Annotated in this window: 107 protein-coding genes, 1 other RNA gene and 3 pseudogenes (2 of these 111 cut by a window edge); 41 read left to right on the top strand and 70 right to left on the bottom strand. The window is 62.1% G+C overall.

Translation table 11 applies throughout. The features are described from left to right. From mraY to rsmI, 9 genes are all read right to left on the bottom strand, one after another. Positions 1 to 120 carry the 5' end (the start) of a phospho-N-acetylmuramoyl-pentapeptide-transferase gene (gene mraY / locus BN1079_RS15560; protein WP_037026018.1) on the bottom strand. The gene continues 963 nt to the left of window position 1, outside the view, so 120 of the gene's 1,083 nt are visible here — the first part of the coding sequence; it begins with the start codon at positions 118 to 120; its stop codon lies beyond the left edge, outside the window. After that, on the bottom strand, positions 120 to 1,493 hold the full coding sequence (locus tag BN1079_RS15555; protein WP_037026016.1) for a UDP-N-acetylmuramoyl-tripeptide--D-alanyl-D-alanine ligase: 1,374 nt from the start codon (positions 1,491 to 1,493) through the stop codon (positions 120 to 122). Before BN1079_RS15555 ends, mraY begins: the two co-directional genes overlap by 1 nt. Next, complete coding sequence (locus tag BN1079_RS15550; protein ID WP_037026014.1) at positions 1,486 to 2,949, bottom strand: UDP-N-acetylmuramoyl-L-alanyl-D-glutamate--2,6-diaminopimelate ligase; 1,464 nt, start codon at positions 2,947 to 2,949, stop codon at positions 1,486 to 1,488. The genes BN1079_RS15555 and BN1079_RS15550 overlap by 8 nt, the downstream gene beginning before the upstream one ends. Continuing rightward, on the bottom strand, positions 2,949 to 4,676 hold the full coding sequence (locus BN1079_RS15545; protein ID WP_037026012.1) for a peptidoglycan D,D-transpeptidase FtsI family protein: 1,728 nt from the start codon (positions 4,674 to 4,676) through the stop codon (positions 2,949 to 2,951). Before BN1079_RS15545 ends, BN1079_RS15550 begins: the two co-directional genes overlap by 1 nt. Further along, positions 4,673 to 4,963: a cell division protein FtsL gene (ftsL, locus tag BN1079_RS15540; protein ID WP_037026009.1), complete on the bottom strand. Its 291-nt coding sequence runs from the start codon at positions 4,961 to 4,963 to the stop codon at positions 4,673 to 4,675. Before ftsL ends, BN1079_RS15545 begins: the two co-directional genes overlap by 4 nt. Further along, on the bottom strand, positions 4,960 to 5,904 hold the full coding sequence (gene rsmH, locus BN1079_RS15535) for a 16S rRNA (cytosine(1402)-N(4))-methyltransferase RsmH (RefSeq protein ID WP_037026007.1): 945 nt from the start codon (positions 5,902 to 5,904) through the stop codon (positions 4,960 to 4,962). Before rsmH ends, ftsL begins: the two co-directional genes overlap by 4 nt. Beyond that, on the bottom strand, positions 5,901 to 6,356 hold the full coding sequence (gene mraZ, locus BN1079_RS15530) for a division/cell wall cluster transcriptional repressor MraZ (RefSeq protein ID WP_037026005.1): 456 nt from the start codon (positions 6,354 to 6,356) through the stop codon (positions 5,901 to 5,903). The genes rsmH and mraZ overlap by 4 nt, the downstream gene beginning before the upstream one ends. A 291-nt stretch (positions 6,357 to 6,647) precedes the next feature. Beyond that, positions 6,648 to 7,006: RNase P RNA component class A (gene rnpB / locus BN1079_RS17185), an RNA gene on the bottom strand. Between the two features lie 84 nt (positions 7,007 to 7,090). Further along, positions 7,091 to 7,957 (bottom strand): 16S rRNA (cytidine(1402)-2'-O)-methyltransferase, encoded by an 867-nt coding sequence (gene rsmI / locus BN1079_RS15525; RefSeq protein ID WP_037026003.1) that lies wholly within the window; start codon positions 7,955 to 7,957, stop codon positions 7,091 to 7,093. 121 nt (positions 7,958 to 8,078) lie between these two features. Here rsmI and BN1079_RS15520 point away from each other — a divergent pair, with 121 nt between their 5' ends. The 4 genes from BN1079_RS15520 (at position 8,079) to BN1079_RS15505 (ending at position 11,495) form a co-directional block, all read left to right on the top strand. Then, the gene (locus BN1079_RS15520; RefSeq protein ID WP_081950839.1) at positions 8,079 to 9,863 is read left to right on the top strand and encodes a penicillin-binding protein activator; all 1,785 of its coding nucleotides are present in this window, start codon (positions 8,079 to 8,081) and stop codon (positions 9,861 to 9,863) included. Then, positions 9,850 to 10,218: a YraN family protein gene (locus BN1079_RS15515; protein WP_037026001.1), complete on the top strand. Its 369-nt coding sequence runs from the start codon at positions 9,850 to 9,852 to the stop codon at positions 10,216 to 10,218. The genes BN1079_RS15520 and BN1079_RS15515 overlap by 14 nt, the downstream gene beginning before the upstream one ends. A 108-nt stretch (positions 10,219 to 10,326) precedes the next feature. Further along, a complete protein-coding gene (locus BN1079_RS15510) occupies positions 10,327 to 10,920 on the top strand; it encodes a phosphoheptose isomerase (RefSeq protein ID WP_037026000.1) in 594 nt (197 codons plus the stop codon). Continuing rightward, a complete protein-coding gene (locus tag BN1079_RS15505) occupies positions 10,917 to 11,495 on the top strand; it encodes a BON domain-containing protein (RefSeq protein WP_037025998.1) in 579 nt (192 codons plus the stop codon). The genes BN1079_RS15510 and BN1079_RS15505 overlap by 4 nt, the downstream gene beginning before the upstream one ends. A gap of 81 nt (positions 11,496 to 11,576) precedes the next feature. Here the strand turns inward: BN1079_RS15505 and BN1079_RS15500 are convergent, their stop codons facing one another. From BN1079_RS15500 to rplM, 7 genes are all read right to left on the bottom strand, one after another. Then, the gene (locus BN1079_RS15500; protein WP_037025996.1) at positions 11,577 to 11,987 is read right to left on the bottom strand and encodes a ClpXP protease specificity-enhancing factor; all 411 of its coding nucleotides are present in this window, start codon (positions 11,985 to 11,987) and stop codon (positions 11,577 to 11,579) included. A 138-nt stretch (positions 11,988 to 12,125) separates the two neighbouring features. Next, positions 12,126 to 12,743 carry a glutathione S-transferase N-terminal domain-containing protein gene (locus tag BN1079_RS15495; protein WP_037025995.1) on the bottom strand — a complete coding sequence of 206 codons (618 nt, stop codon included), beginning with the start codon at positions 12,741 to 12,743 and terminating at the stop codon, positions 12,126 to 12,128. Between the two features lie 87 nt (positions 12,744 to 12,830). After that, a complete protein-coding gene (locus BN1079_RS15490) occupies positions 12,831 to 13,640 on the bottom strand; it encodes a cytochrome c1 (RefSeq protein WP_037025994.1) in 810 nt (269 codons plus the stop codon). After that, the gene (locus BN1079_RS15485; RefSeq protein ID WP_037025993.1) at positions 13,640 to 14,851 is read right to left on the bottom strand and encodes a cytochrome b; all 1,212 of its coding nucleotides are present in this window, start codon (positions 14,849 to 14,851) and stop codon (positions 13,640 to 13,642) included. Before BN1079_RS15485 ends, BN1079_RS15490 begins: the two co-directional genes overlap by 1 nt. Beyond that, positions 14,851 to 15,444 (bottom strand): ubiquinol-cytochrome c reductase iron-sulfur subunit, encoded by a 594-nt coding sequence (gene petA, locus BN1079_RS15480; protein ID WP_037025991.1) that lies wholly within the window; start codon positions 15,442 to 15,444, stop codon positions 14,851 to 14,853. The genes BN1079_RS15485 and petA overlap by 1 nt, the downstream gene beginning before the upstream one ends. Before the next feature lie 251 nt (positions 15,445 to 15,695). Next, a complete protein-coding gene (gene rpsI, locus BN1079_RS15475; protein ID WP_037025990.1) occupies positions 15,696 to 16,088 on the bottom strand; it encodes a 30S ribosomal protein S9 in 393 nt (130 codons plus the stop codon). Between the two features lie 14 nt (positions 16,089 to 16,102). Beyond that, complete coding sequence (gene rplM / locus BN1079_RS15470; RefSeq protein WP_037025989.1) at positions 16,103 to 16,531, bottom strand: 50S ribosomal protein L13; 429 nt, start codon at positions 16,529 to 16,531, stop codon at positions 16,103 to 16,105. 405 nt (positions 16,532 to 16,936) lie between these two features. On the opposite strand from rplM, the gene BN1079_RS15465 reads away from it, so the two are divergent. After that, positions 16,937 to 17,614 carry an energy-coupling factor ABC transporter permease gene (locus BN1079_RS15465; protein WP_037025988.1) on the top strand — a complete coding sequence of 226 codons (678 nt, stop codon included), beginning with the start codon at positions 16,937 to 16,939 and terminating at the stop codon, positions 17,612 to 17,614. A gap of 15 nt (positions 17,615 to 17,629) precedes the next feature. Here BN1079_RS15465 and yacG read toward each other — a convergent pair whose 3' ends face one another. The 3 genes from yacG to mdtD form a co-directional block, all read right to left on the bottom strand. Beyond that, positions 17,630 to 17,827, bottom strand: a complete 198-nt coding sequence (gene yacG / locus BN1079_RS15460) for a DNA gyrase inhibitor YacG (protein WP_037025987.1) — start codon at positions 17,825 to 17,827, stop codon at positions 17,630 to 17,632. Then, complete coding sequence (coaE, locus tag BN1079_RS15455) at positions 17,824 to 18,432, bottom strand: dephospho-CoA kinase (RefSeq protein WP_037025986.1); 609 nt, start codon at positions 18,430 to 18,432, stop codon at positions 17,824 to 17,826. Before coaE ends, yacG begins: the two co-directional genes overlap by 4 nt. Before the next feature lie 102 nt (positions 18,433 to 18,534). After that, the gene (gene mdtD / locus BN1079_RS15450) at positions 18,535 to 19,947 is read right to left on the bottom strand and encodes a multidrug transporter subunit MdtD (RefSeq protein WP_037025984.1); all 1,413 of its coding nucleotides are present in this window, start codon (positions 19,945 to 19,947) and stop codon (positions 18,535 to 18,537) included. Between the two features lie 260 nt (positions 19,948 to 20,207). On the opposite strand from mdtD, the gene BN1079_RS15445 reads away from it, so the two are divergent. Beyond that, entirely contained in the window at positions 20,208 to 20,885 is a 678-nt protein-coding gene (locus BN1079_RS15445; RefSeq protein WP_037025982.1) for a Crp/Fnr family transcriptional regulator, read from the top strand. Between the two features lie 97 nt (positions 20,886 to 20,982). Next, a complete protein-coding gene (locus BN1079_RS15440) occupies positions 20,983 to 21,381 on the top strand; it encodes a putative zinc-binding protein (protein ID WP_037027010.1) in 399 nt (132 codons plus the stop codon). 103 nt (positions 21,382 to 21,484) lie between these two features. On the opposite strand, the gene ubiT is transcribed toward BN1079_RS15440, so the two are convergent. The 5 genes from ubiT to norR all read right to left on the bottom strand — a co-directional run bounded on the left by ubiT (position 21,485) and on the right by norR (position 25,875). Then, on the bottom strand, positions 21,485 to 21,979 hold the full coding sequence (gene ubiT, locus BN1079_RS15435) for a ubiquinone anaerobic biosynthesis accessory factor UbiT (protein WP_037025981.1): 495 nt from the start codon (positions 21,977 to 21,979) through the stop codon (positions 21,485 to 21,487). Continuing rightward, on the bottom strand, positions 21,973 to 22,863 hold the full coding sequence (locus BN1079_RS15430; protein WP_037025980.1) for a U32 family peptidase: 891 nt from the start codon (positions 22,861 to 22,863) through the stop codon (positions 21,973 to 21,975). Before BN1079_RS15430 ends, ubiT begins: the two co-directional genes overlap by 7 nt. Positions 22,864 to 22,877: 14 nt before the next feature. Beyond that, positions 22,878 to 23,873 (bottom strand): ubiquinone anaerobic biosynthesis protein UbiU, encoded by a 996-nt coding sequence (ubiU, locus tag BN1079_RS15425; RefSeq protein WP_037025979.1) that lies wholly within the window; start codon positions 23,871 to 23,873, stop codon positions 22,878 to 22,880. A 159-nt stretch (positions 23,874 to 24,032) separates the two neighbouring features. Beyond that, the gene (locus BN1079_RS15420; RefSeq protein WP_037025978.1) at positions 24,033 to 24,242 is read right to left on the bottom strand and encodes a hypothetical protein; all 210 of its coding nucleotides are present in this window, start codon (positions 24,240 to 24,242) and stop codon (positions 24,033 to 24,035) included. A 100-nt stretch (positions 24,243 to 24,342) separates the two neighbouring features. Beyond that, the gene (gene norR / locus BN1079_RS15415; RefSeq protein ID WP_052114498.1) at positions 24,343 to 25,875 is read right to left on the bottom strand and encodes a nitric oxide reductase transcriptional regulator NorR; all 1,533 of its coding nucleotides are present in this window, start codon (positions 25,873 to 25,875) and stop codon (positions 24,343 to 24,345) included. Between the two features lie 138 nt (positions 25,876 to 26,013). Between norR and ytfE the strand changes: the two genes are divergently transcribed. The 5 genes from ytfE (at position 26,014) to BN1079_RS15390 (ending at position 29,407) form a co-directional block, all read left to right on the top strand. Then, the gene (ytfE, locus tag BN1079_RS15410) at positions 26,014 to 26,685 is read left to right on the top strand and encodes an iron-sulfur cluster repair protein YtfE (RefSeq protein ID WP_037025977.1); all 672 of its coding nucleotides are present in this window, start codon (positions 26,014 to 26,016) and stop codon (positions 26,683 to 26,685) included. Between the two features lie 46 nt (positions 26,686 to 26,731). Then, positions 26,732 to 27,244 carry a hypothetical protein gene (locus BN1079_RS15405; RefSeq protein ID WP_037025976.1) on the top strand — a complete coding sequence of 171 codons (513 nt, stop codon included), beginning with the start codon at positions 26,732 to 26,734 and terminating at the stop codon, positions 27,242 to 27,244. A gap of 211 nt (positions 27,245 to 27,455) precedes the next feature. Further along, a complete protein-coding gene (locus BN1079_RS15400; RefSeq protein ID WP_037025975.1) occupies positions 27,456 to 28,136 on the top strand; it encodes a Crp/Fnr family transcriptional regulator in 681 nt (226 codons plus the stop codon). A gap of 99 nt (positions 28,137 to 28,235) precedes the next feature. Then, positions 28,236 to 28,430 (top strand): hypothetical protein, encoded by a 195-nt coding sequence (locus BN1079_RS15395; RefSeq protein WP_037025973.1) that lies wholly within the window; start codon positions 28,236 to 28,238, stop codon positions 28,428 to 28,430. A 116-nt stretch (positions 28,431 to 28,546) separates the two neighbouring features. Next, on the top strand, positions 28,547 to 29,407 hold the full coding sequence (locus BN1079_RS15390) for a LysR family transcriptional regulator (RefSeq protein ID WP_037025971.1): 861 nt from the start codon (positions 28,547 to 28,549) through the stop codon (positions 29,405 to 29,407). 28 nt (positions 29,408 to 29,435) lie between these two features. Here BN1079_RS15390 and BN1079_RS15385 read toward each other — a convergent pair whose 3' ends face one another. From BN1079_RS15385 to BN1079_RS15320, 16 genes and pseudogenes are all read right to left on the bottom strand, one after another. Further along, a complete protein-coding gene (locus tag BN1079_RS15385) occupies positions 29,436 to 30,575 on the bottom strand; it encodes an HPP family protein (RefSeq protein ID WP_037027007.1) in 1,140 nt (379 codons plus the stop codon). 232 nt (positions 30,576 to 30,807) lie between these two features. Then, positions 30,808 to 31,209: a CZB domain-containing protein gene (locus BN1079_RS18070; RefSeq protein ID WP_414860271.1), complete on the bottom strand. Its 402-nt coding sequence runs from the start codon at positions 31,207 to 31,209 to the stop codon at positions 30,808 to 30,810. Positions 31,210 to 31,269: 60 nt separating this feature from the next. Next, positions 31,270 to 31,539, bottom strand: a pseudogene (locus tag BN1079_RS18065) (methyl-accepting chemotaxis protein); the annotation flags it as partial. A 414-nt stretch (positions 31,540 to 31,953) separates the two neighbouring features. Beyond that, on the bottom strand, positions 31,954 to 32,700 hold the full coding sequence (locus BN1079_RS15375) for an SDR family NAD(P)-dependent oxidoreductase (protein ID WP_037025968.1): 747 nt from the start codon (positions 32,698 to 32,700) through the stop codon (positions 31,954 to 31,956). A gap of 112 nt (positions 32,701 to 32,812) precedes the next feature. Continuing rightward, positions 32,813 to 34,003 (bottom strand): NnrS family protein, encoded by a 1,191-nt coding sequence (locus BN1079_RS15370; RefSeq protein ID WP_037025967.1) that lies wholly within the window; start codon positions 34,001 to 34,003, stop codon positions 32,813 to 32,815. Between the two features lie 101 nt (positions 34,004 to 34,104). Continuing rightward, positions 34,105 to 34,269 (bottom strand): hypothetical protein, encoded by a 165-nt coding sequence (locus tag BN1079_RS17745; RefSeq protein ID WP_171819306.1) that lies wholly within the window; start codon positions 34,267 to 34,269, stop codon positions 34,105 to 34,107. Positions 34,270 to 34,615: 346 nt separating this feature from the next. Then, on the bottom strand, positions 34,616 to 34,789 hold the full coding sequence (gene tatA, locus BN1079_RS15365) for a twin-arginine translocase TatA/TatE family subunit (protein ID WP_037027006.1): 174 nt from the start codon (positions 34,787 to 34,789) through the stop codon (positions 34,616 to 34,618). A gap of 34 nt (positions 34,790 to 34,823) precedes the next feature. Next, positions 34,824 to 35,405: a nitrous oxide reductase accessory protein NosL gene (locus BN1079_RS15360; protein ID WP_037027004.1), complete on the bottom strand. Its 582-nt coding sequence runs from the start codon at positions 35,403 to 35,405 to the stop codon at positions 34,824 to 34,826. Positions 35,406 to 35,431: 26 nt separating this feature from the next. Then, on the bottom strand, positions 35,432 to 36,259 hold the full coding sequence (locus BN1079_RS15355; protein ID WP_037025966.1) for an ABC transporter permease: 828 nt from the start codon (positions 36,257 to 36,259) through the stop codon (positions 35,432 to 35,434). Then, entirely contained in the window at positions 36,256 to 37,182 is a 927-nt protein-coding gene (locus BN1079_RS15350) for an ABC transporter ATP-binding protein (protein ID WP_037025965.1), read from the bottom strand. Before BN1079_RS15350 ends, BN1079_RS15355 begins: the two co-directional genes overlap by 4 nt. Beyond that, positions 37,179 to 38,510, bottom strand: a complete 1,332-nt coding sequence (locus BN1079_RS15345) for a nitrous oxide reductase family maturation protein NosD (protein ID WP_052114497.1) — start codon at positions 38,508 to 38,510, stop codon at positions 37,179 to 37,181. The genes BN1079_RS15350 and BN1079_RS15345 overlap by 4 nt, the downstream gene beginning before the upstream one ends. 124 nt (positions 38,511 to 38,634) lie before the next feature. Next, positions 38,635 to 40,548, bottom strand: coding sequence for a TAT-dependent nitrous-oxide reductase (gene nosZ / locus BN1079_RS15340; RefSeq protein ID WP_037025964.1), 1,914 nt, complete (start codon positions 40,546 to 40,548; stop codon positions 38,635 to 38,637). Positions 40,549 to 40,620: 72 nt separating this feature from the next. Beyond that, positions 40,621 to 42,723 carry a transcriptional regulator NosR gene (gene nosR / locus BN1079_RS15335; protein WP_231850810.1) on the bottom strand — a complete coding sequence of 701 codons (2,103 nt, stop codon included), beginning with the start codon at positions 42,721 to 42,723 and terminating at the stop codon, positions 40,621 to 40,623. A 495-nt stretch (positions 42,724 to 43,218) separates the two neighbouring features. Beyond that, positions 43,219 to 44,469, bottom strand: a complete 1,251-nt coding sequence (locus BN1079_RS15330; RefSeq protein WP_037025961.1) for an acyl-CoA dehydrogenase family protein — start codon at positions 44,467 to 44,469, stop codon at positions 43,219 to 43,221. Positions 44,470 to 44,741: 272 nt separating this feature from the next. After that, positions 44,742 to 45,182, bottom strand: coding sequence for a CopD family copper resistance protein (locus tag BN1079_RS15325; RefSeq protein WP_037025959.1), 441 nt, complete (start codon positions 45,180 to 45,182; stop codon positions 44,742 to 44,744). Between the two features lie 69 nt (positions 45,183 to 45,251). Next, on the bottom strand, positions 45,252 to 45,599 hold the full coding sequence (locus BN1079_RS15320; RefSeq protein WP_037025957.1) for a hypothetical protein: 348 nt from the start codon (positions 45,597 to 45,599) through the stop codon (positions 45,252 to 45,254). A 180-nt stretch (positions 45,600 to 45,779) separates the two neighbouring features. Here BN1079_RS15320 and BN1079_RS15315 point away from each other — a divergent pair, with 180 nt between their 5' ends. The 5 genes from BN1079_RS15315 (at position 45,780) to BN1079_RS15295 (ending at position 52,044) form a co-directional block, all read left to right on the top strand. Next, positions 45,780 to 46,184, top strand: a complete 405-nt coding sequence (locus BN1079_RS15315; protein ID WP_037025956.1) for a DUF488 domain-containing protein — start codon at positions 45,780 to 45,782, stop codon at positions 46,182 to 46,184. Between the two features lie 94 nt (positions 46,185 to 46,278). Further along, the gene (locus BN1079_RS15310) at positions 46,279 to 47,220 is read left to right on the top strand and encodes an NAD(P)/FAD-dependent oxidoreductase (RefSeq protein ID WP_037025954.1); all 942 of its coding nucleotides are present in this window, start codon (positions 46,279 to 46,281) and stop codon (positions 47,218 to 47,220) included. 57 nt (positions 47,221 to 47,277) lie between these two features. After that, complete coding sequence (locus BN1079_RS15305; RefSeq protein ID WP_037025953.1) at positions 47,278 to 48,822, top strand: sigma-54-dependent transcriptional regulator; 1,545 nt, start codon at positions 47,278 to 47,280, stop codon at positions 48,820 to 48,822. A 407-nt stretch (positions 48,823 to 49,229) separates the two neighbouring features. After that, entirely contained in the window at positions 49,230 to 50,606 is a 1,377-nt protein-coding gene (locus BN1079_RS15300; RefSeq protein WP_037025952.1) for an alanine/glycine:cation symporter family protein, read from the top strand. A 61-nt stretch (positions 50,607 to 50,667) separates the two neighbouring features. Continuing rightward, positions 50,668 to 52,044: an L-serine ammonia-lyase gene (locus BN1079_RS15295; RefSeq protein WP_037025951.1), complete on the top strand. Its 1,377-nt coding sequence runs from the start codon at positions 50,668 to 50,670 to the stop codon at positions 52,042 to 52,044. Between the two features lie 133 nt (positions 52,045 to 52,177). On the opposite strand, the gene BN1079_RS15290 is transcribed toward BN1079_RS15295, so the two are convergent. After that, positions 52,178 to 53,734, bottom strand: a complete 1,557-nt coding sequence (locus tag BN1079_RS15290; RefSeq protein WP_037025949.1) for a sigma-54-dependent phenylalanine hydroxylase transcriptional regulator PhhR — start codon at positions 53,732 to 53,734, stop codon at positions 52,178 to 52,180. A gap of 270 nt (positions 53,735 to 54,004) precedes the next feature. Here BN1079_RS15290 and phhA point away from each other — a divergent pair, with 270 nt between their 5' ends. The 3 genes from phhA (at position 54,005) to BN1079_RS15275 (ending at position 56,476) form a co-directional block, all read left to right on the top strand. Continuing rightward, the gene (gene phhA, locus BN1079_RS15285; RefSeq protein ID WP_037025947.1) at positions 54,005 to 54,790 is read left to right on the top strand and encodes a phenylalanine 4-monooxygenase; all 786 of its coding nucleotides are present in this window, start codon (positions 54,005 to 54,007) and stop codon (positions 54,788 to 54,790) included. Between the two features lie 139 nt (positions 54,791 to 54,929). Further along, positions 54,930 to 55,286: a 4a-hydroxytetrahydrobiopterin dehydratase gene (locus tag BN1079_RS15280; protein ID WP_037025945.1), complete on the top strand. Its 357-nt coding sequence runs from the start codon at positions 54,930 to 54,932 to the stop codon at positions 55,284 to 55,286. Further along, positions 55,286 to 56,476, top strand: coding sequence for an amino acid aminotransferase (locus tag BN1079_RS15275; protein ID WP_037025943.1), 1,191 nt, complete (start codon positions 55,286 to 55,288; stop codon positions 56,474 to 56,476). Before BN1079_RS15280 ends, BN1079_RS15275 begins: the two co-directional genes overlap by 1 nt. 42 nt (positions 56,477 to 56,518) lie before the next feature. Here BN1079_RS15275 and BN1079_RS15270 read toward each other — a convergent pair whose 3' ends face one another. The 10 genes and pseudogenes from BN1079_RS15270 to BN1079_RS15225 all read right to left on the bottom strand — a co-directional run bounded on the left by BN1079_RS15270 (position 56,519) and on the right by BN1079_RS15225 (position 70,241). Continuing rightward, entirely contained in the window at positions 56,519 to 57,202 is a 684-nt protein-coding gene (locus BN1079_RS15270; RefSeq protein ID WP_037025941.1) for a type 1 glutamine amidotransferase domain-containing protein, read from the bottom strand. Positions 57,203 to 57,304: 102 nt separating this feature from the next. Further along, positions 57,305 to 58,069: a methyl-accepting chemotaxis protein gene (locus BN1079_RS18060; protein ID WP_408581905.1), complete on the bottom strand. Its 765-nt coding sequence runs from the start codon at positions 58,067 to 58,069 to the stop codon at positions 57,305 to 57,307. Positions 58,070 to 58,162: 93 nt separating this feature from the next. Then, a pseudogene (locus BN1079_RS18055) lies at positions 58,163 to 59,197 on the bottom strand (HAMP domain-containing protein); the annotation flags it as partial. A gap of 156 nt (positions 59,198 to 59,353) precedes the next feature. Continuing rightward, the gene (locus BN1079_RS15260) at positions 59,354 to 60,811 is read right to left on the bottom strand and encodes a sodium-dependent transporter (RefSeq protein WP_037025937.1); all 1,458 of its coding nucleotides are present in this window, start codon (positions 60,809 to 60,811) and stop codon (positions 59,354 to 59,356) included. A gap of 138 nt (positions 60,812 to 60,949) precedes the next feature. After that, positions 60,950 to 61,609 carry a maleylacetoacetate isomerase gene (maiA, locus tag BN1079_RS15255; protein WP_037025936.1) on the bottom strand — a complete coding sequence of 220 codons (660 nt, stop codon included), beginning with the start codon at positions 61,607 to 61,609 and terminating at the stop codon, positions 60,950 to 60,952. Then, positions 61,599 to 62,582 (bottom strand): fumarylacetoacetate hydrolase family protein, encoded by a 984-nt coding sequence (locus BN1079_RS15250; protein ID WP_037025931.1) that lies wholly within the window; start codon positions 62,580 to 62,582, stop codon positions 61,599 to 61,601. The genes maiA and BN1079_RS15250 overlap by 11 nt, the downstream gene beginning before the upstream one ends. Further along, on the bottom strand, positions 62,582 to 63,721 hold the full coding sequence (locus BN1079_RS15245; protein WP_037025930.1) for a homogentisate 1,2-dioxygenase: 1,140 nt from the start codon (positions 63,719 to 63,721) through the stop codon (positions 62,582 to 62,584). Before BN1079_RS15245 ends, BN1079_RS15250 begins: the two co-directional genes overlap by 1 nt. 180 nt (positions 63,722 to 63,901) lie before the next feature. Continuing rightward, positions 63,902 to 64,987: a 4-hydroxyphenylpyruvate dioxygenase gene (gene hppD / locus BN1079_RS15240; RefSeq protein ID WP_037025929.1), complete on the bottom strand. Its 1,086-nt coding sequence runs from the start codon at positions 64,985 to 64,987 to the stop codon at positions 63,902 to 63,904. Positions 64,988 to 65,390: 403 nt separating this feature from the next. After that, positions 65,391 to 66,476, bottom strand: a complete 1,086-nt coding sequence (locus BN1079_RS15235) for a Glu/Leu/Phe/Val dehydrogenase dimerization domain-containing protein (RefSeq protein WP_037025928.1) — start codon at positions 66,474 to 66,476, stop codon at positions 65,391 to 65,393. A gap of 294 nt (positions 66,477 to 66,770) precedes the next feature. Next, complete coding sequence (locus BN1079_RS15225) at positions 66,771 to 70,241, bottom strand: indolepyruvate ferredoxin oxidoreductase family protein (protein ID WP_037025926.1); 3,471 nt, start codon at positions 70,239 to 70,241, stop codon at positions 66,771 to 66,773. Positions 70,242 to 70,445: 204 nt separating this feature from the next. Here BN1079_RS15225 and BN1079_RS15220 point away from each other — a divergent pair, with 204 nt between their 5' ends. Further along, positions 70,446 to 70,913, top strand: a complete 468-nt coding sequence (locus BN1079_RS15220; RefSeq protein ID WP_037025924.1) for an Lrp/AsnC family transcriptional regulator — start codon at positions 70,446 to 70,448, stop codon at positions 70,911 to 70,913. Between the two features lie 73 nt (positions 70,914 to 70,986). Here BN1079_RS15220 and BN1079_RS15215 read toward each other — a convergent pair whose 3' ends face one another. The 4 genes from BN1079_RS15215 to BN1079_RS15200 all read right to left on the bottom strand — a co-directional run bounded on the left by BN1079_RS15215 (position 70,987) and on the right by BN1079_RS15200 (position 74,351). Beyond that, complete coding sequence (locus BN1079_RS15215) at positions 70,987 to 71,403, bottom strand: DUF192 domain-containing protein (RefSeq protein ID WP_037025923.1); 417 nt, start codon at positions 71,401 to 71,403, stop codon at positions 70,987 to 70,989. A gap of 60 nt (positions 71,404 to 71,463) precedes the next feature. After that, a complete protein-coding gene (locus tag BN1079_RS15210; protein WP_037025922.1) occupies positions 71,464 to 72,735 on the bottom strand; it encodes a cation:proton antiporter in 1,272 nt (423 codons plus the stop codon). 294 nt (positions 72,736 to 73,029) lie between these two features. After that, a complete protein-coding gene (locus BN1079_RS15205; protein ID WP_052114496.1) occupies positions 73,030 to 73,911 on the bottom strand; it encodes a pseudouridine synthase in 882 nt (293 codons plus the stop codon). 176 nt (positions 73,912 to 74,087) lie between these two features. Next, positions 74,088 to 74,351, bottom strand: coding sequence for a PepSY domain-containing protein (locus tag BN1079_RS15200; RefSeq protein ID WP_037025921.1), 264 nt, complete (start codon positions 74,349 to 74,351; stop codon positions 74,088 to 74,090). Between the two features lie 268 nt (positions 74,352 to 74,619). Between BN1079_RS15200 and BN1079_RS15195 the strand changes: the two genes are divergently transcribed. The 4 genes from BN1079_RS15195 to BN1079_RS15180 are packed head-to-tail and all read left to right on the top strand — an operon-like array spanning position 74,620 to position 77,208. After that, complete coding sequence (locus BN1079_RS15195; RefSeq protein ID WP_037025920.1) at positions 74,620 to 74,928, top strand: PepSY domain-containing protein; 309 nt, start codon at positions 74,620 to 74,622, stop codon at positions 74,926 to 74,928. Next, complete coding sequence (locus BN1079_RS15190; RefSeq protein ID WP_037025918.1) at positions 74,928 to 75,230, top strand: PepSY domain-containing protein; 303 nt, start codon at positions 74,928 to 74,930, stop codon at positions 75,228 to 75,230. Before BN1079_RS15195 ends, BN1079_RS15190 begins: the two co-directional genes overlap by 1 nt. After that, complete coding sequence (locus tag BN1079_RS15185) at positions 75,230 to 75,895, top strand: response regulator transcription factor (RefSeq protein WP_037025916.1); 666 nt, start codon at positions 75,230 to 75,232, stop codon at positions 75,893 to 75,895. The genes BN1079_RS15190 and BN1079_RS15185 overlap by 1 nt, the downstream gene beginning before the upstream one ends. Continuing rightward, positions 75,892 to 77,208 (top strand): sensor histidine kinase, encoded by a 1,317-nt coding sequence (locus BN1079_RS15180; protein WP_037025914.1) that lies wholly within the window; start codon positions 75,892 to 75,894, stop codon positions 77,206 to 77,208. The genes BN1079_RS15185 and BN1079_RS15180 overlap by 4 nt, the downstream gene beginning before the upstream one ends. 49 nt (positions 77,209 to 77,257) lie before the next feature. Here BN1079_RS15180 and BN1079_RS15175 read toward each other — a convergent pair whose 3' ends face one another. Then, on the bottom strand, positions 77,258 to 77,473 hold the full coding sequence (locus tag BN1079_RS15175; protein ID WP_037025912.1) for a hypothetical protein: 216 nt from the start codon (positions 77,471 to 77,473) through the stop codon (positions 77,258 to 77,260). Between the two features lie 203 nt (positions 77,474 to 77,676). On the opposite strand from BN1079_RS15175, the gene BN1079_RS15170 reads away from it, so the two are divergent. The 6 genes and pseudogenes from BN1079_RS15170 to cynS all read left to right on the top strand — a co-directional run bounded on the left by BN1079_RS15170 (position 77,677) and on the right by cynS (position 86,997). Further along, complete coding sequence (locus tag BN1079_RS15170; RefSeq protein ID WP_037025910.1) at positions 77,677 to 78,909, top strand: exonuclease SbcCD subunit D C-terminal domain-containing protein; 1,233 nt, start codon at positions 77,677 to 77,679, stop codon at positions 78,907 to 78,909. Beyond that, positions 78,906 to 82,544, top strand: coding sequence for an AAA family ATPase (locus BN1079_RS15165; protein ID WP_037025908.1), 3,639 nt, complete (start codon positions 78,906 to 78,908; stop codon positions 82,542 to 82,544). Before BN1079_RS15170 ends, BN1079_RS15165 begins: the two co-directional genes overlap by 4 nt. 151 nt (positions 82,545 to 82,695) lie before the next feature. Beyond that, positions 82,696 to 84,090 carry an aspartate aminotransferase family protein gene (locus BN1079_RS15160; RefSeq protein ID WP_037025907.1) on the top strand — a complete coding sequence of 465 codons (1,395 nt, stop codon included), beginning with the start codon at positions 82,696 to 82,698 and terminating at the stop codon, positions 84,088 to 84,090. A 158-nt stretch (positions 84,091 to 84,248) separates the two neighbouring features. Next, positions 84,249 to 85,640, top strand: a complete 1,392-nt coding sequence (locus tag BN1079_RS15155; RefSeq protein ID WP_037025905.1) for a glutamine synthetase family protein — start codon at positions 84,249 to 84,251, stop codon at positions 85,638 to 85,640. Positions 85,641 to 85,709: 69 nt separating this feature from the next. Beyond that, a pseudogene (locus tag BN1079_RS15150) lies at positions 85,710 to 86,470 on the top strand (phytanoyl-CoA dioxygenase family protein). Between the two features lie 77 nt (positions 86,471 to 86,547). Beyond that, positions 86,548 to 86,997, top strand: a complete 450-nt coding sequence (gene cynS, locus BN1079_RS15145) for a cyanase (RefSeq protein WP_037025904.1) — start codon at positions 86,548 to 86,550, stop codon at positions 86,995 to 86,997. Here the strand turns inward: cynS and BN1079_RS15140 are convergent. The 3 genes from BN1079_RS15140 to BN1079_RS15130 all read right to left on the bottom strand — a co-directional run bounded on the left by BN1079_RS15140 (position 86,991) and on the right by BN1079_RS15130 (position 90,115). Continuing rightward, positions 86,991 to 87,548 (bottom strand): ankyrin repeat domain-containing protein, encoded by a 558-nt coding sequence (locus tag BN1079_RS15140; protein ID WP_037025902.1) that lies wholly within the window; start codon positions 87,546 to 87,548, stop codon positions 86,991 to 86,993. The genes cynS and BN1079_RS15140 overlap by 7 nt on opposite strands. 74 nt (positions 87,549 to 87,622) lie before the next feature. Next, entirely contained in the window at positions 87,623 to 89,167 is a 1,545-nt protein-coding gene (locus BN1079_RS15135; protein WP_037025901.1) for a catalase, read from the bottom strand. 258 nt (positions 89,168 to 89,425) lie between these two features. Further along, positions 89,426 to 90,115 carry a c-type cytochrome gene (locus BN1079_RS15130; protein ID WP_037025900.1) on the bottom strand — a complete coding sequence of 230 codons (690 nt, stop codon included), beginning with the start codon at positions 90,113 to 90,115 and terminating at the stop codon, positions 89,426 to 89,428. 229 nt (positions 90,116 to 90,344) lie between these two features. Here BN1079_RS15130 and BN1079_RS15125 point away from each other — a divergent pair, with 229 nt between their 5' ends. Both BN1079_RS15125 and BN1079_RS15120 read left to right on the top strand, forming a co-directional pair. Beyond that, positions 90,345 to 90,824 carry an acyl-CoA thioesterase gene (locus BN1079_RS15125; RefSeq protein ID WP_037025899.1) on the top strand — a complete coding sequence of 160 codons (480 nt, stop codon included), beginning with the start codon at positions 90,345 to 90,347 and terminating at the stop codon, positions 90,822 to 90,824. Between the two features lie 98 nt (positions 90,825 to 90,922). Next, positions 90,923 to 91,264 (top strand): zinc ribbon domain-containing protein YjdM, encoded by a 342-nt coding sequence (locus BN1079_RS15120; protein ID WP_037025897.1) that lies wholly within the window; start codon positions 90,923 to 90,925, stop codon positions 91,262 to 91,264. 246 nt (positions 91,265 to 91,510) lie between these two features. On the opposite strand, the gene speA is transcribed toward BN1079_RS15120, so the two are convergent. From speA to thiO, 3 genes are all read right to left on the bottom strand, one after another. Continuing rightward, entirely contained in the window at positions 91,511 to 93,424 is a 1,914-nt protein-coding gene (gene speA / locus BN1079_RS15115; protein WP_037025896.1) for an arginine decarboxylase, read from the bottom strand. Between the two features lie 183 nt (positions 93,425 to 93,607). Next, positions 93,608 to 93,979 (bottom strand): translation initiation factor Sui1, encoded by a 372-nt coding sequence (locus BN1079_RS15110; RefSeq protein WP_037025895.1) that lies wholly within the window; start codon positions 93,977 to 93,979, stop codon positions 93,608 to 93,610. Positions 93,980 to 94,435: 456 nt separating this feature from the next. Beyond that, positions 94,436 to 95,533 carry a glycine oxidase ThiO gene (thiO, locus tag BN1079_RS15105; RefSeq protein ID WP_037025893.1) on the bottom strand — a complete coding sequence of 366 codons (1,098 nt, stop codon included), beginning with the start codon at positions 95,531 to 95,533 and terminating at the stop codon, positions 94,436 to 94,438. A gap of 128 nt (positions 95,534 to 95,661) precedes the next feature. Between thiO and BN1079_RS17465 the strand changes: the two genes are divergently transcribed. The 7 genes from BN1079_RS17465 to BN1079_RS15070 all read left to right on the top strand — a co-directional run bounded on the left by BN1079_RS17465 (position 95,662) and on the right by BN1079_RS15070 (position 103,944). Beyond that, positions 95,662 to 96,162 carry a GspH/FimT family pseudopilin gene (locus BN1079_RS17465; RefSeq protein ID WP_074436862.1) on the top strand — a complete coding sequence of 167 codons (501 nt, stop codon included), beginning with the start codon at positions 95,662 to 95,664 and terminating at the stop codon, positions 96,160 to 96,162. A gap of 183 nt (positions 96,163 to 96,345) precedes the next feature. After that, a complete protein-coding gene (locus BN1079_RS15095; RefSeq protein ID WP_052114495.1) occupies positions 96,346 to 96,759 on the top strand; it encodes a pilus assembly FimT family protein in 414 nt (137 codons plus the stop codon). A 2-nt stretch (positions 96,760 to 96,761) separates the two neighbouring features. Further along, entirely contained in the window at positions 96,762 to 97,292 is a 531-nt protein-coding gene (pilV, locus tag BN1079_RS15090) for a type IV pilus modification protein PilV (protein WP_037025888.1), read from the top strand. A gap of 2 nt (positions 97,293 to 97,294) precedes the next feature. Continuing rightward, positions 97,295 to 98,110, top strand: coding sequence for a PilW family protein (locus tag BN1079_RS15085; RefSeq protein WP_037025886.1), 816 nt, complete (start codon positions 97,295 to 97,297; stop codon positions 98,108 to 98,110). After that, positions 98,107 to 98,676 carry a pilus assembly PilX family protein gene (locus tag BN1079_RS17900; RefSeq protein ID WP_052114494.1) on the top strand — a complete coding sequence of 190 codons (570 nt, stop codon included), beginning with the start codon at positions 98,107 to 98,109 and terminating at the stop codon, positions 98,674 to 98,676. The genes BN1079_RS15085 and BN1079_RS17900 overlap by 4 nt, the downstream gene beginning before the upstream one ends. Positions 98,677 to 98,693: 17 nt before the next feature. Beyond that, positions 98,694 to 103,514: a PilC/PilY family type IV pilus protein gene (locus BN1079_RS15075; protein WP_052114493.1), complete on the top strand. Its 4,821-nt coding sequence runs from the start codon at positions 98,694 to 98,696 to the stop codon at positions 103,512 to 103,514. Positions 103,515 to 103,518: 4 nt separating this feature from the next. Beyond that, positions 103,519 to 103,944: a type IV pilin protein gene (locus tag BN1079_RS15070; RefSeq protein ID WP_074436847.1), complete on the top strand. Its 426-nt coding sequence runs from the start codon at positions 103,519 to 103,521 to the stop codon at positions 103,942 to 103,944. A 159-nt stretch (positions 103,945 to 104,103) separates the two neighbouring features. Here the strand turns inward: BN1079_RS15070 and ispH are convergent, their stop codons facing one another. The 6 genes from ispH to murJ all read right to left on the bottom strand — a co-directional run bounded on the left by ispH (position 104,104) and on the right by murJ (position 111,793). Beyond that, a complete protein-coding gene (ispH, locus tag BN1079_RS15065; protein WP_037025885.1) occupies positions 104,104 to 105,048 on the bottom strand; it encodes a 4-hydroxy-3-methylbut-2-enyl diphosphate reductase in 945 nt (314 codons plus the stop codon). A 209-nt stretch (positions 105,049 to 105,257) separates the two neighbouring features. Continuing rightward, entirely contained in the window at positions 105,258 to 105,695 is a 438-nt protein-coding gene (locus BN1079_RS15060) for an FKBP-type peptidyl-prolyl cis-trans isomerase (RefSeq protein WP_037025883.1), read from the bottom strand. Continuing rightward, complete coding sequence (gene lspA / locus BN1079_RS15055) at positions 105,692 to 106,216, bottom strand: signal peptidase II (protein WP_171819305.1); 525 nt, start codon at positions 106,214 to 106,216, stop codon at positions 105,692 to 105,694. Before lspA ends, BN1079_RS15060 begins: the two co-directional genes overlap by 4 nt. Beyond that, positions 106,209 to 109,040: an isoleucine--tRNA ligase gene (gene ileS, locus BN1079_RS15050; RefSeq protein WP_037025881.1), complete on the bottom strand. Its 2,832-nt coding sequence runs from the start codon at positions 109,038 to 109,040 to the stop codon at positions 106,209 to 106,211. Before ileS ends, lspA begins: the two co-directional genes overlap by 8 nt. A gap of 1 nt (position 109,041) precedes the next feature. Beyond that, the gene (ribF, locus tag BN1079_RS15045) at positions 109,042 to 109,992 is read right to left on the bottom strand and encodes a bifunctional riboflavin kinase/FAD synthetase (protein WP_037025880.1); all 951 of its coding nucleotides are present in this window, start codon (positions 109,990 to 109,992) and stop codon (positions 109,042 to 109,044) included. A gap of 253 nt (positions 109,993 to 110,245) precedes the next feature. Then, positions 110,246 to 111,793, bottom strand: coding sequence for a murein biosynthesis integral membrane protein MurJ (murJ, locus tag BN1079_RS15040; protein WP_037025878.1), 1,548 nt, complete (start codon positions 111,791 to 111,793; stop codon positions 110,246 to 110,248). Positions 111,794 to 112,006: 213 nt separating this feature from the next. Here murJ and rpsT point away from each other — a divergent pair, with 213 nt between their 5' ends. After that, entirely contained in the window at positions 112,007 to 112,285 is a 279-nt protein-coding gene (gene rpsT, locus BN1079_RS15035; protein ID WP_037025877.1) for a 30S ribosomal protein S20, read from the top strand. 190 nt (positions 112,286 to 112,475) lie between these two features. On the opposite strand, the gene creA is transcribed toward rpsT, so the two are convergent. Then, positions 112,476 to 112,931: a protein CreA gene (gene creA / locus BN1079_RS15030; protein WP_414860270.1), complete on the bottom strand. Its 456-nt coding sequence runs from the start codon at positions 112,929 to 112,931 to the stop codon at positions 112,476 to 112,478. Positions 112,932 to 112,950: 19 nt separating this feature from the next. Then, positions 112,951 to 113,347: the 3' end of a glutamate 5-kinase gene (gene proB / locus BN1079_RS15025; protein ID WP_037025874.1), read on the bottom strand. It continues 722 nt past the right edge of the window; the window shows 397 of its 1,119 coding nt (coding positions 723-1,119); the start codon falls outside the window, past its right edge; it ends in the stop codon at positions 112,951 to 112,953.

Here is a 113,347-nt window from a genome sequence, read left to right as displayed (position 1 = left end):
CATCCACAGCGACAGCACCAGAGCGGTGAGCACGCCCAGAATCCCGCGCAGGGTCAGGTACTGGAAGACTGCGAAGCCCTTGTGGAACTGTTGCAGGTACTCGGCGAGTAACAGCAGCATCAGTGTTTCTCCATGGCAGATGCACCCAGCGCGGCGACAACCTTGTCCATTGCGGCGCTACGTGATCCCTTGATCAGAATGGTGGTATTGCCCTGCTCCAGACGCAGCGCTTCGATCAGCTCCTGCTGATCGGCAAAATGTCGACCGCCGGCACCGAAGGCCTCGACCGCATGCTTCATCAGGGGGCCGACAGCCAGCAGCGCGTCCACCTTGCCAGCCGCGTAGCGGCCGACCTCGGTGTGGCTCTGCTCGGCCCAGCTGCCAAGCTCGCCCATATCGCCCAGTACCAGCAGGGTGCGGCCGGGGAAAGCGGCCAGCACATCAGTGGCAGCCCGGATGGAAGCCGGATTGGCGTTGTAACTGTCGTCGATCAGGCGGACGCCGTTGCCGAGCATCTGCGCTACGCCTCGGCCGGCGACCGGCTGCAGCGCCTGCAGACCAGCAACCACAAGTTCCGACCCAATACCCACAGCATGGGCGGCCGCAGCTGCAGCGAGGGCGTTAGCGACGTTGTGCCGGCCGAGCAGATTCAACTGCACCGGCATCGAGCCGCCCGGGCCGACAAGAATGAAATTCACACAGCCGCGTTCATCCTGACCAATGGCCTGGGAGTAGAAGTCGGCTTCTGCATCTGCCAGTGCGAAACGCAGGATACGCTTGCCAGCTGCCCGCTGCTGCCATACTGGCCAAGCCGCATCATCGAGATTGAGCACGGCAATCCCCTGCGAGGTGAGGCCATCAAGGATCTCTCCCTTGGCCTCGACGATCTTGTCCGGACCGCCGAACTCGCCGACATGGGCAGTCCCGGCATTGGTAATCAGGCTGACATCCGGACGCGCCAAACTAACCGTATATGCAATTTCACCCAGCCCCGAGGCACCGAGCTCGATGACTGCGGCCTGGTGCTGCGGCGCCAGTTCGAGCAGGGTCAGCGGCACGCCGAGCTCGTTGTTCAGGTTGCCGCGCGTGGCCAGTACCGCATCGGCGCCATGGGCCGCGCGCAGGATGCTGGCGAGCATTTCCTTGACGCTGGTCTTGCCGCTGGAGCCGGTAATGGCAACCAATGGCCCGCCAAAGGCATCACGATTCAATGCACCCAGCTGGCCAAGGGCAACACGCGTATTGGCAACCACCAACTGGGGCAGCCCAACCTCGGCGACACGGCGCTCGACCAGTGCAGCAACTGCGCCCTTGGCGGCAACTTCGGCCAGATAGTCATGCCCGTCGAAACGCGGCCCGCTCAGCGCGACGAACAACTGACCTGGCGCAATCGCACGGCTGTCGGTGCTGACGGCGGCAAAGGCCACGTCATCACCTACCAGTTCGGCAGACAGCGGCGCGATCAGTGCACTCAAGCGCAGGGCTTCAAGCATGAGCCATCTCCCAGGCAGACAAAGCCTGCTCGGCCTGCTCGAGGTCGGAGAACGGCAAACGCTCGCCCTTGATCTCCTGATAATTCTCGTGCCCCTTGCCGGCCAGCAATACCACGTCATCCAGGCCACAACCGGCAATGCAACTTGCAATGGCCTCCGCCCGACCCGGTTTGAAGGTCACTTTTTCCGGCGCAGCGAAGCCGGTACGAATTTCGTCGAGAATCTGCTGCGGGTCTTCGTTGCGTGGATTGTCATCGGTCACCAGCACCTGGTCGGCCAAGCGCTCAGCCACTTCGGCCATCAGCGCGCGCTTGCCGCGGTCGCGATCGCCGCCGCAGCCGAACAGGCACACCAGCTGGCCACGGGTATGTCCGCGCAACGCGCCGAGAACCTTTTCCAAAGCATCGGGGGTATGGGCGTAATCGACGACCACCAGCGGCTTGTCGCCGCCGCCCAACCGCTGCATGCGTCCAGCCGGGCCTTCGAGTTTGGGCAGAACAGCGAGAATCTCGTCCAGCGGATAATCCATTCCCAGCAACGCGCCGATGGTCGCCAGGATATTGCTGAGATTGAAACGTCCCAGCAGCGGGCTGCGGAGTGAACGCTCGCCTTGGGGCGTGACGATCCGCGCGCGGATGCCATCGTCATCCAGCTGCGCCTCGGGGCAATAAAGATAGGCGTCAGGATTTTCCAGGCTGTAGGTAATCAGGCGTGACTTGCCCTTTTCCGCTGCCAGCGTGCGACCAAATGCGTCATCCAGATTGATCACTCGGCAACCCAGACCCGGCCACTTGAACAGCCTGGCCTTGACCTCGCCATAGGCTTCCATCGAGCCGTGGTAATCGAGGTGGTCACGCGAGAGGTTGGTAAATACCGCAACATCGAACGCCAGAGCTTCGACTCGCCCTTGCGCCAGCCCGTGGGACGATACTTCCATCGCTACGGCCCGCGCGCCCTGCGCACGCAGATTGGCCAGGTTGGCCTGCACGCCAATGGCGTCCGGCGTAGTGTGTAGCCCCAGCTCCAGCTCACCGTGAAAACCGGTGCCCAGCGTACCGATGATGCCACTGCGCTCGCCAAAGCGATCCAGCGCTTGGGCAATCAGGTGACTGACGCTGGTCTTGCCGTTGGTCCCGGTCACGCCGACCACGTGCAGACCGCGACTGGGCTCACCGTAGAAGCGCCCGGCGATCGCCGACAGCTGTTCGGCAAGATTGCGTACCGGCACCAGTTCGGCACCTTCGGCGCTCATCGGCTGCGCGCCTTCGGCCTCGAAGGCGACGGCTGCCGCGCCGCGGGAAATCGCATCGGCGATGTGCCCACGGCCATCCTGCTGCAAGCCGGGCACGGCCAGAAACAGATCGCCAGGACGCACCTTGCGGCTGTCCAGAGTCAGCTCACGAATCAGCGTGGCGCTATCGGCCTGGGGCAACAATTGGTTCAACGGCATTGGCATCAGCTTCGCCCTCCCTTGCCTTTGGCGGCTTCGGCGGTCTGGAGCTCCGCCGCAGTCGGCAGGTTGTCTGGAGTGATATTCATCAGGCGCAACGCACGGGCTGCGACCTTGCCAAATACCGGTGCAGCGACGAGGCCACCGTAGTAACCGCCCTCACTGGGTTCATCGACCACGACCACCACTGCGATGCGTGGATTGGAGACAGGCGCCACACCCGCGAAAAACGCCCGATAGGCGTCTTTGGTGTAGCCACCGGTTCCCGAGACTTTTTTCGCGGTACCGCTTTTACCGCCAACGTGATAGCCCGGAACCTTGGCACGCGAACCACCGCCGCCTTCCTCCTCGACCACCGCCTGGAGCATTTTCAGTACCTTGTTGGAAATGTCCTTGTCGATAACCTGAACCCCGGCTTGCGGCTGATCCAGACGCAGTAGCGACAGCGGAACGTTGCTACCTTCATTGCCGAGCATGGCGTATGCATGGGCCAATTGAACGGCCGTCACCGACAGGCCATAGCCATAGGCCAGCGCTGCGGTTTCGGCGTCGCGCCACTTGCGATGGTTGGGCAGATTGCCAACACGTTCGCCGGGAAAGCCGAGGCCCGTGGACTGGCCAAAGCCGGCCTGCTGCATCACCGCGTACACGGGCTCGGCACCGATATCCAGGGCGATCTTGCTGATACCGACGTTGCTGGATTTCATCAGGATGCCGGTCAGATCGAGCATGCCGCCACGCGATACGTCGCGAATCGTATAGCGGCCGATACGCATCCAGCCCGGCAGCGTATTGATCACGGTTTCCGGCGTGTACTTGCCGGTTGCGAGCGCCGCAGCAATGCTGAACGGCTTGACTGTGGAACCCGGCTCGAACACGTCGATCAGCGCCCGGTTGCGCATGGCGGCAGGCTGGAGATTACGGCGATTGTTGGGGTTGTAGGTGGGCTGGTTGGCCATGGCGAGCACTTCGCCGGTGTGCACGTCGACCATCACCAGGCTCGCCGCCTTGGCGCCGAACTGCTGCACCACGTTGCGCAGCTCGCTGTGCGCCAGATACTGCAGGCGCAGGTCGATGGACAACGCCAGGGCCTTGCCAGCCTTGGCGTTCTGGACCACCTGCACATCCTTGATCAGGCGGCCGCGGCGATCCTTGAGGACCTGACGCTTGCCAGGCACGCCAGCCAGCCAGTCTTCATAGGCCAGTTCCATGCCTTCGCGGCCGCGATCGTCGATATCGGTAAAGCCGACCACATGCGCAGCGACTTCACCGGCCGGATAGAAGCGACGGAACTCTTCCTGTGCGTAGACGCCAGGAATCTTCAGGTCCAGCACCCGTTGTCCCTGCTCGGGCGTCAGGCCGCGCACCAGATATATGAATTCACGCCCGGCCTGTTCTTTGAGGCGCTGCTTCAACACGCCGGCATCCTGGCCGAGCGCTCGCGCAAGCTCATCCCAGCGACCCTGGGCATCCTGCAATTCGCGTGGATTGCCCCACAGCGTGGTCACCGGCGTACTGACGGCCAGCGGCTCGCCATGTCGGTCGGTAATCAGCCCGCGATGGGCGGGAATAGGGATATGCCGCACGCTGCGGGCGTCGCCCTGGCCTTTGAGAAAGGCCTGATCGCGCACCTGCAGATCGACGATACGCCAGGCGATAACCCCTACCATAAGCGCGAGCAAACTCAGGACGATACGAAAACGCCATGGGTAAAGCGCCCCCTGAAGCTTCACTGGGACACCAGCCTGACGTCAGCCGCTTCCGGAACATGCATTTTCAGCTGTTCGCTGGCCAGCGTTTCGATACGGCTGTGGGCCGTCCATGTGCTTTGCTCCAGGATCAGCCGACCCCACTCGGCCTGCGCCTTGTCGCGCACGCTGAGTTCGGCGTACAGGTCGTTGAGCAGCTGCCGGTTCCAGTGCGCGCTATAGGCAACCGAGATGGCCGAAATCAGCACGGCGATAAACAGCACCAGCAGCATCATGCTGCCACCGGGCATTGCCCGACCCAGGCGGCTCATCGCAACTTCTCCGCAACGCGCATCACCGCACTGCGCGATCGGGGGTTAGCCTTGACCTCTTCGGCAGAGGCGTATTGCGGCTTGCTGACAAGCTTCAGGCGCGGGATGAATTTTTCCGGAATGATCGGCAGATCGCGCGGCAGGGTATCTGCCTCGCCCTTGGCATGACGCCGCATGAACTGCTTGACGATGCGATCTTCCAGCGAATGGAAACTGATCACGACCAGCCGACCACCCACTGCAAGAGCCTCGAGTGCGGCCTCCAGGCCGCGCTCCAGGTCGCCGAGCTCATTGTTGATAAAAATACGCAGCCCCTGAAAAGCACGGGTCGCAGGATTCTTGCCCTTTTCCCAAGCGGGATTGGCGTCCGTCAGCACCTGCGCCAAGTCGGCCGTGCGCTCGAATGACTTTTCCTGCCGACGCTGCACTACGGCACGGGCCATGCGCTTGGCGAAGCGCTCTTCGCCGTAGTCCTTGAAAACCCGAGCAATATCCTCTTCCGACGCACTGGCGATCCACTCAGCGGCACTGATGCCCTGATCGGGATTCATGCGCATATCCAGAGGACCGTCATTGAGGAAACTGAAACCGCGCTCCGGATCATCCAGCTGCGGCGACGATACGCCAAGATCCAGCAGAATGCCGTCGAGAGTGCCGGTCCAGCCGCGCTGTGCGACTTCGTCACCCAATTCGGCAAAACTTCTTTGTACAACGACAAAGCGGCCATCATCGGCCGCCAGTGCTTGACCCGTAGCTATTGCCAGCGGATCCTTGTCGAATCCCAGCAATTGGCCATCAGAGCCTAGCTGCTGCAAGAGCAGCCGACTATGCCCCCCTCGCCCGAAGGTGCCATCCAGATAGCGACCGTTCGCGCGCACGGCGAGAGCCGCGACGGCCTCGTCGAGCAACACGGTCACATGCTTATAGCTGGTCTGGCTCACAGGATTAGCTCACGCAATGCTTCCGGCAAGGCACCGGGTTGTTTGATGGCAGCCAGGTCCGCATTGGCCTGCTCGTTCCACTCGTCTTCGTTCCACAAACTGAACTTGTTCAGCTGACCGACCAGCATGGCCCGCTTGTCCAAACGCGCATGCTCTCGCAGACGCGGCGGCACCAGCACACGGCCGTTGCCGTCCATTTCCAGATCCACCGCATTACCGATCAGCAACCGCTGAAGGCGACGACTCTCTTCATGCAGTGATGGCAACTCGCGCAATTTGGCTTCGATGAGTTCCCACTCGGGAAGGGGATAGATACACAGGCAGGAATCGACAGCATCGATGGTGATAATCAAATGGCCATCGCAACGCGAAACGAGCTCGTCACGATACCGGCTGGGCATGGCTAGCCGCCCTTTGGCATCGAGACTGATTGCGTTTGCTCCGCGAAACACGGCTGCGCTTCCCCTGAATTAGCTGTCCATGCCCATAAATACCCACTTCATTCCACTTCTTACCACTTGTGCGCACTATAGAAATGCAGCAGCCCCACCGTCAAGGCGAGTCGGAAGGTAAAAACCCTTATGTGACGGGAATTTAGGGAGCAATAACGAGGGAGGCGCCAAAAAGCAGGCGAGCAGAAAAGAACTTAATCAGACAGGTCAAAAACCTGCACTGCAAAGTTAAAGTGCTTTCTTAAGAGCAATACTATTTTGGACTAGAAGCGAGGGAAAAAGTGAAGTGAGTCGGAGAGTCGATCTGTAAGCCGGGTTCTGTCGAGGACAGCCATTCCTCTACGACAGCCATCACTGACTGCCTCTAGCAACCTACCCGGATCCAGCGCGGGCCACGCCAATGGATCCCTATTTGGTCTTGCTCCAAGTGGGGTTTACCTAGCCACGGACTGTTGCCAGCCGTGCGGTGCGCTCTTACCGCACCTTTTCACCCTTACCGGCGCCGAAGCGCTTAGGCGGTTATTTTCTGTGGCACTTTCCGTAGGCTCGCGCCTCCCAGGCGTTACCTGGCACTTCGCCCTATGGAGCCCGGACTTTCCTCCCTCCCCTTTTGCGGAACAAAAAGGGACAGCGACTGTCCGATCGACTCTCCGGCCGCAAGGGTAACAAAGCAGCACTCAGCAAGCCAGAAGCTTCATGCAAAGCCCACCATATTGCTTTGCTGAAGGCGAAGCTCAGCCCTGGCGAGTCAGTGCTACTTGATAAAGAAGATTCTTTCGCACCCCGGTGATTTCTGCGGCCAGCGCTGCGGCGCGCTTGAGCGGCATCTCCGCCAGCAGCAGATCCAGCACGCGCAATGCCTCGCTGCTCACTGCGTCATCACCCTCTGGCGCCTGCCAGCCACCAACTATTAATACGCATTCGCCGCGCTGCTGATTGCTGTCAGCCTCGACCCAGGCGCGCAACTCCCCCAGCGGCGAGCCCTTGAGCGTCTCGAAAGTCTTGGTCAGCTCACGCCCTAGCAGCGCAGGCCGATCGCCACCGAAGACCGCCTCCAGGTCCTGCAAGCACTCCAGAATGCGATGGGGCGCCTCGTAAAAGATCAGGGTTCGCGGCTCTTCTCGAAGATGCTCCAGCCGCGCACGACGCGCGCCCTGCTTCGCAGGCAAAAAACCCTCAAAGATGAAACGATCTGAGGGCAGCCCCGCTGCGCAAAGCGCTGCGACCAATGCGCAAGCGCCCGGCACCGGCACGACGCGCACACCCGCAGCCCGCGCCTGCTTCACCAGGTGATAGCCGGGGTCGGAAATCAGCGGCGTCCCGGCATCGGACACCAGAGCGACATCGTCCCCAGCCAGCAGGCGTCCGATAAAGCGTCCGCCCTCGTCCCGCTCATTGTGCTCGTGACAGGCCGCCAATGGCGTAGCAATGCCGAAGTGCTGCATGAGCCGCGCCGAGTGCCGGGTGTCTTCCGCAGCTATCAGGCTCACCTCGCGCAACACTCGCAGCGCCCGCGCACTGATGTCTTCGAGGTTCCCGATGGGCGTGGCAACTACATAGAGCACGCCTGCGCTGGAATTCACGGCATCTGATGCAGTCACAGTGCGTACCTCAGGTCTCGAAAACGAGCATTGTAACGCTATTGACGGCCAGAACATCGCAGCACCAACGGGGCTTGGGTACAATCGGCCGTTCTTTGCCAGCGTTTCCAGGAATGATCACATGATGGCCCGCTTACGTCCGTTTCTCTTGATCTGCATTGCCGTCATCCTGTCGGCCTGTGCCAGCTCGCCCGAATCCACTCTCGGTGAACTGCCTCGCACACCCCAGGCTTCGGCCCAGCAGCTGTTGCAAGAAGCCGACGCCAGCGACCCGGCCAAGGCCGCACTACTACGCCTTTCCGCCGCCGACCAGAGCATTCGCCAGGGCAACCTCGACCAGGCCCGCGCAATCATGGAGCAGATTGCCATCGAGCAACTGCCGCCAGCACAACAGATCTTCGCCAGCACTTTGAACGCTGAGCTGGCACTCGCCGCCAACGACCCACAGCGTGCGCTGCAGGCCCTGCAACATCCTGCGTTCGAGCGCCTTGCAGAATTGCCGGTCGATCAGCAATTGCGCAGCCAGTTGGCCCGCGCACAAGCATTCGAAGCCGCGGACCAGCCTCTTGCGGCAGCCCGCGAGCGGACCTTCATCGCGCCCCTGCTGAGCGGTGACGCCGCATCGGAGAACCACCAGAAGATCTGGTCACTGGTATCGAGTCTGCCGAGCAGCCAGCTGCAACCCGTTGCCGACCAGGACCTGTCCGGCTGGCTGTCGCTGGCAGCGGCACTCAAACAATCCGCTACGCTGGCTCAACAGCAACAAGCCATCGACAACTGGGTGCAGCAGAACCCAGGCCACCCTGCAGCACTACAACTGCCTGATGCGCTGGTAGCACTGCGCGAACTGGCTGATCGCCCACTGTCACATATCGCTCTCCTACTGCCCATGGACGGTCCGCTGGCCAGTGTCGCCCGCGCCCTGCGAGACGGTTTTCTGGCCGCCCACCTGGAGGCAGGCCAAGACCTGAAAATCGAGCTGTTCGACAGCACTCGCATCTCCTCCATGGACGCCTTCTACCAGCAGGCCGCAGCCTCTGGCGTCGAGCTGGTGGTAGGCCCGCTGGACAAGGCGCTGGTGCGCCAACTGGCTGACCGGGAACAGCTCCCGATCACTACCCTGGCGCTCAACTACAGCGATGCAGATCAAAATCAGCCACCGCAATTGTTTCAGTTCGGCCTGGCTGCCGAGGACGAAGCACGTGAAGTGGCACGCCGCGCCTGGGACGACGGCCATCGCAGTGCCATCGCCCTGACCCCTCGCGGCGAATGGGGCAATCGCGTACTGGATGCCTTCCGTCGTCAATGGCAGGAACTGGGCGGCACGCTGCTTGCCGCCGAGCCACTGGCTGAACCCGTCGCCCTTGCCAATCAGATCGCCGACCTGCTCCATGTGCGCAGCGGCGGCAGCTCCAGCAGCAGCCTGCAAGAACAGCCCACACGCCGCCAGGACGTCGACTTCCTGTTTCTTGCCGCCACCCCGCAGCAGGCCCAGCAGGTCAAACCCACCCTGATCTTCCAGTACGCCGGCGACCTTCCGGTATACGCCACCTCCCACCTGCATGCCGCAACGGACAATCGCAGCCAGTACCTGGACCTTGAAGGCATTCGTTTCACCGAAACGCCCTGGCTGCTGGATTCCCACCTTCCCCTGCGCCAACAGATCGAAAGCAAATGGCCACAAGCACGCGGCAGCCTCGGGCGACTCTATGCCATGGGCGCCGACGCCTATCTGCTGGCGCCCCGCTTGAATCAGCTGCTGGCACTTCCAGAAACACAACTGGACGGCCTCTCCGGAACATTGAGCCTGACACCCGGACAGCGAATCGAGCGTCGCCTTCCGTGGGCCGAGTTCCGCGACGGCAGCGTCCAGCCCCTCGGGGAAACGCAGCTTGAGCAGTACTGAGAGCCAGACCAGCGGGCGCCAGGCAGAAGACCGGGCGCTCCGTCATCTGGAGCAGCACGGCCTGCGTCTGTTAAAGCGCAACTGGCTGTGCCGTAGCGGCGAGCTTGATCTAGTCATGCTCGATGGCGATACAGTAGTATTCATCGAAGTTCGCTACAGACGGCACAGCGCCTGGGGTGGCGCCCTGGAAAGCATCGACAGACGCAAGCAAGAGAAGCTGGTTCGCGCAGCTCAGCTGTTTCTGCAGAAAGAAAGCCGCTGGTCCAACCATCCATGCCGCTTCGATGCGGTAGCAATCGAAGCGTCCAGCAATACAGTCACACCCAACTGGATCCGCAATGCGTTCGAAGCCTGACAATCTGCTTGCCAGCTACGCGCCGCCAACGCAGATAGCCTTAGTCCCGATTCAACTCGGCCCCGTCATGGCATACGCCCAGTCCGACACTTGAAGGTCAACATACCGATGGATATGCAATCCCGTATACGTCAGCTTTTTCAGGCCAGCATCGAAACCAAGCAGCAAGCGATGAACGTGCTCGCGCCGACTATCGAGCAGGCTGGCCAGGTGATGGTCAACGCGCTTCTCAGCGAGGGCAAGATCCTCACTTGCGGTAACGGTGGCTCGGCCGGCGACGCCCAGCACTTCTCCTCGGAGCTGCTCAACCGTTTCGAACGCGAACGCCCGAGCCTTCCGGCGATAGCCCTGACCACCGACAGCTCCACGCTGACATCCATCGCCAACGACTACAGCTATAACGAAGTCTTCTCCAAGCAGATCCGCGCTCTCGGCCAACCGGGTGACGTGCTATTGGCAATCTCTACCAGCGGCAACTCTGCAAACGTGATTCAGGCTATCCAGGCCGCCCACGACCGCGAGATGCTGGTGGTCGCTCTTACCGGCCGCGATGGCGGCGGCATGGCCTCGCTACTGCTGCCCGAGGATGTCGAGATTCGTGTACCGGCCAAGGTCACTGCGCGCATTCAGGAAGTTCACCTGCTCGCCATCCACTGCCTGTGCGACCTGATCGACAACCAGCTGTTCGGGAGTGAAGAATGAAACCACTGCGTCCCCATCTGTTCGCACTCGCCTTGTGCGTCGCTGCCAGCGGCTGCAGCTCGGTGCTGACCGCCACCCGCGACGGCCCCATTGACGACAACCGGGGCACCCGCACCATCGGCAGCAAAATCGACGACTCGCTGATCGAAACCAAGGCTGCAGTGAACATCGCCAAAGCCCATCCGGACCTGGGCAACGCCTCGCACATTGTCGTGGCCAGTTACAACGGCGTGGTACTGCTCGCAGGCCAGACGCCGCGCAGCGAACTGAAGCAGGCTGCCGAACAGGCTGCCAGCTCGGTTCAGCGCGTCAAGCGTGTGCATAACGAACTGCAAGTGCTGCAGCCTTCGTCCGCCCTGGCGCGTAGCAACGATTCCTGGCTGACCACCAAAATCAAAGCCCAGATGCTGGCCAATCAGGACGTTCCCGGTTCGCGCATCAAGGTCATCACGGAAAACGGCATCGTCTACCTGCTGGGGCTCGTCACCCGCCAGGAAGGCAACCGCGCGACAAGCGTGGTGCAGAGCGTTTCCGGCGTACAGCGCATCGTCAAGCTGTTCGAATACATCGATTAAGCAGAGGCCGGGCCGCACTACTGGCCAGCCAGACTGGCTGGTTGTGCGGCCGGCAGAGTCTCTGTCAGCGCCTGACTTTCCTTACTTGACGACTTTCAAACTGGGCCGCCCTGCCGATGCCGGACGCGGCGCGCTACCGGCTTCCGGAGCAGAAGCGCCGTCATCAGGCGTATCGTCGGAAGGCGAATCGATCTCGAATACCATTCCCTGGCCATTTTCCCGGGCGTAGATCGCCATGACTGCCGCAGCCGGCACATACAGGCTATGCGGTACGCCGCCGAAGCGACTCTCGAAGCTGATCGCCTCATTATCCATCTGCAGATTGCGCACAGCACTTGGAGACACGTTCAGTACGATCTGACCATCACTGGCGTAGCCCGCCGGCACCTGGACCCCGGGATATTCGACGTCCACCAGCAGATGGGGCGTACAGTCGTTGTCGACCATCCACTCATAAAGCGCTCGAACCAAGTAGGGACGGCTTGAATTCATGACTACCTCTCCTGGCAGGCCGCTGTAAAGCGACCTGCATTGGCGATGCTGTTGACAACAGGCTTGGCAAGCCACCCTGCAAGGCCAAGCGCCCACTGATCGCTGCCTTGGTGTTACCTGCCGCGCCTGACCGTTCTATTAGCGCATGTTGCGTTCAACAGAGGACAGACTGGCCTGGAAGGCCTCGCGGGCAAAGTTGACTTCCATATAGTCGAGCAATGGCTTGGCAGCCGGCGGCAGCTCTATTCCCAGCGCAGGTAGACGCCAGAGAATCGGCAGCAGGCAGCAATCCACCAGGCTGATCTCATCGCTCATGAAATAAGCCTTCTCGGCAAAAATCGGAGAAACTCCGGTCAGGCTTTCACGCAACTCCTTGCGCGCCTGCTCCCGTGCCTTTTCGGTGCTTTTCCGATCAGTCACGATATCCACCAGCGCACACCAGTCACGCTGAATACGATGCACCAGCAGCCGGGTGTTTGCCCTTGCCACAGGATAGACCGGAAGTAGCGGAGGGTGCGGATAACGCTCCTCCAGGTACTCGGTGATCACACCTGGCTCGTACAGCGCGAGATCACGATCCACCAGCGTCGGAACGCTGGCGTATGGATTCACCTCGCTCAACTTGTCTGGGCAGAATCCGGGTTCCACATCGACTATTTCGACGCTTACCCCCTTCTCAGCCAATACGTAACGCACCCGATGCGAATAATGATCGGCGGGATCGGAATAGCAGACCATTCGATTGGTCGCAGCCATAGCGCCCTCCTGATGGGATTTCATATATGCAGAAAAACGCACGCGCCCAATAGGGCGCGCGCGGGCTTACAACGGAACAGCGGAGGATCAGTGAACGTCTTTCCAGTACTCACGCTTGAGCAGGTAAGCGAACACGAAGAAGACCGCCAGGAACAACAGCACATAAGTGCCGATGCGCTGGCTTTCCAGCTTGACCGGGTTTGCCGAGTAAGCCAGGAAGGTTACCAGATTCTTGATCTTCTCGTCGTACTCGGCCTCGGTCAGCTCGCCGCTACCCGGAACCACTGTCAGTTGCTCACAGTCTTCATGGGTGATCGGCGTGCCGGTCAGAGGATCAAACTGCTTGCGACCATTCTCGACAACCTGGACCTGCTTGCAGGCCACCGACTCGCCTTCCGGCAGCGTGCTCGGCAGAACCTGAAGGCCCTGCAGCGGCGCCAGCACGTGCGGCATGCCCACGTTCGGGAACACCGTATTGTTGAAGCCGTAGGGGCGCGAAGGATCTACATAGAAGCCACGCATGTAGGAGTACAGCCAGTCAGTGCCACGCACTCGCGCAACCAGGGTCAAGTCCGGCGGAGCTGCGCCGAACCAGGCCTTGGCATCATCAGGCGTCATGCCGATCTTCATGTGGTCGCCGATCTTGGCATCGCTGAAGACGATGTTGTCCATCATCACTTCTTCAGGAATGCCCAGGTCCGTAGCCACGCGCTCGTAACGCTGGTACTGCGCGCTATGGCAACCCATGCAGTAGTTGGCGAAGGTCTGCAGGCCGTCCTGCAGGGCAGCCTTGTCGGTCAGGTCGATATCGACCTTGTCCAGGGCAACACTGGGGCCGGCGGCGAAGCCGAATGCCGGCACCAATGCAAGAATCAATGCAGCAAATTGCTTTTTCATCAGCCATCCACCCTTTGCGGAACTACTTTGGTCTTCTCGAGCTTGGTGTAGAACGGCATCAGGAAGAAGTACGCGAAATAGATGATCGTACAGATCCGCGACACCAGGGTCCGCTCGGGAGTCGGAGCCAGCACACCCAGCACGCCGAGGATGATGAAGGAGATGCAGAACAGGATCAGCGCGATCTTGCTCATCCAGCCCTTGTAGCGCATGGACTTGACCGGGCTACGGTCCAGCCAGGGCAGCACGAACAGCACGGCGATGGCGGCACCCATGGCGATCACGCCCATCAGCTTGTCCGGAACCGCGCGCAGGATGGCGTAGTAAGGGGTGAAATACCAGACAGGCGCGATGTGCTCAGGTGTCTTGAACGGGTTCGCCGCTTCGAAGTTCGGCTTCTCCAGGAAGTAACCGCCCATTTCCGGGAAGAAGAACACGACCGCGCAGAAGACGAACAGGAACACCACGACGCCGACGATATCCTTCACCGTGTAGTACGGGTGGAAGGGAATGCCGTCCAGCGGTACGCCGTTCTCGTCCTTGTTCTTCTTGATATCGACGCCCAGCGGGTTGTTGGAACCCACTTCGTGCAGCGCCAGGATATGCAGCACGACCAGGCCGAGAATCACGATCGGCAGGGCGATGACGTGCAGCGCGAAGAAGCGGTTCAGGGTAATACCGGAGATCAGGTAGTCACCACGGATCCACTGGGTCAGGTCGTCACCGATGACCGGGATCGCGCCGAACAGCGAAATGATCACCTGGGCGCCCCAGTAGGACATCTGGCCCCAGGGCAGCAGGTAGCCCATGAAGGCTTCGGCCATCAGCGCCAGGTAGATCATCATGCCGAAGATCCACACCAGCTCGCGCGGCTTCTGGTAGGAGCCGTAGAGGATGCCGCGGAACATGTGCAGGTAGACCACGACGAAGAACGCCGAGGCACCCGTGGAGTGCAGGTAGCGCAGGATCCAGCCGTACTCGACATCACGCATGATGTATTCGACGGAGGCGAAGGCGCCTTCGGCGGACGGCTCGAAGCTCATCGTCAGCCAGATGCCGGTGAGGATCTGGTTGACCAGTACTAGCAGGGCCAGGGAGCCGAAGAAGTACAGAACGTTGAAGTTCTTCGGTGCGTAATATTTGCTGAGATGGTCTTCCCACATCTTGGTCGCAGGGAAGCGCGCATCGACCCATTCCATGAACTTGCTCATCACGCGTTCTCCTGGTCAACGCCGATAACGACAACGGAGTCGGTCTCGTACGAATGAGGGGGAACCGGCAGGTTCAAGGGCGCAGGCTGCCCCTTGTAGACGCGGCCAGCCATGTCATATTTCGAGCCATGGCAGGGGCAGAAGTAGCCACCGAGCCAGTCGGCACCCAGATCGGCTGCTGCCACTTCCGGACGGAAAGACGGAGCGCAGCCGAGGTGCGTGCAGAGCCCGACCACGATCAGCAGCTCCGGCTTGATCGAACGAACCTGGGGATCGACATAGGTCGGCTGATCGGACGCTTCGGAGTTGGGGTCGGCGACCGCATCGGTCAGCTTGCCCAGGTTGGCGAGCGCTTCCTCGGTACGGCGCAGGATGAATACCGGCTGCCCGCGCCACTCGGCGACCATTTGCTGGCCCGGCTCGATCTTGCTGATATTCACCTTAACCGGTGCCCCGGCCGCCTTGGCTCTGGCGCTTGGGAACCACGATCCCACAAACGGGACCGCTGCCCCCACCGCTCCTGCAGCACCCACTACCGAAGTAGCGGCTACCAGGAAGCGACGCCGGCCAGCATTCACGCCGTCATTGCTCATTCAGTCGTCTCCCATCAGTTTCTTATGGCCCACCGAAAGCAGGCGTCTACTACGTAAAATCAGGCCGCGAAAAATTCGCCAAATGGTAAAGAAAACCCCCTCATAAGACAAGGCAATAAGCTGTCACAAGCTAGCTGCAAGCCGCTAAAGCCGGGCCTTCGAGCGCGCGACACACTGTCGCATGAGGAAATTTATGCATAAAAAAAGCGCCCAGTTCCGGTAGAAGCTGGGCGCTTTTTTTGAAGCCTTGATTAGCGCTTCGAGTACTGCGGACGCTTACGCGCCTTGCGCAGACCGATTTTCTTACGCTCGACTTCACGGGCATCGCGAGTCACGAAGCCAGCCTTGCGCAGGGTAGGACGAAGAGTCTCGTCGTACTCCATCAGCGCACGGGTGATGCCGTGACGGATCGCGCCAGCCTGACCGCTTACACCGCCGCCGAGAACGGTGACGTATACGTCAAACTTCTCAACGGTTTCGGTCAGCTCAAGCGGCTGACGAACAACCATGCGAGCAGTTTCACGGCCGAAGAAGTTCTCCAGCTCGCGATTGTTGATGGAAATCTTGCCAGTACCGGGGCGCAGAAAAACACGCGCGGTTGCGGTCTTGCGACGGCCAGTGCCGTAATTTTGAGTCGCCGACATAATGAACTATTCCGTTAAATCTTCAGTTCTTGGGGTTGCTGAGCGGCGTGAGGATGGTTGGCACCCTTGTACACCTTCAGCTTACGATACATGTCGCGACCCAGCGGATTCTTGGGCAGCATGCCCTTGACCGCGGTCTCGATCACACGCTCTGGCGCCTTGGCGATCAGCTTCTCGAAGTTGATCGACTTGATGCCACCCGGGAAGCCGGTGTGGGAGTAGTACATCTTGTCGGTGGTTTTGGCACCGGTAACACGCACTTGCTCGGCATTGATAACGACGATGTAGTCGCCGGTATCTACGTGAGGGGTGTATTCCGCCTTGTGCTTGCCACGCAGGCGGCTAGCGATCTCGGTTGCCAGACGACCCAGGGTCTGGCCGGCAGCGTCGACGACGAACCAGTCGCGCTTGACGGTTTCCGGTTTAGCAGTAAAAGTCTTCATTCGTTATAGCCTCAGGGGCCGCCCTGAAAATAAGACGGCGAATCTTACTGAATGGTGCTCGCCCTGGCAAGACCAGGACAGCCGGAAACAGACGCTATCGGGGGCTCGGGTCAGCGCGTCCGCTACGGCAGTGATTTGGCAGGCTAGGCATCCCCTGCACTATTTTTTGCGTCGGCGGGCTAGGCATCCCCGGCGACAGGCTGCGGAATTATCCCGATTACCAGCGAAATAGCAAGCAGCTTCAACTTGCGCCAGGCCAAAAGAGCGGCCTGCTGTCCGATCGGCGCCGCCGATCGACGCCATAGACCTCTTGTTTCCGCGAACCAGCCTTTGCGACATCGGTCTCAACTGCACCGTTATACTGCGCCAGCCATCGCTAACGATCCGCGACGAGGAGAAGCCCGGATGATTGCCGCCGAACTGCTCGCGCCGTCCAGCCTGTTTCTGGGCTGGCTGCTCTACGCAGCAGGGCTCGCTTGGGCCTGTATGCGAGCACCTTGGGTCGAGCTGTTCAGCGATACCCGCCGCCAGCACCTGGTATGCGGCGCAATGCTGGCGATATTCCTGCTCTGGCTGGTTCGACGGGACTTCGACTCCGGCCTGTCCGTGCACTTTATCGGCCTGACTGCAGTGACCTTGCTGCTGGACTGGCCACTGGCGATTCTCGCCGCCTTCGTCGCCCAGCTCGGCCTGACTCTGATCGGCCATCAGCAACTGGCGGCGCTGGGCCTCAACGGGCTACTGCTGGTGCTGATTCCGGTGGGAGTCACGCACCTGTGCGCCCTGCTGGTCGAACGCCTTCAGCCACGCAATCTGTTCATCTATATATTCTTTTCCGGCTTCTTCGCCGCTGGTCTGGCCGCGCTGTTCTGCATCCTGGCCGGGCTTGGCATCCTGCTCTTCGATGGCCGCTATCCGATGCCACCCTGGCTGGACGACTTCGCCGGCTTCATCTGGCTACTGATGTTCCCCGAGGCGTTCATCAACGGCACCGTAGTCAGTGCGCTAGTGGTGTTCTACCCCGACTGGGTGGAAACCTTCAATCGAAGCCGCTACCTGCAGGCGCCCTGGAAGGATGAGTAGCGCCCATCTCGCCCATCAATGCTGACGCGGCGGCACGTCACCCGAGAACAGATCGTCCTCCAGCTCGTCACCTGGGATCACGTGCTCTTCCGCCGCCCAGGCACCCAGATCGATCAGTTTGCAGCGATCCGAGCAGAAAGGTCTGTTCGGGCTCTGCGGCCCCCATTCCACCGGCGCGCCACAGGTTGGACATTCAACTACAGGGGTACTCATTCCCGTCCTCCACGAAGCGTCAGATAAAAATTGTGCAGGCGTTCGACCTCGGCCTTCAGCCAGCCCATGTCACGGTCATTGAGAAGCACATCGTCGGCATGACGCAGGCGCTCTTCCCGGCTGGCCTGGGCCTTGAGGATGGCCCGGATCTGCTCCTCGCTGGCCGTATCGCGCTGCGCGGCGCGCTGCACCTGCAGCGCCTCGGGCACGTCGACCACCAGCACCCGGTCAGTGCGGCGGTACTGACCGGACTCGATCAGCAAGGGTGAAACCATGATCACATAGGGCGAGAGTCCCCGGGCCAGATGCTCGGAAACCTCCAGGTGAATCAGCGGGTGCAGCAATTGTTCGAGCCACTTGCGCTGCTCCGGATCCTGAAAAATCAGTGCCCGCAACGCTGCCCGATCCAGGCTGCCATCGGCCGCCAGAACGCCGTCGCCGAAATGTCGCGCGATCTCCGCCAGCGCCGGCCTGCCGGGCTCCACCACCCAACGCGCCGCGTGGTCGGCGTCCACCCAGTGCACGCCAAGCTCGCCGAATGTTTCTGCCACAGCGCTCTTGCCGCTGCCGATGCCTCCGGTCAGACCCAGCACCCATGGTTTCATCGTAGTCACCCCCGCCCGTAACAGCGCGCAGTAGTAACCGCTCATTTGCGCGGATGCAACACACCGGAGCGGCCAACGCTCTCTCTAATGGGGTTGCCCCTGCTATTCCAGATCCATAAGTCGAGCAGCCATCCTGCTTTTGCTGTCGAGCTGAAAGAACAGCGCGGTGGCCAGCATCGACAGCCCACCAATACAGAGAAAGGTCAGCTGGAAGGCATGCAGCACCGCCTCACCCTCGTTACCGGGCAGCGTGAAACCGCCTAGCAAGGCACCGGCAGCGGCCACGCCCAGACTCATGGAGAGCTGCACAACCACCGACAACAGGCTGTTGCCGCTGCTGGCGTCCTGATAGCTGAGCCCCACCAGGGTGACGGTATTCATTGCGGTGAACTGCATCGAATTGACCATGCCGATCAGGCTCAGCTGCAGCAGCATCAACGCCAGCGGCGTATCGCCATCCACAGTCGCCAGGCTGGCGATCAGACTGCCCAGCAGCAGGGTGTTGCCAATCAGGACACGACGGTAGCCGAGTCGGTCGATCAAGGGATTGGCCAGCGGCTTGACCAGCATCGCACCGAGCGCCAGCGGAACCATCATCATCCCGGCTTGCGCCGGCGAGTAGCCCAGCGCCACCTGTAACAGCAACGGCAACAGAAACGGCAGCGCACCACTGCCCAGGCGCGCAAAAAGGTTGCCAAAGATCCCTACGGCGAAACTGCGGGTACGGAATAGCGCGGGACTGAACAGTGGTTTTTCGATATGCCCGGCACGCAGCCAATAGGCCGCCAGGCAGGCACTGCCTATCACCATCAGCAGCAGCACGCGGGTATGGGCCATATGCATCTCGCCCAGACCTTCCAGTGCAACAGTGATCAGCACCATGGCCGCGCCGAACAGCACGAAGCCGATCAGATCGAAGCGTATCCGCTCGGGGCTCTTCAGGTCAGGCATAAAGCGGTAGGCCACGACGCCGCCCAGCAACCCTACCGGCAGGTTGATCAGGAATATCCAGTGCCAGGAGGCGTACTCCACCAGCCAGCCGCCCAGGGTCGGGCCGATCAGCGGGCCAACCAGCCCCGGCAATGCAATAAAGGTCATCACCCGCACGAATTCGCTACGCGGATAGGCACGCAATACCACCAGCCGCCCGACCGGAAGCATCAGCGCGCCACCCATCCCCTGCAGCACACGGGAGCCCACCAGCTGATCGAGGCTGCTGGAAATGGCACAGAACAGCGAGCCCAGAGTGAACAGCGTGATGGCCAGGCAGAAGATGCGGCGCGTGCCGAAGCGGTCGGCCAACCAGCCAGAAGCCGGGATGAGCAGCGCCACGGTCAGCATGTAGGCGATTACCACACCCTGCATACGCAACGGATTTTCCGCCAGGTCCGCAGCCATCGCCGGCAGTGCGGTATTGAGGATGGTGCCGTCCAGGGTCTGCATAAAGAAGGCGATCGCCACCAGCCAGGGCAATATGCGGGCAGTGCGGGCATCCAGGGAAATGGGTTGCGGCATGAAACTCCCAACATGGACAGGCGCCGACATCTTAGCAGGCTAACGAAGCTGCAATCCCGCAGCCCGAAAACCGCGGTCGAGCGCGGAGAAATCGGCAATACCTTTCGAGACGCGCCCCGGCAGCAACAGTTCCGGCGCCTGGGTGCAGCACGGCTTCGCTACTGCAGGCAATCTTGTCAGCGATCAAGGAGATGTGGTTGCCGAGCCTTTTAGGATGCAGCATCGAACATTCCAGGACTTGTGCCCGGAGGGGAGAAACCATGCTCACCGAAAGATCTCTTGTTGCGGAGCTGCGCCGCCACCATCTGTTCAGCCGGCTTCCTGAAGCGGCCATGCAGGAAGTTTGCGCTTCGGCCAACCTCCGTCGCCTGCCGGCCGGCACGGCACTGTTCCATCAGGGTGACAAGGCCGAGCGGTTCTACTTTCTGTTCAGCGGCCAAGTGAAGCTGCACCGTGTGGTGTGCGACGGCCAGGAAAAGCTGGTGGAGATCATCCGCAGTGGTGAGTCATTCGCCGAAGCGCTGCTATTCACCGGCACGCCCAACTATCCGGTCAGCGCCACGGCTCTCAAGGCCAGTTTGGTAGCGAGCCTGCACGGTGCGCACTACCGGCGCATGCTCGAAGAGCATCCAAGCATTTGCCTGGATATCCTTGCCACGCTGAGCATTCGCCTGCATCAGCGCATGAACGAGATCGACACCCTGACCATGGCCAACGCCAGCCGTCGCGTGGTGCGCTTCCTTTACCAGTCGCAGGACGAGGACAGCGGCGTGGTCACCCTCGACGTACCCAAGCGCCTGATCGCCTCCAAGCTGGGCATCCAGCCCGAGACCTTCTCGCGCATCCTGCATCGCCTGATCGAGTCGGGGATGATCAGTGTCCAGCGCCGGCGCATCGAGATCCTCGACAGCCAGGGCCTGGCTGCCTACCAGGAGTGAGTGCGGCAAAGCGCCACAGCGTTCTTGACGTTTGTCAAAGCTGACCGAACGGGACGGCAACATACTGCTCGACACTTGCACCGAACAGGAGAATCTCATGTCCAAGGTTTCCCACCTACCGCTGGTGTATTCCTGCTCCGGTTGCTCCAATGTGGCTCAACTGGCCAACACCCTTGCGGTGCGCCTTGACCGCGCAGGCCTGGCGGAAATGTCCTGCATCGCCGGTGTCGGCGGCCGGGTCGGATCGCTGGTGAACAAGGCCAACTCCGGGCGCCCGATCCTCGCCATCGACGGCTGCCCGCTGCATTGCGCCCGCGCCTGCCTGGCGCAGCATGGCGTCGTCGCCAATGTGCATATCACGCTCAGCAGCTACGGCCTGCGCAAGCGCTATCGCGAGGACTGCAGCGAGGCCGAAACCCAGGCACTTTTCGAGGACATGAAAAGCATCATCGCCAGCGACCGCATGCAGCCCACGTATCGGCTGCATTCAGTCTGAACACCCTCATGTGATGCGGGCCATGCCCGCGAATAGAACCGCGCCGAGGAACGACCGAGGGGTCCGCTACCTAAGACTGGCTCTTAACGGGCGCATCGCCACTCTATCCAGCTGTAGCCTGAACCCGACCGGCCAGAGCCACCTCTTCTCCTGCGCCTTGCAGCAGCTTCCACATCCAGGGCGGCAGCATGTCCGGGTCGAGGCTGTCGATCAGATTCTTGATCGCGAGCCCCAGCTCGGTATCACCCTCGATCACCAGCCGGCGCCGGAAGAACAGCGTGTCCGGGTCTTCCTGCCGGCTGGCCAGCAGCAAAAACTCGCGCCAGTTTCCGCGGATGGTCACCTGCACCGGCGCCTGCTCGGCAATACGCAGCTTTTTCCGGTCGCAGCTCAGGCACCAGGCCAGCTTGAGGTCAGCCACCTCCAGGCGCATCCAGTTGCCTTCCAGCGCCTCGAAGGCGTCATCGGCCAGCGGCTCGGCAAATATCTGATTGAGGCTTCGTTCCAGCGCAATACGCTGCAGCGTAAAGGGCGTACGCGCCGCCAGCGGCAGCAGGTGCTCACCCAGTTTCAGCAGTTGTGCACGGGGTATCAGCATAATCCGACCTCCTCTGCCCGCAGCATGCCCGGCTGACCATGCCAGTAGCCATTGCAGCCCTCCACCGCCAGCGGCGGCAGCCCGCCCTGGCGCACCGCATCGAACGCTGCGACCACCTCGCTCATGCCCGACGCCCGCGGACTCAGGCGCAGCAGGTCGGCGCCGCTGGCTACCAGCGCCGGGTAGTCGGCCAGCAGATTGCTGACCGACGCCGACATGGTCTGGATACCGTTGATGGTGAACAGCGCCTCGCCCTCCTGACTGAGCAGCGGAATGCCTTCAGGATAGTTTTGGCAGCAGAATTGGCAATCATCCTTGGGACGATTTTCCGCCCGCGCAGTAAAGCAGCGCGCTGAATACGCCAGCGGCAGATGGCCGTAGGCGAAAATCTCGATTTCCGGCAGCGTCACTTCAAGGCTTGCCAACTGCTCGCGGGCACCTTTGATCATCTCGCCCGATATCTCCACCGGCGGCACCCAGCGGCACATGCCGCTTTTCACCAGCTCAGCCAGGGCGTGGCCGTTGTAGAGATTCAATGCCGGGCCGCCGACAAAGGGCAGACGCCTTTCCGACAGATAATGCACCGCCCCCATGTCGTTGGCTTCGACCAGCAGCTCGCCGTTGTCACACAGGCGCTTGAGGCCGGACAACTCCGAAGCAGCCTCGATCAGAGTCAGCCCGGAGAGCACGATCTGCGCCGAGGAAGCCTGGGACAGCTCCCGGCCCAGGCCGATCCAGTCATCCAGACCCATGTCACGGCGTTTGGAACAGACCGTTTCGCCCAGATAAATGACATCCAGCGGCAGGCTGGCCATGTCGGCGTAGAAGTTCAGCGTCTGTTGGCGATCCCAATAGAACAACACGGGGCCGAGACTGAGTTTCATGGTTGGCTCCTCGTTCATTGCCAGGCCCGGTGATAGGCGCCCAAGGTGGTTTGCGAGCCCTCGGACAGGCCGTCCAGCACGTCGCGCCAGCCCGGCTGCACGGCATAACGCTGCGGCGCCTGCAGGTAGGCATCCAGCGCCGCGCGCCAGACGCGAGTGACCTGCTCAACATAGGCCGGGCTGCGCTGGCGCCCTTCGATCTTCATTGCGGTGACGCCGATGGACGCCAGCTCTGGAATCAGATCCAGGGTATTGAGGCTGGTCGGCTCTTCCAGCGCATGAAAGCGCTGACCGTTGACCATGAAGCGCCCCTTGCACAGGGTCGGATAACCGGCCGACTCGCCCTCGGCGTAGCGGTCGATCAGCACCTCGTTCAGGCGCGAAGTCAGCCCTTCCGGCTCTTCGCTCCAGCGCACCGCCTTCGCCGGCGAGCAGACTCCACAGAGATTCGGCGACTCGCCAGTCAGATAGGACGATAGGTGGCAGCGGCCTTCGGCCATGATGCACAGGCTGCCGAAGGCGAAGACCTCGATGGGCACCGGGCTGCTCGTCGCGACTTGCTTGACCTGTTTGAGCGACAGTACACGGGGCAGGACGGCGCGCTTGATGTTGTAGCGCTGCTGATAGAAAGCCAGCGCCGCCGCATTGGTGGCCGAGCCCTGCACGGACAGATGAAGGTTGAGCTGCGGATGGCGCTGACTGGCATAGGCGAGCACGCCGGGATCGGCTGCGATCAGCGCATCCAGACCCATGTCAGCCGCCTGATCGACCGCCCGTTGCCAACGTTTCCAGCCGTCGGGCTGGGCGTAGGTATTGACCGCGACATACAGCTGCCGGCCCTTCTCGCGGACCAGCTGCAAACCCTTGTCGAGCTGCTTGTCATCCATATTCAGCCCGGCAAAGTGACGGGCGTTGGTGTCATCCTTAAAGCCGACATAGATGGCGTCGGCGCCCTGCTGGACCGCAGCCTTCAGCGCGGGCAGGCTTCCTGCCGGACAGACCAGATGCATGGGCAACTCCTAGACAATCGGAGCCTGCGGGCCGCATTGATGCGGCAGCGAGTTTCCGGGGCTGATAGGAAAAATCAGCCGGCAGTCTAGGGAGATGCCCAGCGGGCAACATTGATAAACATCAAGGGGAGGAAGGCGTTCAAGGCTGCCCTCCTCCGCCTACACGCCTTCATCCCCCTGAAACTCCTCAGTCGCACGAGCAACCATCTGTCGCCAGCTGCCTGACTCCTCGGCCAGCAGGCGCATGGCTTTAAGGCTGGCCTCAAAGGCTGCGCGATAATGCAGCGGCTGGTTTTCACTGACCGCAAGGTCCGCATGGGTTTGCGCCTGCGTTAACAGCGCTTCGAATTCCTGCTGATCCAGAGCCATGGCCTGTCCTCGTCTTGTTCTGTATGGACTGTAGACTCTCCCACGCCCCTGCCCATTCCAAACAAGCGATATAAGGCGTTCCGCCTTCAGCAAACCACCGTCATTTGAGCTTTAGCCGCCGTGCCAGCTTGTGCAGGTTGCTTGAGTCCACATCCAGCAGCCGCGCAGCCTGCGCCCAGTTCTCACCCGTGACCTCAAGTGCCCGGATGATGGCCTGGCGCTGGCTGGCATCGACTGTCTCGCGCAGCGGAACAACCTCGGCGGCATCTGGCACCGGCGCTTCGACCACCGGGGCCTCCTGGGACAGATGCGAGCTGTCCAGATCCAGCATGTCGGGCTCCAGCGTAAGAATCTCGCTGCGCGACGCTCCACGACTGAGCAGTCGCAGCGCCGCGCGGCTGATCACGTGCTCCAGCTCGCGCACGTTGCCCGGCCAGGCATAGGCCAGCAGCGCACGCTCTGCCGCCGGCGACAGACGCATGCTGCGCAGGCCCAGGCGTGCGCGGTTCAGTTCAAGAAAATAGCCGGCGAGGAGAAGCACATCATTGCCGCGCTCACGCAACGGCGGAATCGGCGCCGGATAGACCGACAAGCGATGATAGAGATCAGCGCGGAAATTCCCATCGCGGACGCTTTCGCGCAGATTGCGATTGGTGGCAGCGATAATCCGCACATCCACCTGACGCGGCTTATCCGCACCCAGCCGCTGGATTTCACCATTTTGCAGGGCCCGCAACAGCTTCGCCTGCACGGTCAGTGGCAGCTCACCGACTTCGTCGAGCACCAGCGTGCCGCCATTGGCCGCGTCGAAACGCCCTGGTCGGTCCGTGGTGGCACCGGAAAACGCGCCCTTCACATGACCGAACAACTCGCTCTCGGCCAGGGACTCGGGCAACGCCGCGCAGTTGACCAGTACCAGCGGCTTGTTGCGCCGCCGCGAGTGGCGGTGCAACCAGCGCGCGAACAGCTCTTTGCCGACACCGGTTTCACCCAGCAACAGCACCGGTAGTTCGGAGTCGGCCACGACCTCCAGCTCGCGCAGCAACTCGGCAATGACCTCACTCTGCCCCAGGATCTCGCCATCGGTTGGCACTCTGGCGGCTTCCAGCACATCACTGCGCGCCAGCCGCAGGCTGCGGTTTTCGTGCTCGAGCCGCGTCATGCGCACCGCTGCCTCGATCACCAGCGTATAGCGCTGCAGATCGCGCCGGGTATCGTCATCGAAGGTTCCGGCATGCAGCGCATCGAGCGTCAGCGCGCCCCACAGCCGGCCCTCGACATACAGACTGACGCCCATGCAGTCGTGAACCGGCAGCGGCGTCCCCACATGCTCATCGAGCAGGCCGTCATAGGGGTCAGGCAGGCGGCTGTCAGGCTCGAACCAGGTCGGTTCACGCTGCGCCAGAATCGCCGCCAGGCGGGGATGCTGAGCGACCACGAAGCGCCGCCCGAGGGCCTCTTGCACCAGCCCGACAGCCGCCAGGGGCCGCAAGGTGTCCTCGTCAAGTCGCAACAGCACCACCGCGCCGCACTGAAACCGCTGGTGCAGGGTATGTACCAGCCGTTGCAAACGAACCGCGCTGGGCAGTTCAGTGACGAAATCGGCAAGCAAGGCTTCAAGCATGGTCTTCATTACCCTCAAAGGTTTTTTGCACCCTAAACCGCTTCGGTACTTTTCACCATCTGTATTTTTTATTCCTTCTAAAACAATCAGTTATGCATGGCACAGGGATTGCGATGATCAGGCCAAACTTCAACATGGAAGCCTCCTATGACCTCTGCACTGACCGAGCAAACCCTGGGCAACCTGGCCTGCGCCATTCCCGGCGCGACCCGCATCTTTCGTCAATACAAGCTGGATTTCTGCTGTGGCGGCAATACCAGCCTGGAGGAAGCCGCGCGGCAACGTGATCTCGACGCCCAGGCGATTGCCGCCGAGCTGGCTATGCTCAACCGCAGCTCCGACAGCGAGCCCGACTGGCGCAACGAACCGACAGGCGTGCTGATCGAGTACCTCCTCGAACGCTTCCACGAGCGCCACCGCGAGCAACTCCCCGAGCTGATCCGCCTGGCCAACCGCGTGGAGCACGTGCACGGCGCCAAACCAGGCTGCCCGCTCGGCCTCGCCGAACATCTGTGGACCATGCAGCAGGAACTGGAAAGCCATATGCTCAAGGAAGAACAGGTCCTCTTCCCCATGTTGCAGCGCGGCATGGAAGTCCCGCAGAGCCACGGCCCAATTGCCGTCATGCGTTACGAGCATGACCAGCACGGCGCCGCACTGGCCAAGCTGGCCGCGCTGACCAACGACATCACGCCACCGGCCAATGCCTGTAATACCTGGCGCGCGCTGTACCGGGGTCTGGAAGAACTGCGGGACGACCTGATGCAGCACATTCACTTGGAGAACAACATCCTGTTCCTGAGAGGCGCGGCACAGTGAGCCCGCGAACCAGGCCGTGCGCACCATGTGAGAAACCGGAGGCGATATGAAAGCAGTCATCCAACCTTTGGCCTGGGGCCTGGCATTGGCCTCGATCCTGGCGCTGGCCAGCGGCGTCGCGCTGGATGTGGTCGTCAGCCCGGCACAGGCTGAATCAAGCCATCACCACCATGCCAGCCACGCCACTGCCGTACCGGCGGCAAACGGCGAGCAGTGGCCGACCGACGCCCCGCTGCGCGAAGGCATGACGCGCCTGCAGCGCAGCGTCGAAGCGGCAATGGCCGGCGATCCGGCACGCTCCCTGAGCGACGCCGAAGTCATTCAGCTGCAAAAGGATGTCGAAACCCACATCTCGTACCTGATCGAGAACTGCCAGTTGCCCGAGCAGGCCGACGCCGCGCTGCATCTGCTGTTGACCGACCTGCTGAAGGGCGCCGAAGCACTCTCTGAACCGGAACAGCGTGAACAGGGCATCCAGCGGGTTCTCGAAGGCCTGCATCGATACCCCGAGTTGTTCGCAGCTCCACACTGGAGTGAATCTCACGAGCCCGCCATCTGAGCCGTGCTCCCAACCCGATTCAGGCCGTGCTGCGACACCACGACATGCCGGCCTGAATCAATAAAACACCGGCACGCTTGAGCTAATCTCCAATGAGCAAACGCGTGCCAACAGCTCAAAGTGAGCCAGAGATTTAACGCTCGTCCGCGAGCCAGCCGCCACGACAAAAACTGTCTGCGCGGACCTACTATTAGAAAACAGGATGCCTTGCATGGTGCTTCATCGCGTACACAACCAGATCCTTCGCAGCCACCATCTGTTCGAGCCGCTCAACGATGAGCAGATGGATGAGCTGATGAGCGCAAGCCAACTGCTCAACCTGGACAAGGGCGACAATCTGTTCCACCAGGGCGAGCCGGCGCACTCCTTCTATTTCGTCATCTCCGGAGCCATCAAGATCTATCGACTGACGCCCGATGGACAGGAGAAGGTCTTCGAGGTGATCGGCAATCGGCAGACCTTTGCCGAAGCCATGATGCTGATGGATACGCCCAACTATGTGGCCTCGGCGCAGGCCGTCTGCCCGTCGCAGGTTTACCGTTTTTCCAACACCGCCTACATGCGCCTGCTGGAGGCCAACCAGCGGTTGGCCTTCGCTCTGCTCGGCAAACTGAGCGTGCGCCTGCACCAGCGCATCAATGAAATCGAAACGCTGTCGCTGAAGAACGCCACCCACCGGGTGGTGCGCTATCTGATGACACAATTGGCGCGCAACAATGGCGACAACAACTTCGAGTTGCCGATGGCCAAGCAGCTGATCGCAGGCCATCTGTCGATCCAGCCGGAAACCTTTTCCCGCATCATCCGCCGCTTGATCGATGAAGGCGTCATCACCCAGGACGGCCGCCAGATCACCATCCTTGATCCCCAGCGGCTCGAACAGTTCGAGTGATTCCCGGCAGCTGGCCGGCGTTGCGATGCGGTTGATTGGCGTCAACCGCAATTACAGAGCCGGCATGGCAAGCTGGTAGCGTTAGCTAAGGACACCGCCATGCCCAAGTGCCTGTACTGCCAGCAAGACAATCCGCCCAATGACGCCGAGTGCGGTACCTGCGGCATGCCGCTGCCAGAGCATGCCCACCGCGCACCGCAGCGCCGCCAGCGGCGCTTTATGTGGTTCTGCATCGGCCTCACCGTATTCTGCTTTGCGATGATGCTGTGGCTGCCCCGCGGCACTATTGGCTAGCAGCTTTCAGACCTATCGCAAGCCTTCGCTGAAGCGCTGCCGGCGTCTAACTTTCTCGTCCTGGGAGTATCATTTAAACTCCGTCTATATCAATTTTTTCAATACGAGCTGCTCATATGGATATCGATCTCGCCCGTACCTTTCTCGAGATCATTCGCAGCGGCAGCTTTATCGCCACCGCCGAGCGCATGCACATCACTCAGACGGCCGTCACCGCTCGCGTGCGCAGCCTTGAATTGCAGCTCGGTTGTCGCCTGTTCACCCGCAACCGCGCCGGCGCACGACTGACCAGCGATGGCGAGCGATTCGTCGCCTATGCCACGCAACTGGTGCAGACCTGGGAAACCGCCAAGCGCGACCTGCCCCTGCCCCGCGGCTACGACAAGCTGCTATCGCTCGGCGCCGAAGTGAGCCTGAGCAACCCGCTGATGCTCGCCTGGGTACAGCGCCTGCGCCAGGCGCTGCCCGAGCATGCCCTGCGCAGTGATGTGGCCGGTGACAACGAGCTGCTGAAGAAGCTCGAACTCGGCGCCCTGGATGCCGTGCTGGTTCATCAGCCGGCCTACTGGCCGGCGTTGCAGGTCGAACAGGTGCTCGAAGAGAAGTTGATTCAGGTCGAGCATGCCGGCAACCCCGAGCCGTACATCTATGTGGACTGGGGTCCGGCCTTTCGTGAGCGGCACGACCTTGCCCTGCCGGGCAATATGCGTTCTGCGCTGTCCTTCAGCCTGGGGCCGCTGGCGCTGCAGTACCTGGTTCAATGCGGGGGTCGCGGCTACTTCCGCACCCGCGTGGTCCAGCGCTATCTGGATGACGGCACCCTCAAGCGGGTCGAGCAGGCGCCGGAATTCAGCTACCCGATCTACTTGGTCTATGCCCGTGCGGCGCAGTCGCCGACCTTGGCCCGCGCCATCGAACTGCTGCACGAAGTGGCCGGGGACGATTACGACTGGTCGCGCTGGAACTACGAGTTCTGAGCATCGCCGTCGCCAGCCTTGGGCGCGATCAGTCAGGCAGGTGCTTGAGCCAGTTCCGGTAAAGCGCGGCGATCAGATCGGTCTGGGTGATCATGCCGACCAGGCGCTGCTGCTCGTCGACCACCGGCAGGCAGTGCAGCCCCTGGTCGGAAAGCAGAAACACCAGGTCGACCATGTGCGCATGCTCAGGCACCGACACCACCGGGCTGCTCATGACCGCGCCGAGATGGACCCCGCGCAGAAACTTCAACTGACCAAATTTCAGCCGCGCCGAGGCCGGCCGGAAATGCTTGAGCAAATCGACCAGGGTCACGATCCCGACCAGCTTGCGGCTGTCGCCTTCAAGCACCGGCAGGGAATGCAAACGATGCTCGCGCAGCGTCTGCCAGGCACGCTGGATGGTGCAGCCGGGCGTGCTCCAGTACAGGTCACGGGACATGATGTCGGCTGCGGTGATCTCGCCCATGCTGCGTCGCAGCGCATGCTTCTCGGTCTGTTTGATCAAGAGCGCCAGATCATCACGGGTGACGTTCACATATTCACCGAAGTCCTCCAGCGCCCGCTCCACGTCATCCTCGGTAAAGCTCATGCGCTCGCTGGGCAGCGGGTCCCGGGTGTTATGGATATTGCCCTTGCGTGGCCTGGCCTTGGGATAGGCATGCCCGGTCAGGTTGTTATAGAGCAGCGCAACCGCCACCAATAGAAACGAGTTGAAGGCCACCGGATAAAGCAAGGCAAACCCGGCGGCATGGATCTGCGGGCCGCCCACCACCGCCACCAGCGCCAGAGCCGCGCCCGGCGGATGCAGGCAGCGCAGACCGTAGAGGAAGGCAATGACCAGGCCTGCGGCTAAGCCTGCCGCAACGACCACGGGGATGCCGCTGGCCCCCAGGGCCACGCCAATCAAGGTAGCGGTCAGATTGCCGGTGATCACCGCCCACGGCTGAGCGAAGGGGCTCGACGGAGCGACGAACAGCAACACGGCAGTGGCCGCGGCGGGTGCCGCCAACGGCAGCATTACGGATAAACCGAAAACCCAGGCGCTGAGCGACATTACCAGCGCCAGCGCTACGCCTATACCTACCGAGGCGCGTAGCCACTCGATAGGCCGGGCAATCAGGGGTTCGGGCACAAAGGATCGACACCAGTCGAAGAGGCGTTCGTGCATGAATTCAACTTTGAAGGACAATTTAAGAGGGTGTAACTCGTGGGAAAAGTGTCCTTCCGTGGACAGCGTACTCACAACGCTCAAGACCCGGCTGGGGCGAGGAGCTGACACGCCAGCCAAAGGACGCAGCGATTATCGACACCGACGGCACTATGCGCCAATGAATAGTACTGCTCGTTAACAGCAATATTATTGATAAAAGCAGCTGCGGCTGCCTAGTATGAGTTAGGACTCAGGCGAACTCGTTGCAGCTCCGAGCTGCTTCTTGCTCTTGGACGACGTACGCAACGATACGCATCACCTCCAGGTTGGCCTCCTCCATACGGCCCAGGCAGGCCAGCGTCTCGTCCAGCGACTGACGGCTGAATGCCTGAATTGCCTGCTGCCCCTGTTCATGTACTGCAATGTGCGGTCGCTCGATCTGCCGGAAGTGATCCTGCTTTTGCATGCCGCGATTGGCCTCACCGTAATACCAGCGGCCGAAACGGCATTCGCGTTCGTCCGGCAGGTTCGGAGCCTGTTGGCGAGAGGCGTCCAGAACATGGTTGTAAACCACGAACTTGAGCGATAGCTCGTCCAGATTCGCCAGCTCGATCCCGGCACGAAACGATGAACTCTCGATCCCCTGGCGCATGTTTCCGGCCAACCGATGGAGCCTCTCCATGGCCTCGACAGCCGTTTCGGTAGTGCGGCTGAAACTCTGCGCCATCCCGCTCTGCGAGCGGATATAGGCGTGGACGTTGGCGATCTCCGCCTGGATCTCGCTAATCTTGTGCACGATATCTGCGGTCGCCAGTGCGGTCTTTTCCGCCAGGCTGCGAATTTCGCTGGCGACGACTGCAAAGCCGCGCCCGGCCTCGCCAGCGCGCGCCGCCTCAATGGCAGCGTTCAGCGCCAGCAGGTTGGTCTGACTGGCGATGCCGCTGATGAGATCGACGATGCCGTTGATTTCCTGGGAGCGCCCGGCAAGGGTGTCGACCTTCAGCGAAGCCTCGTTGAGGCCGCCCTCCATCTCCGCCGCCCGGCCCTGTAACTCGCCGAACTGCTTCTGGTTGCTCATGGCCGCATCGGCTACCTGCTCGGCACGCGCATGGTTCTCACCGAGTTGCCCCGTGAGGTATTCGAAGGAGTCTCCGAGATGGGTGACAGAAGCACTGAAGCGAATCAGGTTGCCGGCCACACCGCGGTAGTAGTCGAGTTGCCGCTGGGCTTCCTGGCCGCTCGCCCGGGCTGCCGCCAGCTGCTCCTTCAACGCATTGATGTGGGCCGCCTGCTCATCACAGGTCGTCTGCAGATCGTCACGCTCCTGCCGCAGCTGCCGGGCAGTCTTTTTCCATTTGAACAGCATGCTCGCTCCTGCTTTCTCGGGGGCTGGGGATCAGTTCAGGGTGTAACCGTTGTCCACGACCCAGTCCTGGCCATAGACGCCGCGCGCGCCTTGGGAAAGCTGGAACAGGATGACGTTGGCCACCGCGGCGGACTCCAGGAAATGCCCTGGCAGGAGGCGCTTGCCGACCATTTCGGCGACCTGCTCGAACTGCTCGTCGCTCAGCCCCAGCGTGCCCCAGATTGCGGTTGCCGTCGGGCCCGGCGAGACGATATTGATGCGCACCCCCAGCGGCGCGAACTCCACCGCCAAGGTGCGCGCCTGGGCAACCAGCGCCGCCTTGCTGGCGATATAGGCCGCCAGCCCCGCAAAGGTGCTGCGGGTCAGGAAGGTACCGACAAATACTACCGAGGCCGGCCGGGCCAGTTCGTTGCGCAGGGCACCGAGGGTATTCAGCGCGCCCGCGCCGTTGACGGCCCATTGCCTGTCAAAGGCGCTCATGTCGAGACTGTCGCCCAGCTCGGCGATTCCGGCATTGGGTACCAGATAATCCACCGGCCCTAGCTGCGCTGCACGCCGCGCCAGTGCCTGCAGATCATCCCTGGAGGTAACGTCCCCCTCCAGCCAGTGCAGCTTTTCCGCATAGATCTCCAGCAGCGACTTCAGACCACCGACACTGCGTGACATCGCCAGAACACGGGCGCCACGCTGGAGCAGCTCGGTGCATAGCGCCAGGCCGATACCGGAGCTGGCACCGGTGATCACCGCGAAGCGATCCTTGAATTCAGTATTTTTCATCTACATCTCCGATGCCGGCACTTTGCCGAGCCGCAGGCTGCCCTTCCGCCCTGGAAAGGCAGCAGTTTTTATCAACGAGAGGCCAGAGGCCGGGAAGGTTTGGGCTCGGCGGTCAGCCCGGATGGCCGTCGACCCGCGCCGTCACCAGCATCGGTGCGTAGCGCCAGACATAAAGCCCCAACGCGGCGGCCCAACAAGCCGCTGCCAGCCAAAGCGAACCCAGCGGCCAGAGGGTCGAGAGGAACACTCGGGACAGCGCCCCCAGGTTGAACAGCACAAAGGCCCAGACGATGCCCGGCGGCAGCTCAAGCGGCCGGCCGGTATGGCCCAGCGTGACGCGGGCGATCATCGCCAGGATCAGCCCGCCCATGGCGCCAACACTCAGGGCATGCAGCGACGGACTGGAGTTGTTCAGCAAGCCGAAATTCCACAGTGCCAGCCCAACTGTCGCCACCACCAGCCAGAGCATCGCCAGGTGTAGCGACCACAGCAGCGGCACGTTGCGGATGCCCGCGTCATACCAGCGGATCAGGCGCAGCAGATGCCCCAGGCCGACGGCCAGAAACAGCACCCCGAGCAGCGCATGCGCTACCAGCGCCACACCCGAGGCATAGAGAACCGCGATCAGCGCACTGCCGACCAGCAGCGACCAGTCAAGCCAGGGCCATGCCTTCACCTGCGCCGTGCGCCCGAGGCCGCGCTGAGTGAAGAACGGAATCACCCGCCCGCCGATAAGCGTCATCAGCGCCGCTACCAGCCAGAGCGCAGCCAGCACTCCCTGGCGCTGCAAGCCATCATCACCCAGCGCGATACCGGAAAGCACCAGCAGCTCGGCGCCGATCATCAGGCTCAGCACGACCACGATGGGATAGTTGCGCGTCTGCCTGACCACCCAGAGCATGCGCCCTATCAGTACCAGAACCCCGAGCAGGAACAGCAGATTGAGCGGCGCCAGCAGCACCAGCGGCAGGCCCAACAGCCAGCTCAGGCGGGCCGCCAGCCAGACACCGGCAAGAACCATCAGGCGGTTGCCGGAAACACCCGGCTGGCCGGTCCAGGTCTGCCCGGCCGTCAGCACAAATCCGGCGACAATGGCCATGGCAAAGCCGAAGAGCATCTCGTGACGGTGCCAGGCCAGCCAGCCACCGGTGGGTTGAAAACCGGGCCAGAGACCGGTCCAGGCTGCAATCCAGAGGGGAATGGCGAGCATGGCAAAGATGCTGCCGGCGAGAAAGAACGGGCGAAACGCAAGCCGCCACACGGGCGGAATACTTAGGGCTTTTCGCCGATCGAGAACTTGCACAAGGCCTCCTGAAGCTTCTTCTACATCGGGCAGTGAACGCTCCACCGCACCTGATAGTGAAGGCTGTCACCACTACGACAGCCACAGGTACTTTCTACAGCTTAGGCGGCCTGGTCAGACTTGATTGCAATCAGATTTTCCAAGAGTAGGTGCGCCAGCGACGTGTGGTGCCCATGGCCGGCGAGCTGTTGCGCTTTTGCCGTATGAATCACGGCTTGCCGCAGACAAATCAGGCCGCGGACGCTGCAAACCTTCTTCGCGGGCATGGCCCGCTCCTACGCTGGGGCTGAGCGCTTTTCCGTGGGAACGGGCCATGCCCGTGAAATAGCCGGCGAGCTGTTGCGCTTTTGCTACATGAATCAAGGCTTGCCGCAGACAAGCCAGGCCGCAGAGGCTGCAACTCCCCTTCGCGGGCATGGCCCGCTCCTACACTGGGGCTGAGCGCTTTTCTGTGGGAACGGGCCATGCCCGTGAAATGGCTCTACACCGAGGTGTGGTCTTGTTCCCACGCATGCCTTCGCCCGCAGCAGACCAGTGCTACATGTCCAGCGGGCAAACGGTTTGGAAAATCGCACCATGCGGCTGCTCGGAAGCAGCCGCATCGATGCCGGTCTACTTGATCTCCTGCTTGACCGGCTCCGGGCTGTTCTCCCCTTCGTTCACCGATTTGCGAAAGCCGCTGATGGCCCCGCCCAGGTCGGAGCCCAGGTTGCGCAGGCGCTTGGTGCCGAACAGCATGACCACGATCAGCAGAATGATCAGAAGCTGCCAGATGCTGATACCCATCATTTCATTCACCTCTTGGAAGTTGCATTGCCGTTCAATGACCCGCGTGGTCATGCTCGTGATCGTTCATTTCCTCCATGTGCTCCACAGGGTCGTGCCCCATGTGCCCCATGCCCGGAAAACTCTGCAGCACTGCCTGATCGATCTCCTCGAAACGCAGCACCTGCCCACCATGCTCGGCCGCCAGTTGCCGTGCAGCATCCTCATCGGCGAACGATGCCAGCACCGCGCCCATGGCGCCCTCAAGCTCGGTGCCGGCCACATACCAGGCGCTCCTGGCGTCGATCAGATGGGCATCATCGGGTTGCGCCCAGCTGCCGTGCGCCATGTCATGCACATAGAGCTTGGCATCCAGCACGCGGTTTTCCGGCTGCAGCCACCAGCCGATCATCTCCCCCGTGGAGCAGAACTTCTTCACGCCGCCCCTCTCCACCGCCTGCCCCTTCGGGCCGGGGAAATCCAGAATGGCCATGCCGCAGACATGGCACTCGTCGTCAGCATGGAACGCCACCGGCTCTACCGGCTGCGTGGCCTGCTCGGACTCGCCGCATCCTGCCAGCCCCAGCAGCAACAAGGCGATCAGCACGCTGGAAGCCTTGGTATATAGCGCTTTCATCATTTCAGTTCCTTCCTCCAATGAAATCAGGCAAGCCGGCGGCGAAACACGCCGTATGCAGCCAGCAACGAAACACCCATCCAGACCAGCAGGCAAAGCCAGAGCGCCGCAGCCGGCAGCGGCAGGTCACTGCCCAGCGACAGCACGCCCATGGCGTTGCCGCCTTCGAAGCCGGACAGGTTGATCAGCCGGTAGATATCGGCAGGATTGAGCAACAACAGCCACGGCAGCAGTTCCGGGCTGAACTTGCCCTCGCTGAGCACCAGTAGGGCCAGCAGCACCAGGTCGAAGACCAGCACGAAGAGGAACCAGACGCCCAGCGCCAGGCCCGCCGCGCTGGATTTCTCGCTGACCTTGCTGCTGATCACGTAGGCCAGCGCCAGAAATACCCAGCCCAGCAGCGTCGAAGAGATCATGAAGCGGCCGAAGGCCCAGACCAGCACGCCCAGCTCGATATCCTCGACCAGCAGCGCAATCGCCACAGCGGCACAGCCGAAGCCGATCAGCACTGCCAGCGCCAGGATCAGACCATGACCAACGAATTTGCCCAGCAGGATCTGCCCGCGCCCCAGCGGATAGGTCAGCAACAGCATCAGCGTGCCGCCCTCGTCTTCGCCGACGATGGCGTCATAGGCCAGCAGCAGCGCAATCAGCGGCATCAGAAAGGTGGCCAGACTGGCCAGACTGGCGATGGTCGCCGGGATCGAGGTGAAGCCCAGCTGCCCCGAGGCTGCCGCGCCCAGCCAGGCGATGCCCACTGCAAGCACGGCGAATAGCAGGCTGATCGCCAGCAACCAGCGGTTGCGCAGACCGTCACTGAGTTCCTTGCGGGCAATGTTCCAGACCTGATTCATGCCTTGCCCTCCGCCGCCCGCACGTCGCCGGCGCGCTCCATGTAGTAGCGATACAGATCCTCCAGCGAGGGCTGATGGATCTCCACGTCTTGGGGCTCGCCCTCGCCGAGCAGCTCGCGCAGCAAAGGCAGCTTGTGGCCGTTGACGGCGACCACCTCGACGCCATCGGCGCCATGCCGCTGCGTCGAATAGCCCGCGGCGTTCCAGCGCTCCAGCCAGGCGTCGCTCTGGCTCATGCCGCTGGCACGAATGCGGGTCGGCAAACCCGCCTCACCACGCAACTGCTTGATGCTGCCGATGGCCTGCAAACGGCCCTTGGCCAGGATCGCCGCGCGGTTGATATGCGCTTCCACGCCGGGCAGCACGTGGGAGCAGAGGATCACGCTGGTACCGCTGCGGCGCAGGCGATCGACCAGCAAGTAAAGCTCCTGGGTGGCGATTGGGTCGAGACCCACGGTGGGCTCGTCGAGGAGCAGCAGCCGCGGTTCGCCGAGCACCGCCTGGGCCAGACCGAGGCGCTGGCGCATGCCCTTGGAGTAGGTTTTCACCCGACGGTCAGCGGCGTGAGCGAGGCCGACCTGCTCGAGCAGATCGTCTACCTGGCCAAGCGGCGTGCTCTTCAGCCGCGCGAAGTGTCGCAGGGTTTCACGCCCCGTCAGTTGCGGGTAGAAGGTCACGTTCTCCGGCAGATAACCCAGCTGGCGGCGCACATCGGTGGTGCGCGGATCGCGCCCCAGCACCTGGACGCGCCCTTCGCTGGCCTGCAGCAGGCCGAGAATCAGTTTCATGCTGGTGGTCTTGCCGGCGCCGTTATGGCCGAACAGCCCCAGCACCTCGCCCTCGCCCAGGCTCAGGTTCAAATCCTGCAACACGGTCATGTTGCCGTAACGCTGGCTGACGCCCTGGATCTCGACAGCATTCATGAGTGGGGCCTCTGCGTTGTGTTCATCGGTTCCTCGGTGACGCCTCTGGCAGGCGGCTTCATCAGCGGATGGCTGTCCTGCACCCCCGGTGACTTGACCACCGGAAACGCGCGCTGCACCCAGCGCAGCACTTCGATGCTCGGGCTGTTCATCAGCAGGCGCACCTGGGGGTACATCCACAGCAGGCGGTCGACGTTGTCATTGGGCTCGTAGGCGATATCGCCCAGACCGTCTTCGTTACGGTCCCAGCCCAGGTAGTCGCTCCAGTAGTTGCCGCGGCCGTCCACCGACCATTCCTGGGTGCGTATGGCAACGTACTTGACCTGCTGCGCATTGCCGACGAACGCGTTGCCGGAGATACGGTTGTCTTCCGAACCCGCAGTCAGGTGGATGCCCAGGTCGCTGCGCTGGAAGTGGTTGTCCTCGATGGTGTTGAACAGCGAGTTGTAGATGAACAGCGCCTTGCCTTCACCGCCGCTGATCATGCTGTCGCCACCGGTATCGCCACGCTCCACGTCGGCGACGAGGTTGTCGCTGATCGTCGAGTAGGTGATGTAGTTCATCAGGATCCCGTAGTTCTGGTCCTGCTCCGAGCGGTTGCCGGTCACGGTCAGCTTGCGGCTTTGCATCAGCGCGTAGCCGGTGCGGGTGCGGCGAGTGGTATTGGCGATGACACGGTTGTCATGGGAAAACATGTAGTGCACGCCATAGCGCAGATCCTCGAACAGATTGTGCTCGATGCTGTTGCCGTTGGAGTTGTCGATATAGATGCCGTCGCGGGTGTGCCAGACGTGGTTGCCCAGCACGCGGGCACCTTTCACGGAAAACAGGTGGATGCCGTTGCCGCGATCCTGGGAACGCAGGCCGAGGTCGCCTTCGATCCGGTTGCCTTCGATCAGCACGTTCTGGTTGAGCTCCGCCCAGATCCCGAAGCCCGCTCCCTGCAGGTAGTTGTTGCGGATCACCGTGCCATTGGCCGTGGGTTCGAGAAAGATCGCTGCGTTCATCTGGGTCAGGTCGCGGCCCGACTCGCGCAACTCACACCCTTCGATGGTGACGTCCGCTGCGCGCACGGTAAGGACGTTGCCGCGGTTCTGCCCGCGGATCACGGCGCCCGGCGCACAGGTCAGCGTCATCGGCTGGTCGATTAGAAATTGTCCGCTGTAATCGCCGGCCGGCAGCGTCCAGCGGTTGTCGCCCTCTGCCTGCAGCGGCAGAACGGTGATGGGTTGCGGCGCCGCCAGAGCGGCGCCGCTGGAAATCATCAGCGCCATGAGCGCCAATGTCGCTTGCAATCGATGAGTTGCCTGAAATCCGAGCACAGCCATTACCTTCTTTCAGTATCCAGGCGAATCATGCAGCACAGCAGCCGAGGGTTGCCGTGCCGGAAAATGCTCGTGGGAGCGACGCGGCGCATGCGCCTGACCGCCCCACGAATCACGCAGCCTGGCCTCAGGCCGGCTCGACCATCATGCGACCGACCATCTCCATGTGCAGCGCATGGCAGAACCAGCTGCAGTAGTACCAATGCAGGCCGGGCTTGTCGGCGACAAAGGTGATGGAGGAGGTCTGCTGCGGGCTGATCTCCATGCTCACGCCATGGTTGACCATGACGAAACCGTGGGTCACGTCCTCGATCTGGTCGATGTTGGTCACGACCACGGTCACTTCGTCACCCTGCTTGACGGTGAACTCCTGCACGCCGAACGCCGGCGCCATGGAGGTCATATAGACGCGGACCTTGTTGCCGTCGCGGATGACCTTGTTGTCAGCCGTCAGGTTGATGCCGTCCTTCTCGGCCATCTTCACGGTTGGCGCGAAGAACGGATCGTTGCGGTCCCAGATCTTCTTGGTCTTGATCTGATCACGGCGGGCCATGATGCAGTCATGCGGCTCGGCATAGGTCGGGCCGTCGTGTACCAGCTTCATTTCATCGCCCGAAATATCGATCAGCTGATCGTTTTCCGGGTGCAACGGGCCGGTCGGCAGGAAGCGGTCCTTGGAGAACTTGGACAGCGCCACCAGCCACTTGCCATCGGCTTCGCTGGTTTCGCACAGCGAGGCGTGCAGGTGGCCCGGCTGGTAATGCACGTCGAGCTTCTGCTTGATGTAGTTGACCTTCTCGCCCTTGTAGGCACGGCGGGCCTCCTCCATGTTCCACTTGACCACCTGGCTGTCGATGAACAACGTGGTGTAGGCGTTGCCGCGGCCGTCGAAAGTGGTATGCAGCGGGCCGAGACCCAGTTCCGGCTCACCGACCACCACGTCACGCTCGTCCTTCAGCTTGCCGGCGAACAGATCGGGCAGCATGTCGATGGCGATCATCGAGCAGGTCGGCGACAGCTTGCCGTTGGCGATGAAGTACTTGCCATCGGACGAGGTGTTGAGGCCGTGAGGGTTCTTCGGCACTGGCACGTAGCGGGTGAACTCGCTGTTCTTGCCATCTTTCTTGCGGCCGTCGAGCACTGGCGTCTTGGAGTCGCCGAGGGTGATGAACTTGCCGGCCTTGACGGCTTTTTCAATCGCATGGATGTCGAACACCACCACCCAGTCGCGCTCGTTGCGCATCATCCCGCCCAGGTCGAAGGCCCTCTCCGAGTTGTAGCAGGTGGCGGCGGCAAAGCGGCCGGTGTAGTCGGCGTCGGTGTTGTCGAGGTTGCCGTCGACGATGACCTGGAAGGCCATTTCCATGGTTTCCGCATCGATGGCGTTGTACATGGTGTAGCTGTTTTCATCCTGCAGGTCGAAGACCTTGCCGTCGTTGGGGTGCGGGATGATGAACTCGGCGTTGGCAAACACGTACTTGGTGTGCGGCACCTTCTGCAGACGCAGACCGTGGATGGCCTGGACGTTGGGAATGGTGAGCATCTTGTCGCACTTCATGATATCCAGGCGGATACGTGCAACGCGGCTGTTGGCCTTGTCGTTGATGAACAGGTACTTGCCGTCGTACTTGCCGTCGGTCATGGAGATGTGCGGGTGGTGGCAGTCGCCGTTCAGGAACTTGGCGCTTTCGCCCATGATCGCGCGGCTTTCGTTGGTCAGGCCCCAGCCGCTGGCCGAGTCGACGTTGAACACCGGGATACGCATGATTTCGCGCATGGACGGTACGCCCAGGACGCGCACTTCACCCTGGTGGCCGCCGGACCAGAAGCCGTAGTAGTCATCCAGTTCGCCGGGGCCAACGTGGATTTTCTGCTTGGATTCCTTGACCGCCTGGGCCCAGGACTCACGAGTCATTACCGCACCGCCGAGCGCGGTGGCGGCCACCGCTGCACCGGTCACGGCGCTGGCACCGAGGAAGCCGCGGCGGCTGAGGTTGAGCTTCTCAGGCGCCTGGGTGTTCTTGGAATCTTTGTCGCTCATGGGGTTTCGCTCCTTTGGGACATCTTCAAACACGGGTCTAACTACCAGTTCGAGCGGCTGGCAGAAGCGCGCTCAGGGTTCCACCACTTGCACGGGAATCAACTGCGGTGCAGCTGGGGCCTTTTTGTCACGCCGGGCGCGCTTGTTCTTCGCGATCAGCGGCGGACACTTGTTCTCGTTGTGATAGGTCATCTGGCAATCGAGGCAGTAATGGCACTCGTTGTGGTTGATGTGCCCATCCGGATGGATCGCCTGCACCTCGCACTCGTTGGCGCAAATCTGGCAGGGGTTGCCGCATTCCTTGCGCCGCTTGAGCCAGTCGAACAGGCGGAAGCGGCCGGTGATCGCCAGGCCTGCGCCCAGCGGGCAGACGTAGCGGCAGTACACCTTGCGGGTAAAGATGTTGATCACCAGGAGGAATACCGCGTAGGCGACGAACCACCACTGGCGGTCGAACTTGAGGGTGATGGCGGTCTTGAACGGCTCCACCTCGGCAGCCTTCTCGGCCATCATCATCGACTCCAGCGAGATGCCGAACAGCACCAGCAGGACGATGTACTTGATCGCCCAGAGCCGCTCGTGCACGGCAAAGGGCACGTCGTACTGAGGAATCTTCAGCCAGCGCGCGGCCTCGTTGATCAACTCCTGGAGGGCGCCAAAGGGGCACAGCCAACCGCAGAACACGCCGCGGCCCCACAGCAGGATGCTGGCGGCAGTGAACACCCAGAGAATGAATATCACCGGGTCGGTGAGGAACAGTTCCCAGCGGAAGTCCTGCACCAGGGCATGGACAAAGGTCAGGACGTTGACCACCGACAGCTGCCCCAGGGCGTACCAGCCGATAAACACCACGGTGAAGATCAGATAGCCGTGGCGCAGCTTCTTGAGGAAGTTGGGGTGCTTGGCGAATTTGTCCTGCATGAACAGGATTACGGTCAGCAGTGTCAGCGCCACCAGGATCACGCCGATCTGGAAGCTCTTCTGGTACCAGATATTGACCCACAGCGGACGGTTGGCCTCTTCGATGGCGGCCAGTTCCTCGGCAGTCAGCGGCGGCCGCTCGAAATAGGCATCAGGCAGCAGGTAGGGCATTTCGAAGCTGGTGAAGATGCTCTCGATCGGGCCGATCTGACGACGTACCAGCAGCTCCAGGTTCCAGGCCGAACCGGGGTCGAAACGGTATTGCTCGCGGGCGATGAAGATCGCCATCTCGAAGAAGTCCGGCATGCCCTCGGCGTAAACGTCGGATAGGCGGATGAAGTCCAGGTCGCGGAAACTGATGGTGTCGCCGAACTGACGCAGCTGCACCCGATCGAAGATGCCGCCACGCACATAGCCCGAGCCCTTGAACGAGTAGTCACCGTTGGCCAGCACCGCGAACGCGTGCTCGCCCGGCTTGAGGTTCTCCATCAGTTCGCTGTACTGACGTTCGCCCAGCAGGTTGCGGCCAATGGTGGGCGGGTTCAGATGGGTGGCGTAGAGATCGATGAAGGTCTCGTCGCGCTGCTCCGCGCTGGCCACGTCGACACCCTCTGCCTCGGTGCCGATGAAGGCGTCGTCCACCTGGCCTCGGGTCAGGTGCATGCGGCGGATGGCGCCATTACCCGTCAATTCGGTCCAGTTGCTAGGCTGATAAATATCTTCGCGTACCAGGGCGATCTTCGGCCGAGCACTGGCGCCGGCGGCCACCAGGCCCAGGTCCACGGCGACCGTGTGTGCGGCGCGCATGACGATTTCGTTGATCACCATCACCGTCACGGTGGCACCGGTCACGGCATCGATGGTCACCGCGCTCTGGTCGCTGGAACGGCCGACCACCACGCGCTGGTCGGCCCTGATGCCGGCGTAGTGGGCGTTGAAGTCGTGCACTTTTTGCTCGGGAATGCCGATCAGCACGATGGGTTCGTGGTGTTCGAGCATGTAGGCATCAACGATGGCGCCTGCAGGGTCGAGCAGGATCTGCATGTTGATCGGCTTGCCGGAGTAGGCCGGCATGTCGGTGACGTGGATGCTCTGGAAGGCGTAGCCGTGCACCGTACCGACGCCGTCGGCCAGGGTACGCACCTGGTATTCGCCCTCAGGCTCGGAAATGTGCGTAGCGCGGGGGAAGAACTGCTCGATACGCTGCCGTTCGGCCTCGTACTCCTTGGCCTGCAGCGTCAGGCTGGTGAACATAAGGAATACTGCGACCAGCAGACACTTCCCCCAATTGCCACTGACTACAGACGTACTACACAGGGGCTTCATATCACTCCACTTCCCGCAGAAATGTTCGAGGCATGGTAGGTGACACGAGTCGGGTTTACCCTTGATTACAATCAAGCCCGCCATCTAAAGCGCGCTTCCGTTGAGCCATGTCAACGAAAGCGCAGATGCACGCCAGAGCCTGCCATACCTCGATGAAGACTAGCTGCTATTCAGGGACGTTCAAGATATGGGGCTTTTGGCGGCATCCAGACGCTGTCGTCCATTACGACCACGCCGGACAAATACCTAGCGGCGCAGCGGCTGGAGAGAAGTCCCGAAGAGAAAAGGTTTACGTTAAAGCCATCGGCATCTGGCACGAAAGGACCCAACGCACCGGCTGGGCTGGAACAGCACCGCTTCGCTATTCCAGCCCAGGTTCAAAAGCTACTGCATCGGCAGCAACCCCGCTGACGAGCGCTCCGATCAGTGGCGACCCGGTGGCGTGAGATAGGCTGCGGTGGCGCCACGACTGGCCTCGCTGGCCTTTATTTCCATCCTCGTGATGCTGCGCAGATGCACCTGGTCGGGGCCATCGGCAAAGCGCAGGGAACGCCCGCCTATCCACATGTCCGCCAGCGGCGTGTCAGGCGTCAGACCCATGGCTCCATATACCTGGATTGCACGATCGACGACGTTTGTATGCATGCGCGGCACCAGCGCCTTGATCATGGCGATTTCCTTGCGTGCCGCCCTGGCGCCGACCTCGTCGATCATCCAGGCGGTTTTCAATACCAGCAGCCGCGCCTGCTCGATCTCGATACGCGACTCGGCAATCCAGTCGGCAATGTTGGAATACTGCGCCAGGTATTTGCCGAAAGCCTTGCGTTCCTGGCTACGCTCGACCATCAGCTCCAGCGCCAGCTCGGCCATGCCGATGGAACGCATGCAGTGATGGATGCGACCCGGTCCCAGGCGCGCCTGGGCCATCATGAAGCCCTCGCCCTCCTTACCCAGCAGGTTGCTCGCCGGCACTCGCACATCCTTGAACAGTAGCTCGCAGTGGCCCTCGGGGGCGATATGGTTCATCACCGGAATATTGCGCACCAGCTCCACGCCAGGCGTGTCGAAGGGCACCAGAATCATGCTCTGCTGCTGATGGGTGTCGGCGTCGGGATCGGTCTTGCCCATCACGATCAGCACCTTGCAGCTGGGGTGCGCGGCGTTGGTGATGAACCACTTGCGTCCGTTGATGACGTAGTCGTCGCCGTCACGGCGAATCAGGGTCTGGATGTTGGTGGCATCCGATGAGGGTACGTCCGGCTCGGTCATGGCGAAGGCCGAGCGGATCTCGCCTTCGAGCAGCGGCTTGAGCCAGCGCTCGCGCTGCTCAGGCGTGGCGAACATGTGCAGCAGCTCCATGTTGCCGGTGTCCGGTGCATTGCAGTTGAACACCTCGGACGCCCAGTGCACGCGCCCCATGATTTCCGCCAGTGGTGCGTATTCCAGATTGCTCAGGCCCATTCCCGGCTCGTCAGCGCCCAGCGACGGCAGGAACAGGTTCCACAGCCCTTCCGCACGCGCCAGCGCCTTGAGGTCGTCCATAAAGGAAACCGGGTACTGGCCGGCAGCAACCTCGGCATGCCAGGCGCCGATGCGCGGCACAATGTGCTGATCCATGAAGGCGTGCAGTTGCTGACGCAGTGCCTCCACACGCGGGCTGTAGGCGAAATTCATGCGATACCTCTGGGTTCGGGTGGTTACATTCACCTTAAACCCGGCAGGCGTGAAAGCAACGAAAGTACGCCTGCTGAATCAGGCCCAATCAATGACACGATGGGCACCGACAGAAGCACCTGCGGTGCTTGCACCCACCAAGCTGAAGCTTCCAGCGCATCAGGAAAATGTGGGAACGGGCCATGCCCGTGAAGAAGCCCGCATCAGCGTGCAGACGCTGTTCGTGGGCATGGCCCACTCCTACAGGTGCCAGGCTCTGGCCCACGACCGCGCTACCAGCTCAGATAAAACATCGCCTTGGCCAACACCACAATGCCGACCATCTGCAGAAAGATGGCCCAGTGAATGGCACGGTAGCGCCCCGGTGTCATCCGCCCGCTACGCAGCAGCATGGCCACTGCGCCAAAGGTGAAGAAGACACCGATGGCGAGCAGAATCTTCAGCGTCAGCAGCGTGCCGAAACTGCTGGCAAAAGGATCGGCAAGCAGATGCCGATGATGCCAAGCCAGGCCAATACCCGCGCCGTAGACGAACAGCACCACCCAGTGCAACACCACCCGCAAGCGTGCGCCGACCGCCTTGTCGACACGCTGCATCAGCTCCGGCTCGATCTGCTGCCGCACCCTGGCCAGCACGGCCACCTCGATAAACAGCGCACCGATGAAAAAGATCGCACCCAGCAAGTGGGTCACATGCAACAGGGAATAGCTCATTTCTGCCCCTTGGTCGTCAGGTTTTCAGCCTAGCACTCCAGCCATCTGCCTTGCCCCCGACAGATTGCCTCACGGACGCGCGGCCAACTGGCTGCCGCCTCGCTCGACCTGCTGACCGACTTCGAAACCTTTGGCGGAGGTCCGCAGATGACTGATATTTCCTTCTTCATCCCGGAGCACATAAAGGCTGTGATCCGGCCCCGCCACTTCCTGCACACCCTGTCCGGCGAAATACCCCACCCCAGCGCCTACCAGTGCGCCAAGCGGACCTCCGGCAGCGGCCCCCAGCATGAAGCCACTGAGGCCACCAAATCCGCCGCCCAGCACACGGTCCCTTTCTACGGTCATCACTTCATCGGCATTCACCAGGGTGCATGTCAGCAGCAGTACACTGGCTATCACTATCGACTTGTTCATGCGGAAGCGCTCCTTCGAAGCTTTGGAAATGCATCCGTCTCTTTCATGAAGCGTGCCGTCATTTATATCGATAAGAATCAAGAAGTTACGTATAAGCATGTACTAATCACCCTGACGACACAGGTTGAAAAAACCACACGATAAGTAATTTAGACCCTACCTGATCTACAGAGGCCCGCCATGATCCGCTGCAAACGCGCCTATGAAAGCCCGACTCACGAGGATGGCCGACGAGTGCTGGTAGATCGGCTCTGGCCGCGCAACTGCCGCAAGGAGGCGCTGCAGCTGGAGCAATGGCACAAGGAGGTGGCGCCATCCAGCGAATTGCGCCGAGCCTTCAAGCGCAACGAGCTGGACTTCGAGGCCTTTCGCGAACGCTACCGCCAACAGCTCGCCGCACACCCCGAGCATTGGTGGCCGCTGCTGGACATGGCTGGCAAGCGGGAGCGCCTCACTCTTATCTACGCCGCCCGGGACGAAGAGCAGAACAACGCCCAGGTATTGGCAGAGTGGCTGGAGGAGCAGCTCGAACGCCAGGACGAGCAGAATTCGCCGCCCTGCTACGCAGCCAAAAATCCGTCCTGACCATATCCGGGCCAGTCTTTGATCGGCGACGGCGGGCCAGAACTTTATCCTGCCCGCCGTTTCTACTGACGACACCTCAGCTGCCCACACGCCAATGAACGAAGCCACCTCCTCGTCGACCACATTGACCGACTGCCTGGTGATTGGCGCGGGCCCCGGAGGTCTGACTGCCGCACTTTACCTGGCCCGCTTCCATCGCGATTGCCTGGTGGTGGATGCAGGAGCCAGTCGCGCAGCACTGATACCCCGCTCACGCAACTACCCGGGTTTTCCACCCGGCATCTCCGGTGAGGCCCTGCTCGCCCGATTGCGCGAGCAGGCCACCAGCTATGGCGCCCGGATCGAACACGGCAAGGTCGAGCTGATCGAACCCCATGCCGAAGGGTTCACCGCGCATTACGACGGTCGCACCTGCATTGCCCGCCGCGTCATTCTCGCCACAGGGATCGAGGACACGCTGCCGCAGATGCCCGATGCCCGAGACGCCATCGCCGCCGGCAGTCTGCGCCTGTGTCCGATCTGCGACGGCTATGAAGTCAGCGGCGAAAACGTCGCGGTATACGGCGAGGCCGAAGACACCATTCGCCATGCCGTTTTCCTGCGCACCTTCACCGACCGGGTTACCGTGGTGGTCCACGGCGATCCGCGCGCCTGCGAGGAAGCCCTTGCACTGGCCCGCCATTACGACATCCGGCTGATCGGCGACTGCGTCGAAGCTCTGCAGCCCTGCCCTACGGGCATCGAGCTGCAGACCCGCAACGGCGAGACCCATCACTTCGACATCATCTACCCCAACCTCGGCGCGCGCGTGCGCTCCGATCTGGCCACCCGCCTGGGCGCCACCTGCGACGAACAGGGCGCACTGATTGTCGACTCGCACCAACAGACATCCGTAGCGGGACTCTATGCCCTGGGCGATGTCGTGGTCGGGCTCAAGCAGTTGAGCGTAGCCACCGGGCAGGCTGCCCAGGCCGCGACCGCTGTCCACAACAGTCTGGAAAACAATCCCTGGCGCCCACTCCGGCCCACGGAGTAAATGCACTAGTACCGGCTAGCAGGGCATACTGCGCACTTCGATCAAAGCCCGAACAGCATGCGCATACACGTTACCTTCATCGACCGCATCGGCATTACTCAGGAGGTTCTTGCCCTGCTGGTGGCCCGCAACCTGAATCTCGATGCCGTGGAGATGGTGCCGCCCAACGTCTATATAGACGCGCCGACACTCGACACCGAGGTGCTCGACGAGCTGCGCCAGGCGCTGCGCAATGTGCGTGGCGTACAGGATATCCAGGTTGTCAGCATGCTCCCCGGTCAACAGCGACGCCTGCAGCTCGATGCCCTGCTGCATGCCATGCCGGACCCGCTGATGGCGGTCGATGGCGATGGCAAGGTGCTCATGGCCAATCCCGCGCTGATCAGCCTGGTAGGGCTCGACCCCGAAGGCCGGTTCGTCGGCGAGCTGTTCGATGCGCCTGAACTACAGACCGCGATGCTTGAGCAGAACTTCCGCCTGCCCATGCGCGAGATCATCTTCAATGGCCAGTCCCTGCTGATCGACGTGATGCCGGTTGCCGAAAGCCCCAGCACGGACGGCTCCCACCCAACCGCAGGCGCACTGCTGACGCTGTATGCACCCAGCCGCCTGGGCGAGCGCCTGGCCGCGCTGCACCCGCACCATGCGGAAAGTTTCGAGGCACTGCTGGGCGATTCGCCGGCAATCCGCACGCTCAAGGCGCGCGGCGTGCGTGTGGCAGTGCTGGATGCGCCACTCCTGATTCAGGGCGAAACCGGCACCGGCAAGGAGCTGGTTGCCCGCGCCTGCCACGCCGCCAGCCCTCGCAGCAAAGCGCCGTTCCTCACGCTCAGCTGCGCTGCCGTATCGGAGAACCAGGCTGACGGTGAACTCTTCGGTTATGCACCCGGCGCCGCGAACGCCAACCAGCGCAGCGGCAAACCCGGCCTACTGGAGCTGGCCAACGGCGGCACGGTTTTTCTCGACGAGATCGCCGAACTGTCACCCTACCTGCAAGCCAAGCTGATGCACTTTCTAAGCGAAGGGAGCTTTCGCCGAGTCGGCGGCGAGCGCGAGATACGCGTCGACGTGCGCATCCTCAGCGCCACCCACCGCGACCTCGAACAACTGGTAGCCGAAGGCGCCTTTCGTGAAGACCTGTTCTATCGACTCAACGTCCTCAATCTCGCTGTTCCGCCGCTGCGCGAACGGGGCGAAGACATCCTCCTGCTGGCGCGACACTTCCTGCTGCAAGCGTGCACGCAGATCCAGCGACCGCCTTGTCGGCTTGCCCCATCGACCTATCCAGCCCTGCTTGGCAACAGCTGGCCCGGCAATGTGCGCCAGCTACAGAACGTCATCTTTCGCGCCGCGGCAATGTCCGACGGCAGCATGATCGGGCTGGACGATCTTGATATCGCCCGTACTCGACTGGCTAGCCAGGACGATGAAATATCCAGTCTCAGCGAGGCCATGGAAGCCTTCGAGCGCTCGATTCTGGAAAGGCTGCACGCCAGCCACCCTTCTACCCGCCTACTCGCAGCCCGTCTGAAAAGCTCCCACAGCGCCATCGCCATGCGCCTGCGCAAATATGGCATCGGCAGTCGTGGCGGAGGCGCCTGACGCAAACGTCACCATCGGAAACATTTGCTCATCTCACTGTCCTTAATCACCTCACTGCGCACCAGCCGGCCGCCCGCAATGTATCGAATTGCATACAGCGTATCGAAACAAATACGAGCCTCTTGCCAGCCAGCAAATCAAGGCTGTGCGCAATATCTGTATCGAAACCGCTACAGGAAAACCGTTCGGAGGTGTCAGGGCGATGCATAAGCTTTTGATTAGTAGAGCAATTTTATAAAGCTGGCATTGGTATTGCGTAGATCCATTAACTGGCGCCGGAAGGTGGCACGTGCTGCTTGCCCGAAAAAAGGCCAAAAGCAACGTCCGCCAGCCGGCTCCTCCTATGGGTGCCTGGTTTTTTTCGCACACCGACATGCCGTAAACCAAAAACTACAAGCGGAGTCGACATGCAATTTCTGAATGATCTGGTCAATCAAATCAACGCATTGGTATGGGGCCCACCGATCCTGGTGCTGATCCTAGGTACCGGCATGTTCCTTATGATCATGCTCAAGTTCATGCCTTGGCGGACCATTCCCCGAGGCTTCCGCTTGATGTGGCAAGGCCGCAAGAACGAACCTGGCGCCGACGGTGAAATCAGCCCCTTCCAGGCGCTGATGACCTGCCTTGCTGCCACCGTCGGGACCGGCAACATCGCCGGGGTCGCCACCGCGATCTTCCTCGGCGGGCCGGGGGCGCTGTTCTGGATGTGGTGCACCGCGCTGGTGGGCATGGCCACCAAGTACTGCGAAGTGGTGTTGGCCGTGCATTACCGCGAGAAGGACGACCGCGGCGAGCACGTCGGCGGCCCGATGTATGCCATCAAGAACGGCCTGGGCAAGAAGTGGCTGTGGCTGGGCGGCGCCTTCGCCATCTTCGGCGGGCTGGCCGGTTTCGGCATCGGCAACATGGTCCAGGTCAACAGCATGGCCCATGCCATGGAAACCACCTTTGGCGTGCCGATGTGGATCACCGGCGTGGTCTCGATGATCATCGTCGGCATGGTGATCCTCGGCGGCATCAAGCGCATCGGCAAGGTCGCTGCGTCGCTGGTGCCGTTCATGTGCGTGGCCTACATCATCGCCGCCCTGGTGGTGCTGGCAGTCAACTACCAGTCCATTCCCGGTGCCTTCGCGCTGATCTTCCAGTCTGCCTTCAACCCAGTTGCGGCAACCGGTGGCTTTGCCGGCGCGGCGGTGATCGCGGCGATTCGCTTCGGCGTCGCCCGCGGCATCTTCTCCAACGAGGCCGGCTTGGGTACCGCCGGCATCGCTCAGGCAGCCGGCACCAGCAACTCCCCGGTGCGCTCCGGTCTGATCGGCATGCTGGGTACGTTCATCGACACCATCATCATCTGCTCGATGACCGGCCTGGCGATCATCTGCTCCGGCGTCTGGACCAGTGGCGAAAGCGGCGCGGCCCTCTCGGCAGCGGCCTTCGAGTCGGCGATGCCGGGCTTCGGCGGCGCCATCCTGACCGTTGCACTGGTGGTCTTCGCCTTTACCACCATCCTGGGCTGGAGCTACTTCGGCGAAAAATGCTGGGAGTATCTGGTGGGCACCAAGGTCATCTGGCCATTCCGGGTGATCTGGGTGCTGGCCGTGCCGTTCGGCGCCATCGCCCAGCTGGACTTCGCCTGGCTGGTCGCCGACACCCTCAACGGCCTGATGGCGATACCTAACCTGATCTCCCTGCTGCTGCTGAGTCCGGTCGTGGTCAAACTGACCAACGCCTACTTTGCTGAGCGCAAGGCCCAGGAAGCAATGGCCGGCGTATCGCGCTAAAAGGCGGTCTAAGCTGAAAGCAGCCCTATTGTCGGGACTGCTTTCAGCGAGTACGCCAGCCATGTCCCTCAGCACCCTAGATCTATTCAAGATCGGTCTCGGCCCCTCCAGTTCACATACCACGGGGCCCATGCACGCGGCGGTGCGCTTCGCCGAAGGGCTGAAGCGCGACGATCTTCTGGCATCCACCGAAAGCCTGCGCATCGAGCTGTACGGCTCGCTCGGCGCCACCGGCAAGGGCCACGGCAGCGACAAGGCGGTAATGCTCGGCCTTGAAGGCGAGAAGCCCGAGAAGGTCGATACCCGCATCATTCCCGCGCGACTGGCCGCCATTCGAGAAAGTGGCACCTTGCGCCTGCTGGGTGAGAAGCCGATCCGCTTCGTGGAGCGTGAACACCTGGCGATGATCCTCAAGCCGCTGAGTTTTCATCCTAACGGCATGATCTTCCGCGCCTTCGACGCCACAGGCTTGCAGATCCGCAGCCGCGAGTTCTACTCGGTGGGCGGCGGCTTCGTGGTCGACCAGCAGGCAGCCGGCAGCGACCGGATCATCGAGGACCAGACACCACTGCCCTTCCCCTTTCACAGCGGCCGCGAACTACTGGCGCTGTGCGACCAGCATGGACTGTCGATCAGCCAGTTGATGCTGGCCAACGAAGCCGCCTGGCGCCCTGAAGCGCAGACCCGCGCGCAGCTGCTGAAGATCTGGCAAGTCATGCAGGATTGCGTCAGCGCCGGCTGTCAGACCGAAGGCACCCTGCCCGGAGGACTCAAGCTCCAGCGCCGCGCCGCCAGGCTCTACCGCCAGCTCAGCGACAACCCCGAAGCCAATCTGCGTGACACCCTCAACGTGCTCGACTGGGTCGATCTCTACGCCCTGGCGGTCAACGAGGAAAACGCCGCCGGCGGTCGCGTGGTCACCGCACCGACCAACGGCGCCGCCGGAATCATCCCGGCGCTGCTGCATTACTACATGCGCTTCGTGCCCGGCGCCAACGAGGACGGCGTGGTGCGCTTCCTGCTGACCGCCGCGGCCATCGGCATCCTCTACAAGGAGAACGCCTCGATCTCCGGTGCCGAAGTCGGCTGCCAGGGTGAAGTGGGCGTCGCCTGCTCCATGGCCGCCGGCGCCCTCTGCGAAGTGCTCGGCGGCACGCCGCATCAGGTGGAAAACGCCGCCGAGATCGGCATGGAGCACAACCTCGGCCTGACCTGCGACCCGGTCGGCGGCCTGGTCCAGGTGCCCTGCATCGAGCGCAACGCCATGGGCGCGGTAAAGGCCATCAACGCCGCACGCATGGCCCTGCGCGGCGATGGCCGGCACTTTATTTCGCTGGACAAGGTAATCCGCACCATGCGCCAGACCGGCGCCGACATGAAAAGCAAATACAAGGAAACCGCCCGCGGCGGGCTGGCGGTTAATATCATCGAGTGCTGAGCCGCGGGCATCTGCTGTCTCCCAACACCCATTCGGCGCGAGGGCGCGCCTCCCAGACAAAGCGGTGCAGTGCTTGCTGTGACTTGTGGGAGCCCCGCCCTCGGGGCGAAGCTTTTTGAGCGATGACACAGGCTCAAGCTTCCTTGCCAATCCCGTATTCGCGCAGTTTGTTGGCGACGGTGGTGTGCGAGACCCCGAGTCGCTTGCCCAACAGGCGGCTGCTGGGGTGCTGCTTGTACAGGCTCTCCAGCACCACCTTTTCGAAACGACCCAGAATTGCAGCTAGGTCGCCGTCCAGCGAGAAGTCACCCAGCGGCTGCGCCGCGCCATAGCCCGGCAAGCGGATATGCTCAGGCTTGATGGTGCCGCCCTCGCACAGCGAAACCGCCTGGAACAGGGTGTTCTCCAACTGGCGCACGTTGCCCGGCCAGTGATAGCCCGCCAGTCGCTCCAGTGCCTGCGGCGACAGCGTTGGCAACGGGCAGCCGATCTGCCGGCTGGCCTGGTCAATAAAGTGCAGCGCCAGCGACTGCAGGCCATCCAGGCAGTCGCGCAGCGGCGGGATATGCAGCGACAGCACGTTGAGACGGTGATAAAGGTCCTGGCGGAACTCACCCTTAGCGCACAGCTCGGACAGGTCCACCTGGGTTGCGCAGATCACCCGCACGTCGAGATAGACCTCCTCGTCGCTGCCGACCCGACGAAAGCCGCCATCCTGCAAAAAGCGCAGCAATTTGGCCTGCAGCCGCGCGCTCATCTCGCCGACCCCGTCGAGAAACAGCGTGCCGCCGGCAGTGAGCTCCAGCAGCCCCAACTTGCCCTCGGGCCGCGCACCCTCGAAGGCGCCGGGGCCGTAGCCGAACAGCTCGGTCTCGGCCATGGACTCGGGCAGCCCGGCGCAGTTGAGTGCCATGAACGGCGCCTGCCCGCGCGGGCTCGACAGATGGCAGGCGCGGGCCAGCAGCTCTTTGCCGGTGCCGGTCTCGCCCTCAATCAGCAGCGGCGCGTCCAGCGGCGCCATGCGCCGGGCCTCACGCACCACGGCAGCCATCACCCTGGAACTCTGGAAAATGCTGTCGAAGCCGCGCAGCTCCTGCTTGCGCACGTTGTAGATGCGCTCGCCTACCCGGTCGGCACGGTGCAGGGTCAGCACCGCACCGGCCAGTGCCTCGCTATCGTCGTGTTCGGATTGCAACGGTGCGATATCGGCGAGAAACACGTCGCCCCTGATCTTCACCCGCAAGCCGTTGATCCGCGCCTTGTTGGCACGCACCAGCTCCGGCAGGTCGAAATCCTCGGCGTAGCGCGACAGGCTCATGCCCGGTACTTCGTCCACCCGCACGCCAAGCAGCTGCGCCGCCGAACGATTCGCTGCGACGATGGCGCCCGCCATGTCGACGGACAGGACGGGGAACTCCAGCGCGCCAAGCAATGCGTTGAGTTCCAGCGAATGGCGCTCGCTGGGCATCAGCCCGACCTTGCGCACCTCGAATACACCGGACAGCGCCTCGATCTTTGGCCGTAGCGCCTGCAACTGCAGGTTCATCAGGTTCGGGCAGTGCAGATAGATGGCGTTGCCCTGCTCACCGCCCACCTCGCCGCGGGCCACGTTGATGCCGTAGTCGACCAACAGATTGAGCATGTCACGCAGGATGCCAACGCGGTTCTGGCAGAGGATTCGGATACGCATGGCATGGAACCTTTTTGTTGTTATGGCGGCCACCAACAAGCAAAGGCCGCAAATTTTCGTCAAGAATATTTGACGACTTCGAGCGCGGCCAGAGCTATTTTTTCAGGGCACGGGCAATACGTAACGCTTTTCTTACAGAATTGCCTGCACTCGGCGGCGAAATGTCGCAGCTACCTCTCCCAACCCTTCCGCTAAAGGGTTCGAATGGGGCATCCAGAACAACAACGATGCCTCACAGACGCGGCCACCCGTGTCGGGCCAGGAGGTCAGATGAAAGCAACGCGATACACCGCCCGCGAGCCGGGCGGCGACGGCAATATCCACTACCCCGAGCGCGAGCATGAGGTGTGGAACACCCTTATCGAGCGCCAGCTCAAGCTGCTGCCGGGACGGGCCTGTGCCGAATATCTGGATGGCCTCGACCAGCTCGCCCTGCCCCACGATCGCATCCCGCAGCTCGCTGAGATCAACCGCGTGCTGGAGCGCAGTACCGGATGGCAGGTGGCACGGGTCCCGGCGCTGATCCCCTTCCAGACGTTTTTCGAGCTGCTGGCCAGCAAGCGTTTTCCGGTGGCCACCTTTATCCGCACCCCGGAGGAGCTGGACTACCTGCAGGAACCGGACATCTTCCACGAGATCTTTGGCCACTGCCCGCTGCTGACCAACCCCTGGTTCGCCGAGTTCACCCACACCTACGGCCAGCTCGGCCTCAAGGCCAGCAAGGAAGAGCGTGTGTATCTCGCGCGGTTGTACTGGATGACCGTGGAATTCGGCCTGGTCGATACGCCGCAAGGCCGGCGCATCTATGGCGGCGGCATCCTCTCCTCGCCGAAGGAAACCCTCTACAGCCTGTCCGCCGAACCGGAGCACCAGCGCTTCGATCCGCGGGAGGCCATGCGCACGCCATACCGCATCGATATCCTGCAGCCGATCTACTTCGTGCTGCCGGACTTGCACCAGCTGTTCGAACTGGCGCGCCAGGACATCATGGCTATGGTCCAAGAAGCGATGCGCCTTGGCCTGCACCAACCGAAGTTTCCGCCAAAGGCGGCGTAGGGTGGAAAACCGCGAAGCGTTTTCCACGCGTTCGGTCCGGCCAGCTCGAAGCCGTGCAGACCTTGGAATAACGCGTGGATAAGCCTTCGGCGTTATCCACCCTACGACAACCTACGAATCCGCTCAGAAGGAACGACCCATGACCGACCTCACCCAAGCCCATTGCGAAGCCTGCCGTGCCGACGCTCCCAAAGTCAGCGACGACGAACTGGCCGAGCTGATCAAGCAGATCCCCGACTGGAACATCGAAACCCGCGACGGCCATATGGAGCTGGAGAAGGTTTTCCTGTTCAAGAACTTCAAGCATGCCCTGGCCTTTACCAACGCCGTCGGTGAAATCGCCGAAGCCGAGGGCCACCACCCGGGCCTGCTCACCGAATGGGGCAAGGTCACCGTCACCTGGTGGAGTCACTCGATCAAGGGCCTGCATCGCAACGACTTCATCATGGCCGCGCGTACCGACCAGGTCGCCGCGACGGCGGAGGGTCGCAAGTAATGCATTTCGACCCGATCGGCCGGGTGCCCGGCGACCCCATCCTCGGTCTGCTGGACAGCTACCGCGCCGATCCCAACCCGGCGAAGCTGGATCTCGGCGTTGGCGTGTACAAGGATGATCGCGGGCAGACGCCAATTCTGCGCGCGGTGAAGCTCGCTGAGCAGCGGCTGGTGGACAGCGAACAGACCAAAAGCTATATCGGCGGCCATGGCGACGCGGCCTTTACCGCTGCGCTGACGCAGCTCGTACTCGGCGCCGACTCGCCGCTACTTGCCGAACGCAGCGGCTGCACCCAGACGCCCGGCGGTACCGGCGCGCTGCGCCTGGCTGGCGAGTTCATCGCCCGCTGCCTGCCGGGGCGCAGTGTCTGGCTGAGCGACCCGACCTGGCCGATTCACGAAACCCTGTTCGGCGCTGCCGGCGTGCCGGTGAGTCACTACCCCTATGTCGGCGCCGGCAATCGCCTCGACAGCGACGGCCTGTTTGCAGCCCTGGAAACCATCCCTGAAGGCGATGTAGTGCTGCTGCACGCCTGTTGCCACAACCCGACCGGTTTCGATCTGGACCGGGCCCAGTGGCAGCGAGTACTGGAGATCGTGCGTCAGCGCCGGCTGCTGCCGCTGTTCGACTTCGCCTATCAGGGCTTTGGCGACGGGCTGGAGGAAGACGCCTGGGCGGTGCGACTGTTCGCCGAAGCGCTGCCTGAAATGCTGATCACCAGTTCATGTTCGAAGAACTTCGGCCTGTATCGCGAACGCACCGGCGGGCTGATCGTCCTGGCGGCGGGTCGCGAACCGCTGGAGAACGTGCGCAGCCATCTGGCCGCCATCGCCCGCGGCCTGTGGTCCACGCCGCCCGCCCATGGCGCAGCGGTGGTGGCCACCATCCTCGGCGACGAAGCCCTAAGGCAGCTTTGGCAAAGCGAGGTGCAGGCCATGCGTCAGCGTATCGCCGGCCTGCGCACCGGCCTGGTGGAAGCGCTGACGCCCTACGGACTGAGTGAGCGATTCGCCCATATCGCCCATCAGCGCGGCATGTTCTCCTACACCGGCCTGACTGCCAGACAGGTACATCGCCTGCGCGATGAGCATTCGATCTACCTTGTCGATAGCGGGCGTGCCAGCGTCGCCGGCATCGATGCCGAGCGACTGGATGACCTGGCCAGCGCCATCGCCAAGGTAGTTGCCTAGCACAGGCCGCTGGAAAGCTGCCTGTGCACGAAAGCCGGCGCTTCAGCCGACGCGCAGCATCTCCAGCAGCGCCTCGGCAGCGGCTTCGGACGAGGCCGGGTTCTGCCCCGTCACCAGCTTGCCGTCGACCACAACGTGGGATGACCAGTCCGGCCCCTTGCTGTAATCGCCGCCGCGCTCCTTGAGGCGATCCTCCAGGAGGAAGGGCACCACCTCGGTCAGCTCCACCGCCGCCTCCTCGGCATTGGTAAAGCCGGTGACTTTGCGGCCCTTGATCAACGGCTCACCCTCCGGCCCGCGGACCTCGGTGAGCACGGCCGGCGCATGGCAGACCGCCGCAACCGGCTTGCCGGCCCGCGCGAAGGCCTCGATAAGCTCGATGCAGTGGCGATCCTGGACCAGATCCCAAAGCGGGCCGTGGCCGCCGGGAAAGAACACCGCGTCGAAATCCTCGGCCGCAACCTCGGCCAGCAGCACCGTATTGGCCAATGCGCGCTGGGCCTCGGCGTCCTCCTTGAAACGGCGCGTGGCCTCGGTCTGGGCATCCGGCTCGTCGCTTTTCGGATCAAGCGGCGGCTGCCCACCCTTCGGTGAAGCCAGGGTCAGTTCGGCGCCGGCATCGCGAAGAACGAAATAGGGTGCGGCAAACTCTTCGAGCCAGAACCCGGTGGGCTGGCCGGTATCGCCGAGCCGGTCGTGGGATGTGAGAACGATCAGGACCTTCATGCGGTGAACCTCCCATGTAAAAACACTGAGACGTTCGACCGCCTTCCGGCGCGCCGCTCCTTGGCGCTCCGACGGGTGGCCCGGCCGCTGAAGAACTACCGGTCAGATGCGGAAGCTATCCACCAGCTGCTTGAGCCGACCGGCCTGCTGTTCCAGCTCGGCGCAGGCGCGCAAAGTCTGCTCCAGGTTCTGCACGCCATCCTGGTTCAGCGTGTTGATCTCGACGATGTCCATGTTCAGCGACTCGATTACCGCGGTCTGCTCTTCGGTGGCGGTGGCCACCGACTGGTTCATGGCATCGATCTCACCGATCCGGTGCGTCACCGCACCGAGCCGCTCGCCAGCCTGATCGGCAATACTGACGCTTTGCTCGCTCTGACGCTGGCTCTGGGTCATCAGCACCACCGACTGCTGCGCATCATTCTGCAGCTGCTCGATCATCTGCTGGACTTCCTGCGCCGAACTCTGGGTGCGGTGTGCGAGGTTGCGCACTTCGTCCGCGACCACCGCGAATCCGCGCCCGGCTTCGCCGGCGCGCGCCGCTTCAATGGCCGCGTTGAGCGCTAGCAGGTTGGTCTGCTCGGAAATGCCGGTGATGACTTCCAGAATCCTGCCGATGTCGGCGGTCTTGCCGTTCAGTGCCTCGATCTGCCGGCACGACTCGCTGATCTTCGCCGAAAGCTCGCGCATGGCCTCGATGTTCTGCTCCACCACGGCCCGCCCTTCGACGGCTTCCCCGGCGGCACTGCTGGCCTGTTGCGAAGCGTCCGCGGCATTGCCGGCGATCTCCTGGGCAGCAGCACCCAGTTCGTTGATCGCAGCAGCAACGCTATTGGTGCGGCTGGCCTGTTCGCCGGAGTTGGCCATGGACGCGTTGGACGCCGTCAGCACCTGACCAACCACCGCGTGAACCTGCTGGGTAGCCGAGGACACCTCGCGGATGGAGCCATGAATACGCTCGACAAAACGGTTGAAGGCGCCGGCCAGCTCGCCGAATTCGTCGCTGGAGTTGACAGCCAGCCGCCGGGTCAGATCGCCCTCCCCTTCGGCAATGTTGGCCATGGCACGCCCCATGTCGGTGAGCGGGCGCATCAGCACCTTCAACAGCAGGCCTAGCAGCAGCAGAATAAACAGCACGGCGATGGCCGTCGCCACCATGGCCGAATTACGGAAGCTCGTCAGGCTGGCATAGGCCTTATCGCGGTCCACCGAAACGCCCACGTACCACTTGGTCGACGGCAGGCCCTCGATCGGGCTGAAGGCCAGAATCCGCTCACTGCCATCGAGGCTGACCTCGGCGTAGCGGCTCGAAAGGCTGGGCGTGTTGCCTGGAAAGATCTCGGCCAGAGTCCGGTTCACCATGCGCTCGTTGGGGTGCACCAGGACCTTGCCGTCGGCGCTGGCCAGGAACGCATGGCCCAGGCCGTTGAAGTCCAGGGCGTTGATGATCTCCACCACCGTATCCAGGGTCAGATCGCCGCCCACCACGCCCAGGGTCCGGCCCTGGCTGCGCACCGGGGTGGCGATGGTCAACACCAGACCGCCAATACCGGCATCGGGATAAGGTTCGGTAAGGGTCGAGCCGCCACTGGCCACGGCGTCCGTGTACCACGGGCGGGTGCGCGGGTCGTAATCGGCGGGCAGCGTATCGTCCTCAGGGTGCAGCAGATACTGTCCCTCGCTGCCACCGAAGTAGCTGAAGAGGAAGGTGGAAGAATAGGCCGGCTGCCTGAACAACCGCTGCACGCGCTCCGGGTCAGCATCATCCGTCACTGCCTGGGCTGCGCTTTCCATCAACAGGATGCGCCCGCTCAGCCAGTTGCCGATGTTGTCGGCGGTGACATCACCCATCTCGCCGAGATAGCTCTGCAGTTGGGAGCGGATGGCGTGGCGCTGCAAGTAGTCGTTGTAGAGGGTAAAAAGCCCGAAGACGACGATAACCACCAGCGAGGCGACCAGCACTATCTTGTGACTGAACTTGAGTTGTCTGGGCATAGCGATTCCCCGTGCCGATAATTGCGAAACGGGGCGTCCTGCCCGGCAACATGTCCATCATGTCGTTTCGCTTATCGGCCAACGGGCGGTTTGCTTTACCGCAATGCGCAGCGACAGCGAGGCTGGCAGCCGCAGCCGCCGCCTCGCCAGTCTGCCCTAACGGGCCATCACCGGTAGCGAACGGCGGCGAAAGCCTTCGCCGAGGATGGTCAGTACGGCGATGGCACTGGCGATCCAGTACCAGCGCTGCAGCGGATCGAAGCCCAGCCAGCCGAGCGCATGGAGGAACACCATAAGGATCAGCACCGGGCTCACATAGCGCACCATGAACAGCCACAGCGCATAGCCGCCCGGCGACAGGCCGAGTTCGTCGCGCATGATTTCCGAGCGCAGGCAGTAACCGGCGAGTACGCTCATGAAGATGCCGCCCAAGGGCATCATCCAGCGCGAAGTCAGGTAGTCGAGCCCGTCAAATACGGTGCTGCCGAACAGCTTCCAGTCGGCGCCGACGTTGAACGAAAGCATCGCCAGCAGGCTGATGGTCAGCAGCACCGCACCGGAACCTACAGCGGCGCGCCCACGGCTGATGCCGTATTTCTCGTTCAGGTAGGCAACGGTGGCCTCGATCATCGAAATCGCCGAGGTCAGCGCGGCCACCGAGACCATGGCGAAGAACAGCACGCCGAACGCGGTGCCGAAGGGCATCTGCTGGAATGCCAGTGGCAGGCTCATAAAGATCAGCCCCGGCCCGGCGCTTGGGCTCATGCCGTTGGCGAAAATGATCGGGAAGATCGCCAGCCCTGCCAGCAGCGCAACGCAGGTATCGGCGATGACCACGGTAAAGGTGGTCCGCGCGATGGACTGGTCATCCGGCAGGTAGGAGCCATAGGTGAGGATGGCGCCGGAAGCCAGGCTCAGGGTGAAGAAGGCATGCCCCAGCGCGGCCAGCAGTGCCTCACCGCTGAGCTTGGAGGTATCGAAACTGAACAGGAACGCCATGCCTTCGGCAAAGCCGCCGCTGGTAACAGCGTAGCCGACCAGCACCAGCAGCATGAGCGCAAGGCCGGGCATCAGCCAGCGAAAGGCGCGCTCGACACCGGCCTGCACGCCACGGCCAACGATCCACAGCGTCAGCAGCGCCACCAGCAGGCTCCAGCTACCCAGCACCCAGGGATTGGCGTTGTGCGCTTCGAAGGTCTGGGCCAGGCCCTCAACGCTGCTGGCCGCCAACGAGCCGTCGAGCATCTTCACCGTATAGGCGAAGGCCCAGCCGGCCACAACCACGTAGAAGCAGAGGATCATAAAGCCCGCCAGCATGGCCATGGTGCCCACCAGCTTCCAGGCCGGGTTGCCGTTGTTCTCGCGAACCACCCGGGCGATGGCGTCGATGGGGCTGCCACGCCCGCGGCGGCCGATGGCGATCTCGGTCATCATCAGCGGGATGCCGATGGCGAAGATGCAGGCCAGGTACATCAGGACAAAGGCGCCACCGCCGAACTCGCCAGTGATATAGGGAAACTTCCAGATATTGCCGAGGCCCACTGCCGAGCCGGTCGCGGCCAGGATAAAGCCCCAACGGGACAGCCAGAGATTCTTCGGTTTTTCACGAGTCATGCGTCACCTGCTTGTTTTTATCTGTGACGGATCGAACCCGCCGCGTTCGTGGCGCGGCGGAATGCACGCAAGGATGTGGGTAATTTGGTTCGCTGGTTGGCGATTCGCGGAAACGCAGCCGTTGGTGCGAAGAGCCATTCAGGTCGCGTCGGGTTGCACCTCCGGTACGGCACGGCTGAAGGCGTCCAGCGCTTCGCAGCGGGCCACCCGCGCGAGGATGCGCGGATAGGCATCCAGCGGGCAGTCGAAACGGCGGGCGTTGTAGACCTGGGGCACCAGGCAGGCTTCCAGATAACCGGGGCGCTGGCCCATGGACAGCCCGTCGCGCAACTCGGCGAGCCCCTGCTCCACGGCCGCCAGGCCCTGGGCGACCCAATGCCGGTACCAAGCGGTCTTCGCCTCATCATTTACGCCCAGCTCGCCGGCAAGGTACTGCAGCACGCGCAGGTTGTTCAGGGGATGGATTTCACAGGCGATATGCAGGGCCAGGGCGCGTACCCGGGCACGCTCCAGCGGATCGGCCGGCAGCAACGCCGGCACCGGAAATACCTCGTCGAGGTATTCCAGGATTGCAAGCGACTGGCTGATGCGGGCACCGCCATTGGCTTCGTCCACCAGCAGCGGCACCAGCTGCTGCGGGTTGAGGGCGCGGTACTGCTCGCCGCGCTGCTCGCCGCCGTCCCTGACCAGATGCACCGGCACCTGCCGATAGGCCAGCCCCTTGAGGTTGAGTGCGATGCGTACCCGGTAGGCGGCGCTGGAACGCCAGTAGGAGTAGAGCGTCAGCTCAGTGCGCATAGCGCTCGACCTGCTGATCGATGGCGCCAAAGATGCTTTGCCCCGCAGCGTCGAACATCTCGATGCGCACCCGGTCGCCGAACCTGAGGAACGGCGTTTGCGCCTCGCCGTGCTCGATGATCTCCAGCATGCGCTTCTCGGCCAGGCACGAGGAACCGGCGCTGCGGTCGTAGTTCGACACCGTGCCCGAGCCGATGATGGTACCGGCACACAGCGGCCGGGTGCGCGCCGCGTGGGCCACCAGGGCCGGGAAGTTGAAGGTCATGTCGGTGCCGGCATCGGGCTGACCGAACAGCTCGCCGTTGATGTGCGAGACCAGGGGCCGGTGCACCTTGCCATCGCGCCAGGCCTCGCCCAGCTCGTCGGGCGTCACCGCCACTGGCGAGAAGCTGGACGAAGGCTTGCTCTGGTAGAAGCCGAAGCCCTTGGCCAGTTCGCCGGGGATCAGGTTGCGCAGCGACACGTCGTTGACCAGCATCAGCAGCTGGATATGCGACGCCGCTTCGGCGGCATTCGCGCCCATGGGCACGTCGTCGGTGATCACCGCCAGCTCGCCTTCCAGATCGATGCCCCAGGCCTCGTCGGCCAGGCGGATCGGGGCCTGTGGCGGGATAAAGGCATCGGCGCCACCCTGGTACATCAACGGGTCGTGCCAGAAGGATTCCGGCATCTCCGCACCGCGGGCCTTGCGCACCAGCTCCACGTGATTGACGTAGGCACTGCCGTCGGCCCAGTGGTAGGCGCGCGGCAGCGGGCTGTGACAGGCGGTCTGGTCGAAGGCAAAGGCGCCCTCCTCCAGCCCGTCGTTGAGACGTTGATAGACCGCCTCCAGCTTGGGCTTGCAGTAGCTCCAGTCGTCCAGCGCGTTCTGCAGCGTGGCAGCGATCTGCGGCACCTTGACGGCACGGGCAAGATCGCGCGAGACCACGACCAGCACGCCGTCGCGGCCCTGATTGAGGGATGCGAGTTTCATCAGGATTCCTTACCCGGCGCACGCCAGGAGTTGACGTATTCGGGAACATCGACAGCAGCGGCGGCCTCACCGACCTCCAGGGCGCGACGGGTATCGATCATCACCGCCACCTCGTCGGCGAAGGTCGCAGGGTCGGTGCTTGCCTTCTTCAAGGCCTTCGGATGCGGCCCATGGGGAAAGCCGCAAGGGTGGAAGGTGACCATGCCTTGCTCAATGTTGTCGCGGCTGAAGAAGTTGCCGCGGTGGTAGAACAGCACTTCGTCGTAGTCGTCGTTGTTATGGAAGAACGGCACCTTCAGCGCGCCGGGATCGGTTTCCACCGGCCGCGGGGTGAAGGTGCAGACCACGAAACCATTGGCGACGAAGGTGGTGTGGGCCGACGGCGGCAGGTGGTAGCGATGGCTCACCAGCGGGCGAATGTCGCGCCAGTTGAGCCGCACCACAGTGTTGTCGCCGTGCCAGCCGACCACATCCAGCGGGTTATAGGGATAGGTCACGGTGGTGATCTGGTTGCGCCGCTTGATGCGGATCTGCCAGGGGGTTTCGTCCTGTTGCGCGCGGAAGGCATCGTCCAGGCGCGGATGGTCGAGCACCGCCGGGTCGAAGATCGCATGGGGGCCGACCAGGCCTTTTTCCGGCAACTGGTAGGCACCGTCGGTGTTCTCGATCAGCAGCATGAACACCGGCTCGCTGGCCTCGATACGCCAGGCGGTACCGCGCGGGACCATCAGGTAGTCGCCGTCGCGAAACTCCAGATGGCCGAAATCGCAGTAGAAATGCCCGGCACCCTCGTGGATGAACAACAGGTCGTCACCGTCGCTGTTGCGCACCAGATGGCGCATGGCCCCGTTGGTCTTCCACAGCCGCAGCTTGATATCGGCATTGTGCAGCGCCAGCGGCGCCTGCAATGGGCAGTCGCCCTCGCTGGGGATGTGGTTGAAGTTGAAGGCATGCGGGCGCAGCGGGCCTTCCCAGTCGACCCAGCCAGTCGGCGGATGCTTGTGATGCAGGTGCGAAGCGGGGCCGAAGAAGCCTTCGCGGCCCATCTCGCGCTCGAAGGTTCCCTGCGGGAAATCGCAGTGCGCCTGACGCGAGCAGTCCCCTTCGCGGATGGGGAAACTGATCCATTTGCGGCTCATATGGCTCTCCTGGTGATATCGCGGGATCTGAAGGCGTGGACGGAGCGTAGGGTGGAAGACTGCGAAGCATCTTCCACGCGTCTGGGGGGGACCCATGCGGGCCTGTTGCTCCCGCTATACGCGTGGATGTGCTGCGCGACATCCACCCTACGCATACCCACCACGGTCCTGGCGCCGGACTTACTCGTCCGCCTTGATCACGCCGCGGCGCAGCTGGTCTTCCTCGATGGACTCGAACAGGGCCTTGAAATTGCCCTCGCCAAAGCCCTGGTTGCCCTTGCGCTGGATGATTTCGAAGAAGATCGGGCCGATCACCGTGTTGGTGAAAATCTGCAGGAGGATGCCGTCATCCCCTGGCGCGCCGTCGATCAGCAGGTTCAACTCGCGCAGCAGCTCGGTAGGTTCGCCATGACCGGCGACGCGGCTATCGACCTTCTCGTAGTAGGTATCCGGGGTTGTCATGAACTCCACGCCGTTGGCACGCAGGCGCCGGACGGTCTCGTAGATATCGTCGGTGCTCAGCGCGATGTGCTGGATGCCCTCGCCGTGGTATTCGCGGATGAATTCCTCGATCTGCGATTTGTCGTCCGCCGACTCGTTGATCGGGATGCGGATCTTGCCGCAAGGCGCGGTCATGGCGCGGGAGAACAGACCGGTGAGCTTGCCCTCGATATCGAAGTAGCGAATCTCGCGGAAGTTGGCGATGCGCTCGTAGAAGCCGGACCAGACGTCCATCTGCCCGCGACGCACGTTGTGGGTCAGGTGGTCGATGCACATCAGGCCCACGGCGTTGTCGTTGGGCGAGCGGCCTTCGATGTATTCGAAGTCGACGTCATAGATCGTCTTGTCGCCATAACGATCGACGAGGTACAGCAAGGAGCCGCCGATGCCCTCGACACAAGGGATGTTCAGCTCGCCGAAGTTGGCGTGGCTGCCCACCAGCTTGGCACCCTGGGATTCGACGTAGGCAGCGGCCTGGGCGGCGTTCTTCACGCGGAAGGCCATGGCGCAGGCGCTCGGCCCGTGCTTCTCGCCAAACTCGCGCACGTGCCCGGTGGGGCTGCCGTTGAGCACGATATTGATGTCGTGCTGCTGGAACAGCCAGACCTCCTTGGAGCGATGCTTGGCGGTTTCGGTAAAGCCCATCTGGGTGAACAGTGTGCGCAACTGCGCGATACCTTCGGCGTTTGGCGCGGTGAACTCGACAAACTCGAAGCCGTCGGTGCCGATGGGGTTGTGCTGCTCAATCTTGGTCACGGCGTTCATCTCGCCTCCTGTTGTTGTGAGTGGCCAGGGCCGAGCCCTGCGCAAGGTGGTGGAGGCATCACAAACCAGTGCGGCGTCGGTAACAAGCACCCACAACGCCCTACAGACCGAACCCCGGGCGTGCAGACGTCAGCTTTTCTTTACACGGCTAAAACCTTGCCAGGGCGAAGCTCCAGCGCTTTCCAGACGTAACGAAAAGCTGACAGGCCGATGCGACAAGCTGACGCACCATCTCTAGAAAGTCGCTCAGAGCCGCAGCTGTCGGCCTATAAGCAAAGATTTGGCGGGCATGATCGGCGGGAGCGAATCGCGAGCACATTCGCTCCCTCCAAGACGGGGAACTGCAAACGCAAACGACCCGCCATCTGGCGGGTCGTGGGGTTCTAGAGCGGGGCCGGAAAGGTTAGGCGTGCAGACGCAGTGCCTCCGGCTGGCCGCTTGCCTCAATCCGTTCCAGAGCCAGGCGGTCGGCAATCACCGAGGTCGGCTCGTCACTGGCACTGGCGCGGGAGAAGATTTCCCGCAGCGTGTCGCTGATGCCGCGTACATGGCTGTCGATCTGCGCGGCGCTGCCACCGCTGCTCTGGTAGTAGACATCGATGATGCCGCCCGCATTGATGGCGTAATCGGGTGCCCAGAGCTGGTTGCGCTGGCGCAGCATCTCGCCGATTTCCGGGGTGGCCAGCTGGTTGTTGGCAGCGCCCGCGATAACCGGCGCACGCAGCACTTCCAGGGTCTGCTCATTGAGAATGCCGCCCATGGCGCAGGGTGCGAATACGTCCACGTCGAGCCCGTAGATATCCTGCGGTCGCACCACATGCACATCCAGTTCGTCCATGGCGCGCTGCACATTGGCATCGAAGATATCGCAGACCCACAGCTCGGCTCCGGCCGCCTTGAGCCGGCGCGCCAGACCCATGCCGACATGGCCCACGCCCTGCAGCGCGACCTTCAGGCCGGCAAGGTCATTACGCCCGAGTCGCTGGCGTACCGCCTCCTGCAGACCAACGAAAACTCCCAGCGCCGTCGACGGCGAAGGGTCGCCACTGGTGATGCTGCCGTCGAGCGTGGCACGCGGCGAGGCACCGACCACATGCTTGGTGCGCTGAGCGAAAGCCTGCATTTCAGCATCGCCGGTGCCCAGGTCGGCGGCGGTGATATAGCGCCCGCCCAGGCTTTCGACGAAGTCGCCCATGGCCTGGAGCAGTGCCGGGCTTTTGCCGGTGTGCGGATCACCGATGATCACCGCCTTGCCGCCACCCAACGGCAGGCCGGCCAGGGAAGACTTGAGCGTCATCCCGCGTGACAGCCGCAGCACATCGCGCAGGGCATCGTTCTCCGTGGCATAGGGGAACATCCTGCAACCGCCCAAGGCCGGACCGAGCCGCGTATTGTGGATGGCGATGATGGCCTTGAGCCCCGACGCCTGGTCATGGCAGTAGACCACCTGCTCGTGCTGGTCGAAGTCGGGGTGCGCGAATACGGACATGGTCTACCTCGTTGATCGCTGTTGGCTGGCCCGCGCGATGGGCCTTGGAATAGGTTGAATCGAAACGATGAAAAGCTTCGCCCCGAGGGCGGGGCCCCCACAAAAACTGCAAACCTCACCAAACCCGTAGGAGTATTGCCCCCGCGGCGAACAAGCCAACGGCCTGCCCAGTCGGAAGATTGCACCCTACCGATTCGCCCGAAGGCAGGACAAAAACCGGTAAACCTCACCAGCCCCGTAGGAGCCGCGACCCCGCGACAAAGCAGGCCACAGAACTGCCTGGCGTCCCGCGCCTTATGCCGCCGGCTGGAAGAGCCGCACACTCTGCACCTCATCACCCTTGTCGAAACGCTCGCGGAGCAGCTTCTCCTGCTGCCGCGCCTTGGTAATGCTGCGCTCCTTCACCGGGCCGTAGCCGCGAATCTGTTCCGGCAGCGCGGCGATTGCCACGGCAGTGCGGTAGTTGGTCGGTTTGAGACGGGCCAGCAGCTCGTCCAGGGTTTTCTCGTACTCGGTGATCAGTTGCCGTTCTACCCGGCGATCGTGACCGTACCCGAAAGGGTCCAGCGGTGTCCCGCGCAGGAAGCGAAATTTCGCCAGCACGCCGAAGACATCGAGCATCCAAGGGCCGAACTCGCGCTTGCGCGGCTCGCCGGTCACCCGATCACGCTTGGCCAGCCAGGCCGGCGCCAGGTGGAATTGCAACCGGTAGTCACCTTCGAACTGAGCCTCAAGTTGCTGGCGGAACTCGGGCTCACTGTACAACCGCGCCACTTCGTACTCGTCTTTGTAGGCCAGCAGCTTGAAGTAGTAGCGTGCCGCCGCCTTGGAGAGTGCCAGGTCATCGGCCGTGTCGGCCTCCCGCACCCGCTCCACCAGCCGGCGATAACGCCGGGCCAGCGCTTTGCCCTGATACTGGGTAAGAAAGTCGACGCGCCAATCGACGATCTCTTCGAGGCTTCTGCAGATCGGCTCCTCTGTCTCCTGGGGACGCGCCAGCCGCTCCACGCTCTCAGGCTCCAGCACCGCGCGGCGCCCCCAGCGAAACGCCTGGCGGTTGAGTTCGGTGGCCATGTCGTTCAGCTCGATGGCCTTCTCGATGGCCTCGGCGGATACCGGCACCAGCCCCTGCTGGTAGGCGAAGCCGAGCAGGAAAAGGTTGGTGGCGATGCTGTCGCCCATCAGCCGCGTGGCCAGCCGGGTAGCGTCGACGAAGTGGGTCTTTTCCGCACCCACCGCATCGGCGATCGCCTGGCGCATGGCCGCACCCGGGACGTGGGCGTCGGGATTGCGGGTGAATTCGGCGGTGGCTCCCTCGAAGCTGTTCACCACGGCGTTGCTGATCCTGTCGTTCAGGCGGGTCAGCGCCTCGTCACCGGCCGCGACGATCAGATCGCAGCCCAGCAGCAGGTCGGCTTCGCCGGCGGCGATGCGCACGGCGTAGATATCGCTCTGCCTGGCGGCGATCCGCACATGGGTGGTCACCGGGCCGAACTTCTGCGCCAGGCCCGCCTGGTCGAGCACCGTGCAACCCTTGCCCTCCAGGTGCGCGGCCATGCCGATCAACGCACCGAGGGTGGTCACGCCGCTGCCGCCGACGCCGGGGATCAGCACGTTCCACGGTCGTTCCAGCGAGGGATGTTGTGGCTCGGGCAACTCGGCCGCCTCGATGCCGCCGGCCACCGCCTCGGGCTTGCGCAGCTGGCCGCCGTGCACGGTGACGAAGCTCGGACAGAAGCCCTCGACGCAGGAGTAGTCCTTGTTACAGGCGTTCTGGTCGATCTCGCGCTTGCGTCCCAGCTCGGTCTCCAGCGGCAGCACCGACAGGCAGTTGGATTTCTCGCCACAGTCGCCGCAACCCTCGCACACGGCGGGGTTGATGAACACGCGCTTGGCCGGGTCCTCGAGCTTGCCGCGCTTGCGCCGCCGGCGCTTCTCGGTGGCGCAGGTCTGGTCGTAGATGATCACCGAGACGCCCTTGCACTCCCGCAGCTCGCGCTGCACGGCGTCCAGCTCGCGGCGGTGATGAAAGCTGGCGTTCGGCGCGAAGCTGTCGCGGCTGGGGTACTTGTCCGGCTCGTCGCTGACGATGGCGATGCGCTGGACGCCCTCGTCATGCACCTGGCGGCTGAGCTGGTCGACGCGCAGTTCGCCGTCGATGGGCTGGCCGCCGGTCATGGCCACCGCATCGTTGTAGAGGATCTTGAAAGTGATGTTGACCCCCGCCGCCACCGCCGCGCGCACCGCCAGGCTGCCGGAATGGAAATAGGTGCCGTCGCCGAGGTTCTGGAACATGTGCGGGGTGTCGGTGAACGGCGCCTGGCCGATCCAGTTGACGCCCTCGCCGCCCATCTGGGTGAAGGTCTCGGTACGACGATCCATCCACTGCACCATGTAGTGGCAACCGATGCCGGCCGAGGCGCGGCTGCCCTCGGGCACCTTGGTGGAGGTGTTGTGCGGACAGCCGGAGCAGTAGTGCGGGGTACGCACGGTGCTGTAGCTGCGCGCGGCCAGGGCCTTCTCCTTGGCGTCGAGAAAGGCCAGGCGGGTCAGGATGCTCTCGCTGGTGTAGATCGGCGCGAGGCGTTTGGCGATCACCCGGGCGATCATCGCCGGGGTCAGTTCGCTGAGGTTGGGCAGCAGCGAACGGCCCTGCTCGTCAAACTCGCCGACCACCCGCGGGCGCTTGTCCACCGGCCAGTTGTAGAGCTGCCCGGTGAGCTGGTCCTCGATGATGCTGCGCTTTTCCTCGACCACCAGGATCTCGTCCAGGCCACGGGCGAACTCGTGTACCGAGACCGGCTCCAGCGGCCAGCTCATACCGACCTTTAGCACCCGCAGGCCCACGGCGGCACACAGGGCTTCGTCCAGGCCCAGGTCGTCCAGCGCCTGGCGCACGTCGAGATAGGACTTGCCAGTGGTGATGATACCCAGGCGCGGGTTGGGTGAATCCAGCATTACCCGGTTGAGGTTGTTGGCCCGAGCGAAGGCGCGGGCGGCGTAGATCTTGAAGAGGTTGAGGCGCTTTTCCTGCACCAGCGGCGGGTCCGGCCAACGGATGTGCACGCCATCCTCGGGCAGCTCGAAATCCAGCGGAATGCAGGTCTGCACGCGCAGCGGGTCGACCTCCACCACGGCAGAGGAATCGACGTTTTCGGCGATGGTCTTGAGCGCCACCCAGCAACCGGAATAGCGCGACAGCTCCCAGCCGATGATGCCGTAGTCGAGGATCTCCTGGACGTTGGCAGGGTTCAGCACCGGGATCGAAGCGGCAATAAAGGCATGCTCGCTCTGGTGCGGCAGCGTCGAGGACTTGCAGCCGTGGTCATCACCGGCCAGCAGCAGCACGCCGCCATGGGGCGCGACGCCGGCCGCATTGCCGTGCTTGAACACGTCACCGGCGCGGTCCACGCCTGGCCCCTTGCCGTACCACATGGCAAACACGCCGTCGTATTTTGCGCCGGGAAACAGGTTGGCCTGCTGACTGCCCCACACGGCGGTGGCGGCCAGTTCCTCATTCAGGCCTGGCTGGAAATGGATGGCGTGCTGCTTGAGGTAATCACGGGCGTCCCAGAGACTCTTGTCCAGCCCGCCCAGGGGCGAGCCGCGGTAGCCGGAAATGAAGCCGCCGGTGTTCAGCCCGCGCGCCTGATCGCGCTGATGCTGCAGCATCGGCAGGCGGGTCAGCGCCTGGGTGCCGGTGAGGTACAGGTGACCGGTAGCGAGCCGGTATTTGTCGTCCAGACGGATCTCGGCCAGAGTCATGGGGCGCTCCTCTTTATTCTTATAGGGAGTCTGGGCAGCGTTTTGCGCCGCCCGCCTGGGCGCAGTCGGTGAGGGGTCGCCCCTCCGCTGCGCATTTGACTTGCAGTGTGGCCGTGACGGCGGGAGATTTTCTTTCTACTTTTGCAGAGAAACCGCCATCCTGCGCATGAACGTTTCGCCCATAACAACAAAACGGGAAGAAGCATGCAGACACCACTGAGCAGCATCGATCGCAAGATTCTTCTGCTGTTGCAGCACAACGCCGATCTGTCCGCCGCGGAAATCGCCGAGAAGGTGGAATTGTCGCAATCGCCATGCTGGCGGCGGATCAACCGCATGCAGGAAGAGGGGCTGATCGAACGCAAGGTCGCCCTCCTCAACCCCAAGAAGCTCGGGCTGAACATGACGGTATTCGTCAATATCAAGCTTTCGGCCCACGGCCGCAGCAACCTGGACGAGTTCGAACGGGCAGTGGTGGGCTACCCCGAGGTGTTGGAGTGCCACACCATGGCCGGCGAATCGGATTACCTGCTCAAGGTGGTGGCCAGGGATATCGATGCCTATGAGCGCTTTCTACGCGACCAGTTGCTGCAGCAGCCCCATGTGCAGGAGGCGCACTCGCATATCGCCATGAGTGAGGTCAAGCGGACGACCGAATTGCCGCTGGATTGAGCCGGTGTTAGCGGTGGATAAGGCTTCGCCGTTATCCACCTTACGAAACAGCAGGCGGCCTTGAGGGCGGGGGTTATCGCTGAGGAATTCCCAGCACCGCAGTCCCTTGGCTAATCCCCTGGCGCTCGAACCAACCCTGGTTGACCTCCAGCGCATAGCGCGCCGGTTTGCGCGAGCAGCGGATCGCTTCGCTCAGCGGCTCAAGGTCCAGTAGGTCGACGATGCGTCCCTGCTCATCGAGAAAGGCCGCGGACAACGGCAGCGGCGTGTTTTTCATCCACAGGCAATGGCGGCGGAAATCGTCAAAGCGAAACAGCATTCCGGCCTCCTCCTCCAGCTCGGTGCGTCCCATCAGGCCACGTTCGCGCTGAGCCGGCGTGCTGGCGTATTCGACCTGGAGCCGGTGCCCATTCAGCCGCAGCGCGAACGTCTCGGCCGCCGTTGCGCAAGTAGCGAACAGCGCCAACGCTGCCCAGATCAAACTACGCATTGCCACCTCACCTGTTCAGTAAAAATCGCGGACGAGGTTCGGCGATAAGCGCGCCAGCGGTCAATGCGCAGGCTGTTCCGGCTTGGAATCGCTCCCATAGAAGGCACGCACCACCCGGCCTACGCTCAGCCCCTGTACCAGAATCGAGACCAGCACCACGATATAGGTCAGGCTCAGCAGCAAGTCGCGCTCCTCACCCAGCGGCAACGATAGCGCCAGCGCCACCGAGACCCCGCCGCGCAGTCCACCCCAAGTGAGGATACGCACCACGCCAGCCCCCGTGCGGCGGTCGCGCCCACGTATCCGGCGCAGCATGTTGATGATCGCCGCCACTGTGACGAAGCGCGACAGCAGCACTGCCAGGCCCAGGGCCAACGCGGCGAGAAACTGCAGCCAACCCAGCGGCAGCACCAACAGCTCTAGGCCAATCAGCGCGAACAGCAAGGCGTTGAGGATCTCGTCAATCACTTCCCAGAAGCCGTCCACGTATCGGCGCGTATGACCACTCATTGCCGTACGCCGCCCCTGGTTACCGATGACCAGACCGGCCACCACCATGACGATGGGCGCCGAGACGTGCAGGCGCGTGGCCAGGGCTGAGCCGCCCAGGACCAGCGCCAGAGTCAGCATGATGGTCGGCTGGTGTTCATCTACCTGGCGCATCAAAAAGAAGCCGGCAAAGCCCAGCACCAGGCCGAAGACCACACCGCCGACGGCCTCCTTGAGAAACAGCATGCCGACTTCCCCTGCCGTCGGTACCTCGCCCAGGGTCAGCACGCCGAGCAGGATGCTGAACAGCACCACCGCGGTGCCATCGTTGAACAGCGACTCGCCGACGATGGTGGTCTGCAGCGGCTTGGGCGCCCCGCTGCTTTTGAGAATGCCCATTACCGCGATGGGATCGGTAGGCGAAATCAGCGCGCCAAACAGCAGGCAATAGATGAAATGCACATGCCAGCCGAAGGCCTGGAAAATGCTGTAGGCCAGCCCGGCCGCAACGAAGGTGGACAGCAGCACCCCGGCAGTGGCCAGCAGGCCGATATGCCAGCGATAGCTGTGCAAGTCGTTGAGATTGACGTGCAGGGCACCTGCGAACAGCAACGCTGGCAGAAACCAGGTCATCAGCACATCGGAGAAATCAATCTGCCGGATCAGCTCCTGCACTTCGGCTTCCAGTACCGGGTAGCCCAGCGCGGCGACGCCATGGACGACCAGGGACAGCACCATGGCCGAAGCCATCACACCGATCGTCGGCGGCAAATGGACGAAGCGGTAGTTGAGAAAGGAGAAGAAAGTGGTCAGTGCGATAAACGCGGCCGCCAGATCCAGCATTGGGTGCTCCGGTGAAGGTGGCAAGAAAAATGTCGCTACCTCATCGAACGGTTCCAGCGCTGCCGGCGCACTAACAGGCCGTTGAAAAACGTAGGCGAGGCAGGCAAGACAAGGCAAAAACGGCCGAAAAGCGCTGTTTACGAGTTGTAAATGAGCATTTTGAGGCCGTTTTTAACGCAGTATTGCCAACGCAAGTAGTTTTTCAACAGCCTGCTAAGCAGCAGCCCACCACCATCGACACGGACGGCACCGTTGGACCGCGGACATTTGCAGCCAGCAAGGTGCGGCTGCGTGCTACCAGTCCAGCGACAGCTGGCTTTCGAACTGCCGCGGCGCGCCGCTCAGCGGATCGTCGAAGGCCAGTCCACGCGCCAGCAGTTTCAGCGGCCTGGCGTAGTCGTCCCGATCACGCCGGGCACGCTCGATCAGCTCGGGATAGAAGGGATCATTGCAAATGCCCGCGCCTAGCGTGGCCATCTGCAGCCGCAGCTGGTGCTTGCGCCCGGTGACCGGATACAGCGCATACCGCCATAGCTCACCCCGCCGCTCGAGAACCTCGATACGGGTTTCGCTATTGGGCACGCCGTCGCCCTTGCGCATCAGAAAGAAGGGCTCGCCATCGACCATATGCAAGCGCTCCACCCGCGGGAACGTCAGCTCTGGCAACGCTGGGCAGATCGCCTCGTAGTGTTTGTCGATCCGCCGTTCGCGAAACAGAGCCTGATAGGCGCCACGGCTGGCGGGGTTGGTGGAGAACAGCACCAGCCCGGCGGTAAGCCTGTCGATACGGTGAATCGGCACCAGATCGGGATTGCCCAGGCGCTTGCTCAGACGCGCCAGTAGCGTCTCATTGACATAGCTGCCAGCCGGCATCACTGGCAAGAAATGCGGCTTGTCGGCCACCAGCAGATGCTCGTCGAGGTAGAGGACGCGCTCATTGAAGGGGATCGGCTGTTCGTTGGGCACTTCGCGAAAATAGTGGATGCGCAAACCGACCTGATACGCATGAGTCACGGCCAGTGGCTGTCCGTCAACCCCCAGCACCCTGCCACGGGCAAAGCGGTCGCGCCAGGTGGCACGGTCGATGGTCGGAAAGTGATCGCAAAGGCAGTCGAGCACCGTGCTCCAGTCGCCCTGGGGCAAATGCAGCGTGCTGCGGGCATTGGTAGCGGGCATCGTATTTGGAGATCGGCGCAAGGGATGCCGATGATAACCGACTGCCGGGAGGCGGCGCTGTTCAGGTGTGTGGGTTCCGATTTAACGGTGCCATTGCGGCAACGCCGGTGTACAGATCGTCTTGTCCGATGGATCGCCGAAGCGACCCACCGACACGAGAGACGATGCGCTGTCTGTCAGTCTTCTTTTTCCTTGGTCATTTCACCGGTGCGGGCGTCCATTTTGAACTCCCAGACTTTGCCATCGGCCTTCACGCCTTCACCTTCCCAGTGATTGTCATCAGCGCTGATCGAGTGCAGTTGGCTGTAGCCGGCCGCCTTGGCCTTCTCTACTGCCTGCTCGAGGCTGATCCAGTCGGCGCCTGGCTTGTCGGCCAGGGCGAAACCACTGGCACCGAGGGCGGCAATGGCAAGTGCGGCGGTCAGTTTCTTCGAATACATGACATTTTTCCTTCTTCTGATTTTCAAGTGCGGCTGCGCTGCAGCCCTGTTAAATACGAGCCTTGGCTCCGTTCAGGGTTCCTTGGCTGTGTATCAAATCATGGCAAACACGCCGGCCTCGGTCGCCGCGGCACCGCGCAAACGCATGCATCAACTTATGGAGCGCAGCGCCTGGTGCGAAGCTTTTTAACAGGTCAGCGCCATTCAGCTTCGCTTAAGCCTGCGCTCGTAATCTGTGCCTGTCGAAACCCACACAGGAAACACCACCATGAAAAACCTTACTGTACTGTTCACCGCTGCCACCCTCGCCCTGGGCGCCAACCTGGCCATGGCCCGCGACCTGGGCCCGGACGAAGCACTGAAGCTGCGTGACGCCGGCACCATCCAGTCGTTCGAGAAACTCAACGAAGCGGCACTGGCCAAGCACCCCGGCGCCACCATCGAAGAAACCGAGCTGGAAGAAGAATACGGCCGCTACATCTATCAGCTTGAACTGCGCGACAACAAAGGTGTGCAATGGGACCTTGAGCTGGACGCCAAAACCGGCGAGATCCTCAAGAACCATCAGGACGACTAATGCGTAGCACCCTCCTCATCCTCCCCCTGGCTCTGCTGCTCGCCGCCACCCCGGCGGCGAGCCGTGATCTGGATCAGGACGAAGCCCTGCAACTGCGCCGTGAAGGCCGGATCCTGCCGCTGGAAAGCCTCCTGCAGCAGGTCCAGCAGCGTTATCCCGGCGCACGCCTGCTGGAAGCCGAGCTGGAGGAAGAGGACGGCCTCTATATTTATGACATCGAACTGCTTACCGCAGACGGCATCGCCCGTGAGCTGGAACTGGACGCCCGCGATGGCCGCCTGATCAAGGACGAGGAAGACTGATGCGCCTGCTGCTGGTTGAAGACAGCGTTCCCCTTGCCGACGAATTGACCGCCAGCCTGGCCCGCCAGGGCTATGCCGTCGACTGGCTGGCCGATGGCCGCGACGCCGATTACCAGGGCACCAGCGAACCCTATGACCTGATGGTCCTCGACCTGGGGCTGCCCGGCAAACCGGGATTGGAGGTGCTTCGCGACTGGCGCGCGCGCGGCCTCGCCACGCCGGTGCTGATCCTCACCGCACGCGACTCCTGGGCCGAGCGCATCGAGGGGCTCAAGGCCGGCGCGGACGACTACCTGACCAAGCCCTTTCACCCCGAGGAGCTGCTGCTGCGCATCCAGGCTTTGCTGCGACGCGCCCATGGCATCGCCAATCAGCCCCTGCTGCAGGTCGGCGGGCTGGCGCTGGATGAAGCCCGTCAGCGTTGTCGCAAGGGTGACGAGGATATCGAGCTGACCGCCGGGGAGTTTCGCTTACTGCGTTACTTCATGCTGCATCCGGGGCAGTTGCTGTCAAAAACCCAGCTGACCGAACACCTTTACGATGGCGAAACCGAGCGTGACTCCAATGTCATCGAGGTGCACGTCAACCGCCTGCGCGGCAAGCTCGGCCGCGAGCTGATCGAAACCCGCCGCGGTCAGGGCTATCGCTTCGGCGGCGCCAGTTGAAGTCGATCCAGCGCAGCCTCAGCCTGGGCCTGATCGCGGCCCTGTTGATCATCAGCCTGCTGTTGTTGCAGACCAGCCTGTGGCTGTTCGAAAGCGGCCTGCGCCGAACTCTGGAAACCGATCTGCGTGAGGAGTCCGAAGGCCTGCTGATTGCAGTGGTGCGAGGAACCGAGGGCTTCACGCTGGACACCACTCGGCTCAACCCCCGCTATCAGCGAGCTTTTTCCGGCCATTATTTCCGCATCGATCTGCCCGAACGCAGCTGGCGTTCACGCTCGCTCTGGGACGCCACCCCTGAATGGCCACACGTTAATGGATTGGCCCCGGGACTGGTCGAAGGGCCGCAAGGCCAGCGGCTGCTTACGTACCGCGCCAGCTATCAACGCGACGGTCAGCAGATCGTTATCCATGTGGCGCAGGACTACACGCCGATTCTCGACAGCTTTCGCCAGGTGCGCCTCGCAGGACTGGGGCTGGTCGGCCTGATTCTGCTGGTGTTCCTGCTGTTGCAACGCTACGCAGTGCAACTCGCCCTGCGCCCGCTGGAACGCGCTCGCCAGCAGATTGCACAGCTGCAGCAGGGCCAGCGCCGGCAGCTGGACATCCAGCCCCCGCATGAACTGCAACCTCTGGTGGCGCAGATCAATCATCTGCTGGCGCACACCGATGACACCCTCAAGCGCTCCAGGCACGCCCTGGGCAACCTCGGTCACGCATTGAAAACACCACTGGCAGTCCTCGGCAGCCTTGTACAGCGCGAGGAACTGGCGGCCTACCCGGAACTGCAGGCCGGGTTGCGCGAGCAGCTGGCGCAGATCCAGCAGCGGGTCACCCGCGAACTGGGCCGCGCGCGCATGGCGGGCGACGTGTTGCCCGGGGCGCATTTCGACTGCGATGCGGAGCTGCCGGCACTGCTCGAAACGCTACAGATGATCCATCCGCGCGGGCTGAGCCTGCACTGGCATGCCCCTGCCCACTGTCGGCTGCCATGGGATCGCGAGGATCTGCTGGAGCTGCTCGGCAACCTGCTGGACAACGCCTGCAAATGGGCAGGCTCAGAAGTACGCCTGGAGATCGAGAAAGAAGCTGGCGGCTATCGCCTATCCATTGAGGATGACGGACCGGGAATTCCCGAAGCGCAGCGAGACAACGTTCTGACTCGTGGCACACGTCTGGATGAGCGCGCCGAAGGGCATGGCTTGGGGCTGGGTATCGTGCGTGACATGCTGACCGCCTGGAATGGCAGCCTGGCGCTGGAGCAAAGTTCTCTCGGCGGCTTGCGAGTCGTTATCTGGCTGCCGCTACGCCCGTAGGAGTGGGCCATGCCCACGAACCGGACCGCGCCGATAGCGGACCAACCGGCTACTGCATGCGAGTCAGTTCGTTGCGCATGTCTTCAAGGATGGTTTCAACCAGCAGATCGTTGCGAACGTGCCCGTCCGAGACGAGACGAATGGCTTCGATACCCTTGAGCGGGTAACCGATGCGCACCACCAGATTACCGTTTTCCTGCGGCTCCACACGGGTCTGGTATTCGGCTGGGAAGTGATCGGCCAGATGGCGAGAGAGGGTTTTCATCAGGTGTCCCGGAGACTGATCCTGAAGTAAAGACCGCGCACCGCACCAGGAGATTCAAGCCGTTCATCGGCTGTCACACTTTCGCCAGAATTCTGCAACCTTGTGTTCTATGCCCGTGTGAGCCGCGTGTTTGGCCAGCGCCCTTGGGGCTCACCCTATAATGGCCGGCGCCGCCCTCTCCATTCAGTACAGAATTGCTCCCCATGCGCCTGATCCACACCTCCGACTGGCACCTCGGCCAGACCCTCCACGGCCAGGAACGCGACTATGAACACGCGCAGTTCCTGGCCTGGCTGCTCGACCAGCTGGTAGCACACCAGGCGGATGCCCTGCTTATCGCCGGCGATGTCTTCGATACCGTCAACCCGCCGTTGAAAGCCCAGGAGCGGCTCTACGACTTCATCGTCCGCGCCCACGAACGGCTGCCGCAGCTCGACATCGTGATGATCGCCGGCAACCACGATTCCGGCGGGCGCATCGAGCTGCCGGCGCCGCTGATGCGCCGCCTCAATGCCCACGCGGTGGGCCGCATCAGCTGGGTCGCCGAGGGCGAGCTCGATCATCAGCGCCTGTGCGTGCCGCTACACGACTCCCGCGGCCAGGTCGCGGCCTGGTGCCTGACCCTGCCCTTCCTGCGTCCGGCCGAGGTCACCGGTTTCGGCGGCAGCGACGACTACATGGCCGGCATTGCCAGCGTCCACGAGCGGCTGATTGCCGCCGCCCAGGCGCAGCGCCAACCGGGCCAGGCGCTGGTCGCCATGAGCCATGCACACATGGCCGGCGGCGCCGTGTCGGAAGAATCCGAGCGCAACATTGTCATCGGTAACGCCGAGGCGCTGCCGGCCAGCCTGTTTCCCGAGTCGGTCGCCTACGTCGCCCTCGGTCATCTGCACAAGCCACAGCAGGTCGCCGGGCAGGCGCGCATCCGCTACAGCGGCTCGCCGCTGCCGCTGTCCTTCGCCGAGGTGAACTACCCGCATCAGGTGCTGCTGGTGGAGTTCGAGGGCGAGACCTTGAAAGGCGTCGAGAGCCTGCCGGTGCCACGGGCGGTGGAAATGATCCGCATTGGCCGCGCGCCGCTGGCCGAGGTCATCGCGCAGCTGGAAGCCCTGCCGCCCGTGGGGCTGTTCGACGACAACCTGCCCTGGCTGGAAGTACGCGTGCAGCTGGAGGAGCCGCTGCCGGACCTGCGCCAGCGCATCGAGACGGCGATCAGCGGCAAGGCCTGCCGCCTGGTGCGCATCGCCAGCGAATACGCCGGCAAGCGCGGCGAGGCCGAGTCCGAGGTGCTGGTCGGGCTCGACCAGATCAACCCGCAGGAGCTGTTCGCCCGCGCCTGGGAAGAACAGTTCGGCAACCCGCCTGACGAACAGGCGCTGGACGACTTCGCCACGTTGCTGCAACAAGTCGAATTCGACACGGAGGCCGACCAGTGAAGATCCTCGCCATCCGCCTGAAGAACCTCGCCTCGCTGGCCGGCGACCAAGTCATCGACTTTACCGCCGAGCCGCTGGCCAGCGCCGGCCTGTTCGCCATCACCGGCCCGACCGGCGCCGGCAAGAGCACCATCCTCGACGCCCTGTGCCTGGCGCTGTTCGGCAGCACGCCGCGGCTCGATAACGTCTCGCCGCTGAACAAGGTGCCCGACGGCGATGCCGAGATCGGTGGCGGCGACGAGCGCAACCTGCTGCGGCGCGGCTGTGGCAGCGGCTACGCCGAGGTGGATTTCGTCGGTGTCGACGGCCATCGCTACCGCGCCCGCTGGGAGGTCAAGCGCGCCCGCGAGAAGGTCGACGGCCGCCTGCAGGCCAGCAGTCAGAGCCTGCAGGATCTCGACAGCGGCCAGCTGCTGGCCAGCGGCAAGAAACGCGAATTCAAGGAGCTGCTGGAGACCCGCCTGGGTCTCACCCTGGCGCAGTTCACCCGCGCCGTGCTACTGGCCCAGAGCGAGTTTTCCGCCTTTCTCAAGGCCGACGACAACGAGCGCGGCACCCTGCTGGAAAAACTTACCGACACCGGCCTCTACAGCCGCCTCGGCCAGGCTGCCTTCGAGGCCGCCAAGCAGGCGAAGGAAAAACTCACTCAGCTGGAACAGCAGCTCGGCGGCCTGCAGCCGCTGGAACCTGAGGCGCGGCAAGCCTTGGAAGCCCGTTATGACGAGCAGCAAGGCGAGCTGAAAGCCGTCCAGCAACAGCTCAAGGCCCTAGAGCAGCAACGCCAGTGGCTCACCGACCTGACGCGTCTGCAGGCCGAGCGCGATGGCACCCAGGCGCAGCTGCAGGAAGCCGAGGCCGAACATGAAAAGCTGGCCGACGCCCGGCGCATCCTCGCGCTATTCGAGCAGCTTGCGCCAAAGCGTCACCGCTTTATTCGCCAGAACGAGCTGCCGCAATTGTTGACCGGGGTCGAAGAAACCCTGGCCCGGCATCAGGCAGCCGGCGAGCGTCTGCAGGAACAGCTCGGCAGTCTCGAGCTGAAACAGCAACAGGCCACGACGCAACTGCACACCGCCGAACAGGCGCAACGGGAAGCGGAGCCCCGGCTGGCCCAGGCGCGCCGCGACGAAGACCGCCTGCTCCACTTGCAAACCGACCTTGCACCGATCCGCCGGGAAGCCGAACAGATTCAGGCTGCCAGCAACGAGGCGGCGTCCAGACTGCAACAACTCCAGGCGCGACAGCAGCACGGCGCGCAGCAACTTCAGGAGCTGGCCACGCAGCTGGACACCAGCGCCGCCCTGCAACCTCTGTGCGCAGCCTGGAACGGTTACCGTCCTCGTCTCCAACAAGCGGTGCAGCTGGCCGCGCGCCTGCAACAGGGACGTGCGGAACTGCCGGGGCTGGAGCAACGCGCCCAGGCCACCGAAACCGAGCAGAACACGGCACGCACCGCGCTCGATGAGCTGCAGGCCCAGATCGGCGGCGAAGTGAGCGAGCAGCTCAGCCGGCTAAACCAGCAGCTGGAACAGTGGCGGCAGGCCGAACGCGATACCGAAGCGCTGCTTAGCACCTGGAGCAGTCAGCAGAGCCTGCTTGCGCGCCAGACCGAGCTGCACAAGGAATCCGGCCGCCTGCAGGCCGAACAGGAACAACTGATACCGGCCGGTAAGCAGGCCCGCAGCGAGCGCGACGCAGCGGAACAGGCGCTCAAGCTCACTCTGGAGCTGCTCGAGCGCCAACGCCTGGCCCGCAGTGAAAACGTCGAAGCCTTGCGCGCCGCCCTGGTACCCGGCGAGCCCTGTCCGGTCTGTGGCAGTGGCGAGCACCCCTGGCATCAGGCCGACGCACTGCTGGCCGCACTCCATCAGCAGGATGAAAGCGAAGTCGAGCGTGCCCGTCAGGCGCTGCAGGCCCAGGATCAGCGCCTGCAGGAACTGCGTGACCGCCATACCGAACTCAGCACCAACCTCAAGCAGGTCCAGCTGCGCCAGACGGAGACGGCCGCCGAGCTGGATGCGTTGCGGCCGACGCTGGAGGCGTCAGCGCTGTATGCCGACCTGATCAGGCAGCCGGAAGCCGAGCGCACGCAATGGCTGACCGGCGAACTGGACAGGCTCCGGACCCAGATCGCCAGCGCCAGCCAGTCACAGGCTCATCTGCTGACGCTGCAGCAACGCGGCGAATCCTTGCGAAACGCCTGGCAAACCGCTCAGGACCAGGCCCGGGAGGCCGCTCAGCAACTGGCGCAGCAACGCGACGCCCTGGCCCGCGATAGCCAACGGCTGGAAGACGAGCTGACCGACTTCGCCGAGCTGCTACCCGGCGAGCGACTCAGTCGCTGGCGCGAGAACCCGGCTCACAGCTTCATGGCGCTGGACAGCGAAATCGCCACCCGCCAGCAGCAGTTGCAGGCCCAGGCCGAGCTGACCGACGAGCAGCGCCATCTCGAAAAGGAAATGGAAGTCGCTCTGCGCGACCAGCACAACCTGCTGGACCAGCAGAAGGCCTGCGCCACACGTCTTGCCGAACGCGAAAGTCAGCTGGAAGCCTGTCGACAGAGCCTGCGCAGCAACCTGGGCGAGCAGACCAGCGCCGGAGACTGGCAGCAGCAACTGGACGCGGCACTGCAGCTGGCCCGCCAGCAGCAGACGGATATCCAGCACCAGCTCAACGAGACCCGGATCGAACTGACCCGCCTCACCAGCGAGCAGCAGGGCTGCAGCGAGCGCCGCGAAGAATTGCTGCGCGAGCGCGACGCCCTGGCCGAGGAACTCAACGCCTGGCGCGCTGCGCACCCGGAACTGGACGACGCCTCCTTCGCACAACTGCTGCACATGGATGACGGTCTGCTCGACGAGGCGCGTCAGCGCCTGCAGCAGAACACCGAAGCCCTGACCCGCTGCCGCGAGCGTCTGGAAGGTTGTAGCCAGCGGCTAGCTGACCATCAGGCCCGGTATCCCGACGCGCCGGACGCCGAAGCGCTGGCGCAGCAACACACCGCGCAGTTGGCCAGCTGTGAACAGGCCGAGCGAAGCTGCACGGAAACCCGCGCCGCGCTGCTGGAGGACGACCGCCGTCGACAGCAGAGCCAGGCCCTGCTAACCGAGATCGAGGCGGCACGGGCCGAGCATCAGCGCTGGGGCCGCATCGCCGCGCTGATCGGCTCCAGCGATGGCGGCGCCTTCCGCAAGATCGCCCAGGCCTACAACCTCGACTTGCTGGTGCAACACGCCAACGTCCAGCTGCGTCAGCTGGCGCGCCGCTATCGCCTCAAGCGCGGCGGCAGCCCGCTGGGGCTGCTGGTGCTGGACACCGAGATGGGCGACGAGCTGCGCTCGGTGCATTCGCTGTCGGGCGGCGAAACCTTCCTCGTCTCGCTGGCCCTGGCGCTGGGCCTGGCCTCCATGGCCTCGAGCAAGCTGCGGATCGAATCGCTGTTTATCGATGAGGGCTTCGGCAGCCTCGACCCCGAGTCGCTGCAGATCGCCATGGACGCGCTGGATTCGCTACAGGCCCAGGGGCGCAAGGTGGCGGTCATCAGCCACGTGGCGGAGATGCATGAGCGCATTCCGGTGCAGATTCAGGTGCAGCGCCAGGGCAACGGGCAGAGCGGGCTAAAGATCGTCGGCTGAGCCCAGCCGCTCGCCTTTCTCTCGCCAACAGGCGCATCCAGGCCAGCATCTGTGCACCGGCTCTGGTGCGCCTGTCGGCCTGAAAACTCCGATTGACTTTGCCGCGTCCGCGCTTCGAATATGTGCAAAAAAATTGACGAGGCGTTCAACCATGAGCTCCAGCGGCATCGCCGAACAGGCCGTTACTCTCTTCACCCAGCGCGAGCGTGAGCGCTTCCTCACCGCCAATCCCCGTTCGGCCGAGCTGGCTGAGCGTGCCCGCCAATCCCTGTTCGCCGGCGTCCCCATGCACTGGATGAGCGACTGGTCGACCCCGGTGCCGCTGTTCGTCGAAAGCGCCCAGGGTGCGCGCTTCCGCGATGTCGACGGGCACGACTACGTGGACTTCTGCCTGGGCGACACCGGCAGCATGTTCGGCCATTCCCCGGCGCCCATCGCCGCCGCGCTGGCGGAACAGGCCGGGCGCGGGCTGACCACCATGCTGCCGGGCGAGGATGCGGTGATCTGCGGCGAGCTACTCAGCGAACGCTTCGGCCTGCCCTTCTGGCAAGTGGCGACCACCGCCACCGACGCCAACCGTTTCGTCATCCGCTGGGCCCGCGCCATCACCGGCCGCAAGATGCTGCTGGTGATCGATGGCTGCTATCACGGCACCGTCGATGACACCCTGGTGCGCCACCGCCAGGGCACCACGGTGCACCGCGCCGGGCTTATCGGCCAGGCCCGCAACCTGGCCAAGACCTGCCGCGCCGTGCCCTTCAATGACCTTGCCGCGCTGGAGGCGGCGCTGGCCCCCGGCGACATCGCCGCGCTGCTGATGGAGCCGGCCATGACCAACATCGGCATGGTCCTGCCTGAGCCCGGTTACCTGGAAAAGGTCCGCGAGCTGACCCGCCGCTACGGCACCCTGCTGATCATCGACGAGACCCACACCATTTCCACCGGCCCCGGCGGCTGCACCCGCGCCTGGAACCTCGAGCCGGACTTCCTGACCCTGGGCAAACCGGTGGCCGGCGGCGTGCCGGCATCGGTCTATGGCTGCACCGCGGAAATGGCCCAGGCCATGCAGATCGCCCGCGAGCACGCCAGCGAGATGAGCGGCGGCCACGGCCACAGCGGCATGGGCACCACGCTGTCGGCCAACGCGCTGGCCATGCACTGCATGCGTGCCAACCTCGAACAGGTGATGACCGACGCCGCCTACGCGCACATGCTGCCGCTGGCCGCGCGCCTCGCCGCCGGCCTGCGCGAGCTGATCTCGCGCCATGGGCTCGCCTGGTCGGTGAGCGAACTGGGCGCGCGCTGCGAATTCCAGTTCTGCGCCACCCCGCCGAAGACCGGCGCAGAGGCTGAAGCGGCCTTCCACGATAGCCTGCAGATGGCGCTGCACCTGTACCTGATCAACCGCGGCATCCTCATCACGCCATTCCACAACATGACGCTGTGCTGCCCGGACACCACGGCAGAGGATGTCGACCGTTTGATCGCCACCCTCGACGAAGCCCTGGAAACGCTCTTGGCGATTCCCGGCGTTCGCCTGAGCTGACCTTACCGAAACCTGCACGAGCGACGACCATGGCCCGTTACCCGTCCGGCATCGCCCCCGGCGCATTCTGAGACCAGCAGGCGCCTGCCACGCGCCCTTCCCCCTTTATCGAATGCCCAGCGGCAGGCCGCGCGCTGCCGCCCGACGAGAGAACTGCCATGACCTTCGCTCCCCCTGAAGAAGCCGACGCCTTCCTTGCCGCCCACCCGGACGTGCAGCGCATCGAGCTGTTCATCATCGACCCCTGCGGCGTGCCCCGCGGCAAGCTGCTGCACCGCGACGAGCTGCGCGCCATCTACACCGACGGTCGCCCGCTGCCGAGCAGCATCCTCGGCCTGACCATCCGCGGCGAGGATGTCGACGCCACCGGCCTGGTCTGGGACGTGGCCGACGCCGACTGCTGGGCCTTTCCCCTGGCCGGCAGCCTGCAGCTGCAACCCTGGCGCGAGCCGGCCACCGCCCAGGTGCAGGTCTCCATGGACCCGCTGCGCGGGCTGCCAGCCAGCGTGGCCGACCCGCGCCATGTGCTGGCCCGCACCGTCGAGAAACTCCAGACGAGTGGCTACCACCCGGTGATGGCCGCCGAGCTGGAGTTCTACCTGCTCGATGCGCGCCCCGATGCTGCCGGCCGGCCGCAGCCCGCCGCGTTCGCCAATGGCGAGCGCCCGCAAGCGCCACAGGTCTACGGCGTGCTGGAGCTGGAGCGCCTCGATCCCTTCCTCGATGACCTGTACCGCGGCTGTGAACACCTGGGGCTGCCGGTGCGCACGGCGATTTCCGAATACGCGCCGGGCCAGGTGGAGATCACCCTGCAGCATCGCCCGGACGTGCTCCAGGCGATGGACGAAGCCGTGCGCTACAAGCGCCTGGTGCGCGGCGTGGCCTGGCGTCACGGGATGCAGGCCTGCTTCATGGCCAAGCCCTTCGCCGAACACGCCGGCAGCGGCCTGCACCTGCATGCCAGCCTGGCCGATGCCGAAGGTCGCAACCTGTTCGCCTGCAGCATCGAGGAGCTGCAGCGTGATGACGCCAACGGCGCCGCCGCCCTGCTGCGCCACGGCATCGCCGGCCTGCTCGACAGCCTGGAGGACGGCCTTGCGGTGTTCTGCCCCAACGCCAACTCCTATCGCCGCTTCCAGGCCAACAGCTATGCGCCGCTGGCACGCAACTGGGGGATCAACAACCGCACCGTGTCGATGCGCGTACCCGGCGGCCCGGACGCCAGCCGCCACGTCGAGCACCGCATCTGCGGCGCCGACGCCAATCCTTATCTGGCCGCCGCGCTGGTGCTGGAAGGCCTGCACAAGGGCATCACCAGCCAGCTCGAGCCTGGCGCTCCCGTGACTGGCAACGGCTATGCACAGGGCGGCACGGGCATCAGCTGCGACTGGCTGCAAGCCTTGCGCACGCTTGACCAATCATCCTGGGCACGCGAGGCGCTCGGCGACGACTTCCACCGGGTGTACCTGGCCATCAAGCACGAGGAATACCGGCAATTCATGGGCGAGGTGGGCGAGCAGGACTGGCGCTGGTATCTGGGCCACGCCTAGCAAGGCGCCGCGGCAACGCCAGCGTGGCCTGAGGCTCAAAGGGAATGGATTCCGCCCAGGGCACGCACGATGATCGAACACGCAGCTACTCGGGAACGCCTCGCCGCGCTCCATCATGACGGCTTTGTCTTGTTGCCCGGCGTGCTGACCGCACCGCGAATCACCGAACTGCGCAGCGCTATCGACCGGCTGACTCCGGTCGGGCTGGATTACCAGGGCCTGCTGGATGATCACTACAAGTGCGTGTTCAATCGGGATCCGTTCTGGCTGGCCTTCCTCGACCTGCCCTGCGTGATCGAACTGGCCGAGGCGGCACTGGGGGCGGACTGCCACATCATCGGCCAGACCGCCTGGCGTAGCCGGCCGGGCTTTATCGGTGGCGACCTGCATGCGGACTATCTGGCGATTGAATTGCCCGAGCAGCTGCTGGCCGACCCCGGCCTCGAACTGCCCATGCAGGTGTGCACCGCGCACCTGCATCTGGACGACATCGACGCCGACCTCTGCCCCACCCGGGTGATTCCTGGCAGCCACCGCGCCGGACGCAAGCCGCGCCTTGGCGAGACCGCCTGGCACGGTCGCGAACCGGAACCGGTACTGTGCCGGGCCGGCGACATGCTGTTCTTTCGCAGCGACCTCTGGCACTCCGGCAGCCGCAACCGTACGACCGATCGCAGTCGCTACCTGCTGCAGGTCCACTACGGCCGGCGCATGGTGGCGCAGAAGTCTCGCCCTACCTGGCATTCACCTTCAACCCTGTCGTACTGGCGGCGGCGACCCCGCGCCAGCGCCGGCTGCTGGGTGAACACGAGCCGGCCGAATACGACTGACTGGCACGGCCCCTGCAACGGAACGATCAACGAGGCCGCGCCGGGCGGCCTCGACACCCGACCCGAGAGGTAGAGCCATGATTACCAGCCGCGACCAGGTAACCGATATGATCATCGCCACGAAAGTGCGCAAGGGCCTGAAATGGGCCCACGCCGCCGAAGCCATTGGCATGTCCAAGGAATGGACCACCGCCGGCTGCCTGGGCCAGATGACCTTCGACAAGGCTCAGGCCGAGGCGCTGGGCAAGCTGTTCGAATTGCCCGACGAGGCGATCGCCTGGCTGCAGATCGTGCCCTATAAGGGGTCACTGCCCACCGCCGTGCCCACCGATCCGCTGATCTATCGCTGGTATGAACTGGTGAACGTCTACGGCACCACCATCAAGGAGCTGATCCACGAGGAATTCGGCGACGGCATCATGAGCGCCATCGACTTCTCCATGGATATTCAGCGCGAGCCAGACCACAAGGGCGATCGCGTCAACGTGGTGCTCTCGGGCAAGTTCCTGCCCTACAAGAGTTACTGAGCCGCGGGAGCGGTACGGATTTCGCCGCGCGCCAGGCTCTCCACGCTGTTGCCTAGAGGATCGGTGGCGGAAAGATCGGCGCCGCGCTCGCGCAGGGCTTCCAGTAACTCACCGCGCTGGAACAGCGCGGCGTACATCGCCGGCGTCTGCCCGGCGGCGTTGCGCTGGTCGGGGTTGCATTCGGTGGCCAGCAGGCGCTTGGCGATGCGCAGCTCGCCCTTGAAGATCGCGCCCATCAGCGCGGTGTTGCCGCGCTTGTCTTCGGCGCAGGCATCGGCGCCGGCGGCGAGCAGGCGCTCCACGGTGTCGGCGTGGCCGTTGTAGGCGGCGAGGATCAGCGCCGTGTAGCCCTTGTCGTCAGCGGCGTTCAGGTCGAACCCCGCCTGAATGAATTCGTCGAGCATCTCGTTATCGCCGAAGCGTGCGGCGTTGAAGAAATAGTCACGCAGTTGTGCCTGAATCTGCTCGGCCTCCGCTGCCGCAGGCTCGTTCTGAGCCAACGCCAGGTTGCTACCGAGGCACAGGGCGAACAGAAGGAAAACAGCTTTCATCGCGTCTCTCCGTTACGAAAAGCCCGCGACCTGGGTCGCGGGCTGTGAGCCGGTTGCGTGGACCGGCCGGTGCATCAGTCTTCCAGTTCGGCTGCCAGCGCCTTGACCTTGCTCAGGTCGCCCTTGGCCACCTTGGTCAGACCCTCGCCGTACTTGGCGTCAGCCTTGTAGAAGTACGACAGCAGGTGATGGCGCGCCTCGGCGTCGGTCTTGGCCAGTTCGCCACCCAGGGTGTTGATCAGGTCCTTCTGCTCCTTGGCAGTGAAGGAACGGAACAACTCGCCGGTCTGCTTGAAGTTCTGCGTGCGGTAGATCGGCGCCTGCTGCGTGGTGCCCGAGAGCGCCAGCTGGCTGTACATGCCGCGCGGTTCTTCCTCACGGTTCATGCGACGGCTCGGCTGGTAGTTCACGCTGACAGTGGTGTTGCCGCTGTTCAGCTGACCATCCTGATTGCCGTTGTTGACCGGCACCTTCGGCTGGTTGATCGGCAGGCTCATGTGGTTAGCACCGATGCGGTACATCTGGGTATCGGCGTAGGAGAACAGACGGCCCTGCAGCAGACGGTCCTCGGAAGGCTCGATGCCCGGCACGATGTTAGACGGTGCCATGGCGACCTGCTCGGTCTCCTGGAACACGTTGTCCGGGTTCTTGTTCAGCACCATGGTGCCGATCTTCTTCGAGGGCACCATGTCTTCAGGCCAGATCTTGGTGGCATCCAGCGGATCGAACTCGAACTTGGCCAGTTCTTCCGACTTGACCACCTGCAGGTACAGGTCCCACTTCGGGTAGTCGCCCTTGTCGATGGCGGTGATCAGGTCGCGGGTCATGTGACTGTAGTCACGGCCCTGCACTTGCTGGACTTCTTTCGGGTCGAGGTTCTTCACGCCCTGCTTGGTCTTCCAGTTGAACTTGACGTAGTGCACCTGGCCTTCGTCGTTGACCAGCTTGTAGGCGTGCACGCTGCTGCCGTCCATGAAGCGGTAGCCAGCCGGCGTGCCGTAGTTGGAGTACAGGCGGGTCAGGGTCTGGATCGACTCGGGGTGGTAGGACAGGAAGTCCATCCGGCGGCTGTCGTCATCCAGGTTGGTGCGCGGGTCGGTCTTGAACGCGTGGACCATGTCCGGGAACTTGATGGCGTCGCGGATGAAGAAGGTCGGGAAGTTGTTGCCGACCAGGTCCCAGTTGCCATCAGCGGTGTAGAACTTGGTAGCGAAGCCGCGCGGGTCACGCAGGGTTTCCGGCGAGTGGCTGTTGTTGGTCACGCTGGAGAAGCGAACGAACACCGGCGAGGTCGTGCCCTTCTCGAAGACCTTGGCGATGGTCAGGTCGGAGATATCGGCGGTGGCGGTGAATTCACCGTGGGCACCGGTACCGCGGGCGTGAACCACGCGCTCCGGCACGCGCTCGCGATCGAAGCGCTGGAGTTTCTGCAGCAGCTGTACGTCTTGCAGCAGAACCGGGCCGTTCGGACCAGCCGTCTGGGAGTTCTGGTTGTTGCCGACCGGCGCGCCGTTATCGCGGGTCAGCGGAGCGGCATGGGCAGACAGCGCAAGGAGGCTCGCGGAAATAACGCCGAGCGTCAGGCGCGCCGGCGTGGAGCCGAAAGTACTACGGGACATGGTGATTCCTCTTCGATTTCTTGGAGCGCTTGTGGCGCACCGCGAAGCCTAAGCGGAGCGGCTGACCCTAACCCAATTGCATAAGCCAAACACGCTGATAGAGAAAACCAGCTTCATCACTTCCCGAAAACCCGCTATCTAGACGCATCGAGCGGTGACGCTAGCCACAGCGTCTTGGTCGTCGAGGGTTCGAAGTGGGGCCCTCACGCCAGATAAGTCGCGTCGCTGTGCATGCTGAATCCGGCGCAGATCAGAAGGCTACTGAGTCGCCGTCTGCTGTATTCGAGCAAGGCTCGCCTGCTCTTGGCGAGGGGTCAGCTGCAGGCGCGACAGATAGGCCGCCAGTGCTTCGATGTCCGCCTCGGACAGCTGACTGGCAATCCCGACCATTACCGAGCCGGCGCGCGCCGGATCGTTATTGCGGAAGCGAGTGAGGGCCTTACGGATATATTCGCCAGGCTGGCCGGCCAGACGCGGCATCGTCTCCATACCCTGCGCCTGCTGGCCGTGACAGCCCACGCAGGTGCGCTTGAACAGGGCCGCACCCTGACTGCTCAGTGCCGGGTCGTCGCTTGCGGTGCTGCTCGGCAGCACTTTCTGCTGGCTGAAATAGACCGCAATATTGACCCGATCCTCCATGGTCAGATTCTTCGCCAGGTTCGACATCACATAGTCGATACGCTCGCCTCGGGCGAACTGCTCGAAGGCATGGAACAGGTAGATGGGGTTCTGCGACGCCAGGTTGGGAATGTGTGGGCGTTTGCTGTTGCCGTTCTCGCCATGGCAATAACCGCAAAATATCGCACGCTCACGTCCTGCCTCGTATGCCTGCTGGCGCCTCTGCTCGTCGGCCATCAGGTAGGTGAAGCGCTTCATCGCCTCATCGTTTTCGTTGGCACAGGCGAAAGCAGCGAAGCAGCTCAGCAAAAGACAGACGAAGATGCGCATGTGGTAGTCCATAACCGTGGGAACGATGCTGCTGCAGGCAGCGTGGTGGGCAGCGAATATAAATTGCGCAAGCGCACCGAAAAGTGGCACAAGTCAATAAACCCCTTCATTACCGCCCTTGGCGGCTTCACCACCACGTCAAAATCGTCTTCCCTGCGACAACAAGTCACACAAGCGGCTCGTATTCGACTAAAGTAGCACCCCCTTCGCCTGTATGAGTTGCAACAAAATGTTTGATGGAAACGCCGAACTAACCATGACCGTACTGATGACCCCGGACAAGGCCAACTTTTCCGGCAACGTACATGGCGGCACCCTGTTGAAGTATCTCGACGAAGTGGCTTACGCCTGCGCCAGCCGTTACGCCGGTGAGTATGTGGTTACGCTCTCGGTCGACCAGGTCACTTTCCGCCAGCCGATCCATGTCGGTGAGCTGGTGACCTTCCTGGCATCGGTCAACTACACCGGCACCAGTTCGATGGAAATCGGCATCAAGGTCACCACCGAAGACATTCGGCAGAAGACCGTCCGCCACACCAATAGCTGCTTCTTCACCATGGTTGCCGTTGGCGAAGATGGCCGACCGACCAGCGTGCCGCCCTTGCAGCCTCAAACCCCGGAGCAAAAGCGCCGCTTCGCCCAAGCCCAGCAGCGCCGGCAGATTCGCCGCGAACTGGAAGAGCGTTACCTCGCGATCAGGAACGCCTGAACCGGTAGAACGGGGCAGCTACCCAGCAGCCGCGCCCAAAGTGGCAAAGACCTTATACAATAGACGGCCTTTTCGCTTCATCAAGACGAGGTTATGCCGTGAGCTCTTTGCCACCCTGCCCCAAATGCGCGTCCGAATACACCTATGAGGACGGTCCGCTGCTGGTCTGCCCCGAGTGCGCCCATGAGTGGTCCGCCAACGCACCGGAGGCCTCTTCCGACGATGAGCGGGTTATCAAGGACTCGGTCGGTAACCTGCTTCAGGACGGCGATACCGTCACCGTGATCAAGGACCTGAAGGTCAAGGGCTCTTCGTCCGTGGTCAAGGTCGGCACCAAGGTGAAGAACATCCGCCTGTGCGACGGCGACCACGACATCGACTGCAAGATCGACGGCATCGGCGCCATGAAACTGAAGTCCGAGTTTGTGCGTAAGGTCTGACACGAGAAGCTTCGCCCGAGCGCGGGGCTCCTACAAAAGCCAAAGCCCCGCATCATTGCACTCTGTAGGAGCTGCGACCCCGCAGCGAATGCAAGCGCCAGCTTGCCTGCTGACTGACGGTGCCGATGCAAGCGCATGTACACCTTCAGGCTAAAAGCTTCGCCCCGAGGGCGGGGCTCCTACACAAGCAAAGCAGCCCGGCAGCCCATATCTCGTCATCTTGGGAGATCAGGGGAAGCGGCGTTATCAGGGCGTGAGATACGACGAACGCGTCAGCCCCAGACGCAGGGCGTCGATATACTGCGCGCGCTCCCTGGCGCTAAGACGGGCACTGGAAACCTTGTCGCGGTAGTGAGTCATCAGCTCCTCGGGCGAGAGGTGCACGTATCGCAGCATGTCCTCGATGGTGTCGTGGGTTTCGATGCCGGCGTGGTAGTAGCTGCCATCCTCACGCTGGTAGACGTTCACCGAATCGGTGTCGCCGAACAGGTTGTGCATGTCGCCGAGGATTTCCTGATAGGCGCCGACCAGGAACACGCCGAGAAAATACTCCTCCCCCGCCTGGATCTCATGCACGGGCATGCTGTTCTCGATGCTCTGCTCATCCACGTAGTGCCTGATCTTGCCGTCCGAGTCACAGGTCAGGTCCTGCAGCACCGCGCGCCGCACCGGCTCTTCCGACAGCCGTTGTAGCGGCACGATAGGCAGAATCTGGTCAATGGCCCAGGTGTCGGGCAGGCTCTGAAATACCGAGAAGTTGCAAATGTACTTGTCCGCGAGCTTGTCGTTGAGCTCGTCGAGCACCGCGCGGTGGGAACGCTGGCGGGCCTTGAGCTGGTTGTGCAGACGTCGGCAGATGGCGAAGTAACTCTGCTCGGCCAACGCCTTCTGCGCCAGAGAAAGCTTGCCGGCGGCATATTGCGCCGAGGCCTCGCTTATATAGTGGGTGGCGCGCCAGTAGGTCTCGGTGACCATCTCCGGATCGCTGGGGCCGAGCAGATCCACCAGCGACTGAACGATATCCGGCAGCTCGTCGTAGTTCTCCACCACAGGCGCTTCATCGTTGTGGCGCTCGAAGTCGGTCACCTGCATCACCAATACCGCATGGTGGGCAGTCATCGCCCGGCCGCTCTCGGAGAAGATATGCGGATGCGGCAGCTCCTGGCGATCGCAGAACTCCTTGAGCATCCCTACTACGGTCCCGGCGTACTCATCGATGTCGTAATTGATGGAGCTGGCATTGCGCGAATGGGTGCCGTCGTAATCGACGCCCAGCCCACCGCCTACATCTATATGGTCGACGGGCAGCCCCAGCGCACGCAGTTCGGCGTAGTAGCGGATGGCTTCGCGGAAGCCGGAGCGATAGTCGGCCAGGTTGGCGATTTGCGACCCCATGTGGAAGTGCAGCAACCGCACCCCCTGGTCGATATCCGCGGCGCGGAAGCGCTCGATGACCGTAAGCAGCTGCGCCGCGGACAGACCGAACTTGGATTTCTCACCGCCGGTATCGGCCCACTTGCTCGACGCCAGAGATGACAGACGCACGCGCAGCCCAACCTGAGGCACGACCTTCAGCTCGGCGGCCTCTTCGATCACCAGCTCCACTTCGGACATCTTCTCGATGACGATGAACACGTTGTGCCCGAGCTTCTGCCCCATCAGCGCCAGGCGAATGAATTCGCGGTCCTTGTAACCATTGCAAACGATGGTGCCACCCTTTGGCGCCAGTGCCAGGACGGCCATCAGCTCGGGTTTGGAACCGGCTTCCAGGCCGATGGCCACGTTCTGCGTGGCGATGATGTTCTTGATCACCGCCTCCTGCTGATTGACCTTGATCGGGTACAGCGCGGTGTAGCGTCCCTGATAGTCGAGCCGCTCGATATTGGCATCGAAAGCACCCGTGAGGTGACGCACACGGTCCTGAAGAATTCCCGGGAAACGCACCAGCAAAGGCAGCGTCAGGCCGGCATCCCTGAGTTGTTCGATCAGACCGTTGAACTCGATCGGCTCCCCTTTCGGCCCTTGTGGACGCACCTCGATCTGCCCCGCATCACTGATCGAGAAATAACCCGCACCCCAGTGACGGATGCCATAGACGCTGCGGCTGTCGGCTGCGGTCCACTGGCTGCCATCGTCTTTGCGTGTACGTCGAACGGCCATTCAAGCCTCCTGAAAGTGGGTGTGGAGTTTTGTCAGAGACTTGCGTCTGGACAAGAAGTGAGCGCAACAGATCCGCCTGCACGATGGCTTCCGAGCCGGACCTTGTTTGCGAGCATGGCGCACTCCCCAGATATGCGGGAGTGGCCTGAGCGACGAAGCGCCGTGCGTTAAATTCAGACGCACTCAGCCGCCGGATTTCTTTGCTTTGAATCCGCGCTTTTGCAGCTCATCAAGCAGTAGCTGAACATGATCGCCCTGGATTTCGATGACTCCATCCTTGAGCGCACCGCCCGTGCCGCAACGGCGCTTAAGGGCACTGGCCAACTCCTTTAGCTGATCCCCGGCCAACGGCACGCCGGTGATGGTCGTTACCGTCTTGCCGCCCCGCCCCTTGCTCTCGCGACGTACGCGGGCAATGCCATCCCCTTCGGGAGTCGGCGCTTTGTTGCAGATGCAGGCATCCACTGGTTGGCTGCAACCAGGGCAGTGCCGACCCGCATCGGTGGAAAACACCAGCCCGCCAAGGCCGGATAAAGAGGTGGTTTTCCTGGCCACACAAGCCTCATGAGCAAAAGAAGAAAACGCCGAAACTATACCCGTCGAACCCGGCTTTATCGACACTGGCAAAGGCCGATTCCGTAGGAGCAAGCCATGCATGCGAACAAGGCTCACACTTCGGCGCGGAATCCTTCACGGGCATGGCCCGTTCCCACGAAGAGCTGACAGGCCACCTGAGGATCATATCGACACCAGCAAACCCCGATCCTGTAGGAGCAGGCCATGCCTGCGAACAAGACCCTCACTTCGGCGCAGAATCACCTCACGGGCATGGCCCGTTCCCACAAAGAGCCGACAGCCCTCTGGAGGATCATATGGACATCAGCAAACCCCGATCCTGTAGGAGCAGGCCATGCCTGCGAACAAGGCTCACACTTCGGCGCGGAATCCTTCACAGGCATGGCCCGTTCCCACCAAAAGCTGACAGCCCAGCCCACCGAAGGATCCAACGAGTTACAGCAACCGCCCCGCCACTGCATAAGGCGCCGGATCGAGCGTCGGCTTGCGCCCCAATATCAAGTCCGTCAGCAACTGACAGGACGCCGGTGCCAGCACCAGCCCGTTACGGAAATGCCCGCAGTTGAGCCAAAGCCCCTTGTAAGCAGGGACCTCTCCTATATAAGGCACACCGTCCGGCGAACCCGGCCGCAGCCCCGCCCAATGCCGCACCACTTCGGCATCGGCCAGCGCCGGCAAAAGCTCGGCGGCCGTAGCACGGAGACTGTCGAGCGCATCTTCGGTTGGAGTCTTGTCGAAGCCGACATCTTCCAGCGTGCTGCCAACCAGCACATGACCGTCCCGCCGCGGGATCGCATAACGCCGCTTGGCCAGCACCATGCTCGGCAGAAAGTCTTCTGCGCATTTGAACAGGATCATCTGGCCTTTCATGGGTTTGACCGGCAACGCCAGCCCCAGCGTAGCCAGCAGCTCGCCGCTCCAGGCGCCGGCAGCGACCACAACACGTTCGCCACGCATCTCTCCCTTCGCGGTTTGAACGCCCAGCACCCGCCCGCCCTCATGCAAAAAGCCCGTTACCGGACAATGTTCCACAATCCGCACATTGGCCATTCCCGCGAGCGCCACACGCAGCGCCCGCAGCAGTCGCGGGTTACGCACATTGGCCACGCCGGGCATGAAAACAGCGTTAGAGAAACCCTCACCTAGTACAGGGACAGCGGCGTGCACCTGCTCCATCGCCACCCGCTGTAGCGGCCGCCCCTGAGCCGAGGCCCAGGTCAGGGCATCTTCCTCATCCTCCAGATCCAGCCAGTAAAGCCCGGTTTCATGCACCTCAGGATCAACCCCTGTATGTGCTCGCAGGCTCTCGCCTAAACCCGGATAGAAATCCTGCGACCAATGCGCCAGCGCCGTTACCGCCGGGCTGTAGCGCCACGGATACAACGGCGAAACAATCCCGCCCCCGGCCCAAGAGGCCTCACTACCCGTCTCGCCCGACTCAAGCAGAACCACTTGCTGGCCGGCATTGGCCAGTTGGTACGCCGAAAGCAGACCGATGATGCCGCCGCCAATGATGATTGTTTCTTGCTTCAAAGATGTCTCCCGAGCTTGCTTCACAGTTCCGGCCGTCGATCCTTGACTACCCAGTCATAAAGTCTCAAATGCGAAAGGCACTGCACGCGCCAGGACGGCGCCGCATCATACTTGCAAGGACCTGCATCATGATGAACCGAAATCAAGGCTTTACGCTTGTCGAATTGATGATCACCCTCGCCGTCCTGGCGATTTTCGCCAACATTGCCGTGCCAGCCTTCGATGGCCTGATCACTCGCAATCGTCAGCAGGCGCTTATGGAGCAGGTTGCAGCGGTTTTGAATAACGCTCGTGCAGAAGCAATCCTGCAACGTCGCACAATTGAGGTATGCGGCAGTAGCGACGGAAAAACTTGCTCAGCTAGCTGGGCCAACGGATGGCTCGTTCGCGCTCCGGACGGTCGAGTAATGCAACTCACCCAACTACCCAGTCATGACGCTCTGCGCTGGAGCGGCTTTCAGCAAAGTATCCGCTTTCACAACAACGGCTCGAGCCCAATCAGCAATGGACGCTTCTACCAATGCCACGAACAAAAAGTGGCTTGGCAATTGGTGCTTAACCGCCAAGGTCGCCTGCGACAGGGAACTCCTGCCGAGAATACAGAGAAAGCCTCGCTTTGCAGCCAATGAGAGCCAGCAGCAAGCGGGGCCTTGCTCCAAAGCATGGTCCGGATCACGCCGACGGGCCTCTATAAAGCTGATAATCCTCTCCGACAGCCGGTCATCCAGACAAACGAACCGGCCATCCCGGCATAACGGACAAAGCCTCCACGCCGACCCATTATCCGCTCAAGAATTTAAACGGAGCGCAACATGTCACGCCGCAGCGACATGCATGGATTCACCCTGGTTGAGCTGATGGTCGCCATTGCCGTACTCGCCATATTCATAGCTATAGCGGTGCCGTCTTTTGGGCGCCTGATCGAAAACAACCGAGTGACAGCAACAGCCAACGAATTTCACTCGCTACTGATCTCCGCCCGTAGCGACGCCGTGACCAAGCGCACCAGCATCGCCGTGACCCAGGGCAACGGTATCTGGAGTAGTGGTGAGCGCACTATCGAAATTCCCGCCAGCGTGAACGTCGCGCCAAGCGTGACCAGCATTACGTTCAACCCAAACGGCACGGCCACGGCATCCAGCACCACCTTTACAAACAGCGACGACAGCCTCTCCTTTACCGTCTCGACCCAGACGGCGGGTTTCGTCAGAAAAGTCCAGGACTGAACATGAACAGAGCACACGGCATCCGCGGCTTCAGCATGATCGAAGTCCTCGTCACCATTCTGCTGATCTGTATCGGCGTACTGGGTTTGGTCGCTCTGCAAGGACGAACCATCGCCTATACCCAGGACTCCGCCCTACGCAACACCGCCGCCATGCTCGCCGACGACCTGCAGGAGCTGATGCGGGCCGACCTCGACAAGGTAATCGCCGATGGCCTGCCGCGGAGCTCATCCGACTATTACAAGGCCAAGAATGCGGATTTTCCTGACCCAGCGGACGACTGTACGTCGCTCGCTAGCGCGAGCGCCCCGGAGCGGCTTGGCTGCTGGGCGGAAAAAGCCAAAGCGACCTTACCGGGTGCGGATGACCTAATGAACAGCGCTTTTCACATTTGCCATACCAAAACCTCTGGCGATTGCGATGGGGATGGTTCCACCATCGAAATCCAGCTCGCTTGGGCGGTCAAGGGCGGGGAATGCCTAGATGATAGCGAGAATGAATATTGCACCTACGCCGTGCGAGTGGAGTTTTAAGCATGAACCCGAAAGCTTCCCAAAAGCAGCGCGGTCTATCGCTAGTCGAGCTGATGGTGGCCATGGCCCTCAGCAGCTTTCTGATCCTCGGAGTCACGCAGATTTATCTGGATAACAAGCGCAACTATCTCTATCAGCAGGGACAAGGCGAGAACCTGGAAAATGGCCGCTTCGCTCTAATGCTGATTGGTGAACGCTTGGCCAAAGCAGGCTACCGGCGCAATCCAGCCCTCACTATGGATGTAGCCTTTCCCTCCCGAACTGTTGACGGTTGCACCTTCGCGGCCGGGCAAACCGTCGTTCGTGTAGATGATTCCACTCTGTGCCTGCGCTACCAACCCAGGGATGAAAACGAGACCAACTGCTTGGGCGACACCTACAGCGGCAGTAGCGATCTCAGCAAGCCTTATGACAGCGACACCACTCTGCCTCATTTCAACACTGACGACATCATGGTCGAGAAAATCGCACTGGCCGACGGTGCTCTCAAATGCAATAGCCAAGAGCTGGTCAGCAACATTGCAGGTCTTCACTTCGATTACGGTGTCAACAGCGATATCTCCCTGTTGAAAGTCAACTCCTACACAACCACCCCAGCCTCCGGCGACATCATTCGCGCCTTGCGCTACTCCACTCTCCTAGTCGCCTCAACCAACAACCTGACCCAAGGCGTCGAGAGCAAGGTTTGCAGCAATCCGAACAACGATGACGAAGTCGGCGACTGGGAAAAGCTCACCGGCCAGACACTCACCTGTGAACCCGGCAAGCTCTACCAAATGGTAAGTAGCAGCTCGACCCTGAGGAACTTGATGCCATGACTGTTTTACCCCACCACCGCCAAGATGGTGCCGTACTGGTCATCGCTCTCGTCATGCTATTGATCGTCACCCTCCTGGGGGTCGGCAGCATGCGAGAAGTCGCGCTGGAAAGCCGTATTACCGGCAATCTGGTTGAGCAAAAGAAATTGCGCAACGCCGCGGAGTCGGCCCAGCGCGAGGCAGAACGGCGCATAGGCCAAGCGGTGACTATCGAAGACTGCTCCGAGTCTACCTCAACAATTCCCTGCTATCAGGGGAGAGCCGAAGACTATGACTACAACTTCGCTGCCACAGAGGACTACAGCGGCCTCGATGGCAAAACCACTTTGGAGCGCGAGGCCCGCTGGTACATCCGCTTCATTGCCGGTCCAGTCAATGCAGGAGGCGGGGGCACGAACGACGGCGGTAATTCCGGCGGCGCCCTCGCGGGCATTGATACCGCCGAATCGGGAAGCAGCTTCTTCTACGAAGTGAATGCTCAGGCCTTCAAAGACGGCGAAGAAGACGACACCTGCACCGGCACCACCCTCTGTCTGACTTCCACCACGTTGCTCATCAAGAAATAAGCCGCCAGGAGACTTTCATGAAACGGATAACACCTTTTGTCTTCGGGGCACTGTTCGGCGTTGCAAGCAGCCTGCCGGCAGCCTGGGCCGACAGCAATTCACTTGTCCAGACCCCTCTTTTTGTAACCAGCTCGGTGCCACCTCTCAACATGCTGGTCATGGGACGTGACCACAAGCTGTATTACGAGGCTTATAACGACGCTTCTGACCTGGACGGCGATGGTGCTCTGGATGTTGGTTTCAAACCAAGCATCACTTATTACGGTTACTTCAACACCGGTGTCTGCTATAGCCATACGAATGGTCGTTTTGAGCCAACCGCAGTAGCCGGTGCCAGCAATACCTGCAGCAACGCTTGGAGCGGCAATTTCCTCAATTACCTAGCAACATCGCGTATGGATGCCCTGCGCAAAGTGCTCTACGGCGGCTACAGGGCTACGGACACAGCCAGCGAGACGGTCCTGCGCGCTGCTTTCATTCCCCAAGACGCTCACAGCTCGGGCAAGGAATACGATCCGATCCGGGATAACTTCAATATTAGCGATTACGCGCCGCTTTCTACACCGGCTGCCGGCTATCGGCATATGTTTGCCGTTACAACACTGAGCAATAACGGGACTCCAATCCTGCGCGTACTCACTAATACTCAATACCGAATCTGGGATTGGGTATCCAAAGAAGGCCCGGTGGCAAGCACTAATTGCGTCGACAACAGTACGTCCTGCACAACCGCAGGCTCAGATAACTGGGCCATCGCGCCCGCCAGTCTTTTCCCTAACGGACTGACAATTACCACGCGGCGAGACAACACCGGGAATCCAGGCGACCAAACCGCGATGAACAATCTGTTCAATGCGACCCATACCACTTGCGGTACTGGTACCGTCACGAGCATCAACACAACCGGTCAGAACAACAACCCTTTTTCAGGAAGCAACGGCTGCGGCCATGACAACTACAACACACTGATAACCGGAACCATGCGGGTGCCCGTCACTGGAACCTACACATTCGGAGTAAATGGTGACGATGCCGTTGATTTCTACGTCGGCTCCACACGCGTTGCTTATTGGTATGGTGGCCACGCTGCCAATAACAACCAACCAGGTGGTACTACCGGCACAATTTCCCTGATCGCAGGCACCGACTACACCGTTAAATTCCGTCATGAGGAAGGTACTGGCGGTGACAGCTGGCAGCTCTACTACAAGGCCCCGAACGCCGCAGCCAGCACAATGACGGACTACGCTCTGAACGTTCTTGCTTGCCCGAGTAACGCCAATCTGCGGGAGGGCAACTGTAAAGCCTATTCCGGAAGCAATGGCAACGTCAGCTACAAACCTACCGGCATCCTGCATGACTTCGGCGAAAATGACTCGATGAAGTTTGGGCTTCTGACCGGTTCCTACGCGAAGAATACAAAAGGCGGCGTACTACGCAGCAACATCGACTCCTTTTCCCGTGAGGTAAACAGCGCTACCGGCCAATTCAACTCTAATGTTACGGACGGCATCGTCGCTACATTAAACAAACTTCGTATCGTTGACTTCAGCTACTCGAATCCCAACTACCAATACACAAACTGCGGCTGGATAGGCGACGTTCCCATCACCCAAAAAGCCGACGGCATGTGCACAATGTGGGGCAACCCACTCGCTGAAATGATGTTCGAAGGTCTACGCTATTTCGCCGGATCGACCTCGGGCTCGTCTGAGTACACATACAGCGGAAATGCTCGGGACACCCAATCGGATCTGACCTTACCTGCACCGGCCTGGGTACCACCTTATACGTCCAAAGCTGCCGGCGGCGGCGGTCAACAAAGCTGCGCTGTCCCGGTCATGACAGTCATTAGCGATATCAACCCCTCATACGATTTCACCTTGCCAGGCAGCCGCTTCAATAGCCAGGGTACAAGTTTCAACCTCCCATCGAAGCTGAGCGCGTTGGACGTTTCAAGCGCAACGGACGCAATTGGCGCCGCCGAAGGCATTCATGGAAAGACATTCTTTATAGGCCAGTCCACAGGGGATAACGCCGACAACGCCCCCACCGCCAAAGTCATCCAGAACCTATCGTGGGCGCGCGGATTGTCCCCCGAGGAACCTAGCAAGCAAGGCACCTATTATTCAGCAGGCATTGCCAAGTTCGCCGCAGAAAATGCCGTAGGCGGTGACAAGGAGATGCTTACCTACTCCATTGCTCTTGCCTCGCCGTTACCGCAGATAAAATTCCCTATCGGCACCGATGGCAGCAAGAACATCACGTTGGTTCCTTTTGCAAAGTCTGTGGGTGGCGGAAGCTATGGCATCTCTCCTACAACTAATTTCCAGCCGACCAACCAGATCGTCGACTACTACGTAGTCACTATCGCCAATACATCCGGCCCTACCGGTGCTGATTATGACGCCAGCGTCAACCAGGGCCGCCCATTCGCGCAGTTCCGCATCAACTACGAAGACGTTGAACAAGGCGCAGACCACGATATGGACGCCATCGTCCTCTATACCTTGTCAGTCGAAGCAGACGGTTCGCTGAAGGTTAAGCTCGACTCAGAATATGCCGCTGGCGGCATTATCCAGCTTATGGGCTACGTTATCTCCGGCACTACCGCTGACGGCATATACCTTGAAGTGCGCGATGTAGATACTACTGATGGAAACCATCCCTACAAACTGAGCACTCCGCCGGGCAAGAGCCCGGGCTGGTGCGCAACCAGGCTAACTTCTGCAGAGTGTAAAGCGCTGCCAACGACTGCAACGCGTACCTTTAGCGCCGCGGCTACTTCCTCCGGAGCGGGGTTCCTTAGGGATCCCCTCTGGTATGCCGCCAAATACGGTATGCCTGATAGAAACCCTGCCGAAGTTACGGGTGATCCTAGCAACTACTTCCTGGTAACCAACGCCCTGACCCTGAAAGACCAGTTGACCAGTGCGTTTAACGACATCATGCAGCGCAACAGCAGCGTCACCTCGCCCACGATCAGCACGGAAGGCAGCAGTACCGATGATGGTACTTTTGCCTACACCACCAGCTTCAATGTGGATCCCTGGAGCGGCACGCTGAAAAAGGTCAACACCGAGAATCCTGGGCAAGCGGAGGGGGAATGGTCTACCGATAAAACGCTTACCGGCTCTGGTCGTAATATAAAGTTCGCCAGGAATGGTTCGTTAGCGTCGTTCAACTGGGACAACCTGAACGAAGCTCAGCAAGCGCTGCTAAACAAAGCCCCGAACGGCACGACCGACACCCTAGGCGAAACACGCACAAACATAATCCGCAGCGCGAAGCTCGGCGATATCGTTAACTCGTCTCCACTACTGGTAGCGGGCGCCAATTACTCCATCAGCAATGCCAACAACCTGGAAGGTAGCGACAGCTACGCAACCTATAGAAGTGAACAGGCAGGCCACTCCACAATCTATGTCGGGGCTAACGATGGCATGCTACATGCGTTTAACGCCAAAACCGGGGAGGAGCGTTTTGCCTTTATTCCCAGTGCCGTAATCAAAAATCTTCCAATACTCACTGCAGAAGACTATGGCAAGGAAGGTGGCACGTCTCACCGGTACTTTGTCGATGGCTCTCCCGTAGCTCGTGACGTGTACTTTAATAACGCATGGCACAAGGTACTACTTGGCAGCCTCGGTGCCGGTGGACGCTCCGTTTTTGCTTTAGATATCACGGATCCAGACAGCCCAGAATTGCTTTGGGAGTTCAGCGACGAAGACGACAGCGACATGGGATATAGCATTCCTACCCCGGGAATCTTCCGTCTGCATACTGGTGACTGGGCTGCTCTCGTACCCAACGGTTACGACAGTGGCAGTAACTCTGCCGTACTGTTCGTGCTCAACATCGAGACTGGCGAGGTCATAAAAAAGCTGACCGCTACGCCAGAACTGGAGGATGGTGAGAGTGTGGACAGCCTGGCCAACGGTCTGTCTCGCCTGATGGGCTTCGATATCAACAACGACGGCATCGTCGATTACGCCTATGCCGGAGACCTGCTGGGCAACCTCTGGCGTTTTGACCTAATTGACACAAGCGCGAACAACCCACTCACAGACGATGCGAATGCAGACGACCTTAAAGTTTCATTTGGAGGTGCACCACTCTACGTGGCCCGCAACGCACAGGGCAAGCGCCAGCCAATCACCGCAGCACCACTGCTGACCAGACACCCTAGCGGCTTGGGCTATATCGTGACTTTCGGCACCGGACGCTACCTGACAATACTCGACAAGAGTAATAGTGATCAGCAGAGCGTATACGGCATCTGGGATCGCAAGACCGCCGGGGAATCCACCAGCAGCTCACTAACTGATAACAAAAGTCGCAGCAACTTGGTGGGGCAGTTCTTCACCGAAACGACCTTCAACGGCAAAAAGGCTTATAGCCTCAGCCAGAACGCCATTGGCTGGTACGATGGCCAAGGAACTGGCGACGGCAACGTTGACAAATGGGGCTGGTTTATCGATCTCCCCGCAAACGGCGAACGCATGGTCTACAACATGCGCATGCTCGGTAACACTCAACTGCTAACCACTATCACCCCAAGTGACGATCCTTGCGAGGCAGGGCTGACCGGCACCGCCTACGGAATCAATTCGACAACTGGGGGCGCCACCCTCTATTCAACATTCGATCTAGATGGCGATGGAGCATATGACGAAGGAATTTCCGGCTTTGTCTTCGACGGCGGCGATTTTAGTATCTCTAGCGGCAGCATCTATGTGAACGACGGCGACGGCGCAAGTGGCGTCGAGGATTACGGCGTGAACGCCGGCCTAACAGAAGGTCGCCAAACCTGGCGCCAACTGCCAACCAAGGAGTGATCCCGTGCTGAATAGTCCCTACCGCCAAAAAGGCTTTACCTTGATCGAACTGATGATCACCGTGGTCATCATCGGCATCTTGGCCTCGATTGCCTATCCGAGCTATCAAGAGTTCGTTAAGCGCGGTAACCGTACTGAAGGCCAGGCGTTCCTCAACGAAGTTGCTGCCCGACAGGAACGTTACTATGCGCAGAATAACGAATATGTCACCTCCGACGCGGACATAGGAAAGCTCAATCTGAAAGCCGGTAATAATAAATCAGAGACAGGGAAGTATGTGCTATCGCTCGGCAGCAGCGCTTCGGACGGTGGATATACCCTTACAGCGACCCAGCAGTTTGGCGACTCTGCCTGCGGCAACTTGACCTTGACTGCAACAGGTGTAAAAGGCGTTACCGGCAGCAAGTCTTGGGAAGACTGCTGGAAATAAGGCCCCGGCATCAAGTGAAGCCCGATACGCAGACCGAGCTTTTCTTACAACGCCTTAATTCGAAAATCTTTCGGCATCGAAGTTCGTAGCCCGGATTTAGCAATACGCATGAAAAAGCCGACACTTACGGGTCGGCTTTTTCACATCCGCGGCTAAGCCTCACACTTGCTTGAGACGCAACTCCTTCGGCATCGAAAACGTCACATTCTCCGGCCGCCCTTCCAGCTCATCCATCCCCGTCGCGCCCCATTCACGCAGCTGATCGATTACGCCGCGCACCAGCACCTCAGGAGCTGAGGCGCCGGCGGTGATGCCAATGCGAGCGTCTTCAGGGAACCATTCGCGCTTGAGATCTTCGGCGCCGTCAATCAGGTAGGCGGGCGTGTCCATGCGCTCGGCCAGTTCGCGTAGGCGGTTGGAGTTGGAGCTGTTGGGGCTGCCGACGACCAGGACCACATCGCACTCGTTGGCGAGCTGTTTGACCGCGTCCTGGCGGTTCTGAGTGGCGTAGCAGATGTCGTCCTTGCGCGGGCCACCGATGCTGGGAAAGCGCGTGCGCAATGCATCGATTACGCGGCTGGTGTCATCCATGGACAGCGTGGTCTGGGTCACGAACGCCAGGGATTCGGGGTTGCGCACCTGTAGCTGAGCAACGTCTTCCTCGTCTTCTACCAGATAGATTGAGCCGCCATTGGTGGTGTCGTACTGGCCCATGGTGCCCTCCACCTCGGGATGCCCATGGTGGCCGATAAGGACGCACTCGCGCCCTTCGCGACTGTACTTGGTGACCTCCAAATGGACCTTGGTCACCAGCGGGCAGGTCGCATCGAAGACCTTCAGGCCGCGCCTGTCGGCTTCCATTCGCACTGCCTGGGATACGCCGTGGGCACTGAAGATGACGATGAAACCATCCGGCACCTGGTGCAATTCCTCAACGAAGATCGCCCCCCGCTCACGCAGATCCTCGACCACGAACTTGTTGTGCACCACTTCGTGACGCACATAGATCGGCGGGCCGAACACTTCCAGAGCGCGGTTGACGATTTCGATGGCGCGGTCGACGCCGGCGCAGAAGCCTCTGGGATTGGCGAGCTTGATTTGCATGGTGACTATCTCGATGCGCGTGGCACGCGGGATGAAAGACAGATGTGACTGTAAGGTGGATGCTGGTTTTCAGAGCCACCCTACAGGCCTTAGGTGGATCGGTGAAGCGTGATCCACCCTACGGTCTGCGAAGCGCCTGTGGGAGCTGATTTGTCCGCGATCGGTGCATGCCGCGCCAAAAGCTCGCGGACAAATCCGCTCCCGCAATGTCAGACGTTCTTGACGTCAATGATTTCGACTTCGAAGGTCAGCGCCTTGCCGGCCAAAGGATGGTTGAAGTCCACGGTAACCTGGCGCTCGTCGAAGGCTTTTACAACTCCCGGCAGCTCGGCATTGGCGGCGTCCTTGAAGATCACCAACAGGCCCTCGGACAGCTCCATGCCTTCGAATTGATTGCGCGGCATGACCTGCACGTTCTGCGGGTTGTGCTGACCGAAGCCCTGCTCGGGAGCAACCTGCAGACTGCGCTTGTCGCCGGCCTTGAGACCATACAGTTGCTGCTCGAAGCCCGGCAGAAGGTTGCCGTCACCGACCTTGAAAGTCGCCGGCTTCTTGTCGAAGGTGCTGTCCACTACGTCGCCGTTTTCCAGGCCGAGCGCGAAATGCAGGGTGACTTCCTTGTCCGGCCCAATGCGCTGTTCAGTCATGCCGATTCTCCGCTCTTGTCGCTCTTGAACATGTCCAGCGCCAGCATCACGGCACCGACGGTAATGGCACTGTCGGCAATGTTGAACGCCGGGAAATACCAGCGGTTCTGCCAATGCACCAGAATGAAATCCACCACATGGCCAAGCACCACGCGGTCGTAAAGGTTGCCAATGGCGCCGCCCAACACCAGCGCCAGCGCCACGGCCAGCCAGGTCTCCCCGGCCTTGAGCCGCTTCATCCAGAGCACCAGCACGACACTGACACCAACGGCGATGGCAGCGAAGAACCAGCGCTGCCAGCCACCATGGTCGGCAAGGAAGCTGAAGGCCGCGCCGGTGTTGTAGGCCAGCGTCCAGGCAAAGTAGTCGGGGATAACTTCGACTTTCTGGTACAGGCTGAAGTTGGCCTCGAACCAGTGCTTGGTTACCTGATCAATGACGATCACCAGCACACTGAGCCAGAGCCAGGTGAGCTTGCCGAAACGAGCGCTCAGCGAATGGCTCTGAGCAGTGTCACGCATGGTGACGCACCTCGCCCGCACCTTCGATGTTTTCCACGCAGCGACCACAGATTTCCGGGTGCGCGGCATGTGTACCAACGTCCGGCAGGTGATGCCAGCAACGACCGCACTTGGCGTACCCAGTCTTCTTCACCAGCAGCTTGAGGCCGGCCAGCTCGCTTTCCACCGCCTCGGCAGGCGCCTGGGCCAGCGGCGCGACTTCGACCGCGGAGGTGATCAGCACGAAGCGCAGCTCGTTGCCCAGCTTGGCCAGATCGGTCACCAGCGCGTCTTCGGCGTACAGCGTCACTTCGGCCTGCAGGTTACCGCCGATGGTCTTGGCAGCCCGCTGGTTCTCCAGCTCCTTGTTCACCGCCGCCTTGACGGCCATGACCTTGTCCCAGAAGGCGCGATCCAGTGCAGCATCCTCTGGCAGCTCGGCCAGGCCTGTGTACCAGGTGTTGAGCATGACGGACTCGTTGCGCTCGCCGGGCAGGTACTGCCAGATTTCCTCGGCGGTGAACGCCAGGATCGGCGCGATCCAGCGCACCAGTGCCTCGGCGATGTGGTACAGCGCAGTCTGGCAGGAACGGCGCGGCAGGCTATCGGCGCCGGTGGTGTACTGACGATCCTTGATGATATCGAGGTAGAAGCCGCCCAGTTCCTGCACGCAGAAGTTGTGCACCTTGGAATAGACGTTCCAGAAGCGGTACTGCTCGTACGCCTCCTCGATCTCGCGCTGCAGCAATAGGGCGCGGTCGATGGCCCAGCGGTCCAGAGCGATCAGCTGATCGTTCGGTACCAGGTGCTGCGCCGGATCAAAGCCGTCGAGGTTGGAAAGCAGGAAGCGCGCGGTGTTACGGATACGCCGATAGGCATCCGCGCTGCGCTGCAGGATCTGCTTGGAAACAGCCATCTCGCCTGAGTAGTCGGTAGCCGAGACCCACAGGCGCAGAATATCGGCGCCCATGCTGTCGGTGATCTCCTGCGGCGCGATGACGTTGCCCAGGGACTTGGACATCTTGCGGCCATTCTCGTCCACGGTGAAGCCGTGGGTGAGCAGGCCCTTGTAGGGCGCGTGGCCGTCGATGGCGGCGCCGGTCAGCAGGGATGAATGGAACCAGCCGCGATGCTGGTCGGAGCCTTCCAGGTAAAGGTCGGCGCGCGGGCCTTGGTCGTGACCCATGGGGTGCGAGCCGCGCATCACGTGCCAGTGGGTGGTGCCGGAATCGAACCAGACATCCAAGGTGTCGTTGATCTTCTCGTACTGCGCGGCCTCGTCACCCAGCAGCTCGGCGGCATCCAGCTTGAACCAGGCTTCGATGCCCTGCTGCTGAACGCGCTGGGCCACTGCTTCCATCAGTTCAACGGTGCGCGGATGCAGCTCACCGCTTTCCTTGTGCAGGAAGAACGGGATCGGCACGCCCCAGTTGCGCTGGCGGGAGATGCACCAATCCGGGCGGCCGGCGATCATGCCGTGCAGGCGTGCCTGGCCCCAGGCCGGGACGAACTGGGTCTGCTCGATGGCGTCCAGCGCACGGCGGCGCAGGGAGCTGCCATCGTGGGCGACCTTGTCCATGCCGACGAACCACTGCGCGGTGGCGCGGTAGATCAGTGGCGTCTTGTGGCGCCAGCAGTGCATGTAGCTGTGCTGGATGGCTTCATGCTTGAGCAGCGCGCCCACTTCACGCAGCTTCTCGACGATGGCCGGGTTGGCCTTCCAGATGAACTGCCCGCCGAAGAACGGCAGGTCCGCCACGTAAACGCCGTGGCTCTGCACCGGGTTGAGGATGTCGTCGTTCGACATGCCGTACTGCTTGCAGGTGCGGAAGTCGTCCTCACCGTAGGCCGGCGAGGAGTGAACGATGCCGGTACCGGCGCCGGTTTCCACGTATTCGGCCAGGTACACCGGCGAGAAGCGCTCGTAGAACGGATGGCGGAAGCGGATCAGGTCCAGCGCCTTGCCTTCGCAGCGAGCGATGATCTGCCCTTCGAGGCCATAGCGCTGCAGGCTGGATTCAACCAGCTCCTCAGCCAGCACCAGCAGCTTATCGCCGGTATCGACCAGGGCATAAATAAAATCAGGGTGGACGTTGAGCGCCTGGTTGGCCGGGATGGTCCATGGCGTGGTGGTCCAGATGACGATGCTGGTCGGCTTGGCCAGATTGGCAACACCGAAGGCGGCGGCCAGCTTGTCGGCATCTTCAACCTCAAAGGCTACATCGATGGCATCGGACTTCTTGTCCTGATACTCGACTTCTGCCTCGGCCAGTGCCGAGCCGCAATCGAAGCACCAGTTCACCGGCTTCAGGCCCTTGAAGACGAAGCCGCCCTCAACCATTTTTGCCAAAGCGCGGATTTGTCCGGCTTCGTTGGCAAAATCCATGGTCTTGTAGGGATTGTCCCAGTCACCCAGAACACCGAGGCGGATGAAGTCGGCCTTCTGCCCTTCGATCTGCTCGGCGGCATAGGTACGGCAACGCTCGCGGGTCAGGTCCGCCGGCTGGTTCTTGCCGAAGGTGGTTTCGACCTTATGCTCGATAGGCAGGCCATGGCAGTCCCAGCCCGGCACATAGGGCGCGTCGAAACCGGCCAGAGTGCGCGAGCGGACGATCATGTCCTTGATCACCTTGTTTACGGCGTGACCAATATGAATGTTGCCGTTGGCGTAGGGAGGGCCATCGTGCAGGACGAACTTCGGACGACCTTCGCCGATCTGCCGCAACTTCCGGTACAGGTGGATGCTGTTCCAGCGCTGCAGAATCTCCGGCTCGCGCTGTGGCAGACCGGCCTTCATCGGAAATGCCGTGGACGGCAGATTGAGGGTCGCTTTGTAATCGGTCATTTCAGTCCTGGCTCGTGGTGAAAGGTGTGGCCCGCCAGTATTCGCGGGTGGCTGCGATATCGGCATCGATCGCCGCCTTGAGTGCCTCCAGCGAGGCAAAGCGTTGTTCGTCGCGCAACTTATGGTGAAAGGTCACGCACAACAGGCGCCCGTAAAGGTCGCCCTGATAGTCCGGCAGGTGTACTTCCAGATGGGGCTTGCCATCACTCTCCACCGTAGGCCGCATACCGATATTGGCAACGCCCAGATGAACCTGCCCGTCGATCTCGGTGCTGACGGTAAAGACTCCCGCAAGCGGTGTATTGCGGCGTTTAAGCTGGATATTTGCGGTCGGCGCTCCCAGCTGGCGGCCGAGTTTCTGCCCGTGCATGACACGCCCAGTAATGCTGAATGGTCTGCCAAGCAGCCGTTGCGCCAGCTGCAAATCACCATCGGACAGCGTCTGCCGAAGCCGGCTGCTGCTGACACGAACACCATCGACCTCGATGGTCCTCGCGGCTTCGACGGTGAAACCCTCGACGGCACCGGCCTTGAGCAGAAAGTCAAAATCACCGGCACGATCACAACCGAAACGGAAGTCGTCACCGACTTCCAGATGGCGCACGCCCAGCCCTTCAACCAGGGTGGCATGCACGAATTCGGCAGCGCTCAGTTCACGCAGGCGTCGATTGAATGCCAGGCACAGCACCAGATCCACGCCCTGCTCACGCAACAGACAAAGCTTTTCGCGCAACCGTGTAAGCCGCGCAGGGGCTTTGTCCCGCGCAAAGAATTCCCGGGGCTGGGGTTCGAAAATCACCACACAGCTGGGCACCCCCAATTCGGCCGCACGCTCGCGCAAGCGCTTCAGGATGGCCTGATGCCCCCGATGCACTCCGTCGAAATTGCCGATGGTGGCCACGCACCCCCGATGCCGGGGCCGCAGGTTGTGAATACCTCGAACCAGCTGCATACCGCACTTCTTGCTTGAAAAGTCGCCGATTATACGCATGTGGCGAGCATCCCGGACAGGTTTGCAGTCGCCCGCCCAAGGCTGACCCTGCCCTCATGGCTTGAGCCAGCCGACAGCGGAACGCACATAGGGAGGATGTCGCTTTTTACATCCACCGCAACCTCGCTTTGTGGATCGACAAAGCGCGATCCACCCGACCTTTCTGCAGAGCCTATTTATTCGGCCGCTGGGGCGTTACCTGACGCTCCGACGGTCAGTGGCGCAGGTGCCGCGGCCGCAAACCAAGCAGCCCTAGCCCGGCAACGAACGCCACCATACCCGCCACTACCAACAGGCCCAACTGCAGAGCTCGCTGCTGCCATCCCCAGCCAAACCATTCGTCGGACGGTACGTTTAGCCACCAGATCGCCGCGACCATCGCTGCACAGCCTCCGAACAAGCGCAGCAGGAACAGCCCCCAGCCTGGCGCAATCTGGAATACCCCGATCTTGTACAGGCCCCAAAACAGCATCCCGGCATTAAGCATGGACGACAGCGAGGTCGCCAGCGCCAACCCGACATGCTTGAGCGGCCAGATCAGGATCAGGTTCATCACCATATTGGCCACCATACAGATGACCGCCACCCGCACCGGGGTTTTCAGATCCTGGCGCGCAAAGAAGCCGGGCGCCAACACCTTGATCAGCATGAACGCCAGCACACCCAGCGAGTACGCCTCCAGCGCGCGAGCAGACTGAACTACCGCCTCCTGACTCATAGCGCCGTAATAGAACAGGCTGGCAATCAGCGGCTCGGACAGAATGCCCAGCGCCAGCGCCGCCGGCACGCCGACCAGCAACACCATGCGCAACGCCCAATTGAGCGTGCTGGAAAAGGCCTTGGGGTCCTCGCTGGCATGCTGACGCGCCAGACTGGGCAGAATCACCGTGCCGATGGCGATGCCGAAGGCGCCCAGCGGCAGCTCTGAAAGTCGGTCGGCGTAGTACAGCCAGGACACGCTGCCCGTCTGCAGAAAGGACGCCAACACGGTATCGAGCAACAGATTGATCTGACTGACCGATACCCCGAACAGCGCTGGCACCATGAGCAGCATGATGCGTCGCACACCTTCGTCGCCCCACTTGACCCGTGGCCGCGGCAGCAACCCGAGACGCGCTACGAAAGGCAGCTGGAATGTCAGCTGGGCGAAGCCGGCGATGAACACCCCCCAAGCCAGCGCCATGATTGGCTGATCGAAATAAGGCGTCATGAACACTGCCGACAGGATCATGCTCACATTGAGCAGGACCGGCGTGAAGCCTGGTACCGCAAAGCGCCCGTAGGTATTAAGCACCCCTGAAGTGAAGGCGGTCAGGGAAATCAGCAGCAGATAAGGAAAGGTGATACGCAGCAGCTCGCCGGCCAGCTCCAGCTTGGCCGGCTCACCATGAAAGCCAGGCGCGAACAGCATCACCAGATAGGGCGATCCAAGCACACCCAGCGCAGTGATACCGGTCAGAATCAGGCCGAGCATGCCCGCCGTCCGATCGACCAGCAGCTTGACTTCCAACTGGGTTCTTTTGGTCCGGTACTCGGACAACACCGGCACGAATGCCTGGGCAAAGGCCCCCTCGGCAAACAGACGACGCAAGAAGTTGGGGATCTTGAAGGCGATAAAGAAAGCATCCGCCGCCGCCCCGGAACCGAAGTAGCTGGCGACCACCATATCGCGTACCATACCCAGCACGCGGGACAGCAACGTCATCACGCTGACTACCGCACTTGAACGCAGCAATCCGCCTTTTCCGGTTTTTTCGGACATCTGTCTTTCCTGGAATTGCAGCACTGTTTCGGTTAGTCACCTGCCATCGACCGATGGCCAGTTACGACCCCGAGCAAGGCCGCGAGTTTAACGACAGCCCTTCTGTCCGACCAGCATTCAGACAATCCAAACGAGCTTGACAAGCCTCTGCCACATCGGCATGATTCGCGGCCTTATTTGCTTTGTAATCCCACGTTTTCGAGGAGTTCGACGGTGGCCAACAGCCCTTCCGCCAAAAAACGCGCAATTCAGGCTGAGAAGCGTCGCAGCCACAACGCCAGCCTGCGCTCCATGGTCCGCACCTACATCAAGAATGTGGTCAAGGCCCTGGATGCAAAAGATCTGGAAAAAGCTCGTACTGCTTACGTTGCAGCCGTGCCGGTAATCGACCGTATGGCCGACAAAGGCATCATTCACAAGAACAAGGCCGCTCGTCACAAGAGCCGCCTGAACGGCCACATCAAGGCCCTCAGCGAAGCCGCTGCAGCTTAAGCTGAACGTTCTTGTAAAAAACCGGCCTAGTGCCGGTTTTTTTGTGCCTGTTTATCTGCGTCATGGACATGCCTGGAAGCGACTTCAGTCGCGAAGGTCAGGCGTGGCTCGCAGCTAGAGCCGCTCCCCGCGCAGATCGACGCCCCCCACCCACACTCTTAAATACCGGCTCGCAAGCAAAAATGGGCGCCTACTGCGCAACCGGCCAAGGCAGGACCGGGATCGCCGTTACGGCATTCTGCGGACTGCCTTCGATGATGCGGTCGCTGTAGACCAGGTAAACCAGCGTATTGCGAGCCTCGTCGAAGAAGCGCACGACCTGCATGGTTTTGAAGACCAGCGAGGTGCGCTCTTTGAACACCACCTCGCCGTCCTTCAGCTTTTCATTGATGCGAATAGGCCCTACCTGACGACAGGCGATGGAGGCTTCAGCTCGATCTTCGGCCAGCCCCAGCCCGCCCTTGATGCCTCCCGTCTTGGCGCGCGAGAGATAACAGGTCACCCCATCGACTTCCGGGTCATCGAACGCCTCGACCACGATCTTGTGATTCGGCCCGAGCCACTTGAATACCGTATCGACGGAGCCGATTTCTTCAGCGGCCGCCAAACCCGGCAAAGCCATACCCAATATCAACGCCAAGGTCATCGCACGCATGGCAGGCACCTCAGACGAGGATCATATTGTCGCGATGGATCAGCTCCGGCTCGTCGACGTAGCCCAGAAGCTTTTCGATTTCATCCGATGGCCGACCCAGAATACGTCGCGTCTCCGTAACGCTGTAGTTGGCCAGCCCACGGGCAACCTCCTGCCCGTCCGGACCTACGCAAACCACCATTTCGCCGCGACGAAAACCACCCTGAGCCGCGCGGACACCAACCGGCAACAGACTGCAATTGCCTCTTCTCAGCGCCTGCACCGCACCGGTATCCAGAGTGACGGTTCCGCGCGTCTGCAAATGACCGGCCAGCCACTGCTTGCGCGCCGCATGACGGTTGCATTCAGGGGTCAACAGCGTACCCAGCTGTTCGCCAGCCTTTAGCCGCGCCAGCACCTGCTCGATA

The organism is Pseudomonas saudiphocaensis, from assembly GCF_000756775.1.
GTDB classification, from domain to species: Bacteria; Pseudomonadota; Gammaproteobacteria; order Pseudomonadales; family Pseudomonadaceae; genus Stutzerimonas; species Stutzerimonas saudiphocaensis.
Note: the sequence above shows the minus strand (reverse complement) of the source record. Positions and strands in the feature narration are given on the sequence as shown.

Coding starts and splice junctions, on each gene's coding strand:
- BN1079_RS15555 (WP_037026016.1), bottom strand. CDS start 1,493: ATGCTTGAAGCCCTGCGCTTGAGTGCACTGATCGCGCCGCTGTCTGCC.
- BN1079_RS15550 (WP_037026014.1), bottom strand. CDS start 2,949: ATGCCAATGCCGTTGAACCAATTGTTGCCCCAGGCCGATAGCGCCACG.
- ftsL (WP_037026009.1), bottom strand. CDS start 4,963: ATGAGCCGCCTGGGTCGGGCAATGCCCGGTGGCAGCATGATGCTGCTG.
- BN1079_RS15520 (WP_081950839.1), top strand. CDS start 8,079: ATGATGGCCCGCTTACGTCCGTTTCTCTTGATCTGCATTGCCGTCATC.
- BN1079_RS15510 (WP_037026000.1), top strand. CDS start 10,327: ATGGATATGCAATCCCGTATACGTCAGCTTTTTCAGGCCAGCATCGAA.
- BN1079_RS15505 (WP_037025998.1), top strand. CDS start 10,917: ATGAAACCACTGCGTCCCCATCTGTTCGCACTCGCCTTGTGCGTCGCT.
- BN1079_RS15500 (WP_037025996.1), bottom strand. CDS start 11,987: ATGAATTCAAGCCGTCCCTACTTGGTTCGAGCGCTTTATGAGTGGATG.
- BN1079_RS15495 (WP_037025995.1), bottom strand. CDS start 12,743: ATGGCTGCGACCAATCGAATGGTCTGCTATTCCGATCCCGCCGATCAT.
- BN1079_RS15490 (WP_037025994.1), bottom strand. CDS start 13,640: ATGAAAAAGCAATTTGCTGCATTGATTCTTGCATTGGTGCCGGCATTC.
- BN1079_RS15485 (WP_037025993.1), bottom strand. CDS start 14,851: ATGAGCAAGTTCATGGAATGGGTCGATGCGCGCTTCCCTGCGACCAAG.
- petA (WP_037025991.1), bottom strand. CDS start 15,444: ATGAGCAATGACGGCGTGAATGCTGGCCGGCGTCGCTTCCTGGTAGCC.
- rpsI (WP_037025990.1), bottom strand. CDS start 16,088: ATGTCGGCGACTCAAAATTACGGCACTGGCCGTCGCAAGACCGCAACC.
- rplM (WP_037025989.1), bottom strand. CDS start 16,531: ATGAAGACTTTTACTGCTAAACCGGAAACCGTCAAGCGCGACTGGTTC.
- BN1079_RS15465 (WP_037025988.1), top strand. CDS start 16,937: ATGATTGCCGCCGAACTGCTCGCGCCGTCCAGCCTGTTTCTGGGCTGG.
- yacG (WP_037025987.1), bottom strand. CDS start 17,827: ATGAGTACCCCTGTAGTTGAATGTCCAACCTGTGGCGCGCCGGTGGAA.
- coaE (WP_037025986.1), bottom strand. CDS start 18,432: ATGAAACCATGGGTGCTGGGTCTGACCGGAGGCATCGGCAGCGGCAAG.
- mdtD (WP_037025984.1), bottom strand. CDS start 19,947: ATGCCGCAACCCATTTCCCTGGATGCCCGCACTGCCCGCATATTGCCC.
- BN1079_RS15445 (WP_037025982.1), top strand. CDS start 20,208: ATGCTCACCGAAAGATCTCTTGTTGCGGAGCTGCGCCGCCACCATCTG.
- BN1079_RS15440 (WP_037027010.1), top strand. CDS start 20,983: ATGTCCAAGGTTTCCCACCTACCGCTGGTGTATTCCTGCTCCGGTTGC.
- ubiT (WP_037025981.1), bottom strand. CDS start 21,979: ATGCTGATACCCCGTGCACAACTGCTGAAACTGGGTGAGCACCTGCTG.
- BN1079_RS15430 (WP_037025980.1), bottom strand. CDS start 22,863: ATGAAACTCAGTCTCGGCCCCGTGTTGTTCTATTGGGATCGCCAACAG.
- ubiU (WP_037025979.1), bottom strand. CDS start 23,873: ATGCATCTGGTCTGTCCGGCAGGAAGCCTGCCCGCGCTGAAGGCTGCG.
- BN1079_RS15420 (WP_037025978.1), bottom strand. CDS start 24,242: ATGGCTCTGGATCAGCAGGAATTCGAAGCGCTGTTAACGCAGGCGCAA.
- norR (WP_052114498.1), bottom strand. CDS start 25,875: ATGAAGACCATGCTTGAAGCCTTGCTTGCCGATTTCGTCACTGAACTG.
- ytfE (WP_037025977.1), top strand. CDS start 26,014: ATGACCTCTGCACTGACCGAGCAAACCCTGGGCAACCTGGCCTGCGCC.
- BN1079_RS15405 (WP_037025976.1), top strand. CDS start 26,732: ATGAAAGCAGTCATCCAACCTTTGGCCTGGGGCCTGGCATTGGCCTCG.
- BN1079_RS15400 (WP_037025975.1), top strand. CDS start 27,456: ATGGTGCTTCATCGCGTACACAACCAGATCCTTCGCAGCCACCATCTG.
- BN1079_RS15395 (WP_037025973.1), top strand. CDS start 28,236: ATGCCCAAGTGCCTGTACTGCCAGCAAGACAATCCGCCCAATGACGCC.
- BN1079_RS15390 (WP_037025971.1), top strand. CDS start 28,547: ATGGATATCGATCTCGCCCGTACCTTTCTCGAGATCATTCGCAGCGGC.
- BN1079_RS15385 (WP_037027007.1), bottom strand. CDS start 30,575: ATGCACGAACGCCTCTTCGACTGGTGTCGATCCTTTGTGCCCGAACCC.
- BN1079_RS18070 (WP_414860271.1), bottom strand. CDS start 31,209: ATGCGCCAGGGGATCGAGAGTTCATCGTTTCGTGCCGGGATCGAGCTG.
- BN1079_RS15375 (WP_037025968.1), bottom strand. CDS start 32,700: ATGAAAAATACTGAATTCAAGGATCGCTTCGCGGTGATCACCGGTGCC.
- BN1079_RS17745 (WP_171819306.1), bottom strand. CDS start 34,269: ATGCCCGCGAAGAAGGTTTGCAGCGTCCGCGGCCTGATTTGTCTGCGG.
- tatA (WP_037027006.1), bottom strand. CDS start 34,789: ATGGGTATCAGCATCTGGCAGCTTCTGATCATTCTGCTGATCGTGGTC.
- BN1079_RS15360 (WP_037027004.1), bottom strand. CDS start 35,405: ATGAAAGCGCTATATACCAAGGCTTCCAGCGTGCTGATCGCCTTGTTG.
- BN1079_RS15355 (WP_037025966.1), bottom strand. CDS start 36,259: ATGAATCAGGTCTGGAACATTGCCCGCAAGGAACTCAGTGACGGTCTG.
- BN1079_RS15350 (WP_037025965.1), bottom strand. CDS start 37,182: ATGAATGCTGTCGAGATCCAGGGCGTCAGCCAGCGTTACGGCAACATG.
- BN1079_RS15345 (WP_052114497.1), bottom strand. CDS start 38,510: ATGGCTGTGCTCGGATTTCAGGCAACTCATCGATTGCAAGCGACATTG.
- nosZ (WP_037025964.1), bottom strand. CDS start 40,548: ATGAGCGACAAAGATTCCAAGAACACCCAGGCGCCTGAGAAGCTCAAC.
- nosR (WP_231850810.1), bottom strand. CDS start 42,723: ATGTTCACCAGCCTGACGCTGCAGGCCAAGGAGTACGAGGCCGAACGG.
- BN1079_RS15330 (WP_037025961.1), bottom strand. CDS start 44,469: ATGAATTTCGCCTACAGCCCGCGTGTGGAGGCACTGCGTCAGCAACTG.
- BN1079_RS15325 (WP_037025959.1), bottom strand. CDS start 45,182: ATGAGCTATTCCCTGTTGCATGTGACCCACTTGCTGGGTGCGATCTTT.
- BN1079_RS15320 (WP_037025957.1), bottom strand. CDS start 45,599: ATGAACAAGTCGATAGTGATAGCCAGTGTACTGCTGCTGACATGCACC.
- BN1079_RS15315 (WP_037025956.1), top strand. CDS start 45,780: ATGATCCGCTGCAAACGCGCCTATGAAAGCCCGACTCACGAGGATGGC.
- BN1079_RS15310 (WP_037025954.1), top strand. CDS start 46,279: ATGAACGAAGCCACCTCCTCGTCGACCACATTGACCGACTGCCTGGTG.
- BN1079_RS15305 (WP_037025953.1), top strand. CDS start 47,278: ATGCGCATACACGTTACCTTCATCGACCGCATCGGCATTACTCAGGAG.
- BN1079_RS15300 (WP_037025952.1), top strand. CDS start 49,230: ATGCAATTTCTGAATGATCTGGTCAATCAAATCAACGCATTGGTATGG.
- BN1079_RS15295 (WP_037025951.1), top strand. CDS start 50,668: ATGTCCCTCAGCACCCTAGATCTATTCAAGATCGGTCTCGGCCCCTCC.
- BN1079_RS15290 (WP_037025949.1), bottom strand. CDS start 53,734: ATGCGTATCCGAATCCTCTGCCAGAACCGCGTTGGCATCCTGCGTGAC.
- phhA (WP_037025947.1), top strand. CDS start 54,005: ATGAAAGCAACGCGATACACCGCCCGCGAGCCGGGCGGCGACGGCAAT.
- BN1079_RS15280 (WP_037025945.1), top strand. CDS start 54,930: ATGACCGACCTCACCCAAGCCCATTGCGAAGCCTGCCGTGCCGACGCT.
- BN1079_RS15275 (WP_037025943.1), top strand. CDS start 55,286: ATGCATTTCGACCCGATCGGCCGGGTGCCCGGCGACCCCATCCTCGGT.
- BN1079_RS15270 (WP_037025941.1), bottom strand. CDS start 57,202: ATGAAGGTCCTGATCGTTCTCACATCCCACGACCGGCTCGGCGATACC.
- BN1079_RS18060 (WP_408581905.1), bottom strand. CDS start 58,069: ATGGCCAACTCCGGCGAACAGGCCAGCCGCACCAATAGCGTTGCTGCT.
- BN1079_RS15260 (WP_037025937.1), bottom strand. CDS start 60,811: ATGACTCGTGAAAAACCGAAGAATCTCTGGCTGTCCCGTTGGGGCTTT.
- maiA (WP_037025936.1), bottom strand. CDS start 61,609: ATGCGCACTGAGCTGACGCTCTACTCCTACTGGCGTTCCAGCGCCGCC.
- BN1079_RS15250 (WP_037025931.1), bottom strand. CDS start 62,582: ATGAAACTCGCATCCCTCAATCAGGGCCGCGACGGCGTGCTGGTCGTG.
- BN1079_RS15245 (WP_037025930.1), bottom strand. CDS start 63,721: ATGAGCCGCAAATGGATCAGTTTCCCCATCCGCGAAGGGGACTGCTCG.
- hppD (WP_037025929.1), bottom strand. CDS start 64,987: ATGAACGCCGTGACCAAGATTGAGCAGCACAACCCCATCGGCACCGAC.
- BN1079_RS15235 (WP_037025928.1), bottom strand. CDS start 66,476: ATGTCCGTATTCGCGCACCCCGACTTCGACCAGCACGAGCAGGTGGTC.
- BN1079_RS15225 (WP_037025926.1), bottom strand. CDS start 70,241: ATGACTCTGGCCGAGATCCGTCTGGACGACAAATACCGGCTCGCTACC.
- BN1079_RS15220 (WP_037025924.1), top strand. CDS start 70,446: ATGCAGACACCACTGAGCAGCATCGATCGCAAGATTCTTCTGCTGTTG.
- BN1079_RS15215 (WP_037025923.1), bottom strand. CDS start 71,403: ATGCGTAGTTTGATCTGGGCAGCGTTGGCGCTGTTCGCTACTTGCGCA.
- BN1079_RS15210 (WP_037025922.1), bottom strand. CDS start 72,735: ATGCTGGATCTGGCGGCCGCGTTTATCGCACTGACCACTTTCTTCTCC.
- BN1079_RS15205 (WP_052114496.1), bottom strand. CDS start 73,911: ATGCCCGCTACCAATGCCCGCAGCACGCTGCATTTGCCCCAGGGCGAC.
- BN1079_RS15200 (WP_037025921.1), bottom strand. CDS start 74,351: ATGTATTCGAAGAAACTGACCGCCGCACTTGCCATTGCCGCCCTCGGT.
- BN1079_RS15195 (WP_037025920.1), top strand. CDS start 74,620: ATGAAAAACCTTACTGTACTGTTCACCGCTGCCACCCTCGCCCTGGGC.
- BN1079_RS15190 (WP_037025918.1), top strand. CDS start 74,928: ATGCGTAGCACCCTCCTCATCCTCCCCCTGGCTCTGCTGCTCGCCGCC.
- BN1079_RS15185 (WP_037025916.1), top strand. CDS start 75,230: ATGCGCCTGCTGCTGGTTGAAGACAGCGTTCCCCTTGCCGACGAATTG.
- BN1079_RS15175 (WP_037025912.1), bottom strand. CDS start 77,473: ATGAAAACCCTCTCTCGCCATCTGGCCGATCACTTCCCAGCCGAATAC.
- BN1079_RS15170 (WP_037025910.1), top strand. CDS start 77,677: ATGCGCCTGATCCACACCTCCGACTGGCACCTCGGCCAGACCCTCCAC.
- BN1079_RS15160 (WP_037025907.1), top strand. CDS start 82,696: ATGAGCTCCAGCGGCATCGCCGAACAGGCCGTTACTCTCTTCACCCAG.
- BN1079_RS15155 (WP_037025905.1), top strand. CDS start 84,249: ATGACCTTCGCTCCCCCTGAAGAAGCCGACGCCTTCCTTGCCGCCCAC.
- cynS (WP_037025904.1), top strand. CDS start 86,548: ATGATTACCAGCCGCGACCAGGTAACCGATATGATCATCGCCACGAAA.
- BN1079_RS15140 (WP_037025902.1), bottom strand. CDS start 87,548: ATGAAAGCTGTTTTCCTTCTGTTCGCCCTGTGCCTCGGTAGCAACCTG.
- BN1079_RS15135 (WP_037025901.1), bottom strand. CDS start 89,167: ATGTCCCGTAGTACTTTCGGCTCCACGCCGGCGCGCCTGACGCTCGGC.
- BN1079_RS15130 (WP_037025900.1), bottom strand. CDS start 90,115: ATGCGCATCTTCGTCTGTCTTTTGCTGAGCTGCTTCGCTGCTTTCGCC.
- BN1079_RS15125 (WP_037025899.1), top strand. CDS start 90,345: ATGTTTGATGGAAACGCCGAACTAACCATGACCGTACTGATGACCCCG.
- speA (WP_037025896.1), bottom strand. CDS start 93,424: ATGGCCGTTCGACGTACACGCAAAGACGATGGCAGCCAGTGGACCGCA.
- BN1079_RS17465 (WP_074436862.1), top strand. CDS start 95,662: ATGATGAACCGAAATCAAGGCTTTACGCTTGTCGAATTGATGATCACC.
- BN1079_RS15095 (WP_052114495.1), top strand. CDS start 96,346: ATGTCACGCCGCAGCGACATGCATGGATTCACCCTGGTTGAGCTGATG.
- pilV (WP_037025888.1), top strand. CDS start 96,762: ATGAACAGAGCACACGGCATCCGCGGCTTCAGCATGATCGAAGTCCTC.
- BN1079_RS15085 (WP_037025886.1), top strand. CDS start 97,295: ATGAACCCGAAAGCTTCCCAAAAGCAGCGCGGTCTATCGCTAGTCGAG.
- BN1079_RS17900 (WP_052114494.1), top strand. CDS start 98,107: ATGACTGTTTTACCCCACCACCGCCAAGATGGTGCCGTACTGGTCATC.
- BN1079_RS15075 (WP_052114493.1), top strand. CDS start 98,694: ATGAAACGGATAACACCTTTTGTCTTCGGGGCACTGTTCGGCGTTGCA.
- ispH (WP_037025885.1), bottom strand. CDS start 105,048: ATGCAAATCAAGCTCGCCAATCCCAGAGGCTTCTGCGCCGGCGTCGAC.
- BN1079_RS15060 (WP_037025883.1), bottom strand. CDS start 105,695: ATGACTGAACAGCGCATTGGGCCGGACAAGGAAGTCACCCTGCATTTC.
- lspA (WP_171819305.1), bottom strand. CDS start 106,216: ATGCGTGACACTGCTCAGAGCCATTCGCTGAGCGCTCGTTTCGGCAAG.
- ileS (WP_037025881.1), bottom strand. CDS start 109,040: ATGACCGATTACAAAGCGACCCTCAATCTGCCGTCCACGGCATTTCCG.
- ribF (WP_037025880.1), bottom strand. CDS start 109,992: ATGCAGCTGGTTCGAGGTATTCACAACCTGCGGCCCCGGCATCGGGGG.
- murJ (WP_037025878.1), bottom strand. CDS start 111,793: ATGTCCGAAAAAACCGGAAAAGGCGGATTGCTGCGTTCAAGTGCGGTA.
- creA (WP_414860270.1), bottom strand. CDS start 112,931: ATGACCTTGGCGTTGATATTGGGTATGGCTTTGCCGGGTTTGGCGGCC.